At 65.1% G+C, this 110481-nt stretch carries 115 protein-coding genes, 2 tRNA genes and 1 pseudogene (2 of these 118 running past the window's edge); 36 read left to right on the top strand and 82 right to left on the bottom strand.

Annotation, left to right across the window (positions count from 1 at the left end; translation table 11 throughout):
* The 3 genes in view from IVB23_RS24585 to IVB23_RS24575 are tightly spaced (at most 5 nt apart) and all read right to left on the bottom strand, a layout consistent with a single transcriptional unit that may run on beyond the window.
* A protein-coding gene (locus IVB23_RS24585; RefSeq protein ID WP_061881102.1) for an ABC transporter ATP-binding protein crosses the window boundary here: on the bottom strand, window positions 1-440 show its 5' portion. Its footprint begins 319 nt before the window's first position; only the first 440 of its 759 coding nucleotides appear in the window; its start codon is at window positions 438-440; the stop codon falls past the left edge of the window.
* Complete coding sequence (locus tag IVB23_RS24580) at window positions 437-1588, bottom strand: branched-chain amino acid ABC transporter permease (RefSeq protein WP_061881103.1); 1152 nt, start codon at window positions 1586-1588, stop codon at window positions 437-439. Before IVB23_RS24580 ends, IVB23_RS24585 begins: the two co-directional genes overlap by 4 nt.
* 5 nt (window positions 1589-1593) lie before the next feature.
* A complete protein-coding gene (locus tag IVB23_RS24575; RefSeq protein WP_028179067.1) occupies window positions 1594-2469 on the bottom strand; it encodes a branched-chain amino acid ABC transporter permease in 876 nt (291 codons plus the stop codon).
* Window positions 2470-2731: 262 nt separating this feature from the next.
* Between IVB23_RS24575 and IVB23_RS24570 the strand changes: the two genes are divergently transcribed.
* The 4 genes from IVB23_RS24570 (at window position 2732) to IVB23_RS24555 (ending at window position 6497) form a co-directional block, all read left to right on the top strand.
* Window positions 2732-3481: an ABC transporter ATP-binding protein gene (locus tag IVB23_RS24570; protein ID WP_061881242.1), complete on the top strand. Its 750-nt coding sequence runs from the start codon at window positions 2732-2734 to the stop codon at window positions 3479-3481.
* A complete protein-coding gene (locus IVB23_RS24565) occupies window positions 3478-5004 on the top strand; it encodes a permease (RefSeq protein WP_247800370.1) in 1527 nt (508 codons plus the stop codon). Before IVB23_RS24570 ends, IVB23_RS24565 begins: the two co-directional genes overlap by 4 nt.
* 92 nt (window positions 5005-5096) lie before the next feature.
* Window positions 5097-5912, top strand: coding sequence for an MBL fold metallo-hydrolase (locus IVB23_RS24560; RefSeq protein WP_061881105.1), 816 nt, complete (start codon window positions 5097-5099; stop codon window positions 5910-5912).
* A gap of 63 nt (window positions 5913-5975) precedes the next feature.
* Window positions 5976-6497, top strand: a complete 522-nt coding sequence (locus tag IVB23_RS24555) for a hypothetical protein (RefSeq protein ID WP_061881106.1) — start codon at window positions 5976-5978, stop codon at window positions 6495-6497.
* Window positions 6498-6604: 107 nt separating this feature from the next.
* On the opposite strand, the gene IVB23_RS24550 is transcribed toward IVB23_RS24555, so the two are convergent.
* The 3 genes from IVB23_RS24550 to pcaB form a co-directional block, all read right to left on the bottom strand.
* Window positions 6605-7054, bottom strand: a complete 450-nt coding sequence (locus IVB23_RS24550; RefSeq protein WP_061881107.1) for a cupin domain-containing protein — start codon at window positions 7052-7054, stop codon at window positions 6605-6607.
* A gap of 292 nt (window positions 7055-7346) precedes the next feature.
* Window positions 7347-8603: an aminopeptidase gene (locus tag IVB23_RS24545; RefSeq protein WP_061881108.1), complete on the bottom strand. Its 1257-nt coding sequence runs from the start codon at window positions 8601-8603 to the stop codon at window positions 7347-7349.
* Window positions 8604-8716: 113 nt separating this feature from the next.
* Window positions 8717-10078: a 3-carboxy-cis,cis-muconate cycloisomerase gene (pcaB, locus tag IVB23_RS24540; RefSeq protein WP_247800369.1), complete on the bottom strand. Its 1362-nt coding sequence runs from the start codon at window positions 10076-10078 to the stop codon at window positions 8717-8719.
* A gap of 401 nt (window positions 10079-10479) precedes the next feature.
* Between pcaB and IVB23_RS24535 the strand changes: the two genes are divergently transcribed.
* On the top strand, window positions 10480-12036 hold the full coding sequence (locus IVB23_RS24535) for a winged helix-turn-helix domain-containing protein (RefSeq protein WP_061881110.1): 1557 nt from the start codon (window positions 10480-10482) through the stop codon (window positions 12034-12036).
* A 78-nt stretch (window positions 12037-12114) separates the two neighbouring features.
* Here IVB23_RS24535 and IVB23_RS24530 read toward each other — a convergent pair whose 3' ends face one another.
* The 4 genes from IVB23_RS24530 to IVB23_RS24515 form a co-directional block, all read right to left on the bottom strand.
* On the bottom strand, window positions 12115-12783 hold the full coding sequence (locus tag IVB23_RS24530) for a hypothetical protein (RefSeq protein ID WP_247800368.1): 669 nt from the start codon (window positions 12781-12783) through the stop codon (window positions 12115-12117).
* Between the two features lie 89 nt (window positions 12784-12872).
* Window positions 12873-13586 carry a hypothetical protein gene (locus tag IVB23_RS24525; RefSeq protein ID WP_247800367.1) on the bottom strand — a complete coding sequence of 238 codons (714 nt, stop codon included), beginning with the start codon at window positions 13584-13586 and terminating at the stop codon, window positions 12873-12875.
* A gap of 120 nt (window positions 13587-13706) precedes the next feature.
* On the bottom strand, window positions 13707-13964 hold the full coding sequence (locus IVB23_RS24520; RefSeq protein ID WP_247800366.1) for a hypothetical protein: 258 nt from the start codon (window positions 13962-13964) through the stop codon (window positions 13707-13709).
* 100 nt (window positions 13965-14064) lie between these two features.
* Complete coding sequence (locus IVB23_RS24515; protein ID WP_247800365.1) at window positions 14065-15036, bottom strand: nitronate monooxygenase; 972 nt, start codon at window positions 15034-15036, stop codon at window positions 14065-14067.
* 108 nt (window positions 15037-15144) lie between these two features.
* On the opposite strand from IVB23_RS24515, the gene IVB23_RS24510 reads away from it, so the two are divergent.
* Entirely contained in the window at window positions 15145-16707 is a 1563-nt protein-coding gene (locus IVB23_RS24510) for an AMP-binding protein (protein ID WP_247800364.1), read from the top strand.
* A 476-nt stretch (window positions 16708-17183) separates the two neighbouring features.
* Here the strand turns inward: IVB23_RS24510 and IVB23_RS24505 are convergent, their stop codons facing one another.
* From IVB23_RS24505 to IVB23_RS24475, 7 genes are all read right to left on the bottom strand, one after another.
* A complete protein-coding gene (locus IVB23_RS24505) occupies window positions 17184-17957 on the bottom strand; it encodes a thioesterase family protein (protein ID WP_247800363.1) in 774 nt (257 codons plus the stop codon).
* A 149-nt stretch (window positions 17958-18106) separates the two neighbouring features.
* Window positions 18107-19075: a nitronate monooxygenase family protein gene (locus IVB23_RS24500; protein ID WP_247800362.1), complete on the bottom strand. Its 969-nt coding sequence runs from the start codon at window positions 19073-19075 to the stop codon at window positions 18107-18109.
* 264 nt (window positions 19076-19339) lie between these two features.
* Window positions 19340-20740: an aspartate ammonia-lyase gene (locus IVB23_RS24495; RefSeq protein WP_247800361.1), complete on the bottom strand. Its 1401-nt coding sequence runs from the start codon at window positions 20738-20740 to the stop codon at window positions 19340-19342.
* Window positions 20741-20770: 30 nt separating this feature from the next.
* The gene (locus IVB23_RS24490; protein WP_197966595.1) at window positions 20771-21310 is read right to left on the bottom strand and encodes a hypothetical protein; all 540 of its coding nucleotides are present in this window, start codon (window positions 21308-21310) and stop codon (window positions 20771-20773) included.
* A 49-nt stretch (window positions 21311-21359) separates the two neighbouring features.
* Window positions 21360-21941: a YqaA family protein gene (locus IVB23_RS24485; RefSeq protein WP_028179086.1), complete on the bottom strand. Its 582-nt coding sequence runs from the start codon at window positions 21939-21941 to the stop codon at window positions 21360-21362.
* A 66-nt stretch (window positions 21942-22007) separates the two neighbouring features.
* The gene (hisE, locus tag IVB23_RS24480) at window positions 22008-22412 is read right to left on the bottom strand and encodes a phosphoribosyl-ATP diphosphatase (RefSeq protein WP_035671782.1); all 405 of its coding nucleotides are present in this window, start codon (window positions 22410-22412) and stop codon (window positions 22008-22010) included.
* A gap of 113 nt (window positions 22413-22525) precedes the next feature.
* The gene (locus IVB23_RS24475) at window positions 22526-22894 is read right to left on the bottom strand and encodes a hypothetical protein (RefSeq protein ID WP_197966593.1); all 369 of its coding nucleotides are present in this window, start codon (window positions 22892-22894) and stop codon (window positions 22526-22528) included.
* Between the two features lie 226 nt (window positions 22895-23120).
* Here IVB23_RS24475 and IVB23_RS24470 point away from each other — a divergent pair, with 226 nt between their 5' ends.
* From IVB23_RS24470 to IVB23_RS24445, 6 genes are all read left to right on the top strand, one after another.
* Window positions 23121-24167, top strand: coding sequence for an ABC transporter substrate-binding protein (locus tag IVB23_RS24470; protein WP_247800360.1), 1047 nt, complete (start codon window positions 23121-23123; stop codon window positions 24165-24167).
* A gap of 84 nt (window positions 24168-24251) precedes the next feature.
* The gene (locus IVB23_RS24465; RefSeq protein ID WP_247800359.1) at window positions 24252-26048 is read left to right on the top strand and encodes a glucan ABC transporter ATP-binding protein/ permease; all 1797 of its coding nucleotides are present in this window, start codon (window positions 24252-24254) and stop codon (window positions 26046-26048) included.
* Window positions 26049-26238: 190 nt separating this feature from the next.
* A complete protein-coding gene (locus tag IVB23_RS24460; RefSeq protein ID WP_247800358.1) occupies window positions 26239-27774 on the top strand; it encodes a D-alanyl-D-alanine carboxypeptidase family protein in 1536 nt (511 codons plus the stop codon).
* A 191-nt stretch (window positions 27775-27965) separates the two neighbouring features.
* A complete protein-coding gene (locus tag IVB23_RS24455; RefSeq protein WP_247800357.1) occupies window positions 27966-29651 on the top strand; it encodes a long-chain fatty acid--CoA ligase in 1686 nt (561 codons plus the stop codon).
* Window positions 29652-29666: 15 nt separating this feature from the next.
* Window positions 29667-30221: a DUF924 family protein gene (locus tag IVB23_RS24450; protein ID WP_247800356.1), complete on the top strand. Its 555-nt coding sequence runs from the start codon at window positions 29667-29669 to the stop codon at window positions 30219-30221.
* Between the two features lie 107 nt (window positions 30222-30328).
* Complete coding sequence (locus IVB23_RS24445; protein ID WP_247800355.1) at window positions 30329-30814, top strand: peroxiredoxin; 486 nt, start codon at window positions 30329-30331, stop codon at window positions 30812-30814.
* Between the two features lie 116 nt (window positions 30815-30930).
* On the opposite strand, the gene rnhA is transcribed toward IVB23_RS24445, so the two are convergent.
* From rnhA to ispH, 3 genes are read right to left on the bottom strand one after another with little or no spacing between them, the layout of a single operon-like run.
* A complete protein-coding gene (gene rnhA, locus IVB23_RS24440; protein ID WP_061881124.1) occupies window positions 30931-31395 on the bottom strand; it encodes a ribonuclease HI in 465 nt (154 codons plus the stop codon).
* Window positions 31392-32375 carry a homoserine kinase gene (locus IVB23_RS24435; RefSeq protein ID WP_061881125.1) on the bottom strand — a complete coding sequence of 328 codons (984 nt, stop codon included), beginning with the start codon at window positions 32373-32375 and terminating at the stop codon, window positions 31392-31394. The genes rnhA and IVB23_RS24435 overlap by 4 nt, the downstream gene beginning before the upstream one ends.
* 6 nt (window positions 32376-32381) lie before the next feature.
* Complete coding sequence (ispH, locus tag IVB23_RS24430) at window positions 32382-33350, bottom strand: 4-hydroxy-3-methylbut-2-enyl diphosphate reductase (RefSeq protein ID WP_061881126.1); 969 nt, start codon at window positions 33348-33350, stop codon at window positions 32382-32384.
* A 265-nt stretch (window positions 33351-33615) separates the two neighbouring features.
* On the opposite strand from ispH, the gene IVB23_RS24425 reads away from it, so the two are divergent.
* A complete protein-coding gene (locus IVB23_RS24425) occupies window positions 33616-34311 on the top strand; it encodes a cell cycle transcriptional regulator TrcR (RefSeq protein WP_247800353.1) in 696 nt (231 codons plus the stop codon).
* A gap of 311 nt (window positions 34312-34622) precedes the next feature.
* Here the strand turns inward: IVB23_RS24425 and IVB23_RS24420 are convergent, their stop codons facing one another.
* From IVB23_RS24420 to IVB23_RS24400, 5 genes are all read right to left on the bottom strand, one after another.
* Window positions 34623-35369 carry an OmpW family outer membrane protein gene (locus IVB23_RS24420; protein WP_028180280.1) on the bottom strand — a complete coding sequence of 249 codons (747 nt, stop codon included), beginning with the start codon at window positions 35367-35369 and terminating at the stop codon, window positions 34623-34625.
* A gap of 192 nt (window positions 35370-35561) precedes the next feature.
* Window positions 35562-35831: a hypothetical protein gene (locus tag IVB23_RS24415; RefSeq protein ID WP_061881129.1), complete on the bottom strand. Its 270-nt coding sequence runs from the start codon at window positions 35829-35831 to the stop codon at window positions 35562-35564.
* Window positions 35832-36063: 232 nt separating this feature from the next.
* Entirely contained in the window at window positions 36064-37986 is a 1923-nt protein-coding gene (locus IVB23_RS24410; protein WP_247800351.1) for a propionyl-CoA synthetase, read from the bottom strand.
* A gap of 270 nt (window positions 37987-38256) precedes the next feature.
* A complete protein-coding gene (locus IVB23_RS24405) occupies window positions 38257-39642 on the bottom strand; it encodes a tetratricopeptide repeat protein (protein ID WP_247800350.1) in 1386 nt (461 codons plus the stop codon).
* 210 nt (window positions 39643-39852) lie between these two features.
* Complete coding sequence (locus IVB23_RS24400) at window positions 39853-40611, bottom strand: tetratricopeptide repeat protein (RefSeq protein WP_247800349.1); 759 nt, start codon at window positions 40609-40611, stop codon at window positions 39853-39855.
* 96 nt (window positions 40612-40707) lie between these two features.
* Here IVB23_RS24400 and IVB23_RS24395 point away from each other — a divergent pair, with 96 nt between their 5' ends.
* The gene (locus IVB23_RS24395) at window positions 40708-42285 is read left to right on the top strand and encodes a sodium:proton antiporter (protein ID WP_082822111.1); all 1578 of its coding nucleotides are present in this window, start codon (window positions 40708-40710) and stop codon (window positions 42283-42285) included.
* Window positions 42286-42553: 268 nt separating this feature from the next.
* Entirely contained in the window at window positions 42554-43324 is a 771-nt protein-coding gene (locus IVB23_RS24390) for a hypothetical protein (protein WP_061881133.1), read from the top strand.
* 190 nt (window positions 43325-43514) lie between these two features.
* On the opposite strand, the gene IVB23_RS24385 is transcribed toward IVB23_RS24390, so the two are convergent.
* The 5 genes from IVB23_RS24385 to IVB23_RS24365 all read right to left on the bottom strand — a co-directional run bounded on the left by IVB23_RS24385 (window position 43515) and on the right by IVB23_RS24365 (window position 48776).
* Window positions 43515-44321 (bottom strand): glucose 1-dehydrogenase, encoded by an 807-nt coding sequence (locus IVB23_RS24385; RefSeq protein WP_247800348.1) that lies wholly within the window; start codon window positions 44319-44321, stop codon window positions 43515-43517.
* Between the two features lie 13 nt (window positions 44322-44334).
* A complete protein-coding gene (locus IVB23_RS24380; RefSeq protein ID WP_061881135.1) occupies window positions 44335-44754 on the bottom strand; it encodes a DUF1850 domain-containing protein in 420 nt (139 codons plus the stop codon).
* On the bottom strand, window positions 44715-46835 hold the full coding sequence (locus tag IVB23_RS24375; RefSeq protein WP_061881136.1) for a TRAP transporter permease: 2121 nt from the start codon (window positions 46833-46835) through the stop codon (window positions 44715-44717). The genes IVB23_RS24380 and IVB23_RS24375 overlap by 40 nt, the downstream gene beginning before the upstream one ends.
* Window positions 46836-46991: 156 nt before the next feature.
* Window positions 46992-47939 carry a TAXI family TRAP transporter solute-binding subunit gene (locus tag IVB23_RS24370; RefSeq protein ID WP_197966580.1) on the bottom strand — a complete coding sequence of 316 codons (948 nt, stop codon included), beginning with the start codon at window positions 47937-47939 and terminating at the stop codon, window positions 46992-46994.
* Window positions 47940-48296: 357 nt separating this feature from the next.
* Window positions 48297-48776 carry a hypothetical protein gene (locus tag IVB23_RS24365; RefSeq protein ID WP_061881245.1) on the bottom strand — a complete coding sequence of 160 codons (480 nt, stop codon included), beginning with the start codon at window positions 48774-48776 and terminating at the stop codon, window positions 48297-48299.
* Window positions 48777-48969: 193 nt separating this feature from the next.
* Here IVB23_RS24365 and IVB23_RS24360 point away from each other — a divergent pair, with 193 nt between their 5' ends.
* Window positions 48970-49275 carry a hypothetical protein gene (locus IVB23_RS24360; protein WP_247800347.1) on the top strand — a complete coding sequence of 102 codons (306 nt, stop codon included), beginning with the start codon at window positions 48970-48972 and terminating at the stop codon, window positions 49273-49275.
* Between the two features lie 168 nt (window positions 49276-49443).
* Here IVB23_RS24360 and IVB23_RS24355 read toward each other — a convergent pair whose 3' ends face one another.
* Window positions 49444-50655: a hypothetical protein gene (locus tag IVB23_RS24355; protein WP_061881139.1), complete on the bottom strand. Its 1212-nt coding sequence runs from the start codon at window positions 50653-50655 to the stop codon at window positions 49444-49446.
* A 53-nt stretch (window positions 50656-50708) separates the two neighbouring features.
* Window positions 50709-51332 carry a CoA pyrophosphatase gene (locus IVB23_RS24350; protein ID WP_197966578.1) on the bottom strand — a complete coding sequence of 208 codons (624 nt, stop codon included), beginning with the start codon at window positions 51330-51332 and terminating at the stop codon, window positions 50709-50711.
* A 71-nt stretch (window positions 51333-51403) separates the two neighbouring features.
* Between IVB23_RS24350 and IVB23_RS24345 the strand changes: the two genes are divergently transcribed.
* From IVB23_RS24345 to IVB23_RS24330, 4 genes are all read left to right on the top strand, one after another.
* Window positions 51404-51829 (top strand): PaaI family thioesterase, encoded by a 426-nt coding sequence (locus IVB23_RS24345; RefSeq protein ID WP_197966577.1) that lies wholly within the window; start codon window positions 51404-51406, stop codon window positions 51827-51829.
* Between the two features lie 332 nt (window positions 51830-52161).
* On the top strand, window positions 52162-53172 hold the full coding sequence (locus IVB23_RS24340) for an aldo/keto reductase (RefSeq protein WP_247800346.1): 1011 nt from the start codon (window positions 52162-52164) through the stop codon (window positions 53170-53172).
* Window positions 53173-53187: 15 nt separating this feature from the next.
* On the top strand, window positions 53188-54501 hold the full coding sequence (locus IVB23_RS24335) for a tetratricopeptide repeat protein (protein WP_197966575.1): 1314 nt from the start codon (window positions 53188-53190) through the stop codon (window positions 54499-54501).
* 202 nt (window positions 54502-54703) lie between these two features.
* On the top strand, window positions 54704-55282 hold the full coding sequence (locus IVB23_RS24330) for a hypothetical protein (RefSeq protein ID WP_131871680.1): 579 nt from the start codon (window positions 54704-54706) through the stop codon (window positions 55280-55282).
* Between the two features lie 3 nt (window positions 55283-55285).
* Here the strand turns inward: IVB23_RS24330 and IVB23_RS24325 are convergent, their stop codons facing one another.
* Together IVB23_RS24325 and IVB23_RS24320 are read right to left on the bottom strand one after the other, a co-directional pair.
* Window positions 55286-56845 (bottom strand): oleate hydratase, encoded by a 1560-nt coding sequence (locus IVB23_RS24325; RefSeq protein ID WP_246515426.1) that lies wholly within the window; start codon window positions 56843-56845, stop codon window positions 55286-55288.
* 94 nt (window positions 56846-56939) lie between these two features.
* On the bottom strand, window positions 56940-58766 hold the full coding sequence (locus IVB23_RS24320) for an AMP-dependent synthetase/ligase (RefSeq protein ID WP_247800345.1): 1827 nt from the start codon (window positions 58764-58766) through the stop codon (window positions 56940-56942).
* A 111-nt stretch (window positions 58767-58877) separates the two neighbouring features.
* On the opposite strand from IVB23_RS24320, the gene IVB23_RS24315 reads away from it, so the two are divergent.
* Together IVB23_RS24315 and IVB23_RS24310 are read left to right on the top strand one after the other, a co-directional pair.
* A complete protein-coding gene (locus IVB23_RS24315) occupies window positions 58878-59225 on the top strand; it encodes a DUF3088 domain-containing protein (RefSeq protein WP_197966572.1) in 348 nt (115 codons plus the stop codon).
* Window positions 59226-59547: 322 nt separating this feature from the next.
* Window positions 59548-59862: a hypothetical protein gene (locus IVB23_RS24310; RefSeq protein ID WP_197966571.1), complete on the top strand. Its 315-nt coding sequence runs from the start codon at window positions 59548-59550 to the stop codon at window positions 59860-59862.
* A gap of 33 nt (window positions 59863-59895) precedes the next feature.
* Here the strand turns inward: IVB23_RS24310 and IVB23_RS24305 are convergent, their stop codons facing one another.
* The 6 genes from IVB23_RS24305 to IVB23_RS24280 all read right to left on the bottom strand — a co-directional run bounded on the left by IVB23_RS24305 (window position 59896) and on the right by IVB23_RS24280 (window position 64728).
* Complete coding sequence (locus IVB23_RS24305) at window positions 59896-61167, bottom strand: NAD(P)/FAD-dependent oxidoreductase (RefSeq protein ID WP_247800344.1); 1272 nt, start codon at window positions 61165-61167, stop codon at window positions 59896-59898.
* A 7-nt stretch (window positions 61168-61174) separates the two neighbouring features.
* Complete coding sequence (locus tag IVB23_RS24300; protein WP_247800342.1) at window positions 61175-61882, bottom strand: dihydrofolate reductase family protein; 708 nt, start codon at window positions 61880-61882, stop codon at window positions 61175-61177.
* Window positions 61883-61901: 19 nt separating this feature from the next.
* On the bottom strand, window positions 61902-62579 hold the full coding sequence (locus tag IVB23_RS24295; protein WP_197966568.1) for a heme-binding beta-barrel domain-containing protein: 678 nt from the start codon (window positions 62577-62579) through the stop codon (window positions 61902-61904).
* A 169-nt stretch (window positions 62580-62748) separates the two neighbouring features.
* Window positions 62749-62997, bottom strand: coding sequence for a hypothetical protein (locus IVB23_RS24290; RefSeq protein WP_061881148.1), 249 nt, complete (start codon window positions 62995-62997; stop codon window positions 62749-62751).
* A gap of 193 nt (window positions 62998-63190) precedes the next feature.
* Window positions 63191-63925 (bottom strand): DUF2182 domain-containing protein, encoded by a 735-nt coding sequence (locus IVB23_RS24285; RefSeq protein ID WP_247800340.1) that lies wholly within the window; start codon window positions 63923-63925, stop codon window positions 63191-63193.
* A gap of 170 nt (window positions 63926-64095) precedes the next feature.
* A complete protein-coding gene (locus IVB23_RS24280; RefSeq protein WP_247800339.1) occupies window positions 64096-64728 on the bottom strand; it encodes a DUF1326 domain-containing protein in 633 nt (210 codons plus the stop codon).
* A 673-nt stretch (window positions 64729-65401) separates the two neighbouring features.
* Between IVB23_RS24280 and IVB23_RS24275 the strand changes: the two genes are divergently transcribed.
* Together IVB23_RS24275 and IVB23_RS24270 are read left to right on the top strand one after the other, a co-directional pair.
* Window positions 65402-65872, top strand: a complete 471-nt coding sequence (locus IVB23_RS24275; protein WP_063816684.1) for a YbaK/EbsC family protein — start codon at window positions 65402-65404, stop codon at window positions 65870-65872.
* Window positions 65873-65986: 114 nt separating this feature from the next.
* Entirely contained in the window at window positions 65987-66406 is a 420-nt protein-coding gene (locus IVB23_RS24270; protein WP_061881151.1) for a CBS domain-containing protein, read from the top strand.
* A 165-nt stretch (window positions 66407-66571) separates the two neighbouring features.
* Here IVB23_RS24270 and IVB23_RS24265 read toward each other — a convergent pair.
* From IVB23_RS24265 to IVB23_RS24205, 13 genes are all read right to left on the bottom strand, one after another.
* Window positions 66572-66647, bottom strand: a tRNA-Phe gene (locus tag IVB23_RS24265).
* Between the two features lie 186 nt (window positions 66648-66833).
* On the bottom strand, window positions 66834-67016 hold the full coding sequence (gene yacG, locus IVB23_RS24260; RefSeq protein ID WP_247800338.1) for a DNA gyrase inhibitor YacG: 183 nt from the start codon (window positions 67014-67016) through the stop codon (window positions 66834-66836).
* A 147-nt stretch (window positions 67017-67163) separates the two neighbouring features.
* Window positions 67164-67793 (bottom strand): Maf-like protein, encoded by a 630-nt coding sequence (locus tag IVB23_RS24255; RefSeq protein ID WP_061881153.1) that lies wholly within the window; start codon window positions 67791-67793, stop codon window positions 67164-67166.
* A 156-nt stretch (window positions 67794-67949) separates the two neighbouring features.
* Complete coding sequence (locus IVB23_RS24250) at window positions 67950-68417, bottom strand: arsenate reductase ArsC (RefSeq protein ID WP_197966566.1); 468 nt, start codon at window positions 68415-68417, stop codon at window positions 67950-67952.
* A gap of 5 nt (window positions 68418-68422) precedes the next feature.
* Window positions 68423-68920, bottom strand: coding sequence for a UPF0262 family protein (locus tag IVB23_RS24245; RefSeq protein WP_247800337.1), 498 nt, complete (start codon window positions 68918-68920; stop codon window positions 68423-68425).
* Window positions 68917-70212 carry a histidinol dehydrogenase gene (hisD, locus tag IVB23_RS24240; protein ID WP_247800336.1) on the bottom strand — a complete coding sequence of 432 codons (1296 nt, stop codon included), beginning with the start codon at window positions 70210-70212 and terminating at the stop codon, window positions 68917-68919. Before hisD ends, IVB23_RS24245 begins: the two co-directional genes overlap by 4 nt.
* A gap of 147 nt (window positions 70213-70359) precedes the next feature.
* Window positions 70360-70803 carry a DUF2948 family protein gene (locus IVB23_RS24235; protein ID WP_028176540.1) on the bottom strand — a complete coding sequence of 148 codons (444 nt, stop codon included), beginning with the start codon at window positions 70801-70803 and terminating at the stop codon, window positions 70360-70362.
* An 82-nt stretch (window positions 70804-70885) separates the two neighbouring features.
* Window positions 70886-71545, bottom strand: a complete 660-nt coding sequence (locus IVB23_RS24230) for an epimerase (RefSeq protein WP_247800335.1) — start codon at window positions 71543-71545, stop codon at window positions 70886-70888.
* 56 nt (window positions 71546-71601) lie between these two features.
* Window positions 71602-72426, bottom strand: coding sequence for an alpha/beta hydrolase (locus tag IVB23_RS24225; protein WP_061881158.1), 825 nt, complete (start codon window positions 72424-72426; stop codon window positions 71602-71604).
* A gap of 131 nt (window positions 72427-72557) precedes the next feature.
* On the bottom strand, window positions 72558-73067 hold the full coding sequence (locus IVB23_RS24220; RefSeq protein WP_061881159.1) for a hypothetical protein: 510 nt from the start codon (window positions 73065-73067) through the stop codon (window positions 72558-72560).
* A gap of 191 nt (window positions 73068-73258) precedes the next feature.
* On the bottom strand, window positions 73259-73567 hold the full coding sequence (locus IVB23_RS24215; RefSeq protein ID WP_061881160.1) for an EthD family reductase: 309 nt from the start codon (window positions 73565-73567) through the stop codon (window positions 73259-73261).
* 216 nt (window positions 73568-73783) lie between these two features.
* Complete coding sequence (locus IVB23_RS24210) at window positions 73784-75490, bottom strand: FAD-dependent oxidoreductase (RefSeq protein ID WP_247800334.1); 1707 nt, start codon at window positions 75488-75490, stop codon at window positions 73784-73786.
* A gap of 39 nt (window positions 75491-75529) precedes the next feature.
* The gene (locus IVB23_RS24205) at window positions 75530-75718 is read right to left on the bottom strand and encodes a hypothetical protein (protein WP_061881162.1); all 189 of its coding nucleotides are present in this window, start codon (window positions 75716-75718) and stop codon (window positions 75530-75532) included.
* A 317-nt stretch (window positions 75719-76035) separates the two neighbouring features.
* Here IVB23_RS24205 and IVB23_RS24200 point away from each other — a divergent pair.
* Both IVB23_RS24200 and IVB23_RS24195 read left to right on the top strand, forming a co-directional pair.
* Window positions 76036-76110: transfer RNA gene (locus tag IVB23_RS24200), tRNA-Thr, on the top strand.
* A 92-nt stretch (window positions 76111-76202) separates the two neighbouring features.
* Window positions 76203-76553, top strand: coding sequence for a RidA family protein (locus IVB23_RS24195; protein ID WP_247800332.1), 351 nt, complete (start codon window positions 76203-76205; stop codon window positions 76551-76553).
* Window positions 76554-77619: 1066 nt separating this feature from the next.
* On the opposite strand, the gene IVB23_RS24190 is transcribed toward IVB23_RS24195, so the two are convergent.
* The 7 genes from IVB23_RS24190 to IVB23_RS24160 form a co-directional block, all read right to left on the bottom strand.
* Window positions 77620-78114, bottom strand: coding sequence for a cyclic nucleotide-binding domain-containing protein (locus IVB23_RS24190; protein ID WP_247800330.1), 495 nt, complete (start codon window positions 78112-78114; stop codon window positions 77620-77622).
* 139 nt (window positions 78115-78253) lie between these two features.
* Complete coding sequence (locus tag IVB23_RS24185; RefSeq protein ID WP_247800328.1) at window positions 78254-78883, bottom strand: ferric reductase-like transmembrane domain-containing protein; 630 nt, start codon at window positions 78881-78883, stop codon at window positions 78254-78256.
* 13 nt (window positions 78884-78896) lie between these two features.
* Window positions 78897-79400: a Twin-arginine translocation pathway signal gene (locus tag IVB23_RS24180; protein WP_247800326.1), complete on the bottom strand. Its 504-nt coding sequence runs from the start codon at window positions 79398-79400 to the stop codon at window positions 78897-78899.
* Between the two features lie 124 nt (window positions 79401-79524).
* The gene (locus tag IVB23_RS24175) at window positions 79525-80286 is read right to left on the bottom strand and encodes a M48 family metalloprotease (RefSeq protein WP_247800325.1); all 762 of its coding nucleotides are present in this window, start codon (window positions 80284-80286) and stop codon (window positions 79525-79527) included.
* A gap of 12 nt (window positions 80287-80298) precedes the next feature.
* Window positions 80299-80838 carry a hypothetical protein gene (locus tag IVB23_RS24170; RefSeq protein ID WP_247800324.1) on the bottom strand — a complete coding sequence of 180 codons (540 nt, stop codon included), beginning with the start codon at window positions 80836-80838 and terminating at the stop codon, window positions 80299-80301.
* Window positions 80839-80921: 83 nt separating this feature from the next.
* On the bottom strand, window positions 80922-81203 hold the full coding sequence (locus tag IVB23_RS24165; RefSeq protein ID WP_247800323.1) for a hypothetical protein: 282 nt from the start codon (window positions 81201-81203) through the stop codon (window positions 80922-80924).
* Window positions 81204-81207: 4 nt separating this feature from the next.
* Entirely contained in the window at window positions 81208-82257 is a 1050-nt protein-coding gene (locus IVB23_RS24160; RefSeq protein ID WP_247800322.1) for a hypothetical protein, read from the bottom strand.
* Window positions 82258-82899: 642 nt separating this feature from the next.
* Between IVB23_RS24160 and IVB23_RS24155 the strand changes: the two genes are divergently transcribed.
* Entirely contained in the window at window positions 82900-83907 is a 1008-nt protein-coding gene (locus IVB23_RS24155; protein ID WP_247800321.1) for an LLM class flavin-dependent oxidoreductase, read from the top strand.
* A gap of 214 nt (window positions 83908-84121) precedes the next feature.
* Here IVB23_RS24155 and IVB23_RS24150 read toward each other — a convergent pair whose 3' ends face one another.
* Genes IVB23_RS24150 through IVB23_RS24125 form a run of 6 tightly spaced genes read right to left on the bottom strand, consistent with a single transcriptional unit; the run spans window position 84122 to window position 88736 of the window.
* Window positions 84122-84997, bottom strand: a complete 876-nt coding sequence (locus tag IVB23_RS24150; protein WP_247800320.1) for an amidohydrolase family protein — start codon at window positions 84995-84997, stop codon at window positions 84122-84124.
* Between the two features lie 10 nt (window positions 84998-85007).
* Entirely contained in the window at window positions 85008-85403 is a 396-nt protein-coding gene (locus IVB23_RS24145) for a RidA family protein (protein ID WP_131871708.1), read from the bottom strand.
* A 25-nt stretch (window positions 85404-85428) separates the two neighbouring features.
* Window positions 85429-86232 (bottom strand): 2-oxo-hept-4-ene-1,7-dioate hydratase, encoded by an 804-nt coding sequence (gene hpaH, locus IVB23_RS24140; RefSeq protein ID WP_247800319.1) that lies wholly within the window; start codon window positions 86230-86232, stop codon window positions 85429-85431.
* 3 nt (window positions 86233-86235) lie between these two features.
* Window positions 86236-87096 (bottom strand): fumarylacetoacetate hydrolase family protein, encoded by an 861-nt coding sequence (locus tag IVB23_RS24135; protein WP_247800317.1) that lies wholly within the window; start codon window positions 87094-87096, stop codon window positions 86236-86238.
* A gap of 53 nt (window positions 87097-87149) precedes the next feature.
* A complete protein-coding gene (locus IVB23_RS24130) occupies window positions 87150-87767 on the bottom strand; it encodes a flavin reductase family protein (protein WP_061881172.1) in 618 nt (205 codons plus the stop codon).
* Window positions 87768-87770: 3 nt separating this feature from the next.
* The gene (locus IVB23_RS24125) at window positions 87771-88736 is read right to left on the bottom strand and encodes a tripartite tricarboxylate transporter substrate binding protein (RefSeq protein WP_247800315.1); all 966 of its coding nucleotides are present in this window, start codon (window positions 88734-88736) and stop codon (window positions 87771-87773) included.
* Between the two features lie 128 nt (window positions 88737-88864).
* Here IVB23_RS24125 and IVB23_RS24120 point away from each other — a divergent pair, with 128 nt between their 5' ends.
* The 5 genes from IVB23_RS24120 (at window position 88865) to IVB23_RS24100 (ending at window position 93381) form a co-directional block, all read left to right on the top strand.
* Window positions 88865-89665, top strand: a complete 801-nt coding sequence (locus IVB23_RS24120) for an IclR family transcriptional regulator (RefSeq protein ID WP_061881174.1) — start codon at window positions 88865-88867, stop codon at window positions 89663-89665.
* A gap of 248 nt (window positions 89666-89913) precedes the next feature.
* Entirely contained in the window at window positions 89914-91209 is a 1296-nt protein-coding gene (locus IVB23_RS24115) for an O-acetylhomoserine aminocarboxypropyltransferase (protein WP_247800313.1), read from the top strand.
* Window positions 91210-91213: 4 nt separating this feature from the next.
* Window positions 91214-91996, top strand: coding sequence for an alpha/beta hydrolase (locus IVB23_RS24110; RefSeq protein WP_247800311.1), 783 nt, complete (start codon window positions 91214-91216; stop codon window positions 91994-91996).
* A 68-nt stretch (window positions 91997-92064) separates the two neighbouring features.
* Complete coding sequence (locus tag IVB23_RS24105; protein ID WP_247800309.1) at window positions 92065-92568, top strand: DUF6496 domain-containing protein; 504 nt, start codon at window positions 92065-92067, stop codon at window positions 92566-92568.
* An 81-nt stretch (window positions 92569-92649) separates the two neighbouring features.
* Window positions 92650-93381 carry an SDR family NAD(P)-dependent oxidoreductase gene (locus IVB23_RS24100; RefSeq protein ID WP_247800307.1) on the top strand — a complete coding sequence of 244 codons (732 nt, stop codon included), beginning with the start codon at window positions 92650-92652 and terminating at the stop codon, window positions 93379-93381.
* 120 nt (window positions 93382-93501) lie between these two features.
* Here the strand turns inward: IVB23_RS24100 and IVB23_RS24095 are convergent, their stop codons facing one another.
* The 9 genes and pseudogenes from IVB23_RS24095 to phnG form a co-directional block, all read right to left on the bottom strand.
* Window positions 93502-94113, bottom strand: coding sequence for a pyridoxamine 5'-phosphate oxidase family protein (locus IVB23_RS24095; RefSeq protein ID WP_061881179.1), 612 nt, complete (start codon window positions 94111-94113; stop codon window positions 93502-93504).
* A gap of 27 nt (window positions 94114-94140) precedes the next feature.
* Window positions 94141-94737, bottom strand: coding sequence for a phosphonate metabolism protein/1,5-bisphosphokinase (PRPP-forming) PhnN (gene phnN, locus IVB23_RS24090; protein ID WP_197966552.1), 597 nt, complete (start codon window positions 94735-94737; stop codon window positions 94141-94143).
* Window positions 94734-95891, bottom strand: a complete 1158-nt coding sequence (locus IVB23_RS24085) for an alpha-D-ribose 1-methylphosphonate 5-triphosphate diphosphatase (protein WP_061881181.1) — start codon at window positions 95889-95891, stop codon at window positions 94734-94736. The genes phnN and IVB23_RS24085 overlap by 4 nt, the downstream gene beginning before the upstream one ends.
* Before the next feature lie 11 nt (window positions 95892-95902).
* Complete coding sequence (phnL, locus tag IVB23_RS24080) at window positions 95903-96601, bottom strand: phosphonate C-P lyase system protein PhnL (protein ID WP_247800305.1); 699 nt, start codon at window positions 96599-96601, stop codon at window positions 95903-95905.
* Between the two features lie 8 nt (window positions 96602-96609).
* Window positions 96610-97422, bottom strand: a complete 813-nt coding sequence (gene phnK, locus IVB23_RS24075; RefSeq protein ID WP_247804960.1) for a phosphonate C-P lyase system protein PhnK — start codon at window positions 97420-97422, stop codon at window positions 96610-96612.
* Between the two features lie 12 nt (window positions 97423-97434).
* Window positions 97435-98304 (bottom strand): annotated as a pseudogene (locus IVB23_RS24070) (alpha-D-ribose 1-methylphosphonate 5-phosphate C-P-lyase PhnJ); the annotation flags it as partial.
* A complete protein-coding gene (locus tag IVB23_RS24065) occupies window positions 98301-99404 on the bottom strand; it encodes a carbon-phosphorus lyase complex subunit PhnI (protein WP_247800304.1) in 1104 nt (367 codons plus the stop codon). The gene IVB23_RS24065 and the pseudogene IVB23_RS24070, both read right to left, overlap by 4 nt.
* Window positions 99405-99407: 3 nt before the next feature.
* Entirely contained in the window at window positions 99408-100016 is a 609-nt protein-coding gene (gene phnH, locus IVB23_RS24060; protein WP_247800303.1) for a phosphonate C-P lyase system protein PhnH, read from the bottom strand.
* A 4-nt stretch (window positions 100017-100020) separates the two neighbouring features.
* Window positions 100021-100485, bottom strand: coding sequence for a phosphonate C-P lyase system protein PhnG (gene phnG, locus IVB23_RS24055; protein ID WP_082822117.1), 465 nt, complete (start codon window positions 100483-100485; stop codon window positions 100021-100023).
* Window positions 100486-100591: 106 nt separating this feature from the next.
* On the opposite strand from phnG, the gene phnF reads away from it, so the two are divergent.
* Complete coding sequence (gene phnF / locus IVB23_RS24050) at window positions 100592-101320, top strand: phosphonate metabolism transcriptional regulator PhnF (RefSeq protein ID WP_247800302.1); 729 nt, start codon at window positions 100592-100594, stop codon at window positions 101318-101320.
* A 176-nt stretch (window positions 101321-101496) separates the two neighbouring features.
* Here the strand turns inward: phnF and phnE (IVB23_RS24045) are convergent, their stop codons facing one another.
* The 4 genes from phnE (IVB23_RS24045) to phnC all read right to left on the bottom strand — a co-directional run bounded on the left by phnE (IVB23_RS24045) (window position 101497) and on the right by phnC (window position 105110).
* Complete coding sequence (gene phnE, locus IVB23_RS24045; RefSeq protein ID WP_197966547.1) at window positions 101497-102345, bottom strand: phosphonate ABC transporter, permease protein PhnE; 849 nt, start codon at window positions 102343-102345, stop codon at window positions 101497-101499.
* Window positions 102342-103226 carry a phosphonate ABC transporter, permease protein PhnE gene (gene phnE, locus IVB23_RS24040; protein ID WP_197966546.1) on the bottom strand — a complete coding sequence of 295 codons (885 nt, stop codon included), beginning with the start codon at window positions 103224-103226 and terminating at the stop codon, window positions 102342-102344. Before phnE (IVB23_RS24040) ends, phnE (IVB23_RS24045) begins: the two co-directional genes overlap by 4 nt.
* Before the next feature lie 72 nt (window positions 103227-103298).
* The gene (gene phnD / locus IVB23_RS24035) at window positions 103299-104234 is read right to left on the bottom strand and encodes a phosphonate ABC transporter substrate-binding protein (protein ID WP_247800301.1); all 936 of its coding nucleotides are present in this window, start codon (window positions 104232-104234) and stop codon (window positions 103299-103301) included.
* Between the two features lie 66 nt (window positions 104235-104300).
* Window positions 104301-105110, bottom strand: a complete 810-nt coding sequence (gene phnC, locus IVB23_RS24030) for a phosphonate ABC transporter ATP-binding protein (RefSeq protein ID WP_061881190.1) — start codon at window positions 105108-105110, stop codon at window positions 104301-104303.
* A 173-nt stretch (window positions 105111-105283) separates the two neighbouring features.
* Here phnC and IVB23_RS24025 point away from each other — a divergent pair, with 173 nt between their 5' ends.
* From IVB23_RS24025 to IVB23_RS24015, 3 genes are read left to right on the top strand one after another with little or no spacing between them, the layout of a single operon-like run.
* Window positions 105284-105955: a chloramphenicol acetyltransferase gene (locus IVB23_RS24025; RefSeq protein WP_061881253.1), complete on the top strand. Its 672-nt coding sequence runs from the start codon at window positions 105284-105286 to the stop codon at window positions 105953-105955.
* Entirely contained in the window at window positions 105952-107145 is a 1194-nt protein-coding gene (locus IVB23_RS24020) for an alpha-D-ribose 1-methylphosphonate 5-triphosphate diphosphatase (protein WP_247800300.1), read from the top strand. The genes IVB23_RS24025 and IVB23_RS24020 overlap by 4 nt, the downstream gene beginning before the upstream one ends.
* Before the next feature lie 18 nt (window positions 107146-107163).
* Window positions 107164-107862, top strand: coding sequence for a DUF1045 domain-containing protein (locus tag IVB23_RS24015; RefSeq protein ID WP_247800299.1), 699 nt, complete (start codon window positions 107164-107166; stop codon window positions 107860-107862).
* 11 nt (window positions 107863-107873) lie between these two features.
* Here the strand turns inward: IVB23_RS24015 and IVB23_RS24010 are convergent, their stop codons facing one another.
* The 3 genes from IVB23_RS24010 to IVB23_RS24000 form a co-directional block, all read right to left on the bottom strand.
* Complete coding sequence (locus IVB23_RS24010; protein WP_131871733.1) at window positions 107874-108461, bottom strand: hypothetical protein; 588 nt, start codon at window positions 108459-108461, stop codon at window positions 107874-107876.
* Between the two features lie 83 nt (window positions 108462-108544).
* Complete coding sequence (locus IVB23_RS24005) at window positions 108545-109945, bottom strand: selenium-binding protein SBP56-related protein (protein ID WP_061881194.1); 1401 nt, start codon at window positions 109943-109945, stop codon at window positions 108545-108547.
* A 374-nt stretch (window positions 109946-110319) separates the two neighbouring features.
* Window positions 110320-110481, bottom strand: the final stretch of a protein-coding gene (locus IVB23_RS24000; protein WP_061881254.1) for a dihydrodipicolinate synthase family protein. The gene runs 780 nt beyond the window's last position; only the last 162 of its 942 coding nucleotides appear in the window; its start codon lies off the right edge, out of view; it ends in the stop codon at window positions 110320-110322.

The raw sequence follows: 110481 nt of genomic DNA, 5'->3' as shown, positions 1-110481 counted from the left end.
TTGTCGCGATAGGGTTCGAGATCGAGGAATTCGATGACCTGCTCGACCCGGCGGCGATGCACCTTCTCGTTGGCCCTGACGCTCGGCAGGAACAGCAGCTCCTGCCAGAGCTGCGTCGTCGAGTGCCGGTGGCGGCCGACCAGGAGATTCGACAACACGGTCGCATTCTCGAACAGCTCGATGTTCTGGAAGGTGCGGGCGATGCCGAGCCTGGCGATGTCATAGGGCGGTTCTTCGGTAATGTCCTGGTCTTCGAAAAGGATGCGGCCCGAGGTCGGCCGGTAGATCCGCGAGATCAGGTTGAAGATCGAGCTCTTGCCGGCGCCATTCGGCCCGATGATCGAGAGGATCTCGCCCTTCTCGACCGCGAACGAGACCGCATCGACGGCCTTGAGGCCGCCGAAGTGCAGCGACAAATTCTCGGCGCGGAAATAGCTCATCGATTGCGCTCCGACTTCACATAGATCTTCTGCCGCTTGAAGGTGGCGCGCTTGTAGAGCGGGAACAGCTGGAAGAAGAGCTTGATCTTCAGCCAGCGGCCGTAGAGCCCGAGAGGTTCGAACAAGACGAACAGCACGATGATGATGCCGTAGATCGCGCCTTTCAGGCCGTTGAGCGATGCGAAAGCCGCGACGCTCGACTGGATATTGCCCGCAGTGGCCGTGCCGGCACCGAATGTCGCGGCTATGCCGGCGATGATGCCGGGCATGTCGTCCTTGAGATAGGTCAGGAACGGATCGATCATCACGATGAAGATCGCGCCCAGCACCGCTCCGTGCAGGCTGAAAGTGCCGCCGATCAGGATCACGATGATGAACTCGATCGAGAGCTGCAGCGTGAACATCTCCGGCGAGATGAAGGAGAGCTTGTGCGCGAACAGCACCCCGGCAAAGCCGGTGATCGCCGCCGAGATGGCGAAGGACTTCACCTTGTAGAGCGCGACATTGACGCCCATGCTGCGCGCCGCCGTCTCGCTGTCGCGGATCGCGACGAAGGCGCGGCCGGTCGGCGAGCGCAGCAAATTCAGCGTGCCGACGATGGTCAGCACCAGCACGGCAAGACAGAGGTAATAGAAGGTCGGGCTGTCGCGCGGCACCGCGACGCCGAGCAGCGACAGCGTCTTGACCCGCATGCCCTCGTTGCCGTGGGTCACGCTCTCCCAGCGCGCCAGGATCTCCTCGACGATCAGAGCAAACGAGATGGTGGCGATGACGAGATAGATGCCGGTGAGGCGCAGCGCCGGAAAGCCGACCATGGCGCCGATGATACCGGTCAACAGCCCGGCGGCGAGGAAGTAGACAGGGAACGGCACGTTGTACTTCTGCAAGTACGCCGCGGTGTAGGCCCCGATCGCGAGGAACGCGGCGTGCCCGAGCGAAGCCTGGCCGGTGAAGCCGGTCAGGATCAGGAGCGCCACGCCGACGATTGCATAGATGCAGACGAAGACGAGCTGGCTCATCAGATAGCTGGACAGCACATGCGGTGCGATCAACAACAGGGCGAGCAGAACGCCGTAGGTGACGACGTAGCCCGAATGCGGAAACAGCCTGATATCGTCTTCATAATCGGTCTTGAACATGAAGCGCATGGCGTTCAGACCTTCTTGCGGACGTGGAGGCCGAACAGGCCTTCGGGCTTCAGGAGCAGCACCGTCAGCAGCACGACATAGGGCGCGACGTCCTTCCAGCCCTCCGGCAGGTAGAAGCCGGCCATGCTCTCGATCACCCCGATCAGGACGCCGCCGACCACTGCACCGGGGATAGAGCCGAAGCCGCCGAGCACGGCGGCGGGAAATGCCTTCAGGCCGAGCACGAGGCCGACATTGGAGTGGATGAACGTGATCGGCGCCAGCAGCACGCCGGCACAGGTCGCGACCGCCGCGCTGATCGCCCAGACGACCGACACCACGCGCTTGACCGGAATGCCCATATAGTAGGCTGCCAGCATGTTCTCGGAACTGGCGCGCATCGCAGTGCCGAGCATGGTCTTGTTGAAGAACAGCCAGAGCAGCGCGCACAGGATCATCGTCGCCGCAATCACCGAGAGCTTGTCATAGGCGAGCACCAGCGAGCCCATGCGCAGCACGCCCTGGCTGAACGGCGTCTCGATCTTCAGGTCGTCGGTGCCCCAGATCATGCCGGCGACCGAGCGCAGGAAATAGCCCAGCCCGATCGTCGCCATGATGATCGAGAACTGCGGATAGCCGAGGATCGGCCGCACCACCACGCGCTCCGCCACCATGCCGAACAGCGCCATCGCGGCCACCGCACCGGCAAAGCCGATCCAGTAGTTCAGGCCCATCATGCCGATGAAGGTGAAGGCGAAGAAGCCACCCAGCATCATCAGATCGCCCTGGGCGAAGTTGACGACCTCGGTAGCCTTGTAAACGAGCACGAAGCCGAGCGCGATCAGGCCGTAAACGCAGCCGAGCGCAACACCGCTGACCAGCTGCTGAACAAAATCCAGCATCGACGCGTGTCCTCCCGATGCAACCCGCGGCTCTTCCCGACCGCCTTGCCGCATCTTGTGTCCAGTCGCTACGCAGTCGTTTCGCTGCGTTAGCGCCATTTGTCCCGGCGCCAATTCAGCCTGAACCATCAAGCGCTGTCAACAAACGGTGACTTGCCTTTGGTCGATCCCGGATGAGGAATTTGAGGCAAAGTGATTCACCGTGCCGAAATATCTTCGGGTCATGGTCTCGGGCGATGCAAAACCGGATGGTGTGGCCGTCATGAAGCCGGACAACTCGGCGCTGGAAGTCCTGGGGTTAACGAAGCGTTTTGACCGTCTGGCGGTGGACAGCCTCGATCTCACCATTCGCGCCGGAGAATTTTACGCGCTGGTCGGCCCCAACGGCGCGGGCAAAACCACGACTTTGCGCATGGTTGCAGGCCTGCTGCGCCCCGATGCGGGCGCCGTCTCGATCTTCGGCATCGACGCGCTGGCAGACCCCGTCGCCGCCAAGCAGGTGATGGCGTGGGTCTCCGACGAGCCGATGATCTACGACAAGCTGACGCCGCTCGAATATCTCGAATTCGTCGCCGGGCTCTGGGGCATCGCTCCGGCGGCCTCGGAGCCGGTGGCGCAAGAGCTGCTCGGCTCGCTCGGGCTCGAGCCGCACCGCCACGAGCGTTGCGAGGGTTTTTCCAAGGGCATGCGCCAGAAGGTCGCTCTCGCAGGGGCGCTGGTGCACGATCCCCGCCTCATCATCCTCGACGAGCCGCTGACGGGGCTCGATGCCGTCTCCGCGCGCCACGTCAAGGGCCTGCTCAGCGCGCGTGTCCGCGCCGGCTGCACCGTCATCATGACCACGCATATCCTCGAGGTCGCCGAGCGCATGGCCGACCGCATCGGCGTCATCGCCTCCGGTCGCCTGGTCGCGGAAGGCACGCTCGCCGAGCTGCGCCAGCAGAACGGTCATGCCGACACCAGCCTGGAAGATCTCTTCATCGCGCTGGTGACGCTTCAGGTCGCGGCATGAGCTCGGCAACCGCGCTGTCCTGGTTTGCCCGTCACGAGCTGCGGCTTGCCTGGCGCGAATGGCTCGCCATGATGACGGGCGGCCGGCGCAAGCGGACGCGCGCTGCCGTCATCGGCCTGCTCTGCTTCGCCGCGCTGCTGCACCTGCCGGCCTGGGCGGTGATCGGCCGTTTCGCCGGCCTGCAGCTGCCGCTCGACAAATCCTCGCTGATCGTGATTTCGGCGACGATCTTCCTCGCCTGGACCTTGATGCTTTCGCAGGCGATCGAATCGGTGACGCGGATATTCTACGCCCGGGCCGATCTCGACCTGATCATGTCCTCGCCGGCGCGGCTCGCCAATCTGTTCTCGGTCCGCATCGCCGCGATCGCGCTGACCGTCACCGTGCTGGCGCTGCTGTTCTCGACGCCCTTCATCGACGTGCTGGTGATCGGCGGCGGCGCGCGCTGGCTTGCCGCCTTCGGCGTCGTCATTGCGATGGGTCTGTCGGCCGCGGCGATCGCGATCGCCGTCACCATTCTCCTGTTCCGGTTGGTCGGCCCGGCGCGGACGCGCCTGATCGCCCAGGTCCTCGCCGCGATCATCGGCGCGGGCTTCGTGATCGCGCTGCAGGTCGCAGCGATCATGTCCTACGGCACGCTGTCGCGCTTCACCATCCTGACCTCGGGCAGCCTCGCCGCCTACATGCCCGACGTGGACAGCATCTGGTGGTGGCCGGCGCGGGCGACCATGGGCGACACCGAGTCGTTGCTGCTGCTTCTCGCGCTCGCCCTGGTGCTGCTCGGCAGCGTGATGGCGATCTTCTCGCACCGCTTCGCCGACACCGCGATCGATGCGGCGGCGTACGGCGCGTCCGGCCGCGCCCGCGCGAAGGAGCGCCCGTTCCGCGGCAGATCGCGCCAGCAGGCGCTGCGGCGCAAGGAATTCATGCTGCTGTGGCGCGACCCCTGGCTGATCTCGCAGACGTTGATGCAGCTGCTCTATCTGGTGCCGCCGGCACTCCTGCTCTGGCGCAACTTTGCCGACAGCTCCGCAGCGCTGACGCTGATCACACCCGTCATCGTGATGGCGGCCGGACAGCTTGCCGGCGGGCTCGCCTGGCTGACGATCTCGGGCGAGGACGCGCCCGACCTCGTCGCCACCGCGCCGCTGACGTCGTCCAACGTCATCCGCGCCAAGATCGAGGTGGTGCTGATCGCAATCGCCGTGATCTTCTGCCCGCTGGTCGCCGCGCTCGCCTTCGCCTCGCCATTCCAGGCGGCAATCAGCGCCGGCGCGATCATCATCAGTGCGGCCTCGGCGACCGCGATCCAGCTCTGGTTCCGGGTGCAGGCCCGTCGCAGCCAATTCCGGCGCCGCCAGACGTCTTCGCGGCTTGCAACCTTCGCCGAGGCCTTCTCCTCGATCGGCTGGGCCGCAACCGCCGCACTGCTGCTCGCTTTGCCACTTGCCGGCCTCATCAGCGGCCTGATCACAGCCAGCCTCGTCGCCGCCACCTGGAGGTTCAGCCCCAGGCGGGCGTGAAGGTGCGACACTGACGCGCTGTTGATCGCGGCCCATTGGCCACGCACTGTGTTGCGCGCTAGACTTGTTTCGAAGTCATCGGGGACGGATTCATGCGGCGACTGGTTTCGGCGGCCCTTGCGCTGTTCGGCGTATCCCTCGCACCTGCGCTCGCCCAGCAGCCATTTCAACGCAGCGAATGCTTGGCGATGGCCAACGCGGCGCCCCGCGTGATGCCGGCCGCATTCCGACACGCGGCGGCCGCGGCCGAAGTCCAAATCACCTATGCCGGCCATTCCACCTATTTCATCGACACGCCCGCCGGCTTGCGCATCGCGACCGACTATAGCGGCGCATATCAGGTGGGACGGCTGCCCGATGTCGTCACCATGAACCGGGCGCACAGCACGCACTATTCTTTATATCCCGACAAACGAATTCCCCATGTGCTGCATGGCTGGAGCGAGGACGGCAAGCCGGCGATCGTGTCGGAGCGCATCAGCGATACGTTCATCCGCAACGTCACGACGGACATCCGCCGCTATTACGGCGACGACGCCGGCAGCGACATGATCCGCGACGGCAACTCGATCTTCATCTTCGAGGCCGCCGGCCTTTGCATCGGCCATCTCGGTCACCTCCATCACAAGCTGGACGACAGCCATTTTGCCCAGATCGGGCGGCTGGACATCGTGATGGTGCCGATCGACGGCACCTATACCATGTCGCTGGACGGCATCTCCGAGATCACCAGGCGGCTTCGCGCCTCGGTGGTGCTGCCGATGCACCGCTTTGCCACCCCGCTCGACGACTTCATGCGCCGGATCGGCCAGCAATTCGAAATCGACCGGCGCCTCGAGCGATCGTTCCGGATGTCGCGGGATGCGCTGCCACCGAAGCCGACCGTGATCATCCTCGACGGGGTCTGAGGCGCAATTTTCTCCAAGCCCGTTGTTGGCGTTTGGTGTTGATCTCCCCGCGAGGAGATCGACATGACCGAGTTTGCTAGATTGTTGCACGCGGACGGACCGAATCCCGCGCACGCGGCGGCGCTTCAGCTTTATGGCCGCTTCGTCGGCGACTGGGATGCCGAGATCACGGCCCATGGACCCGGCGGAACGAAACACGTAGCGCCAGGCAATATCCATTTTGGCTGGGTGCTGGAAGGGCGCGCCGTGCAGGACGTCTGGATCATCCCCCGCGCTGCAGACGGGGCGGCCTTCCCGATCGCCGGAAACTGGTACGGCACGACGCTGCGCGTCTATGACCCCACCATTTCCGCCTGGCGGATCTCCTGGTTCGATCCCGCGCGCTGCGTGTTCCGCCAGCAGATCGGCCGTCCGCAAGGCGAGGACATCGTGCAGGAAGGCACGACCGAAGCCGGCGAGCTGACGCGGTGGAGCTTTACCGAGATCAGCCAGGACTCCTTCCATTGGCTCGGCGAGGCGAAGTCCGCAGCAGCGCAGGATTGGCGGCTGATGGTGGAGGTCAAAGCACGACGGCGCATGCCATAGGCATCGGCCGGCCATGATACTGAAACGAAAAGAGGGGCCGGGATGTTGATCCCGCCCCCTCTTCATCGTGGCCGCTGGGAAGCGTCCTTGAAACTATTTTGTCCGATTTAGCCGGCACCCATCAGCGAGGCCGGCCGGCGTTCGCCGGTGGGGGCGAACATCTTCTTCAGCTTATTGACGACGCGGATCAGGAAGCCGATCACCACCGGATTGGTCTTGCGGCAGAACGCGATCTTCTTGACGTGCCCTTCGACATGCCATTTGGCATGCGCGCCGTCACGGAAGAAAATGACATCGCCGGGGCCGTAGCGCTTGGGCGGCATGCCGTCGCTTTCGAGCACGATCGATCCTTCCATGATCATGATCGTCTCGTCGATGTCGTAGTACCAGTTGAAGCGCCCTTCGGTGCAGGACCAGATGATCGTCTGGGCGGTGCCGTCGGCGCTCGTCGACAGGACCCGCGAACGGGATACCGGATCGCCCTCGATGATCCAGGACGGCTCGATCGGCCGCAGCTCGAGATCCACATTGAAATTGCCGACTTCAATCAATGGCATCTGCTTCCTCGGGAAATGATATTTGCGGCCGAATCCCGGCCGGGAGTGTCTCGAAAGATGCTCGGACGCTAGTCGCCCGTTTCTAATTCTTTCTTACATCGATTTCGAAAATCTACCGGAAGCGACGGGTGCAAACGGTTAACGTCGCAATTCCCCTGCAAATCCGCGGACATGACCCGGTCCTTCCCGGGTGCGACAAAGCGCGCAACGGCACTGGGACGAAGCCCGGCAACGCCGTTGCGGCCGATGCGCCAGCCGCGGCTCGTCCGCTGCCGAAGAAAGTTATCGCAGGCTACTTCGCCCACTCGCCCTTGCGGAACACCGGCACCTTGCTGCCGTCGGCCAAAATACCGTCGATGTCGGTCTCGGCCGAGCCGATCATCCAGTCGATATGGATCAGGCTCTGGTTGCCGCCTTGCGCCGCGATCTGCTGTGGCGTGAGCTGGGCGCCGTTGACGAAGCATTTCGAATAGCACTGGCCGAGCGCGATGTGAGACGCTGCGTTCTCGTCGAACAACGTGTTGTAGAACAACAGGCCGCTCTGCGAGATCGGCGAGGAATGCGGCACCAGCGCCACTTCGCCGAGGCGCCGCGCGCCCTCGTCGGTGTCGAGCACCTTGTTCAGCACCTCCGCGCCGCGCGAGGCTTTTGCGTCGACGATCTTGCCGTCCTCGAAGCGCACGGCGATGTTGTCGATCAGCGTCCCCTGATAGGACAGCGGCTTCGAGCTTACGACATGGCCGTAGACGCGACGGCAATGCGGCGTGGTGAAGACCTCTTCGGTCGGGATATTGGCGTTGCAGCTGATGCCGTTCTTGGAGAGCGAGGCGCCGCCTTCCCATTCGTGGCCGTCGGCAAGTCCGATGGTGAGATCGGTGCCGGGACCCGAATATTGCAGCGCGCGAAAGCGCTGGCCATTGAGCCAGTTGGTGCGCTCGCGCAGCACCGCATTGTGGCTCGCCCAATTGCCCATCGCGTCCTCGCGATCGACTCGGGACGCTGCGAAAATCGCATCCGCGAGCTTGCCGACCGCGACGTCCTCGGGATCATCAGGGAACACCAGCTTCGCCCAGGACGGGCTCGGATAGGCGATGATGTTCCAGTTGGTGTCGAAATTGACGATCTTCTCCAGCGCGGGCTGATAGGCCATCGAATTCGCCTTGCTCGCGCGCGCCACCTTGGAAGGATCCTCGCCCGACAGCAGCATCGGGTTGTCGCCGACGATGGCGAGCCGTGCAGTGTTGTCCGAGAAGGCCTTGGCCATGCCCTCGTAGAGCCAGCCGGCGGCGCGATCGAAACTGGCCTCGTGGCCGTGGCGGTAGCGCGCCAGCGTCATCTCCTCGTCCGACAGGATCGGCGTCACGAGGCCGGCGCCGGCCTTGTAGGCATGCACGGCGATCCGCCGCACCAGCGGCAGCGCGATCGCGGGCGCCGTCAGAAGCAGATCCTGTCCCGGCCGCAAGCCCAGGCCCACCTTCACCGCCACCTCGGCCAGCCGGTCGAGCTTCGCGGGATCGATGCGAGTGGAGGTGTTGCGTTGATCAGTCATGCCGGTCCCTCTGCCGAAAGTCTCTCGCTCAATCTAAGTCTAGCATCGCGAGACACAAGTGTGCGAGCGTCTTGCAACGCACGAAAGATACGCAGTTTCACGCATTTTGGTTTTCAACGTGTTGCCGATTTCAGCACCCGGTCGACCATGGCGGGCGCGAGTCCGAGGTAATTTTTCGGTGAGGTGAGCGCCTCGATCGTGGCACGGTCGATGCGGCTCGATATCCGTGAATCTGCGGACAGCGCATCGGCAAGGCTGATTCCCTTCTCGTTGGCCTGACGGCATGCATCATAGACCACGTCATGCGCCTCCTGCCGCCCGATCTGCGGCGCCAGCCCCATCATGACCGCTTCGGCCACAATCAGGCCGCGGCTGATGGCGAGATTGTCGTTCATCTTCGCTTCGTCCACGATAAGGCCTGCGAGCGCGAACTTCGCCTGGTGCAGGGCGCCGGCGGTCAGCACGAAGCTTTCGGGGATCGCCATCCATTCGGCGTGCCAGGGCCCCGTGGCGCGCTCGAAATCCTGCACCATGGCATCGAGCATCAGGCCGGCGTGCTGGCGCACCGCCTTGGACGCCGCAAGCATCAGTTCGGAGGAGATCGGGTTGCGCTTCTGCGGCATGGTCGAGGAGGCGCCGCGCCCCTTGACGAAGGGCTCGTAGACCTCGGCAAACTCGGTCGAGGCCATGATCATGATGTCGAGCGCGATCTTGCCGAGCGAACCGGTGACGAGTGCGAGGAAGTTCACCGCCTCCGCAAAGCCGTCGCGCGCGACGTGCCAGGTCGAGGCGGGAACGCCGAGCTTCAGCTCGGCGCAGAGCGCCGCCTGCACCTCGAAGCCTTTGTCGCCGAGTGAGGCCAGCGTGCCGGCAGCGCCGGCGAACTGACCGACCAGGACGCGCGGCTTCAGCTGCGCCAACCGCTCGGCGTGGCGATCGAACATCGCAAGCCAGATTGCGGTCTTGTAGCCGAAGGTCACCGGCAGCGCCTGTTGCAGATGGGTGCGGCCCGCCATCGCGGTATCGCGATGGCGCTTCGACAGATCGGCGAGGATCTTGCGCAGCTCGGCGATGTCGCGTTCGACGATCTCGAGCGCGGCGCGCAGTTGCAACACCACGGCGGTGTCCATGATGTCCTGCGTGGTGGCGCCCCAATGCACGTAGCGGCCCGCCTCGCCGCATTGCTTCACCATCTGATGCACCAAAGGCAGGATCGGGTAGCCGACGACATCGGTCTCCTGCCTGAGCAGATCGAAATCGAGCGCGCCGATGTCGGTCCGCGCCGCGATCGCTGCGGCCGCCTCCTGTGGGATCACACCGCACTTCGCCTCCGCCTTCGCCAGCGCCACCTCGACCTCGGCATAGCGTGCGACCGTCGCGACGTCCGAGAACACCTCGCGCATCTCAGGCGTGCCGAAGGCGTCGCGAAACAGCATGGAGTCGAGCACGGTGGTGGAGGCGGGGAAAGCTGGCATGGGCGCTTCTTTGTGGTTGGTGTTTTGTGTGGCGGCAGCTTACGCAGGCCGCGCATTTCGGCAATGGACATTCACCGTTCGCCACATTTGCCGCGCCACGACATTATGACGGCACGTCATCCTGTTACTCCGTCATCTCACGGGGCGAGCGTGCGATGCGGAGCAGCGCACGAGAGCCTCGAAGGATGACGGTGCTGGATCGGCGAGCATGGTCCCGGCCGCGGCGATCCGCCGACCGCAACATTCCAGCTGCGGTTGTATTCCCCTCCGGAATGGGCATAGCTGCCCTCACGCAATCGCGATGAACCAAGCGCCCCCTTCGAGAGACACACGGTTTTCGACCTGAATTTCATTTAGTCATTTTGCTTGCCCGATTTCACAATGAGGCCTGAGTTTTCGACGTGCAGTTTCTGTTCCGGGACCATCTTCTGGATACCGACCGGCGCGAGCTGAGCCGCGAGCAGGTTCCCATTGCCGTGGAGCCGCAGGTTTTCGACCTCGTGGTCCACCTCATGCAGAACCGCGACCGGGTGGTCAGCAAGGACGAGTTGATCGACAAGATCTGGCACGGGCGCAGCGTCTCCGAATCCACCCTGACCAGCCGGATCAACGCGGCGCGCAAGGCGATCGGCGACAATGGCGCAAGCCAGACGCTGATCCGCACCATCACCCGCAAGGGTTTTCGCTTCGTCGGTGATGTCCAGACACAGCTCGGCGCGGTCGCACCGGAGCCGGTACGTGTCGCCCAGAATCAGACAGCCTTCGCGCTGCCCGAGCGGCCCGCGATCGCCGTGCTGCCCTTCACGAATATGAGCGGCGAGGCCGGGCAGGATTATTTCTCCGACGGCATCAGCGAGGACATCATCACCGCGCTGTCGAAGCTGCGATGGTTCTTCGTCGTCGCGCGCAATTCCTCCTTCGTCTACAAGGGCCGCGCCGTGCACATCCACGAGGTCGCGCGGGAACTCGGGGTGCGCTACGTGGTCGAAGGCAGCGTGCGGCGGAGCGGCGAGCGGGTGCGCATCTCGGCCCAGCTCAACGACGTCTCGACCGGCAGCCATCTCTGGGCCGAACGCTACGACCGAGAGCTCGCCGACATCTTTGCCGTGCAGGACGAGATCACCGAGGCGATCGTCGCCGCGATCGAGCCGCAGCTCTATGCCGCCGAAAGCTTCCGAGCCCAGCAGAAGCCGCCGGGCAGCCTGGATGCATGGGACCTCGTGATGCGCGCCCTATCGCATTATTGGCGCATTACCCGCGAAGACAATGCCGCCGCGCAAGGGCTGCTGGAACGGGCCGTCAAGATTGATCCCGCCTATGGCAAGGCGTTGGGCCTTCTTGCAACCAGCCATATGTTCGGCGCGCATATGGGCTGGGCCGACATGGCCGCGACCTTGCCGCTTGCCGAACGTGCGGCGCTCGCGGCGGTGGAGGCCGATCGCGAGGATGCCTGGGCCCATCACGGCCTCGCCTACACCTATCTGTTCCGCCGCCGCTTCGACGACGCGCTGGCGGAATTCGAATTGGCCCTGAGGCTCAATCCGAATTTCGCGATGGCGCATGCCTTTCACGGCGTGACGTTGTGCTATGCTGGACGATGGCAGGACGGCGATGCGGCCGCCCGTCGCGCGCTGCGGCTGAGTCCGCGCGACCCGCTCGCGGCGATCTATTGCGGGGTTGCGGCCTATGCCCGGTTCGTCGGCCGCGACTACGAGGGAGCCGTCCAGATGGCACGGGAATCGATGCGCCAACGCGGAGATTTCGTCGGCGCGCACCGCGTGCTGACGGCCGCCGCCGGCATGCTGGGCGATCCGGCGCTCGCGGCGTCCGCCCTGGAAGGCCTCCTCCGCGCCCAGCCCGAGGTCTCGCTTGCCTGGATCACCCGCGAGCTGCCGATGCTGCGGGAAGAGGACCGTGCGCATTATCTCGAAGGCTTGATGCGCGCGGGCATGAGGTAATGGCGGGGCAACAATGACCGCGCACCTTTTCCCATTGCAGCTTGCTATCCTGGGCTAAGCGCTATCCTGGGCTAAGCGCTATTCGTCATCAGGCCCGAACAGCCTGATCTGCGGAAAGCCGCTGCGTGGCCGGCCTGCATAGTCGCGCGCATCGGAATCTTCGCGGACATTGCGCGCGACGTCATCCCAATCGGTGCGGTCGCGCATGCCGCGCGGTTCGCGCAATTCATAGTGCCGGCGCTCGGCCCAGCGCTCGCGGCGCTCCGCCCGGCGCCGTTCGGTCGCCGCACGCTTCACGTCCGAATCCCTCGCCTTGGCATAGGCATTGTTTGAGGAGGCTGACGGCTCGGTCGAGGCCTGCTGCTCGGCAGGTCTTGCTGCCTGCGCGGACGCTGCCGGCACCGGCTTGGACGGCTCGACTGCAGCGGCTTGCGAAGGCTGCGGTGCCGGCGGTTCAGCATTCGCCTGCGTGGTTGGCATGTCAGACTTTGCTTCGGCCCGCGCTGGCGCAGCGATCATCGCTCCGAAGGCTTGCGAGCCGGTGAGATAGTTCACGCGCTCGGACGGCGCGTTCGTGGTCGCCGGCGTGGCACCCTCGGTGCGCTGTGCCATCTTGCTGGTGTCCGGGCCCTGCCTGGATGCGACCGGATGCATGATGTTGCCGGCAACGATACCGCCACCGAGACCAATGGCGATGGCCGCGATGATGGTTCCGGCACCGACAAAATAGGCTGTCGAGGCGCGCATTCATCCACTCCCTCTTTTGGAGCGGGCAACGCGTGGGGATTGCCGGATGTTCCTGATGGCCGCGGCTCCTGAGGCAGGAACCGCGCGGATCAGATCTGCTGCGCGACCTTCTCGAGCCCGATGAGGCGAGCGAGCTTGCGCACTTCCTCCTTCTGGTCGTCACGGAGCTGGAACAACAGCGGCATCGCGGCCGACTTCAACTGCTGCACCTCGTCGCAATTCGGATCGATCTGCGCGCTGGGCGGCGCGTTCGGATTCGACAGCTTGTTCGCCTGGATCTTGCGGGCGACGTTGCGCAGCGCGGTCTCGACCGAGGGCCAGTAATATTCCTGTGACGACGACAATTTCAGGCGGTCCCTGATGCCTGCGATCTGCCCGTCGGACAGCAGCGAATAGGCCTTCTGCGGTTGCGGCTTGGCGACGACCTTCGGCTTGGCCGGAACCTCGACGGCAGGAACCTCCGTCGCGGCGGGCGCCTCGTGTGCGCTTGCCTTCGGCATCGGGAAATCGGAGGGCGTGGCGGCGGCGAAGGCCTGACGCAGCGGCTCGGTCAGGACGGGCGCCTGGGAGAGCTTGTCGGCGGCCACCTGGACCGGCTCGATCGCGGCCGAGGCCAGCGCGAGCGTCGGAACCAGACGGTCAGCCTTGGCGGCGCGGTTGGTTGCGAGCGGCTTGGCCGGGGGCGTCTGGTCAATCATCTCGGCGCTGACGCTGGGCACGCTGTCGCGGCCGAGAATGGCGGTGGTCGCGGCGCCGAGGACGAGGAAACAGGTCAGCGCGACAATGGTGATGGCTTTGGACAAACGTCTCTCCGCGTCCGACTTCAAGTCCACGTGATCACTGCCCCGAAACTGGGCGATAAATAAGGCTTAACCGTGCCATTGCAGCGGCAATCGCGCGGACTGCGGCGACACGCGAAAAACTCAACGAAATCTGGCAGCTGCCGCGAGGTCATAGGCGTCCTGGATGTCGGCCACGATCTCCGAGGCTTCCCAGACCGCGCGCGGCTCGACCGATTGCAGCGTCACCGTCCAGTTGCCGCCACGGCGGGTCCGGGGAACGCTGACGATGTCGAAGCGGACGTTGCGGCACAGCGGGTGGCGGGCCAGGGCATGGGCGACGCGGACGCGGATTTCGTCCATCGTCGCAGCTGTCTTGCTGTTGAGAAAATCGAAGTCCATCGCCTGTCCCCTCTCGGTCCTGGTTGGCGGCCGTGAAGGGGATTCTTGGCGGGCGATGGTTAATCTGCCGTTAAGTGCGGGCGCGCAGGGCCGCGCTCGATTAACTGTGATCGGGGCCCGCCTCTCGATATTCCGCACGCGTTCGCGCGACGAGATCGTCGACCGCGAGCACCTCCGTCACCCCAGATGCGGAGTGCCCGGCGCTCCAGATATCGCGCCAGCGCTTCGGCCGGTTCTCGCGCGCGGCGATGTCGATGTCCTTGACGATGTCGATCGCGCCGCGCGCCGGCAGGTCGTCCGGATCAAGTCCGGCGGCGACGATCGACGGCCGCAGCATGCTGGTCTGCAAGCCCGTGAACGCGGTGGTGAGCAGGACGTCGTCGGCGCCGCTCTCGACCAGCATCCGCTTGTAGCGATCGTCCGCCATGCTCTCCTGCGTCGCAATGAACTTCGTGCCCATATAGGCGAGATCGCAGCCGAGCACTTCCGCCGCATTCAGCGCATAGCCGTCACTGATGCCGCCCGCCAGCACGATGATGCCGTCGTAGAATGCGCGCACCGCACGGACGAAGGCGAACGGGTTGAGCCAGCCGGTCTGCCCGCCCGCGCCCGCCGTGAGCAGCACCAGCCCGTCCGCTCCGGCTTCCGCCGCACGCTCCGCATGGCGGATCGAGGCGACATCCGCCAGCACCAACGCCCCGGCATCATGGAGCGGCCTCAACACCTGGGCAGGCGATCCGACCGAGGTGATGACGATCTCCGGCCCATGCCGCAGCAGCACGGCGAGATCCTCTGCGAGCCGCGCATTGGAACGGTGCACGATCAGGTTCGGACAGAGCGGCGCGACCTTGCGGCCGGTCTGATCTTCGTGCCGTCGCAGCCGCGTTCCAATCTCGGTGAGCCAATGGTCGAGTTGTTCCGCGCCACGGCAATTCGCGGTGGGGAAGCTGCCGATCACCCCGTTGCGGCAGGACGCGACCATGAGCTCGACGCCCGACACCAGAAACATCGGCGCCGCGATCAGCGGCAGCGCGAGACGATCGTGGAAGCGTTGCAGTCGATCCGATGGCATGCATGCCTCCCTGCGCGGGGCTTTATCGTTTCCTCCCGCATCCGCTGTGCTAGCGTCATCGGCAACATTGGCACGCCAGAAGCCGGTGACAAAGCAACGAGGAAACATATGTCTGATCCGCTCCACGCATCGCCCCCTGCTTGTGCGCAGACGCTACGGGCGCTGTCGCGCTATCCCGATCGCACCGCTTTCGCCTGGCCCGAGGGTTCGCTGAGCTATGGTGGCACCATCGACCTAATCGGACGCATCCAGGGCGTGTTCATGCGGCTTGGATTGCAGCCCGGCGCGCGCGTCGCCTTCCTCACCGCGAACCGCGCCGATACCTGGTGCGCCGGCGTCGCCGCGCAATTGGCTCGCCTCTGCATCACCTGGCTGCATCCGCTGGGATCGCTGGAGGACCAGCTGTTCCAGCTCGAAGACTCCGAGGCGGAGATGCTGGTGGTCGATGCCGCCGCCTTCCACGACCGCGGCGGCGAGCTTGCTGCGAAGGCGACCCGGCTGAAGGCAGTCTTCACTGCAGGCCCCGCCGGCTACGGCGTCGATCTGCTGGCTGCGATCGAAAATGCGGGACATACGAGCCCGCTGTGCCTTGCCGGCCCCGACGATCTCGCCACGCTGAACTACACCGGCGGCACCACCGGCAAATCCAAGGGCGCGCTGCGCTATCATCGCGAGAACAGCGGGGCTGCCGGCGCGATCCTCGCCGACTTCGAGATTCCGGAGGCTGCGCGCTATCTCACGGTCGCGCCGATCAGCCATGTTGCGGGCACGAAGGTGCTGCCGACCCTGATGCGCGGCGGCACCGTGCACATGCTGAAAGGCTTCGATCCCGAGGCGGTGCTGTCGACGATCGCGCGCGAGCGTATCAACTTCACGCTGTTCGTTCCGACCATGATCTATGTGCTGCTCGATCATCCCGCCCTGGACAAGACCGATTTGTCCTCGCTCGAGCTCGTGCTTTACGGCGCCTCCGCGATGTCGCCGAGCCGGCTGCTCGAGGGCATCGAACGCATCGGGCCGGTGTTCTCGCAGCTTTACGGCCAGACCGAATGCTATCCCGTCTCGGTGCTGCGCAAGGCGGATCACGATCCCAAGAACCCGGACCTGTTCCTGTCCTGCGGCTTTCCGATCGCGGCCTGCGAGGTCAAGATTCTCGATGACGACGACCAGGAAGTTAAGACGGGCGAGCCCGGCGAGATCTGCGTGCGTGCCCCGCATGTGATGGCGGAATACTGGAAGCGGCCGGACATCACCGCCAAGACGCTGAAGAACGGCTGGGTCCACACCGGCGACATCGCGCGCAGGGACGAGCGCGGCTACATGTTCATCCTCGACCGCAAGAAGGACATGATCGTGTCCGGCGGCTTCAACATCTTCCCGCGCGAGGTCGAAGATGTGCTGTCGCAGCACGCGGACGTGGCGATGGTCGCGGTCGTCGGCATTCCCGACGAGAAGTGGGGCGAGGCCGTCACCGCCATCGTCGTCCCGCGCGAAGGAGCGAAGCCCGATCCGGACGAGCTGATCAACCTGGTGAAGACGCGGAAGGGCTCGGCGCATGCACCGAAGCAGATCCAGTTCGCCAAGCAATTGCCGATGACCGGCGTCGGCAAGGTCGACAAGAAGGTGCTGCGGGCGGGCTTCTGGAGCGGGCGGGACCGGATGGTGGGATAAATACTCCGGAATTCTACGGTGTCGTTGTTGCTTCGGCACCACAGCCTGCAACGGAGTCTACGACGGCGATGCCCGCGCAATTGCCGGCGAATCAGGGAATCAACTAGACCGCTGACGGGGCTGGGAAGCGGAGAGTGAAATGAGAGTCGCTTCCCTGGAAAGTGCAGTCGCCGCGATCACGTTGATCACGGCCATCATCGTGGTGCTGTGGGGGATCAAGATCTTCTACGGTGTGTGAACTGGCAGGATGCCCTGGCGAACACGACCTTGCATCCCTTCCGCGGCGGCGGAAGCCTGCCGTTCAATCCCGCGATGCGCGAGATAGCTCGCACACGATCGGTGTGTCATCGCCCGGCGAAGACCGGGCGATCCAGTACGCCGAGACGGTTACGATTGAATCGAAAGGCCGCGGCGTACTGGATGCCCCCGCTTTCGCGGAGCATGACAGCGAAAATGACGCACGGACTTCGCGCCTCTCACCGCTTCTCGATCACCAGGCTCTGCACCGCGCGGCCGAAATAGCCCTGCTTGTCCGCCAGCCGCGACATCGCAAGGCCGGCGCCGTCGGGACCGATCCAGGATTCGCCGTCGAGCAAGATCCACTCACCGATGGGTTGGCGCGAAAAGCTCACGGTGAGATCGGCGTTGATGTAGGTCCAGGCGCGGAAGTCGAGCGTCGAGGCGGTGCCGTTGGAGAAGTCGGCGGCGACCACGGCGCGCATCGCCTGCGAGACGGCCTCGCCTTCGATCAGCGGATGGTCGACGCGAAACCAGATCGCGCCAGCGCCGGCTTGGCCAAAGCGCCCGCGCGCGGCGCGCATCGAGACCGATCGCACGAACGGGCTGGTGGCCGCGTGACCGTCCTCGACCAGCGAATCCTCCGGCGACGGCAGCGTGACCGGCAGCTCCTCGACGTCTTCAGGCAAGGTCAGCGCCTGGCGCCTGACCTTCAGCACGGTGGCGCCGACGACCTGTACGCCGTCGGCGAGCAGCTCGACCCCGCACAGCTGGATCTTGCGGCCCTCGCGCAGAACCTCCGTCGCGATCGTCAGCGGCGCGACCGGCACCGGCCGCATCAGATCGATGGTGACGCGCGCGATGTCCATCGGCGCCGCTGTAGGGATACGCTCGGCCGCCCATGTCACCAGCGACGCTGGTGCCGAGCCGTGCTGCATGCGTCGGTCCCAGGGACCGGCTGCATCGGGGCTGGTGACGACGTCATTGCCGTCGACGCGATAGATGGCGGTCATCGTTTTCAACCAGTCTCAATCGACGTTCCCCGGACGCCACGCAGCGCGTAGCGGTGCGCTGCTGATCCGGGGTCCATGCGTTGCGGCGATGGGTCCCGGCTCTGCGCAGCAGCGTTGCACGCTGCAGCGCGTCCGGGACACGAGAGCATTCACAACGGCGGATCGATCGCTTCGTCGTACTCCTTCTTGAAACGCGCGATCAACTCGGCCGCCGGCACGACCTTGTCGATGCTGCCGATGCCTTGTCCGCTTCCCCAAATCTCCTTCCAGGCCTTCGGCTTGGCGCGCTCGCCGGAGGCGTCGGTACCGAAATTCATCTTGGAAGGATCGGAGGTCGGCAGATTCTCCGGATCCATGCCGGCGGCGAGGATGGAGGGCTTCAGATAGTTGCCGTGCACGCCGGTGAAGAGATTGGAATAAACGATATCGTCGGCGCTCGAGCCCGCGATCATTTCCTTGTACTTCTCGACCGCATTGGCCTCCTTGGTCGCGATGAAGGCCGAGCCGATATAGGCGAAGTCGGCCCCCAAGATACGTGCAGCGCGGATGGCCTGGCCGTTGCCGATCGCTCCCGACAGCGCGATCGGACCGTTGAACCACTTTCGCGTTTCGGCAACGAAAGCCAGCGGCGAGATGGTGCCGGCATGGCCGCCGGCGCCGGCCGCGACCAGGATCAGGCCGTCGGCGCCCTTCTCGATCGCCTTGTGCGCGAATTTCTGGTTGATCACGTCGTGGAAGACGATGCCGCCCCAGCCGTGCACGGCCTGGTTCAGCTCCTCGCGCGCGCCGAGCGAGGAGATGATCATCGGCACCTTGTACTTGGCACAGAGCTGCATGTCGTGGTCGAGCCGGTTGTTCGACTTGTGCACGATCTGGTTGACCGCGAACGGCGCCGACGGCTTGTCGGGATGAGCGCGGTCATAGGCCGCCAGCTCCTCGGTGATCCGCGCCAGCCATTCGTCGAGCAGCTCCGGCGGCCGCGCATTCAGCGCGGGAAACGAGCCGACCACACCCGCCTTGCACTGCGCGATCACGAGATCGGGCACCGAGATGATGAAGAGCGGCGAGCCGATCACCGGGATCGACAGGCGCCCTTTGAACAAGGCAGGCATGGACATTGCGGAACGATCCTCTTTTGGCCGGTCAATGGAAGGTTTGGCACCATACCAACAAGGCAATCTTTCCACTGTCAAGTATTGCGTTTTGGCGCCGGAGCGGAGGCGCCAGCGATACTATTCCAAGGCGCGGAATTCTCTCAGCGTCATTCCGGGGCGCGCCGAAAGGCGCGAGCCCGGAATCCATCGGGCGTCAGTACGCGCGGCGAAATGGATTCCGGGTTCGCGCTTCGCGCGCCCCGGAACGACGAGAGGAGAGACCTGCCCCTACCCGATCATATCCGGATTGATCAGCCGCTCGAACGAGAACATTTCGTCCCACTTCTCCTGCGTGAGCAATTTGCGCTCGACCACGACGATCTGGTGCAGCGACTTGCCGCTCTTGTAGCCCTCGCGCGCGATCTCGGCGCATTGCTTGTAGCCGAGCAGCGGCTTCAGCACCGTGACGATACCGAGAGAGTTCAGCACCATGTTGCGTGTGTGCTCCTCGTTGGCGGTGATTCCGACCACGCAGTGCTCGCGCAAGCTGTTGACCGCGCGCTCCATGGTGCGGATCGAGAAGAACAGCGCGAACGAGATCACCGGCTCCATCACGTTGAGCTGGAGCTGGCCGGCGGAAGCCGCGAGCGTCACCGTGGTGTCGAGCCCGATGACCAGGAAGCTGGTCTGGTTGACGACCTCGGGGATAACAGGATTGACCTTGCCGGGCATGATCGAGGAGCCCGGCTGCAGCTGCGGCAGGTTGATCTCGTTGAAGCCGGCGCGCGGGCCCGAGGCGAGCAGGCGGATGTCGTTGCAGATTTTCGTCAGCTTGCTCGCCGTGCGCTTCAGCACGCCCGAGAGCTGCACATAGGCGCCGGTGTCGGAGGTCGCCTCGACGAGATCGCCGGCAAGCACGAAGTCGACGCCGGTCAGGGCGCTCAAGTGCCGCACGGCAAGCTTGGGATAGCCGACCGCGGCCGTGACGGAAGTGCCGATTGCGGTGGCGCCGAGATTGATCTCGCGCAGCAGCGCGCGCGCTTCCGAGATGCGCTCGACCTCCTCGCCGATGGTGGTGCCCCAGCCGCGGAATTCGGCCCCGAGCGACATCGGCACCGCGTCCTGGAGATGCGTGCGGCCCATCTTCAGCACCCGGTCGAATTCGCGCCCCTTGGTGAAGAAGGCCTCCTGGAGCTGTCGCAGCGCCGTCATGTAGCTCTCGAGCCGCAGGATCAGCGCCAGCCGAAAGGCGGTCGGATAGGTATCGTTGGTCGACTGGCCGTAATTGACGTGATCGTTGGGACTGACGTGCTGGTAGTCGCCCTTGGCAAAGCCGAGCGCTTCCAGTGCGAGGTTCGCGATCACCTCGTTGGCGTTCATGTTGGTGGAGGTGCCGGCGCCGCCCTGGATGAAGTCGGTGACGAACTGATCCATCATGTCACCGGCGATGACGCGGTCGCAGCCGAGGATGATGGCGTCCGCGACCTTGGCGTCGATCGCACCGAGATCGCGATTGGCCATCGCGGCAGCCTTCTTGACGTAACCGAGCGCCTTCACGAAGTAAGGCTCCTGGCTCATCGGAATGCCGGTGATGTGGAAGTTCTCCTTCCCGCGGATGGTCTGGACGCCGTAATAGATGTCGTCGGCGATTTCACGCTGCCCGAGGAAGTCCTGCTCCGTCCTGCTCATGGGCACTCCTTGTTGCTCGCGCGATGTCCTTTAGTTCTGGCACAGCGCACTGGTCACGAACGTATCGGTGCGGCAGTCATCCGGTTTGCGTTGCCTGCCCGGAATGAGAACCTTGGCCGAGCATTTCTCCGCGGAGTCGGCGTTCAGGCTCTTGCCTTCCTTGTAGCCCTTGCCCTGGCAAAGCTGGTCGGCGGCCTGCTTGCAGTCGGGGGCGCCGTTCGACGAGATGGGGCAGACCACGCGCCCTGATACCATGGTCGAGGGCGTGGCCAGCCGCGACAGGTCGTTCATGGTCTCGCTCGGGCTTTTGATCGGCGGCAGGATCGAGGGCAGCTTGTCGAACAGCTTGCCCATTTCATTGATCAGCCCGGGATTTTCCTCGCGCGGCGGCGCTGCGGAAGAGGCCGGCGTCGAGGGCGACGGCGCGGCCTGGCCCCCCTGCTGCTGGAGGCCGAGTGATGGCGGTGCAGATTGCGTCCAGCCGATGCCGCCGCCACTGAGCAGGAGCAGCAGCGCCGCTGACATCAGCGTCCCGAGCCGCACCGCCGGATTGCCGGATCGAACCATCATGGCGGCAACCGTAGCCGAAGCCGGCCCTGCGGCAAAGCCGCCACAGCACCTAGATCAACTTGACCGCCACCACGAAGCCGAGCACCAGCACGATGGCACCGAGCGCGACCCACAATCCGAGATGCCGCTCGATCCTGACCCGGATCCAGTCGCCGTAGCGGTTGAGCAGGATCGCGACGACGAAGAAGCGTCCGCCACGCGCGATAATCGAGCAGAGGATGAACAGGATGATGTTGTAGCCGGCAAAGCCCGAGGTGATGGTGACGAGCTTGTAGGGGATCGGCGTCAGCCCCTTGAGCAGGATGATCACCGCGCCCCATTCCGCATAGGAGGCGCGGAAGGCGTCGACCTTGTCGCCGAGGCCGTAGACCTGGATCAGCCATTGGCCGACCGAGTCGAACAGCAGCGCTCCGATGGCGTAGCCGACGATGCCGCCAAGCACCGAGGTCGCGGTGCAGACCGCCGCATAGAGCCAGGCGCGCTGCGGGCGCGCCAGTGACATCGGAATCAGCATCACATCCGGCGGGACCGGAAAGAACGAGCTTTCGGCGAAGGAGACGACACCCATGATCCAGAGCGCGTAGGGCTTGTGGGCGGCGTCGATGCACCAGTCGTAAATACGTTTCAGCATGGCGCCGCGATGAAGCACCATGGGACGGATTTGTCCATGCCGAGATTGAGGCGAATTATGACGTTTCTAGTGGCGCTTGCGCGCGGCACGGCCCTCAAGCGCGACAATTGGCCGCCTGGCCGCAACGCGAGGTGACGCGACTTTGGGCAGTTTCATCGGCGATTTCGGCAGCTTCTCGGCAATGCCGAGCATGTCTTCACGCCGCGTCATCTCCCGCCAGACGTCCTCGGGGCGTACCCCGGCCGAGGCCCACAGCACGGTGAGATTGTAGAGCAGATCGGCACTTTCCCGGATCACGGCCTCGCTATCGCCGTTGACCGCATCGATGACGACTTCGATGGCCTCTTCGGCCAGCTTCTTCGCCATTTTGGAAGGGCCGCGCTGAAACAGCCGGGCCGTGCGCGATGTTGCCGGATCAAGATCTCTGGCCGCGAGCACAGCCAGATATAGCCGCTCAAGCGAATCACTCATGGTACTCAAACTACTCTAAACCAATGGCGAGCGCGTTAACGCGCGACAATAAAAGCAGAAAACGGGCCGGCGCAAGCGCGACGGCCCGTCATGGTCAACCCATGGATGCCGAACTAGTAGCAGTTCTGATAGTAGCCCTGGCCGCAGAACTCGGACGGAGCCGTGCCGCCATAGCGCTGATACTGGTAGTTCGGGCCCGGACCGTAATAGGGTCCGTAGGCCGGAGCGCTGTAGTAGACCGGACCGCCGTAATAGCCGTAGCCCGGACCGTAGTCATAGGCGTAGGCGTTGCGGCTGGCGGCGATGGCGAGACCCGTGCCGATGGCGGCGAAGGCCGCAGCTGCGGCCGCGCCGCCTCCACCGCCATGCCAGTGGCGGCCGCCCGCATATGAAGCGGTCGGGGCCATCGTGGTCAGCGCCAGCACCGCGGTAGTGGCAAGAACGGCCTTTCGGCCCGCAAATTTGGAGACTCGCTCGAACATGTCTTGGCCCTCCTTTGGGACCTGGAATGGACGCCTGCGGACAGGCTCATGCCTCTCAAAACCCGCATAACCTAAGTTAGGTTCCCCAAGCCCAATGCAAGCTGAACGGGGTTGCGTAACGATGCCGCAACGCCGCTCATCCTGCGTTCATGTTGGCGCGCGCACGGTCGCGGGCCGCGCGCTGCAAGCGTCACGAAACCATTACAATGCGGGACCGGCGCAACCGATGTCAGGATTCAAGACGACCGCACTTCACTGCCTTCTGGCTCTCTCGATCTTGCTTGCGACGCTGTTTGCACGCGATGTCAGCGCGACCGAGACCAACGCGCCCGTTGCGATCCACTTCACCTTCGACCGCCCGCCGGACGCAAGCATGGCGCCGCTTTTCCTCGCGGCGAAGGACGGCAGGTTCGGCGCCGAGCGTCTCAACGTGGCCTTCAACAGCGCAATCGGATCGCCGGAGGCGCTCGCACGCGTCGCCAGGGGCGACAGCGAGCTTGCGCTCGTCGACATCAACGAGCTGATCCGCTTTCGTGACAAGGACGACGCGGTGCCGATCAAGGCCGTGTTCGTGCTGTTCAACCGCGCGCCCTACGCGATCGTCGCGCGCAAGAGCCGCGGGATCCAGCTGCTGACAGATCTCGACCGCAAGGCCGTCGGCGTTGCCGACAGCGATCTGTCGATCCGGCTGTGGCCGGCGCTGGCGCGGCAGAACGGAATCGATCCATCGCGCGTCAAATTGCACAAGATCAGCGCGGCGGTGCGCGAGCCGATCCTCTCCGCGGGCCAAGTCGATGCGGTCGCCGGCTTCGGCTATCTCACGGCGGTGAACCTGCGCGACCGCGGCGTGCCCGACGCCGATCTCGTCGTGCTGCGCTACGCGGACTACGGCTGCGAAGCCTACGGCTTTGCCGTGGTGGTCAATCCCGCCTTTGCCGCAGCAAAGCCGGACGCCGTGAAGGGCTTCGTCCGCGCCCTGATGGCCGGCATCACCGCGACCGTCAGGGAGCCGGGACGAGCGGCGGAGGAGGCGGCAAGCCGCATCGACGGTGGCGACCGCAGCCTGGAGCTCGAGCGCCTGCGCACCGTGCTCGCCGACAACATCCTGACGGACGAAGTCAGGCGCAACGGCCTCGGCGGCGTCGACCTGGCACGCTTCGATCGTTCGATCGGCCAGATCGCGCAGGACTTCAAATTCCGCAAGCTGCCCACGGCGGGTGATATCTTCGACGACCGGTTCCTGCCACCGGTTGCCGGGCGGCTGATCAACTGAGCAAAACTGACAGCTTCCGCTATATCTCCCGCACGATCCCTGCTTAGAATGCGGGCTCCGTTACTCGCCCGAGTTCGTCGCCGCATGTCCATCCTCCGCCTCTACACCCGCGTTCTCGAGCTGCTCGGCAAGGAAGCGCGGCTGGGCTGGCTGCTTGCGGTCGCCAATCTACTGCTCGCGGCCTCGCAATTCGCCGAGCCTGTGCTGTTCGGGCGTATCGTCGACGTGCTCTCGGGCAAGACGGTAGCCGGGTCGAACTCGGCCTGGCCGTTCCTGGCTGCCTGGGTTGCGTTCGGGCTCTTCACCATCGCGTGCAGCGCGCTGGTGGCCCTGCAGGCCGACCGGCTCTCTCACCGCCAGCGTCAGGCGGTGCTGACGAGCTATTTCGAGCACATCCTGCAACTGCCGTTGACCTTCCATTCCGGCACCCATTCCGGCCGGCTGATGAAGGTGATGCTCAACGGCACGGACGCGCTGTGGCGGCTCTGGCTCGGCTTCTTCCGCGAGCATTTTGCCGCGATCCTCTCGGTCGTGGCGCTGCTGCCGCTGTCGCTCTACCTGAACTGGCGGCTGGCGATTCTGCTGTTCGTGCTCTGCATCGTCTTCACCGCGCTGACCACCTTCGTGGTGCGCAAGACCTTCGGCATGCAGATGGCGGTCGAGGAGCACTACAGCGAGCTCTCCGCGCGCGCCTCCGACGCACTCGGCAATGTCGCGCTGGTGCAGAGTTTCGTGCGCGTCGAATCCGAGGTGAAAGGGCTGCGCTCCGTCGCCGACGAGCTGCTGGCCGCGCAAATGCCGGTGCTGTCGTGGTGGGCGCTGGTCACGGTGATCACACGCGCCTCCACAACCATCACGGTGCTCGCGATCTTCACTTTCGGCATCGCCCTGCACGACCAGGGGCTCACCTCGGTCGGCGACATCGTGATGTTCGTGAGCTTCGCAACGATGCTGATCCAGAAGCTCGAGCAAGTCGTGAGCTTCATCAACAACGTGTTCATGGAAGCCCCGCGTCTGCGCGAGTTCTTCAATGTGCTCGACGCCGTGCCCGCGGTGCACGACCGGCCCGATGCAATCGATGCCGGCCGGCTGTCGGGCCTCGTCGAGTTCAACGACGTCACGTTCTCCTATGACGGCAAGCGGCCGGCGATCGAGGACCTCACCTTCACGGCGCTGCCTGGGCAGACCATTGCGCTGGTCGGCCCGACCGGCGCCGGCAAGTCGACCGCGATTGCGCTTTTGCATCGTGCCTTCGATCCGCAATCCGGCGTCATCAAGATCGACGGCATGGACCTGCGCGGCGTCACGCTGACCTCGCTGCGGCGAAACATCGGCGTGGTGTTCCAGGAAGCGCTGCTGTTCAACCGCTCGATCGCCGACAATTTGCGCGTCGGCAAGCCGGACGCGACCGAGGCCGAGATGCGCAAGGCGGCGGAGCGCGCGCAGGCGCTCGCGTTCATCGAGCGCAGCGGCGGCTTCGAGACCAATGCCGGCGAGCGCGGCCGCATGCTCTCGGGCGGCGAGCGCCAACGCCTGTCCATCGCGCGTGCGCTGCTGAAGGATCCGCCGATCCTGATCCTGGACGAAGCCACCAGCGCGCTCGACGCCGTCACCGAGGCCAAGGTAAATGCCGCTCTCGACGAAGTGATGAAGGGCCGAACCACCTTCGTGATCGCCCACCGTCTGTCGACCATCCGCAACGCCACGCGGATCCTGGTGTTCGAGAATGGGCGCGTGATCGAAAGCGGAACTTTCGATGAACTCGTGGCCAAAGGCGGCCATTTCGCCGAGCTCGCCAAGGCCCAGTTCATGGTTCAGGAGACCGCGCGGGCCAGCGTGACGGCGGCCGAGACTGCCGCGACGGCCGCCAAATCCCCATAGCAAGTCCCCACAGCGCCGTCGAAATTCGGCCTATTTCATTGCGGAATACCGCGCCGATCCCCCTATTCTCGACGCACGAGCCGGTATAGGTTTGCGACGCCGCAAGCGGCGGCGCTGGATTTCAGGAACCGACCATCAGATCACGAGAGCCGACCGTATCAGGCGGATCTCCAAGGACCGGAATCGGATAGTGCACGCCCTTCGCCCGCTGCTTCGCAAATCACTGTTCAACCTGTTCGCTGCGAGCCTCGCATGCGCCGCATTGCTCGCGCCGCGCGCGGCCAGCGCCGAAGCGCTGCTGCTGATCGAGGCCGACAGCGGCAAGGTGCTGCAGGCGGACAACGCGACCATTCCCTGGTATCCGGCCTCCGTCACCAAGATCATGACCGCCTATGTCACGCTGAAGGCGGTAAAGGACGGCAGGCTGACGCTCGACACGCTGCTCACAGTGTCGCCGACGGCGGCCTCGCAGTCGCCCTCGAAGATGGGCTTCCGCCCTGGGACGCAGCTCACCGTCGACAACGCGCTGAAGATGATGATGGTCAAGTCGGCGAACGACATGGCCGTTGTGCTCGCCGAAGGCGTCGGCGGCTCGATCGACGGCTTCTCCGCGATCATGAACGACACGGCGAAGAAGCTCGGCATGACGCAGACGAGCTACGTCAATCCGAACGGCCTGCCCGCCGACGGCCAGATCACGTCCGCTCGCGATCTCGGAATCCTGGCGCGCGCCTTCCTGCGCGACCTGCCGGAATACGAGTACTTCGTGCACATCCCGGCGATCCGCTTCGGCAAACGCATCACCGGCAATTTCAACAAGCTGATCGGCCGCTATCCCGGCGCCGACGGTTTCAAGACCGGCTTCATCTGCGCCTCCGGGTACAACCTGGTGGCCTCGGCGACGCGCAACGGCCGCCGGCTGATCGCAGTGGTGCTCGGCGCCAGTTCCGGCACCGCGCGCGCGGTGAAGGCGGCGCAGCTGCTCGAGCGCGGCTTCGCTCAGGACAATCTCACCTGGCTCCGCCCCTCGCTCGGCACCGTCGACAATCTCGTGCCGGTCGACGCCTCGCCGCCGAACCTGCGCGACGAGATGTGCGGGCCCCACCGCAAGCGGCCGGCCAGTGACGACGACGATGCGTTGATTGCGGCCAATGGCGGTGCGACCGGATCGGCCTCGGCCACCGGTGGAGAAGCCCAGGTCACCTTCTTCACGGCGGGCCTGCAGCCGCCCCTGATGATGAAGGCTTCCGAGCTGATGGCCTCGGCCCCGGCGGCGGCCGAACCCGTGCTGGTCTATACCGGCCCGACCCGCACCGGCACCGCCCTGATCGCGGCGGTCGCGGCCGATGCCGACCAGCAGGCCGCGTCCAAGCCGCGTGGCAAGAAGTCGCGCGTCGCCAAGAAGCCTGACGCCGCCGACAAGCCCAAGGATGGGCAAAAGGATGGACACAAGGACGCAGGCAAGGACACCAAGACGGCGGCGGTGAAGCCGGATGCCAAGTCCGAAGCCAAGTCTGAAGCCAAATCCAGCGCCAAGGGGGACGCCAAGACCGACGCCAAGACCGCAGCCAAGCCGGCCGGGTCCAAGCATGCCGCGACCAAGCATGATGCGGCAGCGAAGCCCGCCGAGAAGCCTGCGGCAGGCGGTGATCAGGCGGCCAAGCCCGCCAAGCCCAAGGCCGCGACCAAGCCCGCCGCTGCCGCCAAGCCGGCGAACAACAGTTAACGTTCCTCGGGCCTAAACCGCAGCCCGCGTTTCGCACCCGCGGCAGGGCGATTTGCGACGATTCCAGTAGCTACGCCCGGACCTTTGCCCTAAGCCACGACGGCTTGCCACCAGTTCCGGCAGGCTGGATACTGGCGGCAATGCGGCAAGCCCGTGACACAACGGGCTCTGGTCAATGAGGGGAGTTTTCCATGGAGCGCATCTGGCTCAAGCAATATCCGCCCGGCGTGCCCGCCGATATCGAGCCGACACAATACGCATCGCTGGTCGACCTTCTGGAGGAGAGCTTCACCAAGTTCGCCGACCGCAAGGCGTTCATCTGCATGGACAAGTCGATCAGCTATCGCGACCTCGACCAGATGTCGGTCGCGCTCGCCGCTTACTTGCAGGGCCGCGGGCTCCAGCGCGGCGCCCGTGTTGCGATCATGATGCCGAACGTACTGCAGTACCCCGTCGCGACCGCCGCCGTGCTGCGCGCCGGATACGCGGTCGTGAACGTCAACCCGCTTTACACCCCGCGCGAGCTCGAGCACCAGCTCAAGGATTCCGGCGCCGAAGCCATCATCGTGCTGGAGAACTTTGCCCACACGGTCGAGCAGGTGATCGCGAAGACGCAGGTGAAGCACGTCATCGTCGCCAGCATGGGCGACCTGCTCGGCTTCAAGGGAATCATCGTCAATCTCGTCGTCCGCCGGGTCAAGAAGATGGTACCGGCCTGGTCGCTGCCGGGGGCGGTGGCCTTCAACGACGCGCTCTCGGCCGGCCGCGGCATGACGTTCAACAAGCCGAAAATCTCGCCGGGCGACGTCGCGTTCCTGCAATATACCGGCGGCACCACCGGTGTCTCCAAGGGTGCGACGCTGCTCCATCGCAACATTGTCGCCAACGTCCTGCAGAACGACGCCTGGCTGCAGCCGGCGCTCGCCGCGCCGCCGCATGTCGACCAGCTCATGATCGTCTGCGCGCTGCCGCTCTATCACATCTTCGCGCTGACGGCCTGCTACCTGCTCGCGGTGCGCGCCGGCGGCTGCAACCTGCTGATCCCGAACCCGCGCGACATACCCGGCTTCAACAAGGAGCTGGCGAAATACCAGGTCAACACCTTCCCGGCGGTGAACACGCTCTACAACGCCTTGATGAACCATCCCGACTTCAAGAAGCTCGACTTCTCCAAGCTGAAGATCTCCAACGGCGGCGGCATGGCGGTGCAGCGCCCCGTGGCCGATCAATGGAAGAACATCACGGGCTGCAGCATCGCCGAGGGCTACGGCCTGTCGGAGACGTCGCCTGTCCTGACCTGCAATCCGCCGACGGCGACCGAGTTCACCGGCTCGATCGGCATTCCCGTGCCGTCGACTTACATCTCGATCCGAGACGACGACGGCAACGAGGTCCCGCTCGGCCAGGCGGGCGAGATCTGCGCCAAGGGCCCGCAGGTCATGTCGGGCTACTGGAACCGTCCCGAAGAGACCGCCAAGGTGATGACCGCGGACGGCTATTTCCGCACCGGCGATATCGGCGTGATGGACGAGAAGGGCTATATCAAGATCGTCGACCGCAAGAAGGACATGATCCTGGTCTCCGGCTTCAACGTCTACCCGAACGAGATCGAGGAAGTCATCGCGAGCCATCCGGGCGTGCTCGAATGCGCCGTGATCGGCATCCCCGATTCCAAGTCCGGCGAGGCAGTGAAGGCCTTCGTCGTGAGGAAAGACCCGAACCTCACCGCCGAGGCCGTGATCGCGTTCTGTCACGAGCAGCTGACCGGCTACAAGGTGCCCAAGCACATCGAATTCCGCACCGACCTGCCGAAGACCAATGTCGGCAAGATCCTGCGCCGGCAGCTCCGCGACGAGAAGAAGGCGGAGGCGGCGTAACGCGCGCCTCCGTTCATGACTGACGCCCGCGACATCACGCCATCAGGCGTTCTCGCCTTCTGGCGAGAGGCCGGGCGCGAACGGTGGTACGAGCGCAGCGACGCTTTCGATGCGGAGATAAGACGCCGCTTTCTCTCGCTGTGGCAGAGAGCGGCCGTTGGCGAGCTGGCATCATGGGAGGCGAGCGACGACGGCGCGCTCGCGCTCGTCATCGTGCTCGACCAGTTTCCCCGCAACATGTTCCGTGGCACGCGGCAAGCCTTTGCCAGCGACGCGCTGGCGCGCGACGTCGCCCGCCGTGCCATCGATCGGGGCGTTGATCGCAGGATCGACCCCATCCTGCTCGAATTCCTCTATTTGCCCTTCATGCATTCCGAGCACCTGCCCGACCAATTGCACTGCATCGCGCTGTTTCAGAACACCGACAATACCGAAAACCAGAAATACGCGCGGGATCACGCCGACATCATCCAGCGGTTCGGCCGCTTCCCCCACCGCAACCGCATCCTCGGCCGCGACACCACCGAGGAAGAGCAGGCCTTCCTCGACGGCGGCGGATTTGCGGACTGATGACATCACGGTGAAAGCCACAGGCCCTGCCGCTTTCCCCGCCGGCAATATTGTGCAGGCCGGCCGCCCGGTCTAAAAAGCGGGACCGATTTTCAGGGAGACTGACGATGGCGATCCAGATTGGCGACAAGCTGCCCGAGGCGAAATTCCGCGTGATGACGGCGGAAGGCCCGCAGGTGAAGACCACCGACGACATCTTCAAGGGCAAGAAGGTGGCGCTGTTCGCGGTACCCGGCGCCTATACCGGCACCTGCCACAAGATGCATCTGCCGAGCATCTTCCTCAACGCCTATGCCATCAAGGACAAGGGCGTCGACACCATCGCTATCATCTCCGTCAATGACGCCTTCGTCATGAACGTCTGGAAGCGCGACACCGACCAGCGCGACGAGGCCGTCTTCCTCGCCGATGGCAATGCCGACTTCACCAAGGCGATCGGCATGGAGCTGGACGCCTCCGCCAACGGCCTCGGCATCCGCTCCAAGCGCTATTCGATGCTGATCGAGGACGGCGTGGTCAAGAAGCTGAACCTCGAGGCGATGCCCGGCAAGGTCGAGGTCTCCGGCGGCGATACGCTGCTCGGGCAGCTGTAAGAATGATGTCATTCCGGGGCGCCGCAGGCGAACCCGGAATCTCGAGATTCTCAGGTGCGCAACTGCGCACCTGAGTTCGGTGCTTTGCACCGCCCCGGAATGACGAAACAAAAACCCTACTCCCTCACCCGCTGCTGCAAGCGCGCCATCGCGACGCCCTCGCGCGCGAGCTGATCGGCGCGCTCGTTCTCGGGGTGGCCGGCGTGGCCCTTGACCCAGTGCCAGCGGACCTCATGCTGCTTCAGCGCGGCATCCAGGCGCTGCCATAGCTCGACATTCTTCACCGGCTTCTTGTCGGCGGTGCGCCAGCCGTTGCGCTTCCAGCCGAAGATCCAGCCGGTGATGCCCTGCCGGACATACTGGCTGTCGGTGTAGAGATCGACCGTGCACGGCCTCTTCAGCGCTTCGAGCGCCGAGATCGCCGCCATCAATTCCATCTGGTTGTTGGTGGTGTGCGGCTGGCCGCCGTTCAGCTCCTTTTCCTTGTCGCCGAACTTCAGGATCGCGCCCCAGCCGCCCGGCCCGGGATTTCCCGAGCAGGCGCCGTCGGTATAGATCGTGACGTTGGGGAGCTCGCTCACGCCACCAGCCCAGACGGCGTCAGCCCATAGTCCCGCGCACTCGTCACGCTCTGGTGGAAGCGCAGCTTGCGGAAATATTCCAGGGGATCCTTCGGCCTGACCAGCGCGCCCGGCGGCACGTTGAGCCAATCGACCAGCCGCGTCAGCAGGAAGCGGATCGCGGCGCCGCGCGCCAGCAGCGGCAGCGCCGCCTCTTCGGTCTCGGAGAGCTTGCGCACCCGGCCATAGGCGTTGAGAAAAGCGCGCGCCTTGGTGACGTTGAAGGAGTGATCCGGCTCGAAGCACCAGGCGTTGAGGCAGATCGCGACGTCATAGGCCAGCATGTCGTTGCAGGCGAAGGTGAAGTCGATGATGCCCGAGAGCTTGTCGCCGAGGAAGAAGACGTTGTCGTTGAAGAGGTCCGCGTGGATCACGCCCTCCGGCAGATTGGTCGGCCAGACGCCGCTCGAGAGATAATCGAGCTCGGCTGCAAGAAAATCGCGCAAGCCCGGCTGCACCTCGTCGGCGCGGCCTGAAGCCGCGTCGAACAACGGCCGCCAGCCGGAAACCGATAGCGCATTGGTGCGCTTGATCGCAAAGTTCGCGCCCGCCAGATGCAGTTTCGCCAGCCCGTCGCCGACCCCGGCGCAATGCGTCGCGTTCGGCTTGCGCGGCCAGACGCCTTCGAGAAAGGTGATGATCGCCGCGGGCCGGCCTGCCAGCTCGCGCAGCGCCTCGCCATCTTTCGCCTTCACGGGCAGCGGACAATTGACGCCGTGCTCGGCCAGATGCGTCATCAGTGCGAGGAAGAACGGCAGATCGTTCTTCGCCACGCGCTTCTCGTAGAGCGTGAGAATGAACGAGCCCTTGCTGGTGTGCAGCAGGAAGTTGGAATTCTCGACACCCTCGGCGATGCCCTTATAGGAGAGCAATTCGCCGAGATCGTATTGTTTCAGGAAATCCGCAAGCTCGTCGGCGGCAACGTCGGTGTAGACCGCCATAGAGGTCTACTCGGCGGCAGCTTCGGGGCGCACCTGACGCGGCAGCGGGAAGAACTCGTTCTCCTCCGCGGCCGAGACCGTCTCCACATGCAGCGTGTAGCGCTCGGCGAAGGCGTCCATGATCTCCTCGACGATCACTTCCGGCGCAGAGGCGCCCGCCGTGATGCCGAGACTGGCGATGTTGCCGAACCTGGTCCAGTCGATGTCGGTGGCGCGCTGCGCCAGCACCGCGATCTTGCAGCCCTCGCGCTCGGCAACCTCGCGCAGGCGCTGCGAGTTCGACGAATTCGGCGCACCGACCACGATCAGGGCGTCCACCACCGGCGCCACCTTCTTCACCGCGAGCTGGCGGTTGGTGGTGGCGTAGCAGATGTCTTCCTTGTGCGGACCGTTGATGTTCGGGAAGCGCTCCTTGAGCAGCGCCACGATCTCCGCGGTGTCGTCGATCGACAGCGTGGTCTGGGTCACGAAGGCGAGGTTGTTGGGGTCCTTCGGCGTGATCGTCTTGGCGTCCTCGGCGGTCTCGATCAGGGTTACGGCACCGGGCGGAAGCTGGCCGAGCGTGCCGACCACCTCGGGATGGTGGGAGTGGCCGATCAGAAAGATCTCGCGGCCGCGCTTGAAATGAATCGCGGCCTCGCGGTGGACCTTGGTCACCAGCGGGCAGGTCGCATCCAGCGAGAACAGATTGCGGGACTGGGCGTCGGCCGGAACCGACTTCGGCACGCCGTGCGCCGAGAACACCACCGGAGCGGTGGTGTTTTCCGGGATTTCAGCGAGCTCCTCGACGAAGATGGCGCCCTTCTTCTTCAACCCGTCGACGACGTACTTATTGTGCACAATCTCGTGGCGAACATAGACCGGGGCGCCGTACTTATCGAGCGCTCGTTCCACGGTGTCGATCGCCCGAACCACGCCGGCACAAAAGCCGCGGGGAGAACAAAGCACGATCTTGAGGTCTGGTTTGGCTGACATTGAGCGATCTCGGGACCGAATCGCCCGTTTCGCCTTCTGGCGGGGGCGGTCGATGGATTGAACAGGGGCTTAAAACGGTCGGCTTGAACCCTACAGCGGTTCAAAGGGAATTGGGCCCCCTTTCGGGCGGTGTCAAGGCACTATCTATAGCAGAACCATTGCGTGGCTGCCCCCTCCCGGCTTATATAGCGCGAATTCCCTGTCATCGCTGATGACCACCGGTTTCGCCTCCAGAGGGGTGGGCGAAGCACAAAGGAGATTTGCCATGAGCAACGCACCTCTGATGCCCAAGGCGACCGCCGTCTGGCTGCTCGACAACACCGCGCTGACCTTCGACCAGGTCGCCGATTTCACCAAGATGCACCCCCTCGAGGTCCGCGCGATCGCCGACGGCGACGCCGCCCAGGGCATCAAGGGCATGGATCCGCTCTCCAACGGCCAGCTGACGCGCGAGGAGATCGAGAAGGGTGAGAAGAACCCGGATTACCGGCTCCGCCTGCAGGAGAGCAAGGTCGTGCTGCCGCCGCAGCCCAAGCGCAAGGGACCGCGTTACACCCCTGTCTCGCGCCGCCACGAGCGTCCGAGCGCCATCCTCTGGCTGCTGCGCAGCCATCCGGAACTCAAGGACGCCCAGATCATGCGGCTGGTCGGCACCACCAAGAGCACCATTGCCAGCGTGCGCGACCGCACCCACTGGAACACGTCCCAGCTCACCCCGATCGACCCCGTCACCCTCGGCCTCTGCTCGCAGATCGAACTCGATTTTGAGGTGCAGCGCGCTGCCAAGGAAAAGCCGATCGACGCAACCTATGGCGGCGCGACCCTGCTGCCGGCCTCCGAGACCACCCGCAAGGACGAGTACGAGCCTACAGAAAAGTCCAGCGACGATCTCAATGTCGACGCCGTGTTCGCCAAGCTGAAGACGCTCGGCGGCAAGAAGCACGAAGACGAGGAGGAGTAAGGCCTCTCCCTCTTCGTTTGCGATCGACCACAATGCAAAACGCGGCGGGAGAACCCGCCGCGTTTTTGTTTTTTGAAGACAGCTGAACGAGTACGACGCATGTCGCCGCAAGCACACTGCGTCCCCTCCCCCCTTGCGGGGGAGGGTTAGGGAGAGGGGTACCCTACGGGGACTCCGTCCATCATCTCGAAACGTCTCGCGCGACTCTCATACACCGTTTGCTGGGCCACCCCTCTCCCCCGCCCTCCCCCGCAAGGGGGGAGGGAGCGCAGGGTCAGCTGCGGCCACAGCTCGTCTCCAAGCGAGCGTCCTCAGAACTTGTACGTCACACCCGCGCCGACCAGCCACGGATCGATATGCGCTGTGCCGGTGACCGGCAGGCCGGAGACAGTCGCCGAGTAGTTCGGACGCAGCCAGAGCTTCTTGACGTCGACGTTGAGACCCCAGTGCCGGTCGATCATGTAGTCGAAGCCGAACTGGACGGCGCCGCCCCAGGCGTTGCTGACGTGCAGGTTGGTGGTCGTGGCGACGATCGCGGGCGGACCGGCGATTGCGGCCGGCGCATTCGCGGCGGAGTTGTTGAAGAACACCGTGTAGTTCACGCCGGCGCCGATATAGGGCTTGAACGCACCGAAATTGTCGAAGTGATATTGCAGCGTCAGCGTCGGCGGCAGCAGCGTGGTCTTGCCGATCGGCAGGTTTGCCAGCGAGCCGGTGCCGCTGATCGAGTGCCTGGTCACGCCGAGGATCAGCTCGGCCGCGATGTTCTTGGTGAAGAAATAGCTGATGTCGAGCTCGGGAACGACCTGATCGCTGATCGAGAGGCCGGAATTCGGCGACGAGAGCGAGGGCACCCCCGCCACGTTCACGCTGCTGCCGCCGCCATCGGGCAGCACGCCGAGCGCGCGCAGGCGGATCATCCATGGATTGAACGCCTCAACCGGCGGCGGCGCCTTCTTGTAGACCGGCAAATCGGCAGCCTGCGCCGAGGCAAAGGTGCCCACGAGCATCGCGCCAATCGTGGCGAGCCGCGCCAGGTTTCTCGTCGTTCTGTGCATTTCAATCCCCTTCAGCCATCTCTCGCGCATCGTTGCGCGACATCAGCGTCAGAGCAGAAAGGGGATGGTGAAGGATTTGATGCCGATCAAATCAGGACAAGCGCGCCACGATTTGGTCGAGGCGTTGCAGATGTGTCACGAAAAGCACGAATGCACGGCGCGTGGAGCGGCACCATAATGCCGCGCCTCACATCACGGCCGCTCGGGATTGTTCAGCATGTACTCGCCGAGATCGCGCTGGCGGCGGTCGGCGCGGGCGATGGCGGCATTGCGCTGGACGTCACGGTCCTTGCGGCAGGCCACGTATTCCGGCGAGCCCTGCGCATAGCCCCGGCTCTGGCAGACCGCGTCGTCATCGTCGCCGCCCATGGCCACCGGCGTCTGGTAGCGCGCGGAGCAGGCGGAAAGAGCGATGGCGAGAGTTGCGGCTGCAAGCAGGCGCGACGTGACGGCGAGTGGCATGCGAGGTTCCCTGTCGGCCGCCCTGTTTAGCGTGGAATGCGGAGATTGTAAGTCCCCGAACGCCGTTCCCGCACCCACTGTCATTCCCCGCGCAGGCGGGGAATCCAGTACGCCGCGGCGGTCATTGGCTCACACAACTGCCGCGGAATACTGGATCACCCGCTTTCTGCGGGTGATGCCAGTGGAGGACGTTGAAGCAACCGCCCTTCCCGCCCCGGAATGGCGCTTCGCGTCACACCCTTCCCTTCAGCGCCTCCCCGATCTCCTCGAGCGCCTTGGGGTCCTCAATGGTCGCCGGCATGGTCCAGGATTCGCCGTCGGCGATTTTCTTGATGGTGCCGCGCAGGATCTTTCCGGAACGTGTCTTGGGCAGGCGGCCGACGGTGATGGCGAGCTTGAAGGCGGCGACCGGGCCGAGCTTGTCGCGCACCAATGCGATGATCTCCTTCTCGATCTCGGCGGGCGGGCGCTTCACGCCGGCCTTGAGCACCAGGAAGCCGCAGGGCACCTCGCCCTTGATCGCGTCCTTGACGCCGAGCACGGCGCATTCGGCGACGTCGGGATGCGAGGCCAAAATCTCCTCCATGCCGCCTGTGGAAAGCCGATGGCCGGCGACGTTGATGATGTCGTCGGTGCGGCCCATGACGAAGACATAGCCGTCCTCGTCCTTGTAGCCGGCATCAGAGGTTTTGTAATAGCCGGGGAATTCGCTGAGGTAGGCTTCCTTGAAGCGCTCGTCCTGATTCCACAGCGTCGGCAGACAGCCCGGCGGCATCGGCAGCTTGATGACGATCGAGCCCATGGTGTTGGCGCCGACCGGCTTTGCCGCTTCATCGACGACGTCGACCTGGTAGCCCGGCATCGGCACCGTCGGCGAGCCGTGCTTCACGGGTAGCATGCCGAGCCCGATCGGATTGCCGGCGATGCACCAGCCGGTCTCGGTCTGCCACCAATGGTCGATCACCGGCACCTTCAGCTGCTGCTCAGCCCACTCCACCGTCGGCGGATCGGCGCGCTCGCCGGCGAGGAACAGCGTGCGGAATTTGGAGAGGTCGTACTGCCGGATGAATTTTCCCTCCGGATCGTCCTTGCGGATGGCGCGGAATGCGGTCGGAGCGGTAAAGAAGGCCACCGCCTTGTGCTCGGAGATCACGCGCCAGAACGCGCCGGCATCGGGCGTGCCGACGGGCTTGCCCTCGTACATGATCGTGGTCGCGCCATGAAACAGCGGTCCGTAGACGATGTAGCTGTGGCCGACCACCCAGCCGATGTCGGAGCCGCACCACCAGACCTCGCCCGGCTTGACGCCATAGAGGTTGAACATCGACCATTTCACCGCGACGAGATGCCCGCCATTGTCGCGCACGACGCCCTTCGGCACGCCGGTCGTGCCCGAGGTGTAGAGGATGTAGAGCGGATCGGTGGCGGCGACAGGCACGCAAGGAGCGCTCTTGCCGTCGTTCAGCGCCTTGCGGCGCAGGCTGGCCCAGTCATAGTCGCGGCTTGGCGTCATCTCGCAGGTGAGCTGCGGACGCTGCAGCACGATGCAGGCTTTCGGCTTGCTGCCGGCGAGCCTGATCGCCTCGTCGAGCAGCGGCTTGTAGTGCACGATACGGCCGGGCTCGATGCCGCAGCTCGCGGACAGGATCAGCTTCGGCTGCGCGTCGTCGATGCGGGTGGCGAGCTCTTTCGCCGCAAAGCCCCCGAACACGACCGAGTGCACCGCGCCGATGCGCGCGCAGGCCAGCATCGCGACCACCGCTTCCGGCACCATCGGCATGTAAAGGATGACACGGTCGCCCTTGGCGACCCCGAAGTCCTGCATGACGGCGGCGAGCGCCTGGACCTCGCTCAGCAGTTCGGCATAGGTGAGTTTGGTGACCGAATTGGTCAGCGGCGAATCATGGATCAGCGCGACCTGGTCGGCACGGCCGCGTTCGACATGGCGGTCGAGCGCGTTGTAGCAGCTGTTGACGACGCCGCCGGCGAACCATCGGCCGTAGGTTCCTTGCGAGGGATCGAAGATCCTGGTCGGAGGCTCGATCCAGTCGATCTCCTTCGCCGCCTCGGCCCAGAAGCCGGCGGGATCGGCCAGCGAGCGCGCATGGACCTCATGATAACGACTTTTGCCGTCGGCGTTTCCTTGGACGTTCATTCCCGCGCTCCCGTGCCTTTATTCGCCTGCCCTTGACCCTTGTGGCAGGACAGGCGCCCCGCCATGACCAGGATCAATTGCCGGCCTTGTTGTGAAGCTATTTTCGCGGGAACGGGCCGCGGTTCAAGCTCAAAAGGATGGGCCTTTCGGGGAAGACACAACTACCGCCGCGCGGGCGGTGCGCCCCCTCGCCCCGCTTGCGGCGGCAGGGGTCTCCGGAAGGACGGTGGCGGTTGGACTCGAGGAGAGACGACGAGGGCGGAACGCTTCTCAGCTCTCCATCGCGTTCAGCTTCTGCAACCGCTCCTGCATGATCTTCTTCAGATCATAGTCGGGGCGGCGGAAGCTGGTGTTGCGGGTGGCGAGGAAATCGCGCTGGGTCCTGCGCAATTCGCCGGCCGAGTGCTTGTTCACCAGCTTCAGCACGCGTTCGTAGGCCTCGGCGATCTGGCGGTCGAGCACGCCGAGCTGCGGATCGGCACAGATCACCTTCTCGACCTCGCGCTTCGCCGTCGCGCAATCGAACGACGGGCCGTTGCCGGAAGCCGCATTCAGCGGACGCAGCGGGTCGGCACCGAACTTCGCGATCTCGGCGGTCATGGCGCGGCGGCCGTTGGCTGCATTCTCGTTGCCGGGATCAAGCTTCAGCGCCGTCTCGTAATCCGCCAGCGCCTTCTTGCGTTCGCCCATCTTCTTGTAGAGCACGGCGCGGTTGTTGTAGGTCTTCGCAAAATTCGGATCGAGCTCGATCGCGGCATCATAGTCGCTCAGCGCCGCCCCGAGCTCGCCCTTGAACTGGTAGGAATCGCCGCGGTTGGTCAGGAAGTTGGCGCGCCGCTCACGCCGGATCGCTTCGTCGTAATCGGCGATGGCCTTGTCGTACTCGCCCATCGCGGCATAGGCAAGGCCGCGATTGTCGTAATATTCCGGCTGTTTCGGGTCGAGCCTGATGGCCTCGGTGTTGTCGGCGACCGATTTGTCGTTCTGGCCGAGCTTCTTCCAGGCCGCGCCGCGGTTGGTGTAGGTGCGAGGCCGGTTGGGGTCGAGCCGCAGCGCCTCGTCGAAATTCCTGATCGCCTTCTCGTTGTCGCCGCCAAGATAATAGGCCACGCCGCGGTCGGACCAGGCCTGCGCATCGTCCGGCTTCAGCTTGATCGCCTGGTCGTAATCGGCGAGCGCGCGGTCGAGCCGGCGCTGATTGGTGTAGACCACGCCGCGCGACCCGTAAGCCTCCGCATCCTTCGGATCGAGCTCGATCGCCCTGGTCAAATCCGCCGCAGCGCGACTGAGATCGCCGCCGGCCTCGCGCAGGAGGTCGCCGCGCAGGCGCCAGGCCTTTGCGTTCCTGCCGTCGAGCGCGATAGCGCGGTCCAGATCGCGCAGCGCCTGCGATTGCCCGCCAAGGGTTCGCGCATGGGCTTCGGCGCGGACAACGAGGGCCGCGCTGCGATCGGAGGCCGGATTTGCAGTCTTGTCGATGATCGCGCTGCACGCCGGAATCAACTCTGCCGGGGCAGCCTTGCTGCCCAGCACGCACTCGGTGCTCGCCGCGGCTGGGGAAGCGAGAACAAGGCTGATCGCCGCGCTGAGGAAAAAGGCGCGAAGCGAGCTTTTGGCGGGAGAAGGCGCTTGCGCGGAGGCTTGAGTGCCGCACATGACATTGGGCTCCGTGACGTCGGGTTCTCACCGTTGTCGCGGCTGGCAAGGGATGGGTTCAAATCGGGTCCGTCCGCGCCGTCATGGCCGGGCTTGTCCCTGCCATCGACGGCTTAACCGCGGCTCACAGACCGCGGAGGCCCACGCCTTCAGCGGCCCCGCAGGTGGGACAAGCCCGCGCATGACGGCTCCTCGTGAGCCGAAGGCCCGTCAATATCCGTCGACCCTGTTCAGCCGTTGCAACCGCTCTTGCATCGCCTTTTTGAGATCATAGCCCGGCCGACCGAAGCCGGCATTTCGGCGCGAGATGAATTCATCCTGCTCGCGCTGGAGTGCCTTTGCTTCATCCGCATTGCGCGCCGCGCGGATCACGCGCGCGTTCGCTGCAAAAATCTCCCGGTCGAGATCGGCAAGCTCGCGATTGCCGCAGATCGCCCTTTCCACCGCGCGGCGCGCTCGCGCGCAATTGAAGCTGGGCTTGCCGGCGACCGCCATCTGCGCGCCGATCCGCTCGAGCTCGCGCGCCATCGCCTTGTGATTGGCCCTGGCCTTCGCATGGTTCGGATCGATCTTGAGTGCTGCGCCGAAATCCTGCACCGCCTTGGGCTTGTCGCCCTTCTTCAGCCAGAGCTCGCCGCGTGCGTTGAAGACATCCGCAAGGCCCGGATCGAGCTCAAGAGCACGGCTATCGTCGGCGATAGCACGATCGACCTGGTCGTGCCTCGCCATCAGTGCGCCGCGCGCGATCAGCACCTTGACCAGGTCCTCCTTCGCCGTCTTCTCATCGTCGATCACGGCGGCGCAGGCGGTGGCCGCCTTGTCCACGTCGTCGGCCGCGGTCGCCGCAAGGCAGAGCTCGACATCGACCTGCGTCACAGCAACCGACTCGCCGCCGGTCGCAGCATCGGCCGGGGCGAGCGAGAGTGCATAGAGCAGCCCGGCGCCGAACAGGTGAATGAAAGAACGCATGCTCGTTGCTGTCGGAGGGACTTGTCTCAGGATCTTGTCTAAAGGTCTTGCCTTGACGCTGCACTATCCATCATACGGCCGGATTGGTGCTAGCTTGTGGCGCCGCTCAGGTCGGTCTCGGGGATCATCGTGTCGACATTCGAATGGATCATCGCGCTTCTGCTCGGCGCTGTTGCCTTATCGGCGCTGGCGCGGCGGATCAAGGTCCCCTACCCGACCTTTCTCGCCATCGGTGGCGCTCTGATCGCCTTCGTTCCGTCCAGCCCGTCCTGGGCGCTGGAGCCGGACCTGGCGTTGGCTCTTTTTGTCGCACCGGTCCTGCTCGATGCCGCCTTCGACACCTCGCTGCGCGATCTGCGCAACAACTGGGTTCCGGTCTCGACCCTGGTGGTCGCGGCGGTCGGCCTGACCACGGCCGCCGTGGCCTATGTCGCGCACCGGCTGATGCCCGACATGCCCTGGGCCGCCGCGGTCGCGCTCGGCGCGATCGTGGCGCCGCCGGATGCGGCCGCTGCCGTCGCGATCCTGAGCCAGGTGAAGCTGCCTCATCGCATGGTGAAGGTGCTGGAGGGCGAGAGCCTGCTCAACGACGCCAGCGCGCTGCTGATCTATCGCATCGCCGTCGGCGCGGTCGCCACCGAGCATCTAACCTGGAGCGAGGTCGCGCCGACCATGGCGCTGGGCCTGGTCGGTAGCGTCGTGGCCGGCCTGCTGGCGGCCCGCATCATCCTGCCCATCATGGAGCGCGTGACGGAGGCCCCGAGCGCCATCATCGTGCAGTTCGCCACCACCTTCATGATCTGGATCGCCGCCGAGCATCTCGGCCTCTCCGGCATCCTCACCATCGTGGTCTATGCCATCGCGATCGCGCGCACGGCGCCGGCACGCATGCCGGCGCGGCTGCGGGTGCCGTCCTATGCGGTCTGGGAGACGATGGTGTTCGTGCTCAACGTGCTCGCCTTCATGCTGATCGGCATGCAGATGCGGCCGATCTGGACGCGGCTGGACGCGGACGTGCGCTGGGAATATTGCGTGGCCGCCGGCTGGATCCTGCTCACCGTGGTACTGGTGCGGCTGTTCTGGGTGACGTTCTACCGCGCCACGTTGCGCGCACTGGTCGCGCGCGGGTTCTACCATCCGAAGGATCCGAAGCAGGTCGCCTCGGCGAAGGGCGGACTCATCATCTCCTGGTGCGGCATGCGCGGCCTCGTGACGCTGGCCGCCGCCTTTGCCCTGCCCGAGAACTTTCCCTATCGCGACTTCATCGTCTTCATTGCGTTTGCCGTCGTGCTGGGTTCGCTGGTGATCCAGGGTCTGACGCTGCGGCCGCTGATCCTCGCCTTCGACCTCGATGACGATGATCCGGTCGGCGTCGAGGTCGCGCGCGGGCGCGCGGTCGCCTATCGCGCGGCGCTCGATGCGATCGAGAGCGATCCGTCGGAGGAAGCGGAAATCCTGCGGCTCGAGTATCGCGCCATCCTGATGCAGGCCGAGACCGACCCGAACGGCGGCATCGCCAATGGCGAATTGCCCGCCGATCCTCTTCGCCGCCGCGCCATCGAGGCCGCGCGCAAAGCGATCTTCGACCTCCGCACCACCGAGGTGATCGGCGACGACGCGTTTCATCGGCTGGAGGAAGAGCTCGATCGCGCAGAATTGAGCGCGGGGGGATGACGCAACTCCGCGATACAAACTCGGTGTCGTCCCGGACAAGCGAAGCGCCAGACAACGCGCAGCGTTGACTGGAGCGGAGTGCAGATCCGGGATCCATAGCCACAGGGAGGGGTTTGACGAAGACTCGGAGTGACCAGCCTGCCCCAAGCGTGACCCGGTGATTATGAGTCCCGGATCGGCGCGCGCTTAAGGCGCGCTTGTCCGGGACGACAGCGGAGGGTGAATAGCCGAGTTTGAACCAAAGGCCACCTTCCCAGACACACTCCTGATGACGACCCTGATCGACGACCGTCGTGTGCGCGCGCGTGAGGCGTCGCCTGCACGATATTTTTATTTCCACATGGCCCTGGCCTGCGCGGCCACCGCCTTTCTCGGCTTCGCACCGACCTATTGGGTGCCGCTCGCGCAACGGACATTGTCGGCAAGCCCCGTGATTCACTTTCACGGACTCTTGTTCTTCACCTGGTCGCTCTATTTCGTGCTCCAGACCTGGCTCGCGGCCTCGGGCCGTGTGGTCAATCACCGCTCGCTCGGCATCGCCGGCGTATCGCTCGCGACCGCGATGACGATCTTCGGCTTCCTCGCTTCGGTGCACGTGATGCAGCATTCCGCCGCGCTCGGGCAGAAGGAAGCCGGCATCGGCTTCTCGATCGTGCCGATGAGCGGAATCGCGTTCTTCGCCGTGGTGTTCGTGCTGGCGATCATGAACACGCGCAGACCGGAGGTCCACAAGCGCCTCATGCTGCTGGCGGCGGTCTCGATCCTCGATGCAGCGATTGCGCGCTGGTTCCTGACCTTCCTCGCGCCATCAGGACCGCCCGGTCCGCCGCCGGTGCCCGTGACGATCGCACCGGCTGTCGTCGCTTCCCTACTGCTCGTCGTCGCCATGGTGCGCGACTGGCGCACCGAAGGCCGCGTGCATCCGGTCTACATCTACGGCACGCTCGCGCTATTGGCGGTGAAGGTGCTGAACTGGCCGGTCAGCGAGACGGCGGCATGGCACGCCTTCGCCGGCGGCATCCTGGCGCTGGCGCAGTAGCTCGGTGTCGTCCCGGACAAGCGCAGCGAAGCGGAGCGCCGATCCGGGACCCATAACCACAGGCAGATGTGGTTACGATGACTCGGAGTTATTGTTTGACAAAACAACTCCACCCTGTGGCTATGGGTTCCGGATCTGCGCGCGCTTGAGGCGCGCGTGTCCGGGACGACAACGGAGTATGAGGCGAAGCCTACGCCCCCGCCTTGCACGTGATCCCGCCGTCGACCACGAGCTCGATTCCCGTCACATATTTCGACTCGTCCGAGGCCAGGAACAGCGCGGCGTTGGCGACGTCGAAGGCATCGCCCATGTGGCCCATCGGCACCTGCGCATCGCGCGCGCGCCACATCGCCTCGACGTCGCCCTTGGCGTAGCTGGCGGCAAGCCCCGCTGAATGTTCGACCATCGGCGTCTTCATCAAGCCGGGCAGGATCGCGTTCACCCGCACATGATGCCGTGCGAACTCGACCGCCGTGGTGCGCGTCATCATGTTCATCGCCGCCTTCGAGGTGCCGTAGGTGACGTAGGAGATACCCATGTGGCGGATCGAGGCGATCGAGGAGATGTTGATGATCGACCCGCCGCCCTGCTTCAGCATGACGGGGATGACGTGCTTCATGGCGAGATAGGCGCTCTTGAGGTTGACGCTGAAGACGCGGTCCCAGCTGTCCTCACTCACCTCGACCACGCTGCCCATCTCGGCGATGCCGACATTGTTGTCGAGCACGTCGATGCGGCCATGGGCCTTCACACAGGCCGCGACCATCGCCTCGATCTCACTTGCGCGCGACACGTCGGCCGTGAACGCCGTCGCCTTGCCGCCTTCCTCGGTGATGATCTTCGCGGTCTCCTCGGCCGCGGCACCATTGCGATCGACGCAGAACACCTGCGCGCCCTCACGCGCGAACGTCACCGCAGTCGCCTTGCCATTGCCCCAGCCGGGGCCGATCGAGCCGGCGCCCACCACCATCGCAACCTTGCCCTTGAGCCGATCCATCGTATGTCTCCCTTTATTTCTCTTGTTGTTCGCAGATGCTCATTGTGGTGACGTTAGCACCGATCGGATGGCCGACAATCTCCGACAATGTCCGGCACTTCCCGTCATGGCACAACCGCCATTCCCCGGCCGCACCGGAATTACCGAGCACGACCTCATGCATCGGCGGACGCTGCGGCCGCCATTGAAACCAGCCATCGACGAGCCGCGCCTCGGGCGGCGGCTCCATGCCGGGGCCGGTGCCCTTGACGCGGGCCTGCACCAGCTCGAGCCCGGCAGGGGTGACTTGCCAATCCTCCTGCCATTCGACTTTCGCGACCGAATGCGTCCAGGCCAGCGTGAAGGCGGACAGCGCAAGCGCCTTCACGCCGGCAGCGGTGGCGAAGCAGAGGCTCACGCCGCCTCGATCGGGGCCGGCGGACGCTGCCGCCATTGCCACAGCGCCAGCGCAGCAGCAAGCACGAAGCCCGCGGTGTCGCTGAACGGGAATTCGCCGAGCAGGCAGAACGCAGCGCCGAGGGCGACGAGGCGCTCGATCAGCGTCAGCCGCGTGAACAGGAAGCCGATCGCGACCATGCCGAACAGGCCGATCGCCACCAGCGCCTTGGTGGCGGCCAGCGCCACCGCGCCGTAGAAGCCGAGCCTAGCCGCCATGGGATCGCCGGCCTGCAACAGCAGCGCCGGCGAATAGACGAAGATGAAGGGGATGACGTAACCGGCGAGCGCGATGCGCATCGCCTCCCAGCCGATCTTGTCCGGGTTCTCCTTGGCGATCGGTGCCGCCGCCAGCGCGGCGAGCGCCACCGGCGGCGACAGGTCGGCCATGATACCGTAGTAGAACGCGAACATGTGGCTGGCGATCAGCGGCACGCCGAGCTTGGCGAGCGCCGGCGCGGCGAGCGCGGCAGTGATGATGTAGGTCGGGATGGTTGGGATGCCGGTGCCGAGCAGGATCGACAGCAGCATGGTCATGACCAGCGCCAGGAACAGGCTCTTCTCGCCGAGCCCGATCACCCAGCCGCCGAAGATGGTGCCGACGCCGGTCTGCGACATCATGCCGATGATGACGCCGACGATGGCGCAGGCCATTCCGACGGTGATGGCGGATTTCGCGCTCTCGGCCAGCGCATCGCGGCAGGCGCGCAACGCCGTAAACCCTCCGCGGACGAAGGCGGTGATCACGATCAGGGCGACCACGACGCTTGCGACCGGCACGATCTGAAGGCCCTCGCGCGACAGCGCGGCAACCACGAGCGCAAGTCCGATCCAGAAGATGTAGCGAATCGCCGTCGCGGAGACGCCGGCCGTGATGGCAGTGCCAAGGATCAGCGTCACGGTCAGCGCAAGGCCCATGCTACCGGCATAGAGCGGCGTGAAGCCCTCGAACAGCATGTAGACGAGGGCGGCGAGCGGCAGCACGAGATACCAGCGCGTCACCAGCGCCTTCCAGGCGCTCGGGATCTCCGAACGCTTCATGCCGACGAGGCCGTGCTTGCCGGCTTCCAGATGCACCATCCAGAAGGCCGACGCGAAATAGAGGATCGCAGGGATCGCCGCTGCCTTGACGATCTCCGAATACTGCACGCCGAGCGTCTCCGCCATGATGAAGGCGACCGCGCCCATCACCGGCGGCATGATCTGGCCGCCCATCGACGCCGTCGCCTCGACGCCGGCGGCGAAGGCGCGGCGGTAGCCGAATCTGATCATCAAGGGAATCGTGAACTGGCCGACGGTGACGACGTTGGCAACGCCCGAACCTGAAATCGTGCCCATCATGCCCGAGGCGAACACCGCGACCTTGGCAGGCCCGCCACGGGTGCGGCCGAACAGGCCGAGCGAGACGTCGGTGAAGAGCTGGATCATGCCGGCGCGCTCGAGGAACGAGCCGAACAGGATGAACAGGAAGATATAGGTCGCCGACACGTAGATCGGCACGCCGTAGAATCCTTCGGTGCCGAACGACAGATGCGTGACGATCTGGTCGAAATCATAGCCGCGATGGTTGAGCGGCGACGGCAGGTACTGGCCGAAGAACCAATAGAGCAGGCACGCGCCGCACATCAGCGGCAGCGCCGCGCCCATCAGGCGCCGCGTGCCCTCGAAGATCAGCACCGCGAGAAGCGTGCCGACCACGAGATCGAGCCGGGTCGGATCGCCGTCGCGCGCGATCAGGTCGGCGTAGAAGATCCACTGATAGAGGCCGCAGAAGAAGCCGGCGCCGCCGATCACCCAGCCGAGCGCACGGCCGAAACTGCTCTTCGCAGTGAAGTTCGCGATCAGGCCGAAGGTGAGCAGGACGAGGAAACCGACATGGACGCCGCGCACCACCTGGCTCGGCAGATAGTTGAACGCGGCGACATAGAGCTGGAAGGTCGCGAATGCGATACCGATCCAGTAGGCGAGCCGTCCCCACCAGCCCGGGCCGAAGCCTTCCGGGAAGCCATGCTCGAAATTGTCGAACTCGACCTTGACCTTGTCGGGCGCCGTCTCGGTACCCTCCGCCTTTTCCAGCATCCAACTCATCCCCAATCGTCGAGCGCTTATAGCATTGGCACGGTCCATCCGAGCCGTCATGGCCGGGCTCGCCCCGGCCACGATCTTTGTCGCCAAACCTAAAAACGTGGATGGCCGGGACAAGCCCGGCCATGACGAAGCGTGGCGAGAGCCGACCTACTTGATCAGCCCTTTTTCCTTGTAATAGCGGATCGCGCCGGGGTGCAGCGGAACCGGGCTGCCGGTAGCGGCGGTCTCGAGCTTGATCTCCTTGCCGGCCGCGTGAGCATTGACGAGCTCGGGCAGCGATTCGTAAACCAGCTTGGTCATCTGATAGGCGAGATCGTCCGACACGGCGGAGCTCGTGACCAGATAGTTGATCACGGCCGCAGTCGGCACGTCCTTGTCCTGACCGGTATAGGTCTTGGCCGGAATGATCGCCGAGACGAAGGGCGGGCCGATCTTGTCGACGGTTTCCTTCGGCACCGACACCACAGTAATCGGGCTCGAGGTCGACAGGTCCTTCAGCGAGGCGACACCAAGCCCGGCCGATTGCAGCGTGGCGTTGAGCTGCCGGTTCTTCATGAGGTCGACCGATTCGGCGAAGGGCAGATATTCGACCTTGCCGAGATCCTTGTAGCTCATGCCGGCGGCCGCAAGGATCGCACGCGAGTTCAACTCGGTGCCCGACTTCGGCGCGCCGACCGACAGGCTCTTGCCCTTGAGGTCGGCGAGCGTCTTGATACCGCTGTCGGCGGTCGCGACGATCTGGATGTAGTTCGGGTAGATCGCGCCGATGGTCCGGAGCTTGTCCAGCTTGGTCTTGAAGCCGGCCTCCTCCTCGCCGTCCCAGGCCGCTTTCAGCGAATCGCCCAGCGTGAACGCCAGCTCGCCGCGCCCCTGCTGCAGCAGGATCAGATTCTCGACCGACGCCTTGGTGGCCTGCACCTGCGTCTTCACGTTCGGAATCTTGTCGCCGTAGATCTTCCCGATTGCGACGCCGAGCGGATAGTAGACGCCCGAGGTGCCTCCGGTCAGCACGTTGATGAAGGATTGCGCATGCGCGCAAGGCGCCGACGCCGCCAGAGCAAGAGCCGCGGCCACGCCGAAAATCGTTCGTTTCATGGTTGTTGTTCTCCCCAAACCGGCGGCGAAATTGGCCGGATGAGGGGTGCGGGTCAACCCATCCAAAAGGCAAAACAGGACTGCGGCCAACGGCCGATCCGGCTCGACTTGGGAACCGGTGGGTGCGGCGAGATGGCGCAGCGCGAGGGCAGTGCTGCGTCAGATGCGATGGCTGGAGCGGCTTGCTCGGTCACCTTTCCCGTGTGCGGGAGAGGTCGGCGCGTCCGGGCGATGCGCAGCATCGTCCCGCGCGCCGGGTGAGTGTTCTCTCCTCTAGGCGACTATCCCATCGTGGAGCCACCCTCTCCCCAGCCCTCCCCGGCCAAGCGGGGGAGGGAGCGCACCGTCACTGGCGCTCTACTGGAACGTCATGTCCAGGCATTTGGAGATGTCGGAGCCGAGGCCGGAGGAGATGATGATGCAGCCGCGCACTTTCTGCGCCGTGACGTCGGCGGCCCAGACCGAGTAGCCGCCGGGACCGAAGAACGAGTTGGTGTTCGGCGGCTCGGTCTCGGTCGCGTCGAAGTCGTAACGTCCGTCGGTCTCGAAGATGCGCGGTTTCTTGGTGCAGCCGCCGTCGGTCTGGACGTTGATCACTTCCTTGTTGTCGCGGGTCAGAGCCAGGGAAACCTGGCAGCGGAAATATTCCGACGTCTTGGTGTTGAAGAGATAAGTGTAGGACTTGCAGGTCGCCGTGTTCAGCTTGCCCGGGGCGAGGCCGCGGCTGCAGGAAATGCGCTGATTATGGCTGAGCTGGTAATCATCGGCCCGGGCCGCCGGCGCCATCGCCGCCAGCGACAATGCAGCAGCCCAGCAAAGCTTGATCACATGGCGCATCCGAATCATCCCTACCAGTAATTTTGTCGAATTGCGTTCTAGACGGAAAGCGGAACATAGTCGCGAGGGGACGAAGGGAAAATCACAAGCTACTGGGCAAGACGTGATGCGCTGCGGCGCTTTCGCAAATTGACCCGGCGGCGCCGTTCGTGATTTGTTCAAGCCTGGAATGTCCCGACCGTGGGAGGATGGGATGACGGCATTTTCAACCAAGACATTTGCAATCGTGGCCGCGCTCGGCGCATGCACAGGGCCCGCATTGGCGCAAACCGGAGCAACGCCCTGGGAGCTCAAGCCCGACATGGGCTATGCCTATGACAGGGACGGCAAAACCTATGCCTACAAAATGGGTACCAGCAACGCCGGCGAGCTCCTGAAGGGAGCCAAGAAGGTGCCGAAGGGCACCCTGTTCTTCATCGGCCAGAACGGCCAGCTCTACATGCGGAGCGGCCCTTATCTGGAGGGCGACGGCAAGTTCAAGTTCGGGCCGGATCAGTAGGGGCGCGGGCTGGCGGGCGATTGCAGCACCACACACTCGGTGTCATCACCCGCGAAAGCGGGTGATCCAGTATTCCAGAGGCCGCAGCAATTGAATCGAGAGGCCACGGCGTACTGGATGCCCCGGTCGAGCCGGGGCATGACAGCGGAGAACGTGGCGAACCAAGGCCTAAAACGCCCCCGCGAGCTCCCGCGCGCCGGCTTTGCTGCTGTTCGAGTCCATCCGATCGTCCGTGACCGCCAGCAGCTTGGCTACCGTGTTGTGGCGGATCGCGACCGGATTGCGCTCGTAGCCGCCGCGCTGGAAGAAGTTCGAGGTCGGCACCTTCTCGCGCATCGCCTGCGGCATCGTCACCATATCGAGACCGGTGCCGTCGCCGGTCAGGTTCATCATTTCGAGCTCCGCCGCGGAGAGCGGTCGGGTGTAGCCCTTGGCGCGGGCGAACAGCACGGAAGTGAGCAGCTTGTGGGTCTGCAGCATCGGGCCGATATCGACGTCGAGCACCATCGCATGCATGGCCCAGCCCTGCGGAGTGTTGCCGATCTTCTCGTGCTCCGACCAGGTGTCGGGCACCGACTTCGCATGCGCCACCATTTTCTTCAGGACGGCGAGCTTGTGCTCGAGCGCATGCCGCGCCGGCCCAGAGGTCCGCGCCACCTTCTCGGAAAGCGCACGGATGAGTTCATGGCCCTGCTCGGCCAGCAGCTCGACGCTGTTGGTGGTCAGCAGCTGGTTGTAACCCATCGCGGTCGAGATCGCGCGCTTGCCGCCGTGCTCGATGCCCGCCTGCACGTCGTAGCTGCCGGTGCCGCCGGTTTCGAACGAATAGACCCGCACCGCCTGCTCACGCGTCAAGCCGTTGGCCAATGCGTAGCGCGCGTAGGCGCGCTTGAACTCAAGCTCGCTCGACGGGCGCTGCGGCGTGAACTGGTAGAGCTCTTGCGCCGCGCGCAGGAAATCGGCAACCACCGGAATAGGCTTTCGCGGCGGCCGCTCCGGCGTTTCCTCCGGCTCCGGGTTCACCGGGCGCTTCGGCCCGGCATAGAGCGGCGGATGCTCCAGGACGTAATCGTCGAGCGTGATCTGCTGCCCATTGCGTCGCTTGGCGTTGCGCGTCTTCCGCTTCTCGTAGATCTGGCTCCAATAGGCGCCGGCCTCGGCATCGAAGGCCGCGCGCGCAGCCTGATATTCCGCGAGCTTGCGGCGATATTCGAGCACGGCCGGCGAGACACCTTGCGCGAAGAACTGCGACAGCAGCTGGGCGTTGGCATTGCGAACGGCCGGCGGCAGCGCGTCGGCTTCGGTGCCGCGCGCGGCGGGTGAGATCAGGACAAGCGCGAATGGAACCAGCGCCAGGTTTCTTCGAATCGAACGATGCATGCTGCTCTCTTAGCAGGCATCCGGTAACCGTCACGTTAACGTGCCGTTTACCATCACTTCCAGGCGAACACCGGCTGTTCCAGGTCGGTGACGCGGGTGTGCCGCCCCGCCAGCACCTCGCGGAACTGGTAGATCAGCGCCGCCGTCGGGGCGTGGATCAGGCTCATCTGGTGATGGAAGCGGATCACGCGGCGGCTGCTTTCGGGGATCGCGACGAAATCGAAAGCGTCCTCGCGCTCGATCGTCGCCAGTGCGATGCGATGCACGGACGCGACCTCCTCCGGGTTCGGCCGGATCGCGCCGCGGCCCGCAGCCCAGACCACGACCGGCGTGATCAGATAACCGGACCGCGTCGGGTAGTCGTCGAGCGTGCCGAGCACATCCGCGTCCGTGAGGCGAAGGCCGAGCTCCTCGTCGAGCTCGCGCAACGCCGCTTCGACCGGCGTCTCGCCGGGATCGCATCGGCCGCCCGGCAGCGCCCATTGACCGCGATGGGCGCGCAGATGCGACGCGCGCAGCGTGAGCAGCAGCGCAGTGTCGTTGCCCTCGCTCGCGGTTAGCGCGACCGCCACCGCGGCGCGCTTCAGCGTCGCTTGCGCATCATCCTCCCGCAGGCGCGTGAAGGCTGCGCAGGCATCCGCGATATTCCGCCGTGTGGCATCATCGAACGGTCTCATGATGCTTGACTACACCACGTCCGGCCCCGATGAAATGCGCTCGCAAGGCCCACGCAGGAACGGACGACGACATGACCACCAAGGCCGCCGCAAGGCTGAAATCAGACGGCTGGAGCATCCTGCAGACCACGGGCTTCCTGCACCTGATCGGCCCCTTGTGGGAGCGCAAGGTCGACGGCCATTACGAATTCGCACTCGCGACAGAGGACAAGCACCACAATCGCCGTGGCATGGTCCAGGGCGGCGTGATGATGACCTTCGCCGACCGCACCTGCGGCATGACGGCCCGCTATGTCTCCGGCAAGGAATATCTGGCGACGGTGCAGCTCGACACCCACTTCGTCGAGGCCGGCCAGATCGGCGACATCCTGATCTCCCGCCCGCGCGTGGTACGCTCGACCCGCAGCCTGATTTTCATGAGCACCGAGGTCAGCGTGGACGATCGTTGCGTCGTGATGGCGAATGGCGTGTTCAAGATATTGAAGGGGCCGGCGTAGGCATAAGTTAGGCAGCCCCCGCTGTCGCCAAACACTCCGCTGTCGTCCCCGCGCACGCGGGGACCCATAACCCCAGGGAGTAGATATAGCGCGAGACAGGTCACTCCGAGTCTTCGCCAAACAACTCCCTGTGGTTATGGGTCCCGGATCTGCGCTCCGCTTGTCCGGGACGACGCGAGGAAATTGGGCTGCCTTCCTCACCTCGTCATTGCGAGCGCAGCGAACCAATCCAGAATCCCTCCACGGACACATCTCTGGATTGCTTCGCTGCGCTCGCAATGACGGGCGTTGCTGGCTATGCTGCTCTCACGAAGAAGCAGCAAGGATAGCCCATGCAATACCGTCAGCTCGGCCGGACTGGCCTGAAAGTGTCGCCGATTTGCCTGGGCACCATGATGTTCGGCGGACCGACGGATGAAGCCACGTCAAAACGGATCATCGGCAAGGCGCACGGCGCCGGGATCAACTTCATCGACTCGGCGGATGCCTATTCGAAAGGTGGATCCGAAGAAGTTGTCGGCCGCGCCATCGCCAGCAATCGCAACGCCTGGGTGCTCGCGACAAAACTCGCCAATCCCATGGGCGACGATCCCAATCGCGGCGGGCTGTCGCGGCGTTGGGTGTTGCAAGCGGCCGACGAGAGCCTGAAGCGGCTCGGCACCGATCACATCGACATCTACTATTTGCACAAGGAAGATCACGCGACTCCGCTGGAAGAGACGGTGCGCGCGATGGGTGACCTGATCCGCGCGGGCAAGGTGCGCTATTTCGGCATCTCCAACTACCGCGCCTGGCGCGTCGCCGAGATCTGCAACATCTGCGACCGGCTCGGCATCGATCGACCCGCGGTGAGCCAGCCTTACTACAACGCCATGAACCGCATGCCGGAGGTCGAGCACTTCCCCGCCTGTTCCTATTACGGTCTCGGCGTCGTGCCCTATAGCCCCTTGGCGCGCGGCGTGCTCACCGGCAAGTACAAGCCGGATGCAGCCCCCGACAAGGAGACGCGCGCAGGCCGCAACGACACCCGCATGATGCAGACCGAATGGCGGCCGGAATCGCTGCGCCTCGCGCAGGAGATCAAGACTCACGCGGAGAAGAAGGGCATCACCGCCGGACAGTTCGCGGTCGCCTGGGTGCTGAACTCCGCCTTCGTCTCGTCGGTGATTGCCGGTCCCCGCACCGAGGAGCAATGGGACGGCTACATCAGCGCGCTCGATTACTCCTTCACCGCGGAGGACGAGGCGCTGGTCGACCGGCTGGTGACGCCGGGCCATCCCTCGACGCCGGGCTACAACGACCCCGCCTATCCGATCGAGGGCCGTCGCGCGCGGACGGCCTGAGAACGGGAGACGACGATGGCGCTTGAAGACCGCTACGGCCTGCCGCTCTCCACCACCTCGCACGAGGCGGCGGCCGCCTATCGCGAAGGCGTCGACCTCATGCTCGCGGGCTGGACCGGCACGGCGGAGACTTTGGAGCGCGCGATTGCGACTGACCCGGATTTCGCGCTGGCCCATATCGCCCGCGCCCGCGTGCATGCCTTCTACCAGCAGGGCGATCTCGCGCGGCAGAAGGCGACGCTCGCGCGCGAGCTCGTGGCCAAGCGCGGCACCGAGCGCGAACGCTCGCATGTCGAGACGCTGGCGCTCGCGATCGAGGGCCGGCTGCCCGAGGCCATCGCATCGACGCTGAAGCACATCGACGCATGGCCACGCGACGCCGTGGTGCTGTCGCTGCCGCTCGGCGCGTTCGGCCTGTTCGCCTTCTCCGGCATGGCCGACCACGATCGCGCCCGGCACGAGCTCTGCGAGCGCGTCGCGCGGCATTATGGCGAGGACTGGTGGTTCCTCACCATGTCCGGCTGGGCGATGACGGAGAATGGCGACGTCGCCCGCGGCCGCGCCGTCACCGAGCGTGGCTTCAATCTGCGCCGGCAGAACGCCCACGCCGTGCACGCGGCGCTGCATGCGATGTTCGAGGACGGCTCGATCGATGCGGCCGACCGCCTCGTCGACGAATGGATCCCCACTTACGACCGCGCCGGAATCCTGCACAGCCATATCCGCTGGCACCAGGCGCTCGGCGCGCTCGAGCATGGCGATGCGGCGCGGGCGCTGTCGATCTATGCCGACGTGCTCCAGCCCTCCGCCACGCAGGCGCCGCCGCTCAACGTCGTCACCGACAGCGCCTCGCTGCTCTGGCGCCTGTCTGCCTACGGCCATGCCGTGCCGAAAGCGCTGTGGCGCGAGGCTGACGCCGCCGCGCAAAAGCTGTTTCCGAAGTCGAGCCTGTCCTTTGCCGACGTCCACATGGCGCTGTTCGCGGCCGCCACGCAAAACCGCGAGGCGCTCGCCGCGCGCCTTGGGGCGATCGAGCAGCGGCTCGCCGACGGCAAGCTGCCCGCCGGTCCCGTGGTACCGGCAATCTGCCGCGCGCTCCTGGCTTTCGCCGATGAGGATTATCGGACTTGCGTCCAGGTGCTCGCGCCGGTCCTCGGCGAGGTCGTGCGCATCGGCGGCAGCCATGCCCAGCGCGAGCTGATCGAAGACACCTTTATCGTCGCGCTCATGCGCAGCGGCGAGCTGCGCCGCGCCCGCGCCCTGCTGGATGCCCGCCTGCACCGCCGGCCCTCACTTCGGGATGCGCGCTGGCAGGCGGCGACAGGCTAGCTCCGCCACGAAAAAAACACTGCCCTGATGGCATGTGCTGGCCATTCGGGTTGGGCAATTTGGGCAAAGCGCCGTCGGGGGTGACGCGGTGGTATTCCAGGCGGGAATTGCGGAGCGAACGGGATCGCAACCATTTTGCGGTTCGATGGTTGTTGGACGGACCTTGTCCGCCGCCACGGCCCCCTGGCACACGAGCCCGACGATGCGCCTCTGCCGACCGGTCCTCGCCGCCCTGATCATGGTCTTGGCAAGCCCTTGTTTTGCCGAGACTTCTGGACCCATTCCGGTCAACAATCCGCAGCCGCAGCAGAACGCCTTTATCGACCTCCTGGCGCTGATCTCCGGCCACTGCAAGACGTTCAAGGTCGCAGGCCGTACCTATGCCTGCAAGACGGTGGCCTACGCCCATGGCGACAGGGGCCGGGTCAATTTCGCGGTCGCTGTCGACAATCCGTCCGATGACAGCCACGTCGTGTCGTTTTCCGGGGAGAACGGCAAGCGCGCCGACGACAATTCCTACGAGCTGCCGATCGACCGCATGCTGCTGAACTCAAAGGACCGGCCCAGGGTCGACGGCCTGCCGGTGCCGGCCGAGCAGACCTCCACCGGTGTCTGCCGCCAGACCGGCAATTTCGCCGCCCGGAAGGTGAACGACGTCACCTGCTCGGCGACCGACAACCAGGGCCGGAAATACGAGCTCGTGTTCGTCTCCGACGGCTCGCCGGTCAGCGTGCGCCGCATCCGCCAGTCGGCACCGTCGATCCAGGACCCGTTCAAATAGCCATCACGCGAACGCCTTCTCCAGCGTCGCGAAGATCACGGCAAGCGACTTGTCGTGCCGCGTCACCGGCGGCACCGGGCGATCGATCTTCATGAGCCGATAGACCGCCGTCTGCGCCGCACGCACCGAATATTCGACGGTGAACACGACGTCATCGGGGATCTCGACGAACTGGCTGACGAAGGCGAGATTGACGGAATTTTCGGGCACCGGCGGCGGCCGGTCGGCCGCCTTGCGCGGCATGAACATGCTGGTGATGTAAGGCATGCGGCAGGGAATGCAGATCGCATCCTCGAACACGGCGGGATCGAAGTTCAGGTGACCGCAGAGCTCCTTCAGGATGTCGGCGCCGCCGCAATCCGACATCGGCTTTGCCACGAAATTGCCGATGCGGTCGGGATGCAGCGCATAACCCCAGAACACCTGCACATTCTTCGGCTGGCCCGTGAAATGCGGCTGGTGATAGAGCACGACCGACATCAGCCAGTTGGAGTCCTTGAACGTGACGAGACCACCGGTGCCGGCCCTGTTGCCGGAGAACGCTTCCATCCGGTCGAAGAACCGTGGATCGCGGCAGGTGACGGTGAAGGACAGCCAATAGGATTCGGGGATCGAACTGTTGAACGCGGACGGATTGCCGAATTCGGGATGTCCTTGCGCGATCGTCTCCCACAGCGCCCAGCCCTGACTGTCGGCCTTGGTCAGGCGCGGCGGGGGCTCGGTCATCGTGCCCAGGCTCGAGGCGTCCGTCATCGAGCCGTTCTGGAAGAAAACGAGATCGCCGTCTTCGACCCGGACGTTGGCGGTGCGGCTGTCGCGGTCGAGCGTGAGCTGATGCACGCGCAAGCGCGCGCCGTCGGCCTCGAACGCCATCTCGGTGACGCGCGTGCCGCGCACGAACTGCACGCCCTGGCGCTTGAGCCAGTCGGCGAGCGGCCGCACGATCGCGTCATACTGATTGTAGACGGTGCGCTTGACGCCGCCGAGCGTCTCGATCCGCGGAAACTCGCTCATGAAGCGGTGCAGATACCGCTTCAGCTCGACCGCGCTGTGCCAGGGCTGGAAGGCGAAGGTGGTCTGCCACATGTACCAGAAATTGGACTCGAAGAATCCGGGCGACAGCCAGTCGGTGATGCGGCTATTGCCGAGCGTCTCCTCCGAAGCTTCGGTGAGCCGCAGCAGCTCGATCCGGTCGCGCGCGGAAAAACCCATATGCGAGACGTCGACCTTGAAGCGGTTGCGGTCGACCAGCCGCGCGCGGGAATGCGCCGGGTTCTCTTCGTTGAAGGCGATGGTCTCGTCGCGCACGCTGAGGCCGGGATGTTCGAGCGAGGGAATACTCGAGAGCAGATCCCAGGTGCATTCGTAATGGTCGGTGGTGAGCATTCGCCCGCCGCGCAGCGAATAGGCGCCGTTCGCGAGCTGCGCGCCGTCGAGGCTGCCGCCGACCAGCGGCTGCGTCTCGTAGATCACGATGTCGCGCCCCGGCAGCTGCGCATCGCGAACGAGGAACGCCGCGCCTGCGAGCGATCCAATGCCACCGCCGATGAAATACGCCTTCATGACCTGCCTCGATTGCATTTCCAGTGTCGCTTCGACATTGCATCGCGCCGCGGCGACCGAAGTTGCGCTGGATCAAGGGCGACCGGAGGCGAAATCACGTCGACGTTATCGTCGCCGGCTTCCTGGCGTAGATCTGCTCGATCTCGGCGGCGAAGCGGCGCTCGAGCGCGGGGCGCTTGTTCTTCAGCGTCGGCGTGAGCAGGCCGCCGGCAATGGTCCACGGATCCAGCGTCCACCATACCGCGCGCGGCGTCGCGTAGGACGGATAGGCCTTCACCGCCGCCGCAATTCTGGCCAGCAGCACGGCCCGCTCCGCCGCAGCGCCTTGCTTGCCGCTCGCCGCGAGCCTTTCTTTTTCCTGCACCCAGGCTTTTGCATTCAGCACGACCAGCGCGGCGAGGAACGGCCGCTGTTCGCCGATCACCAACACCTGCTCGAACAGGGGATCGGCGAGGATGGCGGTCTCCAGATCCACCGGCGCGATCTTCTCGCCGGTCGAAGTGACCAGGATGTCCTTGATGCGGCCGGTGATGGTGATGCGCCCGTTATCGATGCGGGCCTGATCGCCGGTGTGCAGCCAGCCGTCGGCCTGCTTGACCTTGCGCGTCTCCTCCGGCTTGCGCCAGTAGCCGAGCATTACGCTCGGCCCGCGAACGAGCAGCTCGTCGAGCTCGCCGAGCCTGACCTCCAGACCGTCCAGGACACGGCCGACCGAGGACGGATCGTTGTCGTCGGGCGTATTGACGGAAACGACCGGCGAGGTCTCAGTCATGCCGTAGCCCTGAAGAACGTCGAGCCCGAGCGCGAGAAACAGGCGGATGACCGGCTCGGCAATCGGAGCGCCGCCGGAGACAGCAACGCGCAGGCGTCCGCCGAACTGGGCCAGCACCTTGTCGACGACGAAACGCTTCAGGAGCGGCCAGGCAAGCCGGTCGAACAGCGCCTGCGAGCCGCGACCCTGCCGCGCATCGAAGCGCCGGCCGCCGACGGCAAGCGCGAGATCGAGCAGCCTGCGTTCTGCGCCGCCGGCCGCCGCGCGATGTTGCATGATCAGGGCGTAGACGCGCTCATAGATGCGGGGCACGGAGACCAGCACCGTCGGCCGTACCATTTTCAGGTCTTCCGCGAGTTGCGGCACCGAGCGCGCATAGGCGACGCAGGCCCCCACCGCGATCGGATAATAATAGCCGCCGGTACGCTCGAAGGTGTGCGAGAGCGGCAGGAAGGACAGGAAGACGTCGTTGGGCACGGCCGCGATGCGCTGCGCGACGGCCTTCACGTTGGCGACGATGTTACCATGTGACAGCATCACGCCCTTGGGCCGGCCGGTCGTGCCCGAAGTGTAGACGATGGCGGCAAGATCATCGGGCTCGACCACGACGTCAGCCAGCGGCGCGCTGACGCTTCGAGGCTCCGCAAGCCAGCGGTCGAGCGCGACGATACGGGCATCAGCAGCACTGAGCCCCGCCGGATCCGCGCAGACGATGCGCTTGAGATGGTCGAGCGGCTGACCAGTGGCGGTGATCGCCTGCCAGCGCGACAGCGTATCCACGAACAGCAGCAGCGCACCGGAATCGGCGAGGATGTAGGCGATGCTGTCGGGGTTGTCGACGGCATGCATCGGCACCGGAACGAGCCCGCGCGACAGCGCCGCCTGGTCCATCGCGACATGCGCAACGCCGTTGGGCATCAGGATGGCAACGCGCTCGCCGGCCGCAAAGCCCTCCGTGGCCAGCGCCCGCCGCCAGCGCTCGAATTCCGCATCGATTTCCTGCCAGGACTGGCTGACCCAGCGTCCGGCAGCGCCGTCAAAATGGCGATAGGCCTCCGCCGCCGGCGTCGCACGGACGCGCCAGCGCAAGAGCTCCGGCAATGTCGTCACGTCGGCGAGTGAGTGCGGTTGACTGATCGGCCCCGGCATGGCGTCCTTCTTAACTCTATCGATCCCCAACGATTTGGGGCCTCGACACTAGGCCGGCCAGACCGCGCCGCCTTGATCCTCAGCAAGGCGGCCATGCTTCGGAGCGACCCCATGACGCGCGACCGCCTGTTTCTGCTGCGTCCTGGTTTCGAGGATCCGGCCTTTCCGAATCGCAGGTTCTATTGCTGGCATTGCGCGCTGATCGAGGGTGTGCTGGCCTCGTTTCCGGCGCTCGCCGAAAAGCTCGACGTCGAGCGGATCCCCTGGCCGCTACCGCGGCAAGCCGTGATCGCGCTGGTCGGCGAGGAGAACCAATCGCTGCCGCTGCTCGTGCTCGCGACTGGAGCGACTTCGCCGCACCAGACCGGCATCCATCATGGCCGCGCCTTCATCGCCGACAAGGACGCGATCCTCGCCGCGCTCTCCGAGCGCCACCGCTTTCCCGATCCGCATCCGTGAAGATGTCCGGGGACCGGGATGGAGCGCATTCTGCAGAAGAGATCGATGCGATGACGTCGTCGAGCCTCGCCGGCGGATTCGCATGGTCACCACAGATCATGGTCACCACAGATGACGCGATCGCATCGTTCAACCGCCTGACATCCGGGCGATAGCGAGGCGACGCATCGTCATGCGACAATAGAACGCGTGGCGTTCAAACATTCCCACACGTTAACGCGCGTTAATCGGAACTCACATCTGCGTCGTTTCGACGCCTGCACTGGCGGGAACGCGCTGGATGCTCATGTGTTGTCGCACGACATTCAACTGGAGTGACGACATGAAGTATCTCATTGCCGCGATCGCCCTCGGTGCTGCGGCGTTCGCCGGCGGATCGGCGGCCAACGCGGCGGGCAGCGTGAGCGCTAAACAGACCGCGCAGGAAAGCCGGACCACCGACATCAGCGCGCACCGCAGGCACCATCGCTGGCACGGTCACCATCATCACTGGCGGCATCATCACGGCCACTACCGGCCCCATTACAGAAGCTACGGCTACTATCCGCGGCACCACGGCTATTACGGCGGCGGACCGTACGGCTATTACGGCGGCGGCCCCGGCGTGACGTTCAGCTTCGGCGGCGGACGCTGGTAAGACAAAAGGCCCGCAGAGATGCGGGCCTTTCCGTTATCCCTGCAAGATTCTCTCCGCCGTCTCCAACCCACTCGCCAGCGCTGCCTCGACCGTGCCCATGTCGCGGCCGCGATAGAGCGCTTCACCCGAAAACAGCACGCGCCCGTCGGCACGTGCGAGGATCGCTTGTGCCTCCCGCGTCCGCGGCGTCGCCCAGGAATAGGCGCCGCGCGCGAAGCGATCATGCGCCCAGTTGATTGCAGCCGCCGCCACGAGCTCGCGCGCGATATCATCGCGCGGCAGGCCGAGCACGGCGACGAGCGAGCCGAGCCCGGCATCGATCAGCCCTTGCGGATCGAGGCCTTCCAGCTCCGCCGTGCGCGGGCCGCCGAACCAGCCCGTGAGCACGGGCTGCTGGTCCGGATAGCGCGTCCACCACACCGGGATCACCTGGTCGGACAAGAGGAAGGTCATGTCCGCGAGATTTTCCTTGCGCTCGCGCCACCATGGCCGTGTGAAGCGCAGCAGGATCTTGATGACATTGCCGAAGCCGATGTCGTCGGCAGCGGCAAGCTTCGCGCGCGCCTCCGCCGGCAGCGCGATCTCGCGCAGCAGCGGCAGCGGCACGGTGAGGATCACGCGATCGCAGGCGTGCACATCGCCGCCGGCGCAGCGAACGGTCACCGCGCCGCCCTCCTCCGCGAGGGCCGACACGACAGTGCCGAGGCGGATGGTCGCGCCGTGCCTGCGGCAGTCGGCCGCCAGCACATCGATCATGGCGCCGTATCCGCCGTCGATCCGCGCCAGCGGAGCGTGTCCGCCATCCATCCATTCCGCGCGCAACGCCAGCGTGGACGCGCGCTCGGGGTCGGCCGCATCATAACCCTCGACCATCCGTTCGATCGAACGGCGCATCGGCGCATAGTCGTCCCCGGCAAAATGCCGGCGCAGGAAGTCGGCGACCACGAGATCGTCCTTCAAGCCCCGTAGCGTGGCTTGAAGCTCTGCCTCATGGAGATCGCGGCGATCCTCGCGCGCGAGCCTCGTCCCGTCAAAGCTCCACTGCTCGCCTTCGATCTCCTGAAGGGACAGCCCGGCGTCGCGCAGGAGTGCGCGCGTGACCGGCGCCTCGCCATGAACGAATTCAGCGCCGCCATCGGCGCGATAGCCGAACTCCGAGGCCGGCAGCGGATGAATGCGGCCGCCACAGCGCTGGCGTGCCTCCAGGATCGTCACCTTCCGGCCGGCACGCGCCAATTCGCGCGCCGCCATCAGGCCGGCCGCGCCGGCGCCGACAATGACGATGTGCTCGGATGGATCGGACATGCCGCGCTTACCGGCTCGCTGCCTGAGGGTCGTTCTTGATCAGATATCGCAGCAGCAGGACGCCGCCGCCGAGCTCGCGCGTGCTCTCCAGCGTCATCGCGGTGATCGGCGCACGCCGGTCGCTGTCCGCCTTTGTCGAATCGAACACGAAGGGGGCGCCCCTTGCGCCGTCGATTGCCGGGCTGAGGATCAGGTTGAACTCGTCGATCAGACCGGCGCGCAGGAACGCGCCGTTGGCGACGCCGCCGCCCTCCACCAGCAGACGCTTCACGCCCAGCTCGCGGGCGAGGATGTCCAGCGTCAGCCCAAGGTCGATCTCGGACTTGCCGGCAAAGATGTAGGACACGCCCTCGCCGCGAAGGCCGGCGAGATGCGAATCCGGCACACGCTCGGTCAGCACGACGACGATCGGGTCGCCGCCGATGTCCGAGCGCCCCCAGCCGATCTTGCCCTGTGCATCGAGCACCACGCCATAGGTCTTCGCATCGCGCCGCGCAAACCAGCTTTCGCGCGGGAATGTCGCGTCCGTCGTGGGATAAGGCTTGCCCTTGGCGAACTCCGCCCCGGTGACGCGGCCGATCACCCAGGCATCGCCGCCGAGTTCGTCATGGATCTTCTCGAACCAATCCGTGCCTGCCCCCTTCGGACGCCAGCGGCTCGGATGCGTGCGGCCGTCGAGGCTGGAGTGCATCAGACAGATGACATACGGCTTCATGCAATTCTCCGGATAGCGCTCAGGCCGCGGATCCACCGCCGGCTGCTGCATTCTCCTTGGCGCGATCGCTCGCGATCAGCGCCAGCGGATTGAGCTTTGGCGGTGCGACGAGCTGGAGCGTGTTGGTGTCGCGATGATTGAACGGCGCGCCGCGCACGAACAAGTCGGTCTGGATCAGATAGGTCCAGCTGCCGTCGTCGTTGAAGGTGATGTCGCAGCGGTAGGCATCGGTGCGGAAAGCTTGTTCCAGGAAGTCGGTCGAGCAGATCCCGTAAGCGGTGTCGCCGCGTTTGGCGGTGACCGTGATTGTCCTGTCATCCGGCCCGGCCTTGCCCGAGGCCAGCAGCACCTGGCCGCGCGGGATCGCCAGCGTCTGCATGATCAGCCCGGTCGCGGGCTCCCACAGCCAATAGCCGACCTGGTCGTGGAAGGTGATGTCTTCCTCGGGCGTGTTGATGTGGATGTGATAGCGCAGACCGTACAGCAGCTGCGGCCCGTTGGCCTGCGGATCGATCGGGTCCATGCGGATGCGCTCGATGAAGGTTCGCCGCTCCGGCCCTTCCGCCTTCGGATTGATGTCGATGCCCTTGTCCGCCTGCCAGGTACCGGCGAGCCGCCGCAGCGGGCCGAGATTGGCAAGGCCGTCGGGCGAGACGTCCTCGGGCTCGGTGAAGATATCGGCGGGAATGGGGAGCATGAGGGCCTCGCGGGATTGCGGAGGCCAGCAATATCACAGCCAGGCGCGGCGTGAATTCAACTCATGCCCCGACAAGCGCCGGAGGCATTCGAGCCATGCGACGATGCTCGTTGCATCCCGTGCGCCGGCAGCCTGCGACGGAGCGCGGCCGTCGGTCCGCGGACTGCTCTCAGGCCGCTTCCGACATTGATTTCGCGCGCTGCTCGAGCACGTCGATCGTCGACACAAGGTTGTCGCGTCGCGCGCGAAGGTTGAGCGCGAGCAGCGAATATGTCGGCTGGTGCACGTCGGACACCCGGGCCCGAGTCTCCTCCTCGAGGATGTCGGTGTTCAGGAGCCGAACACGCCACCTCAGATCCGCGATCAACGCATCGAGCCGGAGTTCACCGGCAGCACCAGAACGGGACATTTTCTGCATCGCTTGCCTCAACCTGAAACGATCTCTTGCCGAGACCTTGGCTTGGCTCCTGACTGAGCAAGCGGAGTGCCAGGATGGGGGGAGCGATCGCATTCATAAGCAGGACAACCTTAAGTTCCGGTTGGGCAAGGCTCCGTCGTTCGGTTTTCCGGTATGTTGGGAGGCGGTATCCGAGTCCCCGCAGTTTCGGGCCTCACACCGCGCGCGCAATAACGATCGCCCCGGACAGGATCAGGATCCCGCCTGCCGCATAGCTCAATCTTCGGCCGAACGGCAGCAGCTTCTCGCCGGCGACATAGAGCATGAGGCCGATGATCCAGACCAGGTTCATCACGCCGCCGACAAACAGCAAGGCCATCAGAAACCAACAGCAGCCGACGCAGTAGCTGCCGTGGCGCAGCCCCATGCGGAATGCCCCGCCCGTGCCGGGCCGCCAATGCCGGCTGAGAAACAACAGCGGGCTCTCGCAGTACCGCAGGCAGGCGCGTTTGAGCGGCGTGAACTGGTAGAGTCCCGCGGCTAGCAAGATGACGCCGCCCAGAACCGCGCTGGTGCTTGCCATCGCCATCGACAGGAGGCCAAGGCGTTCAAGTGCCCATTGTGCCAGAACGGCAGCGAGGCTGAACCCAGCCCATGTCACGAGGTATCCGGCGAGAAAGATCCAGGCATCGATTGCCGCGCGGGATGCAGTCTCGTCCTTGTGCCTGATCGTCGCATACAAGAGGACGGTGGGCCCCGCGCTCGGCGCCATCATCGCGATCATCATCACCCACCACATCGCGAACAGCAGCACGGCAGAGCGCAGCGTCCACGGCATCGGGGCCATGTCCGGCATCTCGGCCATCATGTCGGTGTCCATGCCGGCGCCGCCCGCGAGGTAGGCCCAGGCCAGCGCCGCCACGGCGGCGGTCCCGATCGCGACGATCAAGCGATCGCGGTGGAGCAGATGTTCCAGTATCGCACGCCCGTGCATAGGTTAATCCACCGGCGCAGTGACGAATCCCAGGTCCCGACCTTCATCCGTCGCGACGCGCGTATCGCGCTCTCCGGAAGATGACGAGCTGACACCGAAGCTGCGGCCCCGATGTCGGCGCCGCATCACGCCGCAACGCCCTCGGGCGTCTGCACGACATTGGCGAGCGAGCTGTGCGTGCCCCGGGTCTCGAACGGGATCGCGCCGGTCGAGCGAATGTTGGCGGACGCGATCTCGGCAGCCCTGTGCTCGAAGCCCTCGGGCATGACCACTTGAACTCGATGTGGCGCACCGGTCACCGGATTCTTGATCGGCTCCACCTCGGTCTCGAGCACGTTGCCGGCGACGAGTTTTGCGACACGGCCATCCCTATCGAAGGAAAATTCGAACGGCGCGAAGATCGGATCGTGAATGGTCGTCACGATCAGGCTCAAGATGTGGAACAGCGTGCCCTCAGCCGAATACTTGCCCGACAGGATGTTGAACAGCGCCTGTCGCTGCTCCGGCGTCGCGCGTTCGTCGACGATGGGCTGCATCTTGCCGTTGCCTTGATGCAGCGCGCCGGGGAAATCCACCACGACCGCAAAACGAAGGCCATCGAGCTTGACGCCCTCAAAATGCCCCGTCGTGATCCGCATGCCGACCATGCCTTTGCAATAGCCGAGGGTCGGTAGCGCGTTGAAATCGCAGGGGCAGCCAAACGCGCAATTGCAGTTCTTCATCCATTCGCCTTCGAGACGCCAGTCCGATGCAGCCATGGCACATCTCCAAATGTGAGCGAGGACGCGGCAGCCGTTGACGAATTTGTTCAGCGTTCTTGTCGAAGCAATGCGAAAAGGCGCGAGCGGGATCGAGGTCCGATCAGAAGGCCGGCATCGCAAATCAAGTATGGTGGCGAGCTGCCGTTTACCGTCCTAGGATCATATCAGGCGCAGCCCGGCTCGTATAGCGAACGAGGGTAGTGGCTCGGCGGCAGCCACATCTCGGGGACGTTCGACGTCGCGGAAATGGTGCGCCAGTCAGGATCAGATTACGATCCCTCATATAATTGAAATATCTACAAAATCAGCCATCAACGAACTGCCGCCCTGCCATGGCCGCAGCGCCGTCGAGCGCTTTCCAGAGGTGTGGGGGTTGGCCTCGTCCATCGTCATGCACCGAACCATCCCTGCCAAAAGAGTCCGTGCAGCGGGCGACGTGCATGGATGGCGCTGGCGCAACGCCGGTGCACAGGCGCCAGGAACCGGGCTCCAGATCCTTGTCTTGACGCGTTTTCACGCGAACCGGTGCTCCACTTCGCTGGAAAACGCTCTGATTGCGGCATCCGAGGGCAAGGCCTATGCTGCAGCCCGGCAATCACGCGGCCGCCCATCGTGCGGCGGGGGCAGCCTCACGGTGGATGGCTCGCACACCCATCCGAAAGGCTACGCCATGACCATTGCCCCCACATTGCACCGATATCTGGCTGCGGAGAACATCGAGTACGCCGAGATCCCGCACGCTCTCACCATGTCGTCCGCGCGCACGGCGCAGGCCTGCCACATCTCGGGCGATCATCTCGCCAAGGCCGTCGTGCTGCGGCATGACGGCGGCTATATGCTCGCGGTCGTGCCGGCATCGCACCATCTCAACCTGCCGGACTTGAAGGAGAGGCTCGGCGAGGATCTCGTGATGGCCAACGAGACCGAGATCAACCGGCTGTTCGCGGACTGCGCGCACGGAGCCGTTCCGGCGGTCGGCCGGTGCTACGGGCTCGATCTCGTCGTCGACGACAGCATCAGCGCCCAGCCTCAGGTCTATATCGAAGCCGGCGATCACGAGACGCTGCTTCAGCTCACCCATGCGCAGTTCGCGCGCCTGACGGCCAGTGCACCGCATGGACGCTTCAGTGTGCACGACTGACGCGGCATGACAGCAGGATGATTCCCGGCACGCCGGTCGCGGCGACGCGTGCGGTTGCGCCCGGTTCGTTGTATAGTCACATCGCGGGGGCTGCGTTCGCAAGGGAGGTCCTCCATGAAGGTCAAGGACGTGATGCACAAGGGCGTCGATTGGGTCAGCCCCGACACCCCGATCACCGAGATCGCGAAGTTGATGCGAGGGCACGACATCGGCTGCATTCCGATCGGCGAAGACGACCATTTGATCGGGATGGTGACTGATCGCGACATCGTCTGCAAAGGCCTTGCGCGCAAGGACTTCAACGCCGCGGGCATGACGGCGCGGGACGTGATGACCGAAGGCATCCATTGCTGCCGGGAAGACGACGATCTGGCGAAAGCCGTGCACCACATGGAGACGCTGAAGGTCCGCAGGCTGCCTGTCATCAACAGGAGCAAGCGGATGGTCGGCATGATCAGCCTGGGTGATGTCGGTCAATCCGCCACCGCTGATCTGCTGACCCAGTGCGTCAAGGGCGTGTCGGCCCATCATTGAGGCAATTTCGGCTTCGATTCCGGACCTTCGTCGGACCGCTCGCAGACCCCGCGGCCCGCGGAGTTCTCTCGGGCATACCGTCATTCCCTTCGCCGCACTCGGCGGCCATCTCCGTCCGGGGCAAGCGGCAGTCGGTTCTGGTCAAACCTAGGCGCTGAGGCGAGATGGTGCCCAGGGGCGGAATCGAACCACCGACACTGCGATTTTCAGTCGCATGCTCTACCAACTGAGCTACCTGGGCGTGCTCCAAGAGAGGGGCCAAAGCCCATCGAGCGGGCGGTTTATAGTGGGCTCGGGGCGGCCTGTCCACCCACGCTTCGCCTTTGGCTTCGCGGGGCTCGGCCCGGCTGTGCACAAGGTGCGGCCGTCCTGCCATCGCCTGCGCGCGGCGCGGCGCCTATACCGGTAATCGATTGATATTACTTAACTATTCAACATCGTCCACTTCGTCGTCGCGGCCGGGGATGACGTAGGAGCCTTTCAGCCAGCGGTTCAGGTCGACGTCGCGGCAGCGCGAGGAGCAAAACGGGCGGGTGGCCTGCGCCTGCGGCTTGCCGCAGATCGGGCAGGTCTTGAGCGGGCCGGCTTGCTTTTCGATCTGGTCGTCCATGGGGGTGCGCGGCTTACACGAGGTGAGGAAGTTCAAGCGCCCGTCGGCAAAGGGGTTCCTGCAGCAACGGCACATGCCGCGCCGCCGCCAGGACCCGCCGGGCCATTCTACTGTGCATGGGGTTGTTTTCGTGATTTTTATCGGCGCTCACACGGACGTGGTGTTGAGCCAGCCGAAACGGATCGGAAAACCTTCGCCGCCGAGCAGCGTCGTGGTCTCGTAGAGCGGCAGGCCGACGACGTTGGTGTAGGACCCCACCATCTTCACCACGAAAGAGCCGGCGATGCCCTGCACGGCGTAGCCGCCGGCCTTGCCGCGCCATTCGCCTGAGCCGATATAGGCCTGGATGTCGTCCTCCGAGAGACGCTTGAAGCGCACGCGGGTCTCGACCAGGCGCTGGCGGAACGCCTCGCGCGGCGTGACGAGGCAGATCGCGGTGTAGACGCGGTGGTTGCGGCCCGACAGCAGCCGCAGGCACTGCGCGGCCTCATCCACCAGATTGGCCTTGGGCAGGATGCGGCGGCCGACCGCCACCACCGTGTCCGCCGAGAGGATGAAGGCGCCGCGCAGCTCGTCGTCCAGCTGCACCGATTTCAGCGCGGCATCGGCCTTGGCGCGCGCGAGCCGATTGGCGCAGGCGCGCGGCAGCTCGCCCCGCTTCGGCGTCTCGTCGACGTCGGCCGGCCGAAGCGCGTCCGGCTCGATGCCGGCCTGGTTGAGCAGCGACAGGCGGCGCGGCGAACCGGAGGCAAGTACGAATTTGGGGCGGCCAAGCATCAGGTGATTTGCGGGATGAAGCGGAGGGGTGAATTGCGCGCGGAACCTATCGGAAGGGGGCTGATTTCACAACCGGGAACCGGAGGTTTGGTGATTCGAGGTGTCGGACATGCCTGTGCCTGCGCTCTGTGACGCGGGTGTTACGGACGCCGCTCGCTACCCGCTCGCCGCGCCCGCCTTGGCAAAGCGCCGGCGGATGCGCATCAAGAGCTGATCGCAGACCTCGCGATAGGCAGCGAGCTTCTGGTCGCGGCTGCCTTCGGTGATGGTCGGATCCTGCGTCGGCCAGTATTCGACCTCGGCCGCGAGTGTCCGTGTCAGCTCCAGTGCCTTGTGATGCGCCTCGGGCGAGAGCGTGATGATGAGGTCGAAATTCAGCCCCTCCCAGTCCTCCAGCTCCTCGAAGGTCTGCGGCTTGTGGGCCGAGATGTCCTGGCCGAGCTCGGCCATCACGGCGACCGCGAATGGATCGAGCTCACCCTTCCTGGTACCGGCCGACTTCACGTAGAGGCCCTGTGGAAACATGTGCAGCAACAGGCTCTCGGCCATCGGCGAGCGTACGCTGTTCATCGCACAGGCGAACAGCACCGATTGCGGATCGCGTGCGCGTGGCGGACCCGCCATCGCGCCTACCCCTTCCAATGCAGGACGGTAATGAGGGTGAACAGGCGGCGCGAGGTCTCGAAGTCGACCCGCACCTTACCCTTCAGTCGCTCCTGGAGCGTGCGCGATCCCTCGTCATGAATGCCGCGGCGACCCATGTCGATCGCCTCGATCTTGTCGGGGGTCGCGGTGCGGATCGCCTGGTAGTAGCTGTCGCAGATCATGAAATAGTCCTTCACGATCCGCCGGAACGGCGTCAGCGACAACAGATGCGCGACGACAGGCGTGCCGTCCTCGCGGCGGATGTCGAACATCAATCGGTTGCCGGTGATGCCGATATGCAGCGTGAACGGGCCCTTCCCCTCCGCGCCGTCGGGCGCGAACAGATTCTGTTCGATCAGATCGTAGATCGCGATCGCCCGCTCATGCTCGATGTCCGGCCCGGAACGGCCGATCGAGTCCTCGTCGAGCGTGACGCCGACGATGCGATTGGCCGAGTCGTCCTGTTCGGGCGGCTTTGTCATGACAGATTGAGGCGCAATCCAATCGAACGCGAATGGGCATCCAGCCCCTCCGCCTTGCCCAGCGTCATCGCGGCCGGACCGAGCGCACGCAATTGATCGGGTCCGCATTTCAGGATCGAGGTGCGCTTGATGAAGTCGTGCACCGAGAGCCCGGAGGAAAATCGCGCCGAGCGCGCCGTCGGCAGCACGTGATTGGAGCCGCCGACATAGTCGCCGATCGCCTCGGGCGTATGGGGCCCCAGGAACACCGCGCCGGCGTTACGGATCTTTTCGGCGAGCGCCTCCGGATCGGAGGTCATGATCTCGAGATGCTCGGCAGCGATGGCGTCCGCGAGCGGGATCGCCTCGGCAAGGTTCTTCACCATGATGATGGCACCGAAATCGGCCCAGGAGCTGCCTGCAATCGCCGCGCGCGGCAGCGTCTTCAGCTGCGCCTCGACCGCCTTTTCGACGTCGGCGGCAAGGCGTGCCGAGTCCGTGATCAGGATCGACTGCGCGCTCGCATCGTGCTCGGCCTGCGCCAGCAGGTCGGCGGCGATCCAGTCGGCGTTGCCGGTATCGTCGGCAATCACCAGCACCTCCGAGGGACCGGCGATCATGTCGATACCGACCTTGCCGAACACCAGCCGCTTTGCGGCGGCGACATAGGCGTTGCCGGGGCCGACGATTTTTGCAACCGGCGCGATCGTCGCGGTGCCGTGCGCGAGCGCGGCGACGGCCTGCGCGCCGCCGACACGGTAGATCTCGGTGACGCCGCCGAGATGCGCGGCCGCCAGCACCAGCGGATTGAGCTTGCCGTCCGGCGAAGGCACCACCATCACGAGGCGCGAAACGCCGGCGACTTTCGCCGGCACGGCGTTCATCAGCACCGAGGACGGATAGGCCGCGGTGCCGCCGGGCACGTAGAGGCCCGCGGATTCGATCGCGGTGTAGCGCCAGCCGAGCTCGACGCCGAGCGGGTCGGTGAAGCGCTCGTCCTTGGGAAGCTGACGGCGATGATAAGTCTCGATGCGGTCCCGCGCGAGCTCGAGTGCATCCAGCGTCGCGGCATCGCAGGCCTTCACGGCGGCCTCGATCTCGGCGGCGGAGATGCGCAAGGAGGATGCATCCAGCGTCAGCCGGTCGAACTTTGCCGTGGCTTCGAGCAGGGCGGCATCGCCACGCCTGGCCACGTCATCGACGATCGCGCGCGCGGCGGCCTCGACATCGGCCGAAACCTCGCGCTTGGCGGCGAGGAAGGCGGCGAATCGCTGGTCAAAATCGGCGCTGCTGCGGTCGAGGCGAACGGGCATGTTTCGCTTGGCTTCTGGCTGGTATTTTGGGGGCGGATCGGCGCACCGGGTCCCCTGCTCAATGGCGCGGCGGGGAAGCTGCGTCAACCCTCGGAAGATGCCGTTCCGGCGAGGGCCTCAGCCCATTCGGCTGGTATACCGGCCACTTCACCCCTCCCCCTCGATGCCCGTTCCCAGCGCGTCGTCCCCGAGGTCGGTCAGCTCGCATTCCAGGCACTCGACGTCGAGGCGGATGGCGCCGCCCTGGGCGAACAGAAGCAGGGCGCTGCCGCCGGGCTCCTCGTGGCGCCCGTCCTGGGAGTGAAATTCAATGCCGACGAGGTCCAGCACCTTGTCCGGCGCGGCGAGATCGATGTTGCGCGACTTGCAGGCGAGCACACGGTCGAAACGGAGCGCGGCGACCAGCCGGCGTGGTTCAGCTTCGCCCTCCAATGTCTGCTCCCAGTCCAGCCGGCTCATTCCGACCACAAGCCGCTTCTCGCCCTGCCGCCAGATGATGTCGGAGGTCTGGACTCGGGCGTCCTGGACATGGGTCGAGATCACGGCGAGGTCGTCGGCGTCGAGCGCGATCAGTTTGAGCTGGGGCGACATTTCCGACGCTTCTCCATTGGAGGGGTCAGGGCTCAACGCGTGCGGGCCCCGAAATTTCCGCGCAAACTAACCGGCCGGCAGGTTAGAGGCTATTGATATCCTCCATCTCCAGCACCCTGCGCGGATACCCCTCCCGGGCAACGCGGATCATGGCGCGGCCCATCTGCTCGGTCGAGGTGACGAGCCGCGGCGAAATCCTGCGCAGCACCGACCAGAGCGGCCAGGTTGCGATATAGACCGCCTGCACCCAGGGGGTCTTGGACCGGGCGCCGTGCAGGGGCTGGATCGCGCCGGGCCGGAACATGTAGGCGGCCTTGAACGGCAGCTTGAGCAGGTCGTTCTCGGTCTTGCCCTTGACCCGCGCCCACATCCGCGAGCCCTGCTCGGTGGAATCGGTGCCGGCGCCGGTGACATAGGTGAAAACCATCTGCGGATTGAGGCGCGCCAGCGTCGTCGCGGCCGCGAGCGTGAGATCATAGGTGAGATGGCGGTAGCGCTCCTCGCTCATGCCGATCGAGGAGACGCCGAGGCAGAAGAAGCAGGCGTCGTATCCGGTGAGCTGGGCTTCGATCGCTGAATAGCTCAGGAAATCCTCGTGGATGATCTCGACGAGCTTGGCGTTGCGCACGCCGGTCGGGCTGCGGCCGACCACGAGCACACGATCGATGCCGGGGTCGATCAGGCATTCGCGCAAGACGCCCTGGCCCACCATGCCGGTCGCGCCGAAGATGATCACCTGCATCGGCACGTCCCCAATGGGCTCGCAGCTCTCGCCGCGAGCCCGATCTGCCCGAAGCCTCACTCCCTGAAGAACGCCAGCAGGTCGGCGTTGATGGTTTCCGCGTGCGTGGTCGGCATGCCGTGCGGAAAGCCCTTGTAGGTCTTCAGGATGCCCTTCTTGAGCAGCTTGGCCGAGAGCGGCGCGGAATCGGCGTAGGGCACGATCTGGTCGTCGTCGCCGTGCATCACCAGCACCGGCACGTTGATCTTCTTGAGGTCCTCGGTGAAGTCGGTCTGCGAGAACGCGACGATGCCGTCGTAATGGGCCTTGGCGCCGCCCATCATGCCCTGGCGCCACCAGTTCTGGATCACCGCTTCCGACGGCTGTGCGCCGGGGCGGTTGTAGCCGTAGAACGGGCCGGCGGGGAGGTCGCGATAGAATTGCGTACGGCTGGCGGCGAGCTGCTTCTGGAGATCGTCGAACACGCTCTTCGGCAGGCCGCCGGGATTGGCCGCGGTCTGCACCATCAGCGGCGGCACGGCGGAGAGGATCGCGGCCTTCGCCACCCGGCTCTCGCCGTGGCGCGCGATGTAGTGCACGACCTCGCCGCCGCCGGTGGAATGGCCGACATGAATGGCGTTCTTGAGGTCGAGATGCGCGGTGACCGCCGCAAGATCATCGGCATAGTGGTCCATGTCGTGGCCGTCGGCGACCTGCGCCGAGCGGCCGTGGCCGCGGCGGTCATGGGCGATGACGCGATAACCGTGCGCGACGAAGAACAACATCTGCGCGTCCCAGTCGTCCGCCGACAGCGGCCAGCCATGGCTGAACACGATCGGCTGGCCAGAGCCCCAATCCTTGTAGAAGATCTCGACGCCGTCTTTGGTGGTGATGGTGGGCATGGATTGCTCTCTTTCGGTGAAAAATCAAATGCGTGGCGCGCGGACGAGCACGCGCCAATGCCGTGCAGATAGCAACGCGAGATTCTGAATGCGATGCCTCGCATCAACGGGGAGCGTTGAGAATCGTGTGATCAGGCAAACGCCATCGGTCGGAAGCGGCGCCAGGCGCCGATGGTCAGCACCACGAAGAACACCAGCACGATGCCCTGCACCACGGCGAACACCGGACCGGACGGCGGCGCCGGCGGCACGGCCGGTGCGAGGGCGGCGAGCGCCGGCACCTTCAGGAACGACTGGATGACCAGCACGAAGACGTTGAAATAGAGCGAGATCATCGCGGTCACGATATAGACCGGGCGCCAGACTCCGGCGAGCTTCATGCCGTACAGCGCGACGCAGGCGATCGCGAGCAGCACCAGCGAGATGATGCCGATGATATGCGAGGGCAGCAGCTCCTTGAACGGAAACAGGAAACCGGTGGCGCTGGTGAGGATCGTGGTCAGCAGGAAGATCGCGGTGAGGGCCGGCATCGGCTTCGAGCCGAGCAGGCCGAACATCACGACGAGGCCTGCGACGATGGCGATCAGGCTGATGATGACATGGATCAGCGTAAGAGCGGGCAGACTCAACCCAAGGACCATGACATCTCTCCTGTTCTCCGCATTGAGATGCTGAGAGTAGTATTACGGTCCTCATGGGATTGCCACCTGCGTTGTCGTCACATGCAGAGGCGCGGCCATGCGTCATCGTGCGAATCGACAAACGCATGGCCGGTTTTTTTGCATCGCCGTCACGACGGACGGCCGTTTCCGACGAAAGTCGGATCGATCCTTCACACTTCCTTGGTGTCGAAGATCAAGAGGTCGGCACCGCCGCTGGCGAACTTGGGCACGTCGGCGCCGGTCGCCTTGCCTTCGGGGCTGGCGAATGCCGCCTGAATGTCGGCCACGCTGTCGAAGGTGAGAATGGCGACGAGATGGATCCCGGAAGGACCTGCGGGAGATGCGACCGGCCCCTTGCTGACGGCGTATTTCTTCAGACCGGGAAGTTTCTTGGCGAGCGGGATGTGCGTCTCGGCATAGTAATTGTCGAAGGCGGCAGCGTCCTTGGGCGTTTTGTACAGCACGACGATTTCAGCCATTTGGTCCTCCCGTGAAAATTTGTTGTGTTTGGATCCTCATGGTGAGGAGCGTGCGAAGCACGCGTCTCGAACCATGAAAGGCCCGGGTCGTCGTTCCGGGCCTTCATCCTTCGAGACGCGCGCTCAGGCGCGCTCCTCAGGATGAGGGGATAGTCTGCAGGATGTGGCGCAATGGCAAGTCCCATTTGACTTGCCATTCGCTTGTCTTCTGCGTGCCTAAAGCGCCGGTTTTGCGACGTCGCCGAGATAGCCGTGCAGGGACGCCACGACCTGCGCGCCCTCGCCGATGGCGCCGCCGACGCGCTTGACCGAGCCGGAGCGGACGTCGCCGACGGCATAGACGCCGGGCACGGATGTTTCCAGCGGCGCCACCAGCTTGCCCTGGTTCTGTTCGGACTGCGCACCTGTCACGACGAAACCGCCGCGATCGAGAGTCACGCCGCAGCCGTCGAGCCAGGAGGTGGCGGGATCGGCGCCGACGAACAGGAAGAGATTGCGGATGTCGGCAGAATCCTCGTCGTCCGACAACCGGCTTTTCCAGCGGATACGCCGCAGCAGCGAGGCCTCGTCGCCCTCGAGCGCGGTAATCTCGGTGTTGAACATCAGTTCGATGTTCGGCGTCGCTTCGATGCGCTCGATGAGATAGCGCGACATGCTGGCGCCCAGGCCGCCGCCGCGGATGATCATCAGCACTTTCCTGGCGTGGCCCGACAGGAACACGGCGGCCTGCCCTGCCGAATTGCCGGCACCGACGAGGGCCACCTCCTCGCCGGCGCAGAGCCGCGCCTCGACCGGCGAGGCCCAGTACCAGACGCCGCGTCCCTCGAACTTGTCGAGGTTCGCGATGTCAGGCCGGCGATAGCGCGCGCCGCTCGCGACCACCACGGCGCGCGAACGCAGGGGATCGCTGCCCTCGATCGTCACCGAAAATGCGCCATTCCCGCGCGTGCAGTCCAGCGACTTCACCGTCACCGGAATCATGATGTCGGCGCCGAATTTCTGCGCCTGGGTGAACGCACGCGCGGTCAGGGCCTGGCCTGAGATGCCGGTCGGAAAGCCCAGATAGTTCTCGATCCGCGCGCTGGCGCCGGCCTGGCCCCCGAAGGCGCGGGTGTCGAGCACGGCGACCGACAGCCCTTCGGACGCGGCATACACGGCGGTGGCGAGCCCTGCGGGTCCGCAGCCGACGACCGCAACGTCGTAGATGCGGTCACCCTTCGCGCCGCCGATCATGCCGATGGCGCGCGCGAGCTCGGTCTCGTTCGGATTGCGCAGCACCGCGCCATCGGCAGTGACGACCAGCGGCCAATCTTCGGGCTTCGGCAAATACCGCGCGATCAGTTCGGCCGCATCGCGATCGCGATCGGGGTCGAGCAGATGATGCGGCTGGCCGTTGCGGGTGAGGAACCCCTGCAACCGCACCACCCCGACGGAGTTCGACGGTCCGATCAGCACGGGGCCGCCGGCGCCGTCCTGGATCAGATTGACCCGGCGCAGGATCAGCGCCCGCATGATCCGCTCGCCGAGCTCGGCCTCGGCGACCAGCAGCGCGCGCAGCCGGTCCGGCGGAAGCAGCAGCGTCTCGACATCGCCCTCGGCGCGGCCGTCGACCAGCGCAGGCTGGCCGGAGAGCTGGCTGAGCTCGGCCAGGAATTGCCCCGGCCCCTGGTCGATCACCGGGGTGACGTGACCGAGCCCGTCGCGCTGGGTGATCGCGACAAGGCCCTTCAGCACGACGAACATGCCGGGGCCGGGCTTGCCGGTCTCGAACAGCAACTCGCCATCCGCGAAGGTGCGGATTTCGCCGAAGTGCCTGATCCGTTCGATCTCGGCCGGTGACAGCGCCGGAAAGGTCTGCTCGGGGCGAATGAAGCGCGACAGCTGCGCGTCACGGTCGGTTCGTCGTGGTTCGTCCTGCCCCATGGCCACCTCATGCACTCCAAAAATTCCGGCCGCCCGCCTTCAACTGCCGGTCTTGCCGGCGGCCCCCTCATTTAGGGAACCATCGTCGTTCTGCGAGGGGTCGGTGCTTGCGGCGCGTTCGCGCGCCTGCACCTTCCGCCGCTTCAGGTTCTCGCGCAGCGCCGATTTCAGGCGGTCGTCGCGGGACGCCCGCGCCTGGCTCGCGCTCTTGTCGTTCTGGTCGGTCATCAAGGGTCCATTCACGGAAATCGGGGATAGGATGCCACCGAAGTGTGGCAGCTCAAGAGGCCGACGCGATCCGATCGTGCGAAACGCGAAATGGAGCAAGTCCAGCGTCCCGGGCAACTGGCCAGTTGGCCGGGGATATCGGGCCCCGAATCGGCGGAAAGTCGATGATTTCCCATCAAATGGGGCATTTTGGCCCCGATATCGGCTCGATTTTCTCGCTTCGGCGGGGCTTGCAAGCTTGCACAGGAGGGGGGCTTGTGGCAGATATCGGCCCGCTTGGTAGGCCCCTCGGGCGCCCGATTCTTGTCCCAGCACATGCTGCCGTAGCTCAGTGGTAGAGCACTCCATTGGTAATGGAGAGGTCGACAGTTCAATCCTGTCTGGCAGCACCAGCTTCCCCCATTGAAGCGAGCCTTATTGAAACAAGCCTTATTGAAACAAGCCCTGCGCCTGGCCAGCGAGCCCGCAACTCCCGGATGCCATCGTGATCAAACGTTCCCTGCCCTATGAAGGACTGCTCCACGAGATCGTCGAGCATAACGGCGTACTCTATCTCGGCGGCATCGTTCCCGAGGATCCGGGGCTCGACATGGCGGGCCAGGCCGACGACGTGTTGCGCCAGTTGAAGACGCTGCTCGAGGGGGCCGGCTCCGATCTCTCCTGCGTTCTGCAGGTGACCATCTTCATGGCTGATCTCGCCGACAGGGCGGCGTTCAACCAGGTGTGGAAGCGCTATTTCACCGTGGACCATCTGCCGGCGCGTGCCGCCATCGGCGTCGCGGATCTCGGCCCGGGCGTCAGGCTGGAGCTGACGGCGATCGCCGCCCGCCGCTGATCCTCGAGCGGCATCGGCAAGGCGAGAAAGCTCGGTCATTCCTGCGCTCACACATCAAGCACCGTTCTCGCGGCGCGAAGCGTCCGAGTTTCGCTGTTTTCCTTGACCCTCTCCATGTGAAGAGGGCGCAGGGAAGGCCGGGTGCCGGCTGGCACCCATGATCCGCCGCGCGAAGAATTTGCACACGCAAGTGCGCAGGCGGGACGACAGGTGGGCCGGAAAACACCCGGCCTTCCCTGCGCGATGGTTTGACGGCTTATGCGCGCTCTCCCCGGAGCCGAGTTCCTTCTGGCCTCCGTCACCTCGCGAATTGACGATGCCTCAAGGCCCGGTTGAGCCCCGACCCATCTCCGCAAGGCTTGACCGTAGCAACGACGGTCAGGACCACGCGCTTTCGCCGTACGCAGCGGCCCCGCTCTGCCCAAGGGCTTCGCCGGACTTGAGCGCCGTCCGTCCGCACGCAGTCGGGACCTCACGAGGTTCATCTCGCCCTGGTCCCACCTCGCATGCCCGGCGCTGCCGCGTCCACCGCACCCCGGCCCACGTTCGTGACGACGTACGATCGCCCCTCTCCCTGGGCCGGGATGGCGAGAATATGCCGCAATTCCGAATTTCGGTAAAGCGGAATATTTTCGCAAAGAGGGGTTGACGGGATTTTGTGAGGGGATGGGTGTTTTGCCCGACGGGTCAAAATCGTTGCGATCGATATCCGCTTACGGCGGGCCCTTCGCAAAGATGCAGTCACGCTGTCCTTTTGACCCCTGAATTCATGGTGATAATATTGTGACCTGCGGTCCGTCCGGGAGGACACCATGGAATGGTTTGACCGGCTGCTTGGAAGGACGTCGTCGCCTCCGACCCGGCTCTTTGCGAGATTCAGGCGGAGGGCACCGACTGATCCCGACCTTCTGAAAATCGCCAAAGACCGGAAAGGGCATGTCTCGCGAAGAGCCGTGCGAGATGAATATGATCGGCTGGTCTTGGAGAAGTACGCGCACGATAAGTCGTGATTTCCAGGACCATCGAGCCTTGCTCAGTGGCGAAACATGATGGTTTCGCAACGGCTCTACCCGTCCTGCGCACCATCGATCGAGCCACCCACCTGCAGTGTCGCGAACCGATCGTCTGACCGTCGCAGCCGCCGGCAGAGCTCGCGGTTGATGTTCTGCAGGACGATCACATAGGCGTGGATATCGGCCTTGTAGCAGGCGTAGAGCTTTTGGGCCGTCAGCTCGTACAGTTCGGTCGCGCTCTCCGCGACCACCGTGGCGGAGCGGTTTTGCATTTCGATCAGCGTCATCTCGCCGAAGAAATCGCCGGGCTCCAGAGCCGAAATCGGGATGACGCTCCCCGCGTTCGTCCGCTTGCTCACCGCCAGCCGACCGGATTTGACGATGAACATCGAGCGTCCCGGCTCGCCCTCCGCGACGACGGTTGCACCGGCATCGAAGCGGCGCTCGACCAGCATTGAGATCAGGAGGTCGAGGCTCGGCTCCGGGAGACCACCGAAGAACGGTGTGGCGAGCAGGAAGGCTTTCAGATCGGGATCGCTGGCGGCCATTGCGCAAGGATATGCGCCCTCGCCATCCGCAGCAAGCAGAGGACACCGGCGCTGACGTCGCCCAATGAGTAACGCTCAATGTGTTCGATCAGTTGTGTTCGATCAAGCAGGTCTGCGACGCGCGGTCAATTCCGCGCGTTTACTGCCGCGCAACACTCTCGCCGCGCAGCGTCCGTCGTCTCCAGAGGTCGATCATGATCTTTACGCTCGCCGCGAGGACAGCTGCGCACAGTGCCGCTTTCGAGATCGTTTCCATCGTCCCCTCGATCAGCAGGCAATGCACCACGCTGCCCGCGACAATGACGATCGCGAGGGGGATATGGACGATGCGCCAGGTTCGCAGCCGCAGTCCCAACCGCCGGCGCAGCAGAGCCAGCAGCGCGACGATGAAGATGGCCCACATCGCGGTCACGCCGAAGGGAGAGAACGGCGTCGGCGACGAGAAGGTCAGGGCATCGATCATGTCGGGCGGGCTGGTGAACCAGAGGCCGGCGACGTGGATCACCACCGCCACCACCAGCGCACCGCCGATCCAGTGATGGGTGCGCCGTCCGCGATAGGCCGGCAGGCCCGGCAGATATCCGCCGATCAGCAGCGGCTGCACCAGCACGAGGCCGAGGGCGATGATCCCGGCGAAGCCGGCGAGAATGTAGACCGGGCCGCGCCATGCGAGCTGCTCGCTTGTCGCAGCAGCGGCGATCGGCACGCCAATGGCCAAAGCAAGGGCGACCCAGATCAGGACTGCCCGGGCCGATCTCCATCCCCTCATTTGCAGAGTCAGCTCAGGCCGGCTGCAGCACGAAGTGCGCCTCGAGGTTGGTTTCCTTGGCGCTCCGCATCACCGGCCGCAGGAAGACGGTTTTGAATTCGCCGCTGTCATAGGCGAGGTGGCCATGCGGCTGGCCGAAGATCGGAATGATCTGTGGCATCTCGAGCCGGAACTTGCCGTCCTTGTCGGTGAGCGTGGCGCCGTGGCTCTGCGGCTCGTGCTCCTGCCCTTCGACCGTGTGGGCCCAGATCTGGATGCGCTGCCCGGCGAGCGGAGCGCCGTCACCGGCGCGGCGGACGGTGCCGCTCATCCAGAAGCCGCCCTTGCCGATCCGCTCCACGATCGCCGCGCCCTTGCGGTAATTGTTCGCCCCGCCCGACATCGACTGGGTCGGTGCGAGGCCGTCCGCACGCGCCGGCAGCAGCAATCCGGACACGCCGGATGCCAAGACCCCGGTTGCGAGGACAGAGCCGCCAGCGGCGAGCAGGCTCCGGCGGTTGATTGCGACCGTGCTCATGTCGGTTCCTCCTGGCGGCCATGCCGTTCGCCTGCAAACTACAACAACAGGTGCGGAACGCCCAGTTGGAACGAATGGTGCCAGAGGTCGCAATAACGGTGTTGTGAAAGCGGCTGCAACACCGTCAGAAGTTCTCCTTGACGAACTTCTCGCCAATATCCAGGGCGTCCAGCAGCGACTTCCTGTCGTCGTGGCCGGTCTGGTAGCCCTTGACGATCGCCTTACCGCGCTCGTCGGGGGTGCCGTGGTGTTTCGGGTGCTTGAGCATGTTATCGCCCGCGTTGAATTGCGTCAGGGCGATCGCGGCGGCGTTGAAGCTCGATTGCCGCAACTTACGAACCCCGGCGAAGTAGCCCGCAAGAAAATCCGCATGCAATTCCACCCGCTTGACGGTGGGCTGCCCCTCGTTGAGAATTTCGTACACACCCACCTTCCACTGGAGGACATGTCCAAACTCGTGGGCGCAGATGCCGGCAACTGCCGCATCCCCCGCCTCGGGGTTTGCCATCAACTGCTTCAGGAGCCGTTGCCCGAACAGCACCGTGCCATCGGTGCCGGCCACGCGTTTTTCGCGCAATGCAAACGCATTCGGCGAGTCATGGTCGTCGAAATAGGCGAAGCTGGGCGTGACATTCAGACAATCAGAAATCCTGACCAGCGTCTCCGCCAGCGCTCGATCGAATTCCTTGTCGCCCGACTTGGGTATCGACCGCATTTCGCGCACACTACCGCCCTGCCCATCCTGCTTGTTGCCTAGAATATTGCTGGCTTCGCTCGCAGTCAGACCGCAGCCATAGGCTGGATTGTGGCGAGCGTCGGCGGCCCGTGCGCCAAAGCCGCCGAAGAGAAGAAGGCCGCAGCCGATGCAACATCTTCGTGTCAACATCTGCATCTCTCCCTAGCACAGATTTGGAAACCGTCGGCAGGCCTCCGAAGTGCCGCTCGTCTGAGGCGGGGCGCTCGATGGCGGATTGGGCACACTTCCGGGAGTGGGCGCTCCGGTCTGCGGAATTGGCAAGGGTTGGGCCGGAAGCTGCTGAGGTGCGGAGCCGATGTTGAAATTCGCGTATTCGATCCGGTTGGTGTAGAGGCTGATGCCCAACAGCCAGGTCGAGACGCCCTGCTGATGCTGCGCGGCTAGTGAATAAACCGGTCCCGCAGGGAGCTGGCTCTGCCCGTTCAGGACGATATTGGTCACCTGCCCGAGCTGGACCAGTTGGGGGTAGATGCCGCTGTTGCCCGTCTGCATCGCAATGGTCTGCCAGAGCTGCGGACCATACCAGGCCGGATTCGGCGTACCCGTCTGCAATTGCTGGATGACGGCCGCCAAAATTTGCCGGGGATCCGCCTGCGCCGATGCCGTCCGTGTCACTGACATCTGAAGCAGGCAGGCCAACACGGCGGCGGTCAAAAACCGGATCAAGCCCTTCAACTTCATCTGCATTCTCCCACACTCATTTATGGCGGCTAAGCTCGAAACCCTCGATGCGCGCCGCACGCATCTCCTGATTCTTCAGCCGATCACCTGATCGTACCGGTGGTCCCCCGGATTTCCGGCTCCGTCCGAGGCACGACAATGGGCCGCTCCTGAGCCGGCCGCTCGCCGTCAGGAGCAATCCTGAACGTGCTCGAGCTGCCGCCGGTACCCGTTCCCGATCCGATGCCGGAGCACTGGATCCGGCAGGCCATTTTGCTCCGATCACACGGGCACTCGTCGGCGATCCGGCTAAACAAATCCGCACGCGGCAACGGAAGCGCGAAAAGCGCCATGCCGGCCAGCAGCAGTGTCTTGCGTGTGCTCATCGCTCTACTCCACGGGCTTGAAACGAACGCTCTTGAAGCCGACCACCACCGGACGGGGCAACAAAGTGTCCGGCAGCAGCACATTTGATGTAGCGCGTCGCTCGGCCGCGAGTGCCGCACCCGGCGTATTGTTCGCGCCGGCCTGTGGCACCGGAGCAGGTGGCTGCGGTTTGCCGTCACCGCTCGCGCCCGTAGTCGCCGGGGCTGGCTGCGCTGCGATCGCCGGCAATCCGGCCTGCTGGTTCACCCCGATATTTCCCCGCATCCCATCATCTTCGATAATGCTGGTTTGAATTGAACGCGCGAGAAATACGCGGCTGACAAGCGCAAGCTCCACCGAAAAGCGCGGTCGCTCCATGCCCGTCTTGCGGTCCTTCACCTTGTCGTCGATCCGCTTTCCAATCAGCATCCCGAGCTGTTTGCGTATTCCGCGCTGCGAGCAGAACGCTTTCGTTTCTTCATCTTCACAGAAATCGAGCAGCCGAAGTTCGGCCGGCACCGCCGGAACGCCGTAAGTTTCGGTGGCTGAAAACCTGACCTCGACCGTCCCGGTCGAGCTGGCATCGGCACCGAACGCGCCACCGAACAGTTGAGACATCGCGCTTGCGCTGCCGCTTGCCCGCTTCACATTGGTGATTGTGAAGCGAGGGAACAGCACGAGCGGAAGGGTCGTCCGGGTTGCCGGAGCCTTGAACAGCGACCCGGCGGCGCTCTCCTGCAACCAGATGTGCCCCTCTTTCTCGGGTCGCGCATTCGTGGCGGGAAATTGATAGACCGCCCGATAGGCTTGCTCGATTTCCGGCGTCAGATCCACATGCAGCAGCTTGATCGAACGGCCCGCAAACGGCTCTTCTGTCGCAGAATCGCTGAGAGCGTCTTCGGAGATTATCGCAAATATATCGCCGACCTGGATGTCCTCGACGGGCGGATAGACCGGCTCAAAGCCGAGCTTCTCTATCGCCTCGTTCCATTGCTTCGCCACCGAGAGCTTGGGCTGCTCGCCGCTCCCCGCCCAACGCACCAATGCGGATGTCGCTGCGACCACAACGATCAAGCCAACCACCAAGACCCAGGCCTTGAAACCCTTCTTTGCCGGGGACCCATCGCTAGCCGGGGGAGCCACTTCGCCTGGAGGACCACCCATGACCCAACTCTCTATTCATTGCGCGACACAGCCTGCGGCTGGACGCCTTGCCATTACATGCATAGCGAGCCCAGCTTCGCTGACGCCCGCGCACGACGCCGCTTCATCGACAATCAATCTCGTCTCAGGATGCAGCTTCGTCGCAAAAACAGGACTTCAAGCAATAAGCACCACTAGACATCAAACCCGCGGTGGTTGCCACTACGAATTCCAACAATCCCAAAACTTGGCGGGCTGCCAGGCGGCAGGGCCCGGCAGTAGTAATACGCGCATGCGCCACCCGTCGTCGCAGCGGTATCGCCGAGCTGCAGATCCTGCTCCACGCGAGGGATAGCTGGACTCCGCACCTATGCCTGGCCAGCGCATATCACCTGCATGAAAGGCACGCGGTACGCGTTTAGAAAACATCAACCATTTCAATATGATCGAAATCCACTCATGTCCGAACGACATGGTCGATGAGCGCACACCGGCGCTGACATTCCTGCGGACGGGGCATTAAATGTAAGAGCCAACGCCGCATCCCCGGCGTGTTCTCTCACTGGTCCCCCCATGATCCCCTTCTCCATCCTCGACCTCGCACCCATTTGCCAGGGCGGCGATGCGGCTGACGCATTTCGCAACTCGCTCGACCTCGCGCAGCATGCGGAGACCTGGGGCTACAAACGGTTCTGGCTCGCCGAGCATCACAACATGACGGGAATCGCGAGCGCGGCGACGTCGGTCGTGATCGGCCACGTCGCGGGCGGGACCAAGACGATCCGCGTCGGCTCCGGCGGGATCATGCTGCCGAACCATTCGCCGCTCGTCATCGCCGAGCAGTTCGGCACGCTGGAATCGCTCTATCCCGGGCGGATCGATCTCGGGCTCGGCCGGGCGCCCGGCACCGACCAGTTCACCGCGCGGGCGTTGCGGCGCGACCTCGCCACCACCTCGGAGAATTTTCCGCACGACGTGCTGGAGCTGCAGGCGCTGCTCGGCGACGTGCAGCCGAACCAGGCGATCCGCGCCGTGCCCGGCATGGGGGCCAAGGTGCCGCTGTGGATCCTGGGGTCGAGCACCTTCGGTGCGCAGCTTGCCGCGATGCTCGGGCTGCCCTTCGCGTTCGCCTCGCATTTCGCGCCGCAGATGATGATGCCGGCGCTGCGCGAATATCGCGCGCGGTTCGAGCCCTCGGCGCAGCTTGACAAGCCCTACGCGATGATCGGCGTCAACGTGTTCGCCGCCGACACCGACGAAGAGGCGCAGCGGATGTTCTCGTCGCTGCAGCAGCAGTTCATCAATCTGCGCCGCGGCACGCCGGGGCCGCTGCCGCCGCCGACTGGCGACATGGACGCGCTGTGGTCGCCGGCCGAGAAGGCCGGCGTCGGCCAGTCGCTGTCCTGCTCCGCGGTCGGCTCGCCTGATGTGGTGGAAGAGAAGCTGAGGGCGCTGATCGCCGAGACCGGAGCGGACGAACTGATGACGACGGGGCAGATCTACGACCACGCCGCGCGGCTGCGCTCGTTCGAGATCGCAGCCGAGGTGCGGGAGAGGTTGGCGAAGCAGCCGGCGATGTGAGGCGCAATCGCGCCCCGACGGAGGTGCGCTCCCTCCCCCCTTGTGGGGGAGGGTTAGGGAGGGGGGTAGCCCAGGAAAAGGTATCGATTGTTTAACGAAGTATCGGGGCCGGTACGTAACGGATGGAATCCCCGTGTGGCCCCCCTCCCTGCCCCTCCCCCACAAGGGGGGAGGGAAGGAGAGAGCGCTGCTCGGGGCCGAACTTCATTCCGCTTCAATCCGCAAACCCAAACAGCTTGGCCGGATTGTGTACCAGGATCTTCTCCAGCTCCGCCTGGTCCGGCGCGTAGCGGTACATCAGCTCGAGCAGGTCGGCATCGTTCGGCGGCTGCTTCACCGAGACCGGATGCGGCCAGTCGCTGGCCCAGACGCAGCGATCGGGAGCGGCCTCGATATAGGCGCGCGCGATCGGGATTACGTCGTCGTAGGGAGCCCCGGTCTTCGAGGTCTTCTCGCCGAGCGACAGCATGACCCAGAAATTGCCCTTGCCGAGCAGCTCCAGCATCTTGCGCAGGTTCGGATCGGCCTTGCCGGCTTCGGGATCGGGGCGCGCCATGTGGTCGATCAGCACGGGCACGTCAAGTTTCTCGTATTTGGCGACGCTCGACATGATGCCGTCCTTCTCCGGCTGGATCTTGGCGTACCAGCCGAGCTCGCGGATGCGCGCGATCGCGCGGGCGAAGTCGGCATCGGAGAGCACGGCGCCGAGCTCCTGGCGGAAGCTGAAGCGCGCGCCGCGGACGCCCGCATCATGCAGCTTGGCGAGGTAGGAGTCGCTCGCCTCGGCGAACACCAGCGCATTGGCGCAGCCGCGGTAGTTCGGCCCCATTGCTTTGAGCCCGTCGAGCACGACGGCATGGTCGGCGCCGTAGGTCGTGGTCTGCACGATGATGCCCCGCTCGATGCCGAGCGCCTTGTGCATGCGCAGCGCCGCTTCCCAGGTCGCGGTCGGCATCCGATAGGCGGCGCCGGGACGCTCCGGATATTTTTCGATGGGGCCCAGCACGTGGAACTGGCTGTCGACGGTCTTCGGCGGCGGTGCCTTGCTCGGCCAGCGCGGGTTGGGATCGAACGGCAGATAGGTCGGCATGCAAAACTCCTCAGTCGATCACGGCGGTGAAGTCGCACTGCACCAGCGCGCCGCCATCCATGTTGTCCATCGGCAGCGCGTGGCGCGCCGGGCGCGAATGCTCGTCCGGAAACATCTTGAGCCACTCGACGTTGACCGGGCCGCGATTGCCGCGGTCCTTCAGCCACACCGTCATCTTGATGATGTCGTCGGTGGTGCCGCCGGCAGCCTCCACCGTCGCCTTCATATGCGCGAACATGTTGGCGCATTGGGCGTCGAGGCTCTCGGGCATTGCATTGGTCGCGGGATCGCGGCCGAGGATGACGCCCGACATCACGAGATTGCCGATGCGGCAGGCGTTCGGAATCGGATTGACGTGCTTGAAGCCGCCGATGTGGATGCTCTTGCGCCGCGTTTGACCCGTCATGGTGCGCTCCCTGATTGTTGTTGCTTCAGACGAACTGGCACGACACCGAGCCGAACGCGCCGTAATCGGCATGAAACGTGTCGCCGCGGCGGATGTCGACGGGCCGCGTGAACGATCCCGCCAGCACGACCTCGCCGGCTTTGAGGTGCTCGTCATGCGGCGCGAGGCGGTTGGCGAGCCAGGCGATGCCGTTGGCGGGATGATTGAGCACGCCGGCGGCAAGCCCGGTCTCCTCGACCTCGCCGTTGCGGAACAACAACGCACCGATCCAGCGCAGATCAGCATCCATCGGGCGGATCGGCCGGCCGCCGAGCACCAGCGCGGCATTGGCCGCGTTGTCCGAGATCGTGTCCATGACTTTGCGCGCCTTGCCCGTCTCCGGGTCGACGCGATGCATGCGTGTCTCCAGGATCTCCAGCGCGGGCGTGACGTAGTCGGTAGCGTTGAGCACGTCGAAGATGGTGCAGGCGGGCCCGCGCAGCGGCGCCTTCAGCACGAAGGCGAGCTCGACCTCGATCCGCGGCGCGTGGAAACGGTCGAACGGAATGGGCGTCGCATCGGCATAGAACATGTCGGCGAACAGCACGCCGTAATCGGGCTCGGAGATGCCGACCGCGTTCTGCATCGCCTTCGAGGTCAGGCCGATCTTGTGCCCCTTGATGACGCGGCCGCGGCCGAGCTGAAGTTTCGTCCAGGCGCGCTGAACCGCGTAGGCGTCCTCGATGCTGAAGTCGGGGTACTCCTTCGTGAACATCGGGATCAGCGATTTCGTGCGCTCGGCTTCGTCGAGGCGCGCGGCAAGGCGTTCGATCGTCGCAGCATCCAGCATGATCTATTGCTCCGCGGCCACGGTGTTACGCAGCACGCCGATGCGGCTCGACTCGACCTCGACGACGTCGCCGACTTTCAGCCAGCGCGGCGGGTCGAAGCGGGCGCCCGCCCCGGTCGGCGTGCCCGTCACGATCATGTCGCCGGGCTTCAGCGTCGCGAAGGTGGAGAGATAGGAGATCAGGGCATCGAACGGGAACATCAGCCGCTCGGTGGTGTCCTGCTGCCGCACCTCACCGTTGACGCGCGTGATGATGTCGTGCGGCCCGCGCGGATCGAGCTCGTCCGCGGTGACGATCCAGGGACCGATGCTGCCGGAGCGGTCGAAATTCTTGCCTTGCGTGACGTTGAACTTGCCGTGGCGCAGCCAGTCGCGGATCGTGCCCTCGTTGCACAGCGTCATGCCGAAGATATGCGACCACGCTTTCTCGCGCGGGATGTGGCGGCCGCCCTGCCCGATCACGATGACGAGCTCGCCTTCATAATCGAGCTGGTCCGAAACCTTGGGCTTCTCGATCGGCTGGCCGGAGCCGGTCATCGAAGACATGCTGCGCACGAACAGGCTGGGATATTTGGGCAGGTCCGAACTGTCTTTATATTCGGCGTTGCGCTCGGCGTAGTTGACGCCGATGCACCAGAGCTTTTCCGGCGCAAGCACCGGCGGCAGCAGGACCAGCTTTTCCAACGGGTAGTCGGGCTTCTGCCCGGCCGCCGCTTCCTGCGCATCGGACAGCGCATTGGCTGCGATGAGCGCCTTCACATCCGAGAAATCGCGACCGATCCGTTTCGTCAGATCAATCACGCCACCTTCGACGGCCGCTCCGTAGCGCGGCTCTCCATCCAGGAGATAGCTCAGGAGTCGCATTGTATTTCCTCCAATGATCTTGAGGCAGCTGGGCCCGAGACAGACCCGCGCACTCAGTCTTTCGACTTGGGAGTCTGGAATACGGTCTTCAGCGTCACGATCTCGCCGAGCCGGGCATAGCGCGGCCCGCCGATCCGCGCGATCGGGTCGAGCGCTTCGGTCTCGACCTTGCCGTTATTCACGAGGCCGTCGCGCAGATGAAACATCACGACCTCGCCGACGATTAGCCGGCTCTTGGCCTCGCCGAATTCGAGGCACTGCCGGAAGCGGCACTCCATCGCGACCGGCGCGGCAGCGAGCCGCCGCACCTTGATGAGATCGCAGGGCAGCGTTTCGAGTCCGAGATGCTCGACCTCGCTGATCTCAGGTGGATGCTCGACCGAGCTGTCGTGCACCGCATTCATCAGCGGCGTATCGGCGATGTGGATGACGTATTCCTCGGTGTCGAGGATGTTGTGCGCGGTGTCCTTGTAATCGGCGCCCTTGCGGCCGACGCTGATGGCGAGCATCGGCGGCTTCTGCGAGACGAAGGTGAAGGCGCTGAATGGGGCGAGGTTGAGCACGCCCTTGCTGGACAGGCTCGTCACCCAGGCGATCGGGCGCGGCACCACGATGCCGGTCATCAGCCGGTAGATGCGCTCGGCGCCAAGCTCGGCGGGATCGATCCGCATCGATCAATCCGCCCTGATGTTGGCCTTACGCACGACCGGAATCCACTTGGCGTCCTCGCGTTCGAGATAGGCCTTGAACTCGTCCGGAGTCATCGGCGTGGCTTCGCCGCCCAGCTTCTCGAACTTGTCGACCACGGCGGGATCCTTCAGGATCGCGACCAGCGTCTCGTGCAGCTTGTCCACGATCGGCGCCGGCGTGCCGGCGGGCGCGAACAGGCCGGTAAAGGTCTGGCCGTCGAAATCCTTGTAGCCGAGTTCGGCGAAAGTCGGCACGTCGGGCAGCGACTTCAGCCGATGCGGGCTGGTGACCGCGAGCGCGCGGAACAGGCCGGCCTTGATGTGCTGGAGGCTGACCGTGAGCTGGTCGAACGCGAACTGCACCTGGCCGCCGAGCAGATCGTTGATCGCCGGCGCATTGCCGCGATAGTGCGCGGTGACCCATTGCACGCCGAGGTTCGACTGCATCAGCTCGCTGAGCAGGTGGTTGGTGGTGCCAGGGCCGGGCGAGGCCATGGTCAGCTTGCCGGGCTCGCGCTTGGCAAGATCGATGAACTCCTTGAGATTCGTCGCCTGCACCGACGGATGCACCTCGAGCACCAACGGCGTCATCGAGATCGTCGAGATCGGCAGGAAGTCCTTCTTCCAGTTGTAGGCGTCGCGCTTGTTGATCTCGGTCGCGAACAGCACCGGGCCGTTGGCGCCGACGAACAGCGTGTAGCCGTCGGGGGCGGATTTCGCGAAGGCCTCGCCCGCGATCATGCCGCCGGCGCCGGCCTTGTTCTCGATGACGAAGGGCTGGCCGAGCTTCTCCTGGAGCTTGTCGGCGACGATGCGTGCGGCGCTGTCGACATTGCCGCCGGCGGGATAAGGCACGATCAGCTTGACGTTGCGCGCCGGCCATTGCTGGCCCGACGCCGGCCCTGCCAGCATCGCAGTGACGGCAGCTATGGCAATCCAGATTAATCTCATGTTAACCTCCCGGCAGCGCTACAAACTCAGTTCGAATGCCTGACGTCTCGCATGGCATTCCGATTGGGCCGCAATCTCCAGGTGCGCGCTTGCCCTGTCGAGGGAATTGTGGCGTTCTTGTCCATATTATGGACAAGAGGCGTTCGACGAAATCCGCCCGCGGCGCCATGGAACCGCGACAGGGCGCGCAGGCGATCCGGCGCGCGCTCGCGGTGCTGCGCATCCTTGCCGCAGGCCGCGAAGACGGTGTGCCATTGGCCGAGGTGGTCCGCGCCACCGGCCTCACCCGTCCGACCGTGCATCGCATCGTTCACGTGCTGATCGAGGAAGGCATCGTCGAGCGGCATGGCAAGAGCGGCCGCTACGCCATCGGCAACCAGGTGCCTGAGCTGGCGCTCGCACGGCCGCGGCCCTCGCGGCTGCTGATCGTCGCCAATCCGTCGCTGCAGCGCGCGTCTGCCGAGATCGGCGACACGCTGTTCCTGACGGTGCGCACCGGCAACGACACGCTCTGCGTCGATCGCCGGATCGGCGTCTATCCGATCCAGGTGCTGTCGATCGAGGTCGGCGCGCGCCGGCCGCTCGGCGTCTCCAGCGCGGGCGTCGCCATCCTTGCCGCAATGCCGGCGCCGGACGCGCGAAAGATCATCGCGGCGAACGAGAAGCGGTTCGAGGCCTACCGGACCGACGTCGCGACCGTGCTCGGCGAGGTCACCGCCGCCAGGCGGCTCGGATACGGCATGAGAGAGATCGGCCTGGTGCAGGGGACGAAATCGATCTCGACCTGGATCAAGACGCCGGACGGGCAACCGGCTGCAGCGATGACCGTCTCCGCCGTTCGCACGAGGCTCGGGCCAAGGCGCGAGCAGGAGGTCGCGGAGATCCTGCTGCGGGAGGCGCGGATGATCGAGCAGGCGATCGGGAGCTAGCTGGCTTCGCCTCCCCTCGCTTGCGGGGAGAGGCCGGAATTCGAGCGAAAGCTTGAATTCCGGGTGAGGGGAGTCTCCGCGAGTCCAACTGCCGCCGTCTTCGCGGCGAGAGCCCCCTCACCCCAACCCTCTCCCCGTAAGAACGGGGCGAGGGGGCGCACTGCCGCTGCGGCGCTGTCAATGGCTGACTTCGCACGCGTTTTTATGGCACAAGAGCCGCCATCGCCGACCGACCAACGAGGCCACGCATGCCCGCGCCAAAACCGCCTGCTTTCGAGACCCTGAGCCTGCATGCGGGCCAGCATCCGGATCCCGTGACCGGCGCCCGCGCGGTGCCGATCTACCAGACCACGTCCTACGTGTTTCAGGATTCCGATCACGCCGCGGCGCTGTTCAACCTGGAGCGCGCCGGCCACATCTATACGCGCATCTCCAATCCGACCACGGGCGTGCTCGAGGAGCGGCTTGCGGCCCTGGAGGGCGGCGTCGGCGCCATCTGCACCGCCAGCGGCATGGCCGCGCTGCATCTGGCGGTCGCGACGCTGCTCAATGCCGGCGACCACATCGTGGCGTCGAGCTCGCTCTATGGCGGCACCATCAACCTCTTGGCGCATACGCTGCCGCGCTTCGGCATCACCACCACTTTCGTCAAGCCGCGCGATCTCGACGCGTTCCGCGCCGCGATCAAGCCGAACACCAAGCTCGTGATCGGCGAGACCATCGGCAATCCCGGGCTCGAGGTGCTCGACATCCCCAAGGTCGCGGCGATCGCGCATGACGCCAAGATCCCGCTACTGATCGACAACACCTTTGCCACGCCCTATCTCAGCCGCCCCATCGAGCTCGGCGCCGACATCGTCATGCATTCGGCGACCAAATGGATCGGCGGCCACGGCATCGCGATCGGCGGCGCCATCATCGACGGCGGACGCTTCGACTGGCGGGCATCGGGCAAGTTCGCCGTGTTGACCGAGCCCTATGGCGGCTATCACGGCATCGTCTTCGACGAGCAGTTCGGCACGGCGGCCTTCATCATGCGCGCGCGCACCGAGGGCCTGCGCGATTTCGGCGCCTGCCTGTCGCCGACCAACGCGTTCCAGCTGCTGCAAGGCGTGGAGACGCTTCCCGTGCGCATGGACCGCCACATGCAGAACACGCATCTCGTGCTGGAGGCACTGAAATCCAACAAGGCGGTCGACTGGGTGTTGCACCCCTCGCTGGAGACCCATCCCGATTATCAGCTCGCCAAGCAGCTCTTGCCGCGCGGCGCCGGCTCGATCGTCTCCTTCGGCATCAAGGGCGGTCGACCGGCGGGGCGCAAGTTCATCGAAAGCTTGCGCATGATCAGCCATCTCGCCAATGTCGGCGACGCCAAGACGCTGGTGATCCACCCGGCCTCGACCACGCATCAGCAGATGGATGCCGAGCAGCTTAGGGACGCCGGCATTGGCGAGGAACTGGTGCGGCTGTCGGTCGGCATCGAGACGGCAAGCGACATCATCGACGATCTCGCTCAAGCGCTGCGCATCTCGCAAAAGGTCTGACGCCATGAAGCTTTCCGTCAACGGCACTGAAGTGTTCGTGGCAACCGGCGGCCGCGACTTCGACAAGTCGCTGCCCGCAGTCGTCTTCATCCACGGCGCCGGCTTCGACCATTCCACCTGGGCGCTGCACACGCGCTGGTTCGCCCATCACGGTTTTGCCGTGCTGGCGCCCGACCTGCCCGGCCACGGCCGCTCCGCCGGGCCTTCACTCGGCAGCATCGCGGAGATGGCCGATTGGACGGCGGCGCTGCTGGATGCGGCCGGCGCCACCAAGGCGCATCTGATAGGCCATTCCATGGGCTCGTTGATCTCGCTGGAGACGGCGGCGCGCCATCCCGACAAGGTCTCCGCGCTGAGCCTGATCGGCACCGCCGCGACCATGACGGTCGGCCCGGATCTCTTGAAGGCGGCCGAAGCCAATTCGCAGGATGCAAACGACATGGTCTCGATCTGGGGTCTCGGCTTCAAGGCCGAGCTCGGCGGCAGCCTCGCACCGGGCCTGTGGATGCATGGTGGCGCGCAGGCCGTGCTTCAGGCTTGCGAGCCCGGCGTGCTGTTCAAGGATCTCTCGGCTTGCAATGCCTATGCGAATGCGCTTGCCGCCGCGGCGAGCATCAAGGTGCCGACGACGCTCATTCTCGGCGAGCGGGACATGATGACGCCGGCGAAGGCGGGCAAGGCGCTTGCGGCCGCGATCCCGCATGCGAAGACCGTCGTGGTGCGCGGCGCCGGTCACATGATCATGGCCGAACGTCCGGACGAGCTGCTGGCGGCGCTGAGGAACTGACTGGATCGATCTTCTGCCTTGCGCGTTGCGGTGAGACATCCCTCCCAATCAAGAAGGGGAACTCGACCATGCCAAGACAGGAAGCCATTCGTAAAGCCAGGCAGGACAAGCGCGCCGGCAAATCGCCGAGCACGCAGGCCGGCGAATTCGTCAAGGACGAGATCGACAGGATCAGGAAGGGCAAGCACGGGGCGCGCTCGACGAAACAGGCCATCGCCATCGGCCTTTCCGAGGCACGCCGCGCCGGTGTCGATCTGCCGCCGCCGCGCAAGGGGCGCACCAAGAAAGCGACGCGCCGCAGCGCCAAATATGCCTATGAGGTCGGCCAGGGCAAACGCACGCCCAAGCGCCGCCCGCGCGTCTCGCGTGCGGTCGAGAACGTCCTGAAGAAGGAGCCGCGCTCAACCGCATCACGCAGTGCGCTGTCGAAGCAGGGCAAGCGGGCCGCAAGCCGCCGAACCGCGGCGTCACGTTCGGCCGCCGCGCGGAAAGCGAGCCACACCAAGGGCGCCAAGGTCCGCTCCGCCGCCGCAAAGAAGGCGGCGCGCACCAGGGCGCGCCGCAGGAGCTGATGTCCTGTAGCGACCTTGTGAGTTGAATGCCATCGGCTGCCGCCTGACGATCCGGCCGTCCATGAATCGATCGGAGCTTTCATGTCAGAGACTCTCAAGGGGCGCACCGCGCTCGTGACTGGCGGCTCGCGCGGAATCGGCGCCGCCGTCTGTCGCGCGCTGGCCGAAGCAGGTGCCGCCGTGGCGATCAATTGCCGCGAGCAGATCGGGCAGGCCGAGCAGTTGGCTGGCGAGATCGGCAGGCAAGGCGGCCGCGCCATCGTCGTCGCCGCTGACGTCTCGCAGCGCGAGGCCGTGGCCGGAATGGTCGAGCGGGTGACGGCCGGGCTCGGGCCGGTCGACATCCTCGTCAACAATGCCGGCATCGCCATCACGCGCGGCATCGACGATCTCACCGAAGACGATTTCGACCGCACCATCCTGGTCAACCTGAAATCCGCCTTCCTGTGCACGCAAGCCGTGCTGCCGTCGATGCGATCGAGGAAATGGGGCCGGATCGTCAACATCTCTTCGGGCGCGGCGCGCGGTGCCGGCTCGATCGGCCCGCACTACAATGCGTCCAAGGCCGGCATGGAAGGCCTCACACGAGGCTATGCCGCGCGGCTGGTGAAGGAGGGCGTTACCGTCAACGCAGTGGCGCCGTCGCTGATCGAGACCGACATGATGAGCAGCCAGCGCCAACTCGTCAGCCGCATCCCGCTCGGCCGCTTCGGCACGGCCGAGGAGGTGGCGAAGGCGGTGATGCTGCTGGTCGACAACGCATACATGACCGGGCAGACCGTGGCGCTCAGCGGGGGCATGGCGTTTAACTGAGCGCACGCCGTCATGGCCGGGCTTGTCCCGGCCATCCACGCCTTACCGGTAGCGCGAAGAACGTGGATGCCCGGGACAAGCCCGGGCATGACGATCAGCTGCCGATCGAGGCGCAGCGACTCACCACATCGTCGCGGCCGCGCGTTCCGGCCAGATGCGGTCGTACTCCGCGCCGCCGACCTTGTTCTCGCTCATCTCGGCGAGGATCTGGCCGGGCGTCGGCAGCGTTTTCGGATCGACGCGCTTGTCGGGATTCCACAGGTCGGAACGCACGATGGCGCGGGCACACTGGAAGTAGATTTCATCGACGTTCATCACCATGACGCTGCGCGGCGCCTTGCCTTCGACCTTGAACGAAGCCAGCAGCTCCGGATCGATCGAGAGATGCGCGCGACCATTGGCGCGGACGGCGTTGCCCGAGCCGGGAATCAGGAACATCAGCGACACCCTGGGATCGCGCACGATGTTGCGCAGGGAATCGACCCGGTTGTTGCCGCGGCGGTCCGGCAGCATCAGCGTCTTGGGATCATGGATGCGGACGAAGCCGGACAGATCGCCGCGTGGCGAGCAATCGATGCCTTCGGGCCCGATGGTGGCAAGCGCGGCAAACGGCGCCTTCTCGATGAAGATCCGGTAGAGCGGCGTGACGTGGTCGGCGACTTTCACGGTCGAGGCGTCATTGGTGGCGCCGTAGATGGCTTCCAGCTGTTCGACCGTTTCGATCACCGTCATTCCATTCTCTCCTCGTCGCATCGGCAGTTATTCCTGCCAGCCTTCATTCCTGATCACGCGCACGAGCTGGCGGCCGTGATAGTCCGCGCTGCCGGCGTTGAGGATGGTGACGTCGGCCCGCGCCGACGCGTCGCCAATATTGCGCGACAGCCGCTCGGCGATGTTTCCGTCGCTGTGCCGCGCCCGCGCGGCAAGCCGTTGCGCCAGTACGTCCGGCGGCGCCGTGATCGCGACCACCACGACGTTGACATAGGCCCGGCGCAGCGCGGCGATCACCGTGCGCGAGACGTTGGCAACGACGGCTCGGCCGGCCCGGATGTCATCGTTGATCTCGAGCGGCAGGGCATAGAAGTGCCCGTGCGCCTCCCAATGCACGGCAAAATCGCCGTGCTCCCGCACGCGGCGGAATTCTTCCTGGCTCACCGCAATGTTGTCCTCGTCGGCCGAGGACTCCCGCGTCACGACCCGGCGCGGGAAGATGATGTCGGGATCATCGGCGCAGGCCGCTTGCGCCAGCCGCAGCAAGGTGTCCTTGCCTGCGCCGCTGGGACCGACCACGAGCACAAGTCGCCCGGGGCCGATTGTCCCCGCCTCGTCCTGTGCCGTGGTCACGGTCTCGCTCATGCGACACGGTTCCCTTCGCGCCAGACGCTACGGACGACGGGAACGCTGCCGGCAACGTGCACGCGGATGAGGTCGGCGCGCTTGCCAGTCGCGATCTCGCCGCGGTCGGTGAGGCCGACCGCCTCGGCGGGCGCTTTCGTCACGGTGCGAACTGCCGCCGGGAGGCTGATGGCCGGCACATGCTCCGGCAGTTGCAGCGCGCCCATCAGGAGGCTCGAGGGGATGTAGTCCGACGACAGGATATCGAGCAGGCCTTCGCGGGCGAGATCGACCGCAGCGATGTTGCCGGAGTGCGAGCCGCCGCGCACGACGTTGGGCGCTCCCATGAGGATGTCGATGCCGGCCTGGTGCAGGCCGCGCGCGGCCTCCAGCGTGGTCGGGAACTCCGCCACCGAGACGCGATCGCGCACGGCGTCCGCGACGTTCTCCTCGGTGGTGTCGTCGTGGCTCGCCAGCGGGATCTTGTATCGATGCGCCAGGGCCACGATCTCGCGCATGTTGTTCGCCGCATATTGCTTCTGATACTCGAAGCGCTTTGCGAACAGCTCGTCGAGCTCGGCATCGGTCTTGCCGCCGCCCTTGCCGCGATAATAGTCGCGCAGCTTGACCTCGTCGCGGAACTGGCGCTGGCCGGGCGTGTGATCCATCAGCGACATCAGCTTGACGTCGGGGCGGTCGATCAGCTCCCTGGCCTCCTCGACCACGCTCGGCATCGGGATCTCGCAGCGCAGATGCAGGAAGTGGTCGGCACGCAGCAGGCTGGCCTCGCGCGCGGTGGTGATCGCGGCGGCGAGCACGCCGGCGCGGCCGTCGACTTCCTCGGCGCCGTCCTCGCGCCAGACCCGGAGCGAATCGAAAACCGTGGTGATGCCCGAGGTCGCGAGCTGGCCGTCATAGGAAATGACGGCCGCGACCGGATTCCAGAACACCTTCGGCCGCGGCACGTAATGCGCTTCGAGGTGGTCGGTGTGGAGCTCGATCAGGCCGGGCATGATCAGGTCGCCCCCGGCGTCCTCGGCACCCGCAGGCGCCCTGCCCTCGCCGATCTCGGCGATGCGCCCGTCGGCAAGAGCGAGCCAGCCCTGTTCGATCACCCGGTCGGCCAGCACGATCCTGGCGTTGGCAATGACGGCGTCCTTCGGCTTGGGGTTCATTTCCTCTTCCTTCAGGCCGCGGCAGCGAAGCTGGCGACATCGACGATGCGCTCCGCAATCAGATGACGGATTTCGTCGTCATGGACAATAGCAACCATGGCGACGCCCTGACGCTTCTTCTCGGCGACCAGCTCGACCACGACGGCGCGATTGGCGGCATCGAGCGAGGCGGTGGGCTCGTCCAGCAGCAGAATCGGCAGGTCCGAGATGAAGCCGCGCGCGATGTTGACGCGCTGCTGCTCGCCGCCGGAGAATGTCGCGGGCGGCAGTTGCCAGAGCCGCTCGGGGATGTTGAGACGATGCAGCAGCTCGCCGGCGCGCGCCTGTGCGTCGGCACGGGCCATACCGTTGACGATCAGCGGCTCGGCGACGACGTCGACGGTGGCAACGCGGGGCACGGCGCGCAGGAACTGGCTGACATAGCCGATGGTGGAGCGGCGGATGTTGAGGATCTGCCGCGGCTCGGCGGCGGCGAGATCGACCAGCGCGCCGCGATGGCGGATGCCGATGCGGCCGCTATCGCAACGGTAGTTGCCGAAGATCATCTTCAGGATCGACGATTTGCCGGCGCCCGAGGGTCCCGACAGCACGACACACTCGCCGGGATTGACGTGGAACGTCACGCCGCGCACAACCGGCAGCTCGATGCCGCCTTGCAAGTGCATCGTAAAGGTCTTCTGGGCATCGGCAACGTCGATCATGGCGGTCATCGAAAGGCTCATGGCGGGAGAATCGAGGAGACGAGGAGTTGGGTATAGGGCTCGCGGGGGTCGTCGAGCACCTGGTCGGTGAGACCGGTCTCGATGACACGGCCGCCCTTCATCACCATCACGCGGTGCGACAGGAGGCGCGCGACCGCGAGATCGTGGGTGACGATGATGACGGCGAGATGCAGCTCGGCGACGAGACTGCGCACGAGATCGAGCAGGCGCGCCTGCACCGACACGTCGAGGCCGCCGGTCGGCTCGTCCATGAACACCAGCCGCGGCTCGGTGACGAGGTTGCGGGCGATCTGAAGACGCTGGCGCATGCCGCCGGAATAGGTGCGGGGGGCATCGTCGATGCGCGCGACGTCGATCTCGACGCGGGTGAGCCAGTCCGACGCGGTCTCGCGGATGCGGCCGTAGTGATTCCAGCCCACGGCCATCAGCCGCTCGCCGACATTGGCACCGGCCGAGACCGCCATGCGGAGGCCCTGCGCGGGGTCCTGGTGCACGAAACCCCAATCGGTGCGGAACAGGAAACGCCGCTCGGCTTCACCGAGCGTGGTCAGATCACGCGTGACGCCGTCGCGCATCCGGTAGGACACATGGCCGGCGCTCGGTGCGAGCTGGCCCGACAGCATCTGCAGAAGCGTCGACTTGCCCGAGCCTGATTCACCGACGATCGCCAGCACCTCGCCGGGATATAGCGCGAAGGAGACGTCGCGGCAGGCGGCAATGCGGCCGAAGGACTTGCTCAGGGACTTCGCCACCAGCAGCGGCTGGTCGTTTTCGAGCGTATCGAGATTGGCCAAGCCTTGATCAACCATGTGAGCCCGCCTTTCCCTGTACGGCGCAGCGCTGAGACTGCCGTGATGGCCGGCGGCCTGGCGGCCCTCGCAATAATCGGTGTCCGAGCAGACGAACATCCGCCCGCCCTGGTCGTCGGTGACGATCTCATCGAGATAGGAGTCTTCCGCGCCACAGAGCGCGCAGGGCGCGTTGAAGCGGTAAGGCTCGAACGGATGGTCCTCGAAATCGAGCGACACCACCTGCGTATAGGGCGGGATCGCGTAGATGCGCTTCTCGCGGCCGGCGCCGAACAATTGCAGCGCGGGACAATTGTCCATCTTGGGATTGTCGAACTTCGGCGTCGGGGACGGATCCATCACGTAGCGCGCGTTCACCTTCACCGGATAGGCGTAGGCGGTCGCGATATGGCCGAAGCGGGCGATGTCCTCGTAGAGCTTCACATGCATCAGGCCGTACTCGGCGAGCGCGTGCATGCGCCGCGTCCCGGTCTCGCGCGGCTCGAGGAAACGCAACGGCTCGGGGATCGGCACCTGATAGACCAGCACCTGGTTTTCATTCAGCGCCGTCTCCGGGATGCGGTGGCGGGTCTGGATCACCGTCGCCTCCGCCGTCGCGGTCGTCGTCGCAACGCCCGCGGTCTTGGCGAAGAACTTTCGGATCGAGATCGCGTTGGTGGTGTCGTCGGAGCCCTGGTCGATCACCTTGAGTACGTCCTGGGGACCGAGGATCGCGGCGGTGACCTGCACGCCGCCGGTCCCCCAGCCATAGGGCATCGGCATCTCGCGGCTGGCGAACGGCACCTGGTAGCCGGGAATGGCGATCGCCTTCAGAATCGCGCGGCGGATCATCCGCTTGGTCTGCTCGTCGAGATAGGCGAAATTGTAGGCGGGCGCGTTCATTCCGCGGCTTCCTTCATGGCATCAGGCGCATTGGCATCCGCGAACTCCAGCCGCAGCTTGCGCAACAGGCCGAGCTCGGACTGGAAGTCGACGTAGTGCGGCAGCTTCAGGTGCTCGACGAAACCGGTCGCCTGGACGTTGTCCGAATGCGACATCACGAACTCCTCGTCCTGGGCGGGCGCGAGTGCCTCCTCGCCGAGTTCGCGCGCCCGCAATGCGCGATCGACCAGCGCCATCGACATGGTCTTGCGCTCGCTCTGGCCGAAGGCAAGGCCGTAGCCGCGGGTGAAGCACGGCGCTTCGGTCGCAGAACCCTTGAACTGGTTGACCATCTGGCACTCGGTCAGCTCGATCGAACCGAGCGGCACGGCGAAGCCGGCGTCTTCCGCGATGAATTCGACCTCGACCTCGCCGAAGCGGATCTCGCCCGCGAAGGGATGGTTGCGGCCATAGCCGCGCTGGGTGGAATAGCCCATCGCCAGCAGGAAGCCTTCGTCGCCGCGCGCCAGATTTTGCAGGCGCAGGTCGCGATCCGCCGGGAAGTTCAGCGGCTCGCGGGTGAGATCGCCGACCGGCACGCCGTCCTCGGCTTGGGGCGAGGATTCGATCAGCCCGTCGCGTCCGAGAATGTCAGTCACGCGCGGCGTTGGCGCGGTGGGCGCTTCGGCCGTCGCCGGGGCGTCGGGAACGAAGCCTTCGGCGAGCGATGGATCGAGCAGGCGATGGGTATAGTCGAAGGTCGGCCCGAGGATCTGACCGCCGGGAATGTCCTTGAAGGTCGAGGACACCCGCCGCTGCACCCGCATGGCGCCGGTGTCGACCGGCTCGCTGGCGCCGAAGCGCGGCAGCGTAGCGCGGAAAGCGCGGACCAGGAAGATCGCCTCGATCAGGTCGCCGCGCGCCTGCTTGATCGCCAGCGCCGCGAGCTCGCGATCGTAGAGCGAGCCTTCGCTCATGACGCGGTCGACGGCGAGGCCGAGCTGCTCCGAGATCTGGTCGAGCGTGACCTCCGGAACGTCCTGGTCACCGCGCCGCTTGTGCGCGAGCAGGCGATGGGCGTTCTCGATGGCGCGTTCGCCGCCCTTGACTGCAACATACATGCTTCAGCTTCCTTTGCTCACGACACGCGTTGTGCGCGGGATCGCAACCACGGCGTCATCGGCGACCAGCACCACGTCGATGCCGCGCGGAAACAGCGCCTCGTTGATCCGAAGGCGTTCGAACAGGTCGAAAGGCTTGATCGACGCCTGCAGCGTCGCGACACCGTCGATGCCGGGGCCGCGCAGCTCGAAGCCGCGCCCGGAGGCCAGGCTGTCGACCTGAATGATCACCGTGGTCGAACGATCCGGGTATTCGCTCGTCCCGAGCGCGAACCGGTCGAGCGGCGGAAGCGCCGTGCCGTCGCTGATCAGCGCGAAGCTCGCGATCGAGCAATCCTGCACCACCGGCGCGCCGGTATGAAATTTCAGCCACTTCACCAGGTCGGAGCTCTCCACCATCCGCGCATCGAGCCAGAGCGGCGTGTCGTGGTCGAACAGCGTGAGCGCGATCGCGGCGGTGCCGCGCATCATCGTATCAGGCGCCCCCGCAATCGGCACGATGCGCTGGACCGAGCCCGGCCGCGCCATGGCGTCCATGACGGAGCGAAAGGTCGATTGCGCCGACAGCACCTTGTCGGCAAAACCCGGCGGCAGTTCCGCAATCGTGGTCATGATCTCAGCCCTCACCGCGCACCATGGTGTAGAAATCAACCTTCGTCGCGGCGGTCTCGGCCGCCGCCTGCTTGCGCCGAATCATAAGCTGCTCTCGCAAGGGCGCGATGACACCCCGCTCCACCGCGCCGCCGTGATCACGGGACTGGACCAGCGCATCGCACAACGCGATCAGCCGCGCCTTGTCACCGTCACGGCCGAGCGTGTAGCCGAATCCGACCTCGCCGCTCGCAAGCCGAACCGCGGCACGCGACACCGTGGCCTCGCCGAGATTGAACGGCGCGCCGTCGCCGCCGACCCGGCCGCGCAGCATGACGAGTCCGCTTTCGGGCGCACGCAGATCCTGATGGGCCGGAAGGGCCAAGTTGCGGAGGCGAGCGGCGATCTCGCCCGCCTCCGCTTGCGCCAGCACCGCCATCGCGGCCCTGCGCTGGGCTTGCTGATTGTTGTGCTGCGTCACCTGGTCCACCGAACTTGCCGCATCGAAGTTGTCTATGATAATAGACAACTTCATACGGATACGCCATGACTGTTTCGTGACAATGATGTGATTTCTGGGGTAGGTTTCCCGCGACATGAGCATGCAGGACACAGCCTCCTCGGGCGTCGCGCTATGGCGCCTCGTTGCCGACGGCATCGAGCGCGGCATCGCCGACGGCCGCTTTGCGGCCGGCGACAAGCTGCCGGGCGAGATGGAGATCGCCGAAACCTACCGCGTCAACCGCCACACCGTGCGGCGCGCACTGGCAGCCCTCGCCGAGCGCGGCCTGGTGCGGGCCGAGCGCGGCAGCGGAACCTATGTCGAGGCGCAGAAGCTCGCCTATCCCTTGCGCTCGCGCACGCGCTTTTCCGAGATCGTCGGTGCGGGCGGCCGCGAACCGCATGGGCGGCTGATCGATGCGACCGACGATATCGCGACGCGCGAGCTCGCGCGGGAGCTGGGACTGAAGACCGGCGCGCCTTTGATGCGGATCGAGGCGATCCGCCTCGCCGACCGCACGCCGATCTGCGTGTCCACCACCTGGCTGTCGGCGGAGCGGTTTCCGGACGCCGGCACCGTGTTCGCGGCGACACACTCGATGACAAAGCTGCTCGCGCATTACGGCGTGCGCGATTATCGCCGCGGCGCGACCCGAATCACGGCCGGCATCGTCGATGCGACCGATGCCTCACGGCTCGATCTGGCGCTGGGCCGGCCGATCCTGGTCGTCGATGCCACCGACAACGATCTCACGGGCAAGCCGCTGCTGACGAAGCACTCGCGCTTCGCGGCGGAACGGGTGGAATTTCTGGTGGACTCGTAGCTCTTCCCTCTCCCTTTGTGGGAGAGGGTGGCTCGCGCGTAGCGGCGAGACGGGTGAGGGGTCTGTCTCCGCAAATGCTCATCTGAGTTTGCTGAGACATACCCCTCATCCGGCGCTTCGCGCCACCTTCTCCCGCAAGGGGAGAAGGGAAGTGGAGTTCGTGGCGGCACCGACGATTAGGCCACAGCCCGCCTGCCAATGATCGCAAAGCGCAGCTTGCCCGAGATGAAATCGATCGCGGCCACCGCAACCAGGATCATCAGGATCAGGAACGAGACCTTCTGCCATTCCAGCACGCGGATCTGCTCGGCGAGCTGGAGGCCGATGCCGCCGGCGCCGACGATGCCGATGATAGTGGCCGAGCGCGTGTTGGATTCGATGTAATAGAGCACCTGGCCGGCGATGACGGGCAGCACCTGCGGCATCAGGCCGAAGCGGATCTCGTGCAGGGCACTGCCGCCGGAGGCGCGGATGCCCTCGACCTGCTTCCGGTCGGCGCCCTCGAACGCCTCCGAGAACAATTTTCCGAAGGCGCCGAAATCCGACACCGCGATGGCGAGCACGCCGGCGAACGGGCCGAGCCCGACCACGTTGATCCACACCAGCGCCCAGATCAGCGTATCGACGCCGCGGATCGAATCCAGGAACCGGCGGACGGGAAAGCGCAGAATGCTCGACGGCACGATGTTGCGGGCCGCCAGCAGGCTCACCGGCAGCGCAAATAGCGCCCCCAGCGTGGTGCCGAGCAACGCGATCGACAGCGTCTCGCCGAGCGCCTTCAGATAAATGGGCAGCGACGAGCCGGGATCGGGCGGGATCATCATCAGGCTGATCCAGCCGAGCTGGCTCAGGCCGGCGAAGAAGCGCGACGGCGAGAAGTCGAGATCGACGAGCCCGTAAGTGAAGATGGCGAACGCCGCGACGATCATGGCGGGCGTCGCGAGCCGCGCCGAGGCCGGCCGCTCGAACACTTCGGGATAGCGCGCACGCATCTGCGCGGCATCGACCTCCTGCGGCTTCGTCACGTCCGCGCCTCCTTGCCGAACAGGTGGCCGCGCAGCCAGCCGGTGGCGATGTCGATGATGAAGACCGTGACGACGATGGTGAGCAGGATCGCGCTGACGTCGGAGTAGTAGAATTTGCGGATGGCGACGACGAGCTCCTGGCCGATGCCACCGGCGCCGACGAAGCCCATCACGGAGGCCTCGCGGACGTTGATCTCGAAACGCAGCAGCGCGTAGCTGGCATAGCCCGCGGTCACCTGCGGCACCACGGCAAAGCGCATGCAGGACAGCCAGCTCGCGCCGGTCGAGCGGATGCCCTCGACCGGCTTCATGTCGGCGTTCTCGACGATCTCCGAGAACAGCTTTCCGAGCGCGCCGGTGGAGTGGATCGCGATCGCCAGCACGCCCGCCATCGGACCGAGCCCGAAAGCGATGACGAAGACCAGTGCGAACACGATCCCGGGCACGGTGCGGGCGAACTCGAGCAGCCGCCGCACGACGAAGCGCAGCCAGGGCGCAGGCGAGGTGTTTTCAGCCGCGAAGAAATTCAGGCAGAAGGCGAGAGTCGCGCCGATCAGCGTGCCGACATAGGAGATCAGTAGCGTCTCGCCCAGCATCTTCAGCCATTTGCGCCAGCCCCAGAGCCACTCGCCGACATCGGTCCAGACCCGCTGGCCGTTGTCGAGCGTGAGGATGCGGTCGAAATAGCTGAGGAAGTTGCCGAAATAGGTGAACAGCGTGCGCAAATTCACTTCCGCGCCGATTGCGGCGAGAACGAGCGCGGCGGCGAAGATGACGGCGCCCAACAACAGGCGGAGCCGCCTGCGCGCAACCGCCTGGCGATAGGCGGCATTGAGCACGGCGAGCTGCTGCTCGGGGAGGATCGAAACCGCTGTCGTCATCTGTCGAAACAGGTCCGGTCAAAGAAAGAGCCGGGTCCTTGGGACCCGGCTCAGGTGCATCGTCCCAAAAACTCAGGACGCCTTCTTTTTACGCAACGCATCGACGAACTTGATCAGCTCGATCGTGCCATCCCAGTCCTTGGTGGTTGCGGGATGAAAACCCTTCTTCTGGCCGTCGGAGAGACGGTCGAAGGCGGCCTTGTCCTTGGCCGGTGCGTCGAAGAACGCCTTCGCAATGGCGGCCTTGGCGTCTTCCGGCAGGTCGGAATTGTAAGCATAGGGGCCGTTGATGATCGGCGCCGATTTGTGGATGATACGGAAATCGTCCTTCTTCATCGCCGAGCCGTCGGCGTTCTTCAGCATGCCCTTGGTCAGCATCTGCGCCAGCGTGGAATCATTGTCGCTGGTCCACTGGTTGGCCGCGACGTCGACGGTGCCCTGCGAAAGGGCCAGCATCGCGTTCTCGTGGCTGCCGGTGAAGACGACCTTGCTGAAATAGGTGTCGGCATCGTGAATGCCCAACTTGTCGAGCTCGAAGCGCGGCACGTTGTTGCCGGAGGTCGAATTCGGATCGACGAGGCCGAGGTTCTTGCCCTTGAGGTCGTCGATCTTCTTGTAGGCACTGCTCGCCTTGACGAAGAACACCGAGTAGTAGCCGGTCGAGCCGTCGGCGTTGATGTCGTTGGCGAAGGCGTCGGTCTTGACGCCGGTCAGGCGGGCGCGGGCGAACGAGGCCGAGCCGTAGCTCGCGATGTGGATATTGCCGGCGCGCTGCCCCTCGATCACAGCGGCGTAGTCGTTGGCGATGCGCAGCGTGACCTTCACGCCCAGTTCCTTGGAGAGATAGGTCATGAACGGCGCCCAGCGCTCGGTGACGCCGGAGGCATTCTCGGCCGGGACGACCGCGAAGGTCAGCTCGGGATATTTGGCCTTCCAATCGCTCGCGGAGGCGGAGGCCGTGAACGCGAGCGCGGCGGCGCCGGCAAGGACTAGTCTGCGAGTGAACATGATACCCTCTTCATCGGTTGGGGTCGGTTGACGCAAGAACTTGCAACTCAAAGGATGCGCCGCGGCTCAGGCCGCAGCGGCCGTTCCGAGCGCCGGGACGCCGGCGGACGCCGGCACAGGCATGCCGCCCATGGCCTCGTTGGCCTCGAGATCGTAGAGCTCGCGCGCGACCTGGTCGGTCAGTGCCGACGGCGCGCCATCAAACACCACGCGGCCAGCGGCCATGCCGATCAGGCGGTCGCAATAGCTGCGGGCGAGATCGAGCGAATGCAGGTTGCAGAGCACGGTGATGCCGAAATGCTTGTTGATGCGCAGCAGCGCATCCATCACGATCTTGGTGTTGCGCGGGTCGAGCGAGGCGATCGGCTCGTCGGCCAGAATAATATCGGGCTGCTGCACCAATGCGCGGGCGATCGCCACGCGCTGCTGCTGGCCGCCCGAGAGCTGATCGGCGCGCTGGGCGGCGAGCGAGGCGATGTCGAACTGTTCCAGTGCGGACATCGCCAGCGCCTTGTCCTGCTCGGGCCAGGCCTGCAGCAGCGAGCGCCAGGCCGGCATCGTCGCGAGGCGTCCCATCAGCACATTGGTGAGCACGTCGAGCCGGCCGACCAGGTTGAACTGCTGGAAAATCATGGCCGAACGGGCCCGCCACTGCCGCAGCTCCTTGCCGCGCAACGCGGTGACGTCGAGGCCGTCGAACAGGATGCGGCCCTGCGACGGTGCCGCAAGGCGGTTGATCGTCCGCAACAATGTCGACTTGCCGGCGCCGGATCGCCCGATTACACCGACGAAGCCGCCGGGGGAAACCTCAAACGAAGCGTCGTCCACCGCGGCTTTCGCGCCGAAGCGACACGTCAGACCATCGACCACCAGCATGCCGGACTCCAGAGTAGCTGGAGCCAATCGCTAACGTCCATGCTTAACACTTGTGTGACACGGCCGTTGCAGCGCAGCGATCCTGCACACGTCATCCCCTGTCATTTCCACGTCATGACATTGTCATGAATCCACTCGAAGAGGAACGCCCGCCCTCGCAGCTCGGATGCAACATGGCCGCCAAAGCTCTCTCGGTTCAGCCGACCATCGACCCCTCGGCCAAACTGCATGAGACCAGGCTCGGCGCCTATACCGAGGTTGGCGCGCGCACGATCCTGCATGAAGTGGCGATGGGCGATTACTCCTATGTCGTCAACGATTCGCAGATCACCTACACCACCATCGGAAAGTTCTGCTCGATCGCGGCGATGACGCGCATCAATCCCGGCAACCATCCGATGCACCGCGCGACGCAGGCGCACTTCACCTACCGCTCCAGCGCCTATTTCGAGGGTGAAAGCGACGATGCCGAGTTCTTCGACTGGCGGCGCCAGCATCATATCCATATCGGCCACGACGTCTGGATCGGCCATGGCGCGATCGTGCTGCCGGGTCGCAACATCGGCACCGGCGCGGTGATCGCCGCCGGCGCCATCGTCACCAAGGACGTGCCGGCCTACACCATCGTCGCCGGCAATCCGGCCCGGATCGTGCGGCGGCGGTTCTCGGAGGAGATCGCCGGGCGCCTTGCGAAGCTCGCCTGGTGGGACTGGGATCACGACAAATTGCGCGCGGCGCTGCCCGATTTCCGCAAGCTCGGGATTGAAGATTTTCTTTCGACATACGAAGCACGGGCGAGCTCTCTCACCAATCCTCCTGCCAGCAGACGAAGCGCGATCGCGTGACAGACATATTCCTCGAAGGCGGCCGGGCCCTGACCGGCGCCGAGTTCGTCGAAACCTCACTTCTCGTGTCCGGAACGGACATTGCGCGGGTCGATGCTTCTCGCGGTCGTGCGCGGCTGGCGATCGATGCCCGCGACCTGCTGGTGCTGCCCGGCATCGTCGATCTGCATGGCGATGCCTTCGAACGGCAGATGATGCCGCGCGCCGGCGTCGATTTTCCGATCGACGTCGCGCTCGCCGACAGCGACCGCCAGGCGATCGGCAACGGCATCACCACCGTCTTTCACGCCACGACCTGTTCCTGGGAACCGGGCCTGCGCAGCGCCGACAATGCGCGCGGCCTGATGGAGGCGATCGAGCGGCAGCGCCCGCAATTCGCCGCCGACACCCGCTTCCATCTGCGGCACGAGACCTACAATCTCGAGGCCGAGGCCGAGATCGCCCAGTGGCTCGCCGAGGGCCGCGTCGACCTGTTCGCCTTCAACGACCACATGGACGGCACCGTCGCCGACATGGCCAAGCCGCGCAAGCGCAACCGCATGGTGGAGCGCACCGGACTTTCAGCTGAGGAATTCGACCGGCTGGTCGAGCACGTGGTTTCTCGCGCCGACGAGGTCCCCGCTTCGATGTCGCGCCTCGCCGCTTCTGCGCGCGCGGCCGGCGTGCGGATGCTCTCCCACGATGACGCAACGCCGGCGATGCGCCGGGAGTTTCGCGAACTCGGCGCTGACATCGCGGAGTTTCCGATCAACGAGGAGACGGCGCGGGCGGCAGCGAGCCACGGCGATGCCATCGTCTACGGCGCGCCGAACGTCGTGCGCGGCGGCAGTCACACCGGCTGGACCAGGGCCTCCGACATGATCGCCAAGGGGCTCTGCTCGGTGCTGGCGTCGGACTATTATTATCCCGCACAGCTGCTCGCCGCGTTCCGCCTCGCCGCCGATGGCGTGGTGCCGCTGGCACAGGCCTGGGATCTGGTCTCCGCCGGCCCGGCGCGCGCGACCGGCCTTGCCGATCGCGGCATGCTCGCGGAAGGACGCCGCGCCGACATTCTCCTCGTCGACGACAGCGTGAAGCTGCGGCCGCGGCTGATCGCAGTGATCTCGGGCGGCAAGCTCGTGCACCTCACCGACGCGACAAGGCTGCTCACTGCCGTAGCGGCGCCGCGCGAGGCTGTCGTCGCGGCTTAAATTGGCTATGCTGAGGTGATGACAGGTTTCCCCCGCTACGCGATCTATTTTGCCGCCGGCGCCGACGGCGCCCTCTCCCGCTTCGGCGCCGAGCTGCTCGGCTATGACGCCCGCAGCGGCGACGAGGTTTCGTTTCCGCAAGAAGCGTTGCGCGTCGCGCCGGACTGGCGCGACATCACCGCCGATCCCCGCAAATACGGCTTTCACGCGACGCTGAAGGCGCCGATGACGCTGGTATCAGGCAGGACCGAGGCCGAGCTCATGGCGGCCTGCGCGACGTTCGCCGGCCAATCGCGGACAACTCCAGTGATCCGCCCCGTCGTCGATACCATCAGCGGCTTCATCGCCGTCATTCCGGCCGAGCCGGTCGACGCTCTCCAGCAGCTTGCCGCCGATTGCGTCCGTGAATTCGACTCCTTTCGCGCGGCCCTCACCGCGGAAGATCGTGCGCGGCGCAAGCCCGAAAAACTCACCGAGCGGCAGCGCGACTATCTCGACCGCTGGGGCTACCCTTACGTGATGGAGGAATTCCGCTTCCACATGACGCTCACCGGCCGGCTGGATGCAGAGCGCCGCGGGCCGATTCTGGAGATGTTGCGGGGACGGTTTGCTGCGCTTGGTCTCGGCACGCTGGTCATCGATCGCCTCGCACTGTTCAAGCAGGACGAGGCGAAGGGTCGTTTCCGCATCATCGGCGAGTGGGCGTTGACGCGGTAGGCGCCGCACTCTCAGCTCCCAAGATTGAAGGCGAGCGCCACGGCGCCGACCAGAACGAGGCTGGTCGCCCAGACTGCATCCAGATTGAACCAGCTTCGCGAGACGAACTTCAATCCCAGATAGCGGTAGACCAGCCAGGCCAGACATCCGCCGGCGCTGACCATCGCGATAACGTGCACGAGGGACACCAGCACCGCCATTCCGACATTTGCTTTCATCAACTCGCCCGCCGCCTGATGGCCGGCATCGAGCTCGAAGGCCCGGCATAGCCCGAGATAGATCGGCACCAGCATCAAGGCGGCGCCATGGGCAATGGCGACGGCAAATGACCACAGCGCCAATTGCGTCGGCGGAATTCGTGCCAGCGCGCGCGGATGACGCCGGTCGACCAGCCGATAGACGCCGAAGCCGATGACGAGAAGGCTCGCGACCAGCTGGATCGGACGCTGCCACTCCGCCAGCACGAGCAGGAACGCAAATGGCAGCAGCACGAGAAGCGTTGCAAGGAGATGGCCGGCCGACAGGGCCCACAGCGCGTGGAAAAGCGCGCGCGGGCTCTTGTCCATGAGCCCGGCCGAAACAGCGAGCGGCCATCCCATTCCCGGATTGATCCCGTGGTAGAGACCGCTCGCAACAAGCACGAGCCACAGCCAGACGAGTGCCGGGCTCGCGTGTCCCCAATCTAGACCGACGGGTAGCAAAAGGAGTCCGTCGAACAATCGCCGCCCTCGAGCCTGATCTGGTGCGCACGATATCCGTCGGGGAAGCTCACGAAATAGTCCTTGTCGAGCTCGAGGCCGCCGTTGCGACCGACATTGGCCATGACCTCCACGCCCGGAACCCCATCGGGATAGAACTGGTCATCCCAGGTGGAATAGAGGGAATTGGTCCAGTAGACGCGCCTGCCGTCGCGGCTGATCTCGACCATCTGCGGACCCGCCGCAAATGCCTTGCCGCTCGGATGCGGCGTGCGGCGCGCGATACCGCCGATGTGGACCGAGCCCGCGTGCTTCGGCTTGCGCGGATCACTGACGTCGTACTGGCGCATTTCACCCGTGCCCCAGCACGAGACATAGAGAAACCGGTCATCCATCGACAGGTCGATGTCGGTCACCAGCGGCGGCACGGCGCCGAAGCCTTGGAGCAGCGGCGGGAGCTTCTCCTTTGGCGCTGGCTCGGGTGGGATCGTCGCCGTCTTCTCCGCGTGGAATTTCCCGCCTTCTCGCCACCAGGTCCAGATCGATGCTTCGAGATTCGTGGTGTCGACCACGACGCCGACGAAGCCGTACTCGCGAACCGGATCGTGCGCCGGTCGTACCTCCAGCGCCATTTGATGATTGGCGCCGAGGTCGATGGTCTGGACGTTGCGACGTGCGCGAAGATCCCAGAAGTGGAGACGATGTCCATATTTGTTCGAAAGCAGATCTTCCGGGACGATCCCGTTCTCGAACTGCGGCGGCAATGCCCATTCGCTCGTCACCATGTAGTCGCGCGGCAGATTCCACCAGAAATCATAGTGCAGCGTCTGCGGGCCACGATCGATCTCCCATCGTCCCAGGACCTCGAAGGTCTCGCAATCCATGATGAAAACGCCGGGAGGGCCGTCGGTGCCGTCCTTGCCGCCGCCGCCCAGCGTGCTCACGTAGATGCCGTCCGGCCCGCAATGGATCGTGTGTGGCCGCGAGTAGCCGGTCTTCCTGAAGACTTCCTCTGGCTCGATGATCTTGTGGATCTTGGCTTTGGTCGGATCGGGCTTGGTATCGATGATGTAGATGCGCGACGAACGCAGCCCGGGAATGATGAGATAGCGCCGCTCGATGAAGGCATGTCCGGCGAGCGGCGACAAGGCGGAGGAGCACGCATTCCAGCCGAAGTGATGAAACTCATCGCCCTTGTTGGGCATCGTCACGGTGTGGACGATCTGGCTATAGGTCGGCGATCCCGGCTTGACGTCGATGACCGCGAGAGCATCCGGCTTCGAGAAGTCCGGACTGAGCAGCAACGTGTAGGCAAAGTTCTCCGCAGGTGCTTCCATCGCAAGCTTGGGCGATGCGTGAAAGGTGGGATCCGGCCTCATCGTCATGGCACTGCCTCCCTGTTCTGTCGGTTTGCGCCAACCTGACTTGGGATAACGGCATAGTGAAGAGGTGTTTCGATGTGTCGAGATTTCTCCGCAGGGCCGGTTGGCGAGCGTTACAATACGCCACCGCCGAGCCGCGGGAAACCGCCCGGGCCGCGCTAATTCGACGCCTTCAGCCGAAATGGGCCGATGAGATGAGGCGAGCGCGCACCTCACCCGCAGTGTCGTCCCGGACAAGCGCGCGCAGATCCGGGACCTATAACCCAAGTGAGAGGTTATGGAGCGAGCTGCCGACTCCGAGTTTTCGTCAAACTTCTCCCTGTGGGTCCCGGATCTGCGCTCGCTTTGGGCGCGCTTGTCCGGGACGACAGTGGGCCTTACCTCCCCCAGCGCAGCGCCAGCGCATCGCGCTCCCTGGCGAGCTCCAGCAATCCCGCGCGCGTTGCCGGATGCAGCGGCTGGAGCGGATGGCGCACCGCATCCGACTTGATGATTCCGCCGGCCTGCATCATCACCTTGCAGGCGATGAGGCCGCATTG

This window comes from Bradyrhizobium sp. 191 (assembly GCF_023100985.1).
Lineage (GTDB): Bacteria > Pseudomonadota > Alphaproteobacteria > Rhizobiales > Xanthobacteraceae > Bradyrhizobium > Bradyrhizobium diversitatis.
The sequence above is the reverse complement of the archived record's forward strand: the minus strand, read 5'-3'. Positions and strand labels throughout refer to the sequence as shown.

Bases quoted from the DNA above. Each gene is read 5' to 3' on its own strand.
- IVB23_RS24225 (WP_061881158.1), bottom strand. From the start codon at position 72,426: ATGCCCACCATCACCACCAAAGACGGCGTCGAGATCTTCTACAAGGAT.
- phnN (WP_197966552.1), bottom strand. From the start codon at position 94,737: ATGAGCGAGACCGTGACCACGGCACAGGACGAGGCGGGGACAATCGGC.
- IVB23_RS24570 (WP_061881242.1), top strand. From the start codon at position 2,732: ATGAAGCCGGACAACTCGGCGCTGGAAGTCCTGGGGTTAACGAAGCGT.
- IVB23_RS24155 (WP_247800321.1), top strand. From the start codon at position 82,900: ATGATCCCCTTCTCCATCCTCGACCTCGCACCCATTTGCCAGGGCGGC.
- IVB23_RS24500 (WP_247800362.1), bottom strand. From the start codon at position 19,075: ATGTCCATGCCTGCCTTGTTCAAAGGGCGCCTGTCGATCCCGGTGATC.
- IVB23_RS24455 (WP_247800357.1), top strand. From the start codon at position 27,966: ATGGAGCGCATCTGGCTCAAGCAATATCCGCCCGGCGTGCCCGCCGAT.
- IVB23_RS24520 (WP_247800366.1), bottom strand. From the start codon at position 13,964: ATGGACTTCGATTTTCTCAACAGCAAGACAGCTGCGACGATGGACGAA.
- IVB23_RS24110 (WP_247800311.1), top strand. From the start codon at position 91,214: ATGAAGCTTTCCGTCAACGGCACTGAAGTGTTCGTGGCAACCGGCGGC.
- IVB23_RS24135 (WP_247800317.1), bottom strand. From the start codon at position 87,096: ATGCGACTCCTGAGCTATCTCCTGGATGGAGAGCCGCGCTACGGAGCG.
- IVB23_RS24470 (WP_247800360.1), top strand. From the start codon at position 23,121: ATGTCAGGATTCAAGACGACCGCACTTCACTGCCTTCTGGCTCTCTCG.
- IVB23_RS24530 (WP_247800368.1), bottom strand. From the start codon at position 12,783: ATGCGCGCCTCGACAGCCTATTTTGTCGGTGCCGGAACCATCATCGCG.
- IVB23_RS24370 (WP_197966580.1), bottom strand. From the start codon at position 47,939: ATGAAACGAACGATTTTCGGCGTGGCCGCGGCTCTTGCTCTGGCGGCG.
- yacG (WP_247800338.1), bottom strand. From the start codon at position 67,016: ATGGACGACCAGATCGAAAAGCAAGCCGGCCCGCTCAAGACCTGCCCG.
- hpaH (WP_247800319.1), bottom strand. From the start codon at position 86,232: ATGCTGGATGCTGCGACGATCGAACGCCTTGCCGCGCGCCTCGACGAA.
- IVB23_RS24280 (WP_247800339.1), bottom strand. From the start codon at position 64,728: ATGGCTGCATCGGACTGGCGTCTCGAAGGCGAATGGATGAAGAACTGC.
- IVB23_RS24485 (WP_028179086.1), bottom strand. From the start codon at position 21,941: ATGCTGAAACGTATTTACGACTGGTGCATCGACGCCGCCCACAAGCCC.
- IVB23_RS24495 (WP_247800361.1), bottom strand. From the start codon at position 20,740: ATGAGCAGGACGGAGCAGGACTTCCTCGGGCAGCGTGAAATCGCCGAC.
- IVB23_RS24205 (WP_061881162.1), bottom strand. From the start codon at position 75,718: ATGACCGACCAGAACGACAAGAGCGCGAGCCAGGCGCGGGCGTCCCGC.
- IVB23_RS24560 (WP_061881105.1), top strand. From the start codon at position 5,097: ATGCGGCGACTGGTTTCGGCGGCCCTTGCGCTGTTCGGCGTATCCCTC.
- IVB23_RS24575 (WP_028179067.1), bottom strand. From the start codon at position 2,469: ATGCTGGATTTTGTTCAGCAGCTGGTCAGCGGTGTTGCGCTCGGCTGC.
- IVB23_RS24360 (WP_247800347.1), top strand. From the start codon at position 48,970: ATGACGGCATTTTCAACCAAGACATTTGCAATCGTGGCCGCGCTCGGC.
- IVB23_RS24305 (WP_247800344.1), bottom strand. From the start codon at position 61,167: ATGTCCGATCCATCCGAGCACATCGTCATTGTCGGCGCCGGCGCGGCC.
- IVB23_RS24365 (WP_061881245.1), bottom strand. From the start codon at position 48,776: ATGCGCCATGTGATCAAGCTTTGCTGGGCTGCTGCATTGTCGCTGGCG.
- IVB23_RS24130 (WP_061881172.1), bottom strand. From the start codon at position 87,767: ATGCGGATCGATCCCGCCGAGCTTGGCGCCGAGCGCATCTACCGGCTG.
- IVB23_RS24175 (WP_247800325.1), bottom strand. From the start codon at position 80,286: ATGTTGACACGAAGATGTTGCATCGGCTGCGGCCTTCTTCTCTTCGGC.
- IVB23_RS24345 (WP_197966577.1), top strand. From the start codon at position 51,404: ATGACCACCAAGGCCGCCGCAAGGCTGAAATCAGACGGCTGGAGCATC.
- phnD (WP_247800301.1), bottom strand. From the start codon at position 104,234: ATGTTCACTCGCAGACTAGTCCTTGCCGGCGCCGCCGCGCTCGCGTTC.
- phnH (WP_247800303.1), bottom strand. From the start codon at position 100,016: ATGACCACGATTGCGGAACTGCCGCCGGGTTTTGCCGACAAGGTGCTG.
- IVB23_RS24180 (WP_247800326.1), bottom strand. From the start codon at position 79,400: ATGAGCACGGTCGCAATCAACCGCCGGAGCCTGCTCGCCGCTGGCGGC.
- IVB23_RS24170 (WP_247800324.1), bottom strand. From the start codon at position 80,838: ATGAAGTTGAAGGGCTTGATCCGGTTTTTGACCGCCGCCGTGTTGGCC.
- phnK (WP_247804960.1), bottom strand. From the start codon at position 97,422: ATGGTTGATCAAGGCTTGGCCAATCTCGATACGCTCGAAAACGACCAG.
- IVB23_RS24115 (WP_247800313.1), top strand. From the start codon at position 89,914: ATGCCCGCGCCAAAACCGCCTGCTTTCGAGACCCTGAGCCTGCATGCG.
- IVB23_RS24330 (WP_131871680.1), top strand. From the start codon at position 54,704: ATGCGCCTCTGCCGACCGGTCCTCGCCGCCCTGATCATGGTCTTGGCA.
- IVB23_RS24015 (WP_247800299.1), top strand. From the start codon at position 107,164: ATGACAGGTTTCCCCCGCTACGCGATCTATTTTGCCGCCGGCGCCGAC.
- IVB23_RS24400 (WP_247800349.1), bottom strand. From the start codon at position 40,611: ATGCGTTCTTTCATTCACCTGTTCGGCGCCGGGCTGCTCTATGCACTC.
- IVB23_RS24515 (WP_247800365.1), bottom strand. From the start codon at position 15,036: ATGCCATCGGATCGACTGCAACGCTTCCACGATCGTCTCGCGCTGCCG.
- IVB23_RS24120 (WP_061881174.1), top strand. From the start codon at position 88,865: ATGGACAAGAGGCGTTCGACGAAATCCGCCCGCGGCGCCATGGAACCG.
- IVB23_RS24550 (WP_061881107.1), bottom strand. From the start codon at position 7,054: ATGCCATTGATTGAAGTCGGCAATTTCAATGTGGATCTCGAGCTGCGG.
- IVB23_RS24250 (WP_197966566.1), bottom strand. From the start codon at position 68,417: ATGGCGGGTCCGCCACGCGCACGCGATCCGCAATCGGTGCTGTTCGCC.
- IVB23_RS24380 (WP_061881135.1), bottom strand. From the start codon at position 44,754: ATGGCGGCAGCGTCCGCCGGCCCCGATCGAGGCGGCGTGAGCCTCTGC.
- IVB23_RS24425 (WP_247800353.1), top strand. From the start codon at position 33,616: ATGAGCAACGCACCTCTGATGCCCAAGGCGACCGCCGTCTGGCTGCTC.
- IVB23_RS24010 (WP_131871733.1), bottom strand. From the start codon at position 108,461: ATGGGATGGCCGCTCGCTGTTTCGGCCGGGCTCATGGACAAGAGCCCG.
- IVB23_RS24220 (WP_061881159.1), bottom strand. From the start codon at position 73,067: ATGGTCCTTGGGTTGAGTCTGCCCGCTCTTACGCTGATCCATGTCATC.
- IVB23_RS24510 (WP_247800364.1), top strand. From the start codon at position 15,145: ATGTCTGATCCGCTCCACGCATCGCCCCCTGCTTGTGCGCAGACGCTA.
- IVB23_RS24230 (WP_247800335.1), bottom strand. From the start codon at position 71,545: ATGCAGGTGATCATCTTCGGCGCGACCGGCATGGTGGGCCAGGGCGTC.
- IVB23_RS24150 (WP_247800320.1), bottom strand. From the start codon at position 84,997: ATGCCGACCTATCTGCCGTTCGATCCCAACCCGCGCTGGCCGAGCAAG.
- IVB23_RS24215 (WP_061881160.1), bottom strand. From the start codon at position 73,567: ATGGCTGAAATCGTCGTGCTGTACAAAACGCCCAAGGACGCTGCCGCC.
- hisE (WP_035671782.1), bottom strand. From the start codon at position 22,412: ATGAGTGATTCGCTTGAGCGGCTATATCTGGCTGTGCTCGCGGCCAGA.
- IVB23_RS24350 (WP_197966578.1), bottom strand. From the start codon at position 51,332: ATGAGACCGTTCGATGATGCCACACGGCGGAATATCGCGGATGCCTGC.
- IVB23_RS24105 (WP_247800309.1), top strand. From the start codon at position 92,065: ATGCCAAGACAGGAAGCCATTCGTAAAGCCAGGCAGGACAAGCGCGCC.
- IVB23_RS24310 (WP_197966571.1), top strand. From the start codon at position 59,548: ATGAAGTATCTCATTGCCGCGATCGCCCTCGGTGCTGCGGCGTTCGCC.
- IVB23_RS24235 (WP_028176540.1), bottom strand. From the start codon at position 70,803: ATGTCGCCCCAGCTCAAACTGATCGCGCTCGACGCCGACGACCTCGCC.
- IVB23_RS24405 (WP_247800350.1), bottom strand. From the start codon at position 39,642: ATGTGCGGCACTCAAGCCTCCGCGCAAGCGCCTTCTCCCGCCAAAAGC.
- phnC (WP_061881190.1), bottom strand. From the start codon at position 105,110: ATGCTGGTGGTCGATGGTCTGACGTGTCGCTTCGGCGCGAAAGCCGCG.
- IVB23_RS24275 (WP_063816684.1), top strand. From the start codon at position 65,402: ATGACCATTGCCCCCACATTGCACCGATATCTGGCTGCGGAGAACATC.
- phnF (WP_247800302.1), top strand. From the start codon at position 100,592: ATGAGCATGCAGGACACAGCCTCCTCGGGCGTCGCGCTATGGCGCCTC.
- IVB23_RS24545 (WP_061881108.1), bottom strand. From the start codon at position 8,603: ATGACTGATCAACGCAACACCTCCACTCGCATCGATCCCGCGAAGCTC.
- IVB23_RS24555 (WP_061881106.1), top strand. From the start codon at position 5,976: ATGACCGAGTTTGCTAGATTGTTGCACGCGGACGGACCGAATCCCGCG.
- IVB23_RS24385 (WP_247800348.1), bottom strand. From the start codon at position 44,321: ATGGATCGGCTCAAGGGCAAGGTTGCGATGGTGGTGGGCGCCGGCTCG.
- IVB23_RS24300 (WP_247800342.1), bottom strand. From the start codon at position 61,882: ATGAAGCCGTATGTCATCTGTCTGATGCACTCCAGCCTCGACGGCCGC.
- IVB23_RS24085 (WP_061881181.1), bottom strand. From the start codon at position 95,891: ATGAACCCCAAGCCGAAGGACGCCGTCATTGCCAACGCCAGGATCGTG.
- IVB23_RS24335 (WP_197966575.1), top strand. From the start codon at position 53,188: ATGGCGCTTGAAGACCGCTACGGCCTGCCGCTCTCCACCACCTCGCAC.
- IVB23_RS24295 (WP_197966568.1), bottom strand. From the start codon at position 62,579: ATGCTCCCCATTCCCGCCGATATCTTCACCGAGCCCGAGGACGTCTCG.
- IVB23_RS24245 (WP_247800337.1), bottom strand. From the start codon at position 68,920: ATGACAAAGCCGCCCGAACAGGACGACTCGGCCAATCGCATCGTCGGC.
- IVB23_RS24410 (WP_247800351.1), bottom strand. From the start codon at position 37,986: ATGAACGTCCAAGGAAACGCCGACGGCAAAAGTCGTTATCATGAGGTC.
- IVB23_RS24490 (WP_197966595.1), bottom strand. From the start codon at position 21,310: ATGATGGTTCGATCCGGCAATCCGGCGGTGCGGCTCGGGACGCTGATG.
- IVB23_RS24255 (WP_061881153.1), bottom strand. From the start codon at position 67,793: ATGCTTGGCCGCCCCAAATTCGTACTTGCCTCCGGTTCGCCGCGCCGC.
- IVB23_RS24340 (WP_247800346.1), top strand. From the start codon at position 52,162: ATGCAATACCGTCAGCTCGGCCGGACTGGCCTGAAAGTGTCGCCGATT.
- IVB23_RS24505 (WP_247800363.1), bottom strand. From the start codon at position 17,957: ATGACCGCCATCTATCGCGTCGACGGCAATGACGTCGTCACCAGCCCC.
- IVB23_RS24025 (WP_061881253.1), top strand. From the start codon at position 105,284: ATGGCCGCCAAAGCTCTCTCGGTTCAGCCGACCATCGACCCCTCGGCC.
- IVB23_RS24580 (WP_061881103.1), bottom strand. From the start codon at position 1,588: ATGCGCTTCATGTTCAAGACCGATTATGAAGACGATATCAGGCTGTTT.
- IVB23_RS24005 (WP_061881194.1), bottom strand. From the start codon at position 109,945: ATGACGATGAGGCCGGATCCCACCTTTCACGCATCGCCCAAGCTTGCG.
- IVB23_RS24315 (WP_197966572.1), top strand. From the start codon at position 58,878: ATGACGCGCGACCGCCTGTTTCTGCTGCGTCCTGGTTTCGAGGATCCG.
- IVB23_RS24290 (WP_061881148.1), bottom strand. From the start codon at position 62,997: ATGCAGAAAATGTCCCGTTCTGGTGCTGCCGGTGAACTCCGGCTCGAT.
- IVB23_RS24190 (WP_247800330.1), bottom strand. From the start codon at position 78,114: ATGGCCGCCAGCGATCCCGATCTGAAAGCCTTCCTGCTCGCCACACCG.
- IVB23_RS24065 (WP_247800304.1), bottom strand. From the start codon at position 99,404: ATGTATGTTGCAGTCAAGGGCGGCGAACGCGCCATCGAGAACGCCCAT.
- IVB23_RS24210 (WP_247800334.1), bottom strand. From the start codon at position 75,490: ATGGGGCAGGACGAACCACGACGAACCGACCGTGACGCGCAGCTGTCG.
- ispH (WP_061881126.1), bottom strand. From the start codon at position 33,350: ATGTCAGCCAAACCAGACCTCAAGATCGTGCTTTGTTCTCCCCGCGGC.
- IVB23_RS24565 (WP_247800370.1), top strand. From the start codon at position 3,478: ATGAGCTCGGCAACCGCGCTGTCCTGGTTTGCCCGTCACGAGCTGCGG.
- phnL (WP_247800305.1), bottom strand. From the start codon at position 96,601: ATGACCGCCATGATCGACGTTGCCGATGCCCAGAAGACCTTTACGATG.
- IVB23_RS24475 (WP_197966593.1), bottom strand. From the start codon at position 22,894: ATGTTCGAGCGAGTCTCCAAATTTGCGGGCCGAAAGGCCGTTCTTGCC.
- IVB23_RS24325 (WP_246515426.1), bottom strand. From the start codon at position 56,845: ATGAAGGCGTATTTCATCGGCGGTGGCATTGGATCGCTCGCAGGCGCG.
- IVB23_RS24185 (WP_247800328.1), bottom strand. From the start codon at position 78,883: ATGAGGGGATGGAGATCGGCCCGGGCAGTCCTGATCTGGGTCGCCCTT.
- hisD (WP_247800336.1), bottom strand. From the start codon at position 70,212: ATGCCCGTTCGCCTCGACCGCAGCAGCGCCGATTTTGACCAGCGATTC.
- phnE (WP_197966546.1), bottom strand. From the start codon at position 103,226: ATGACGACAGCGGTTTCGATCCTCCCCGAGCAGCAGCTCGCCGTGCTC.
- pcaB (WP_247800369.1), bottom strand. From the start codon at position 10,078: ATGCCAGCTTTCCCCGCCTCCACCACCGTGCTCGACTCCATGCTGTTT.
- IVB23_RS24420 (WP_028180280.1), bottom strand. From the start codon at position 35,369: ATGCACAGAACGACGAGAAACCTGGCGCGGCTCGCCACGATTGGCGCG.
- IVB23_RS24095 (WP_061881179.1), bottom strand. From the start codon at position 94,113: ATGACGGTGATCGAAACGGTCGAACAGCTGGAAGCCATCTACGGCGCC.
- IVB23_RS24145 (WP_131871708.1), bottom strand. From the start codon at position 85,403: ATGACGGGTCAAACGCGGCGCAAGAGCATCCACATCGGCGGCTTCAAG.
- IVB23_RS24270 (WP_061881151.1), top strand. From the start codon at position 65,987: ATGAAGGTCAAGGACGTGATGCACAAGGGCGTCGATTGGGTCAGCCCC.
- IVB23_RS24320 (WP_247800345.1), bottom strand. From the start codon at position 58,766: ATGCCGGGGCCGATCAGTCAACCGCACTCACTCGCCGACGTGACGACA.
- IVB23_RS24355 (WP_061881139.1), bottom strand. From the start codon at position 50,655: ATGCATCGTTCGATTCGAAGAAACCTGGCGCTGGTTCCATTCGCGCTT.
- IVB23_RS24125 (WP_247800315.1), bottom strand. From the start codon at position 88,736: ATGAGATTAATCTGGATTGCCATAGCTGCCGTCACTGCGATGCTGGCA.
- IVB23_RS24450 (WP_247800356.1), top strand. From the start codon at position 29,667: ATGACTGACGCCCGCGACATCACGCCATCAGGCGTTCTCGCCTTCTGG.
- IVB23_RS24435 (WP_061881125.1), bottom strand. From the start codon at position 32,375: ATGGCGGTCTACACCGACGTTGCCGCCGACGAGCTTGCGGATTTCCTG.
- IVB23_RS24390 (WP_061881133.1), top strand. From the start codon at position 42,554: ATGACGACCCTGATCGACGACCGTCGTGTGCGCGCGCGTGAGGCGTCG.
- IVB23_RS24165 (WP_247800323.1), bottom strand. From the start codon at position 81,203: ATGAGCACACGCAAGACACTGCTGCTGGCCGGCATGGCGCTTTTCGCG.
- IVB23_RS24375 (WP_061881136.1), bottom strand. From the start codon at position 46,835: ATGCTGGAAAAGGCGGAGGGTACCGAGACGGCGCCCGACAAGGTCAAG.
- IVB23_RS24415 (WP_061881129.1), bottom strand. From the start codon at position 35,831: ATGCCACTCGCCGTCACGTCGCGCCTGCTTGCAGCCGCAACTCTCGCC.
- IVB23_RS24445 (WP_247800355.1), top strand. From the start codon at position 30,329: ATGGCGATCCAGATTGGCGACAAGCTGCCCGAGGCGAAATTCCGCGTG.
- IVB23_RS24465 (WP_247800359.1), top strand. From the start codon at position 24,252: ATGTCCATCCTCCGCCTCTACACCCGCGTTCTCGAGCTGCTCGGCAAG.
- IVB23_RS24100 (WP_247800307.1), top strand. From the start codon at position 92,650: ATGTCAGAGACTCTCAAGGGGCGCACCGCGCTCGTGACTGGCGGCTCG.